The sequence below is a fragment of the Maricaulis sp. genome (assembly GCF_048269565.1).
Lineage (GTDB): Bacteria > Pseudomonadota > Alphaproteobacteria > Caulobacterales > Maricaulaceae > Maricaulis.
Genome location: NZ_JBLXIK010000003.1, coordinates 170741 through 281523, shown reverse-complemented (window position 1 = coordinate 281523; position 110783 = coordinate 170741). Strand labels below are relative to the sequence as shown.

The 110783-nt window shown below is 64.0% G+C and carries 115 protein-coding genes and 4 tRNA genes (2 of these 119 running past the window's edge); 37 read left to right on the top strand and 82 right to left on the bottom strand.

What is annotated here, in order from left to right; genetic code table 11:
* On the bottom strand, window positions 1–631 hold the 5' portion of the coding sequence (locus ACN0YL_RS08160; RefSeq protein ID WP_417497637.1) for a DUF502 domain-containing protein. Its footprint begins 44 nt before the window's first position; only the first 631 of its 675 coding nucleotides appear in the window; its start codon is at window positions 629–631; the stop codon falls past the left edge of the window.
* A gap of 149 nt (window positions 632–780) precedes the next feature.
* Here ACN0YL_RS08160 and ACN0YL_RS08155 point away from each other — a divergent pair, with 149 nt between their 5' ends.
* Entirely contained in the window at window positions 781–1977 is a 1197-nt protein-coding gene (locus tag ACN0YL_RS08155; RefSeq protein WP_417497636.1) for a DUF3089 domain-containing protein, read from the top strand.
* Between the two features lie 6 nt (window positions 1978–1983).
* Here the strand turns inward: ACN0YL_RS08155 and kdsA are convergent, their stop codons facing one another.
* Complete coding sequence (kdsA, locus tag ACN0YL_RS08150; RefSeq protein WP_417497635.1) at window positions 1984–2832, bottom strand: 3-deoxy-8-phosphooctulonate synthase; 849 nt, start codon at window positions 2830–2832, stop codon at window positions 1984–1986.
* Window positions 2833–2959: 127 nt separating this feature from the next.
* Between kdsA and ACN0YL_RS08145 the strand changes: the two genes are divergently transcribed.
* The 4 genes from ACN0YL_RS08145 to ACN0YL_RS08130 all read left to right on the top strand — a co-directional run bounded on the left by ACN0YL_RS08145 (window position 2960) and on the right by ACN0YL_RS08130 (window position 9173).
* Window positions 2960–4429: a cryptochrome/photolyase family protein gene (locus tag ACN0YL_RS08145; RefSeq protein WP_417497634.1), complete on the top strand. Its 1470-nt coding sequence runs from the start codon at window positions 2960–2962 to the stop codon at window positions 4427–4429.
* A 312-nt stretch (window positions 4430–4741) separates the two neighbouring features.
* Window positions 4742–5584, top strand: a complete 843-nt coding sequence (locus ACN0YL_RS08140) for a sulfurtransferase (protein ID WP_417497633.1) — start codon at window positions 4742–4744, stop codon at window positions 5582–5584.
* Complete coding sequence (gene metC / locus ACN0YL_RS08135; RefSeq protein WP_417497632.1) at window positions 5581–6729, top strand: cystathionine beta-lyase; 1149 nt, start codon at window positions 5581–5583, stop codon at window positions 6727–6729. Before ACN0YL_RS08140 ends, metC begins: the two co-directional genes overlap by 4 nt.
* Window positions 6730–7106: 377 nt before the next feature.
* Window positions 7107–9173, top strand: a complete 2067-nt coding sequence (locus ACN0YL_RS08130) for a TonB-dependent receptor (RefSeq protein ID WP_417497631.1) — start codon at window positions 7107–7109, stop codon at window positions 9171–9173.
* A gap of 100 nt (window positions 9174–9273) precedes the next feature.
* On the opposite strand, the gene ACN0YL_RS08125 is transcribed toward ACN0YL_RS08130, so the two are convergent.
* The 10 genes from ACN0YL_RS08125 to ACN0YL_RS08080 form a co-directional block, all read right to left on the bottom strand.
* A tRNA-Arg gene (locus ACN0YL_RS08125) sits at window positions 9274–9350 on the bottom strand.
* A gap of 32 nt (window positions 9351–9382) precedes the next feature.
* Entirely contained in the window at window positions 9383–9688 is a 306-nt protein-coding gene (locus tag ACN0YL_RS08120; RefSeq protein ID WP_417491662.1) for an ETC complex I subunit, read from the bottom strand.
* Window positions 9689–9737: 49 nt separating this feature from the next.
* Window positions 9738–9814, bottom strand: a tRNA-Pro gene (locus ACN0YL_RS08115).
* A gap of 39 nt (window positions 9815–9853) precedes the next feature.
* A complete protein-coding gene (locus tag ACN0YL_RS08110; protein WP_417497630.1) occupies window positions 9854–10465 on the bottom strand; it encodes a DUF192 domain-containing protein in 612 nt (203 codons plus the stop codon).
* Window positions 10466–10539: 74 nt separating this feature from the next.
* Window positions 10540–11064, bottom strand: a complete 525-nt coding sequence (locus tag ACN0YL_RS08105; protein ID WP_417491664.1) for a cold-shock protein — start codon at window positions 11062–11064, stop codon at window positions 10540–10542.
* 312 nt (window positions 11065–11376) lie between these two features.
* The gene (locus tag ACN0YL_RS08100; RefSeq protein ID WP_417497629.1) at window positions 11377–11895 is read right to left on the bottom strand and encodes a 6-pyruvoyl trahydropterin synthase family protein; all 519 of its coding nucleotides are present in this window, start codon (window positions 11893–11895) and stop codon (window positions 11377–11379) included.
* A gap of 118 nt (window positions 11896–12013) precedes the next feature.
* Window positions 12014–12088, bottom strand: a tRNA-Glu gene (locus ACN0YL_RS08095).
* A 66-nt stretch (window positions 12089–12154) separates the two neighbouring features.
* Window positions 12155–13969: a single-stranded-DNA-specific exonuclease RecJ gene (recJ, locus tag ACN0YL_RS08090; protein ID WP_417497628.1), complete on the bottom strand. Its 1815-nt coding sequence runs from the start codon at window positions 13967–13969 to the stop codon at window positions 12155–12157.
* A gap of 25 nt (window positions 13970–13994) precedes the next feature.
* Window positions 13995–14951 carry a class II fructose-bisphosphatase gene (gene glpX / locus ACN0YL_RS08085; protein ID WP_417470747.1) on the bottom strand — a complete coding sequence of 319 codons (957 nt, stop codon included), beginning with the start codon at window positions 14949–14951 and terminating at the stop codon, window positions 13995–13997.
* A gap of 72 nt (window positions 14952–15023) precedes the next feature.
* Window positions 15024–15362, bottom strand: coding sequence for a hypothetical protein (locus ACN0YL_RS08080; protein WP_417491666.1), 339 nt, complete (start codon window positions 15360–15362; stop codon window positions 15024–15026).
* An 83-nt stretch (window positions 15363–15445) separates the two neighbouring features.
* Here ACN0YL_RS08080 and phaC point away from each other — a divergent pair, with 83 nt between their 5' ends.
* Window positions 15446–17452, top strand: a complete 2007-nt coding sequence (gene phaC, locus ACN0YL_RS08075) for a class I poly(R)-hydroxyalkanoic acid synthase (RefSeq protein WP_417497627.1) — start codon at window positions 15446–15448, stop codon at window positions 17450–17452.
* 63 nt (window positions 17453–17515) lie between these two features.
* Here phaC and ACN0YL_RS08070 read toward each other — a convergent pair whose 3' ends face one another.
* The 3 genes from ACN0YL_RS08070 to rplM form a co-directional block, all read right to left on the bottom strand.
* On the bottom strand, window positions 17516–18085 hold the full coding sequence (locus ACN0YL_RS08070; protein WP_417497626.1) for an HdeD family acid-resistance protein: 570 nt from the start codon (window positions 18083–18085) through the stop codon (window positions 17516–17518).
* A 154-nt stretch (window positions 18086–18239) separates the two neighbouring features.
* Window positions 18240–18734, bottom strand: a complete 495-nt coding sequence (gene rpsI / locus ACN0YL_RS08065; RefSeq protein ID WP_417491669.1) for a 30S ribosomal protein S9 — start codon at window positions 18732–18734, stop codon at window positions 18240–18242.
* Between the two features lies 1 nt (window position 18735).
* Window positions 18736–19200: a 50S ribosomal protein L13 gene (gene rplM, locus ACN0YL_RS08060; RefSeq protein WP_417491670.1), complete on the bottom strand. Its 465-nt coding sequence runs from the start codon at window positions 19198–19200 to the stop codon at window positions 18736–18738.
* 215 nt (window positions 19201–19415) lie between these two features.
* Here rplM and ACN0YL_RS08055 point away from each other — a divergent pair, with 215 nt between their 5' ends.
* The gene (locus ACN0YL_RS08055; RefSeq protein ID WP_417491671.1) at window positions 19416–20831 is read left to right on the top strand and encodes an alkaline phosphatase PhoX; all 1416 of its coding nucleotides are present in this window, start codon (window positions 19416–19418) and stop codon (window positions 20829–20831) included.
* Window positions 20732–21817: a hypothetical protein gene (locus ACN0YL_RS08050; protein ID WP_417491672.1), complete on the top strand. Its 1086-nt coding sequence runs from the start codon at window positions 20732–20734 to the stop codon at window positions 21815–21817. The genes ACN0YL_RS08055 and ACN0YL_RS08050 overlap by 100 nt, the downstream gene beginning before the upstream one ends.
* 73 nt (window positions 21818–21890) lie before the next feature.
* Here ACN0YL_RS08050 and ACN0YL_RS08045 read toward each other — a convergent pair whose 3' ends face one another.
* The 8 genes from ACN0YL_RS08045 to ACN0YL_RS08010 form a co-directional block, all read right to left on the bottom strand.
* A complete protein-coding gene (locus ACN0YL_RS08045; protein WP_417491673.1) occupies window positions 21891–22913 on the bottom strand; it encodes a COX15/CtaA family protein in 1023 nt (340 codons plus the stop codon).
* A gap of 122 nt (window positions 22914–23035) precedes the next feature.
* Window positions 23036–23112, bottom strand: a tRNA-Pro gene (locus tag ACN0YL_RS08040).
* Between the two features lie 157 nt (window positions 23113–23269).
* Window positions 23270–23623, bottom strand: a complete 354-nt coding sequence (locus ACN0YL_RS08035) for a hypothetical protein (protein ID WP_417497625.1) — start codon at window positions 23621–23623, stop codon at window positions 23270–23272.
* A 126-nt stretch (window positions 23624–23749) separates the two neighbouring features.
* Window positions 23750–24196, bottom strand: a complete 447-nt coding sequence (locus ACN0YL_RS08030; RefSeq protein WP_417491675.1) for a MerR family transcriptional regulator — start codon at window positions 24194–24196, stop codon at window positions 23750–23752.
* A gap of 35 nt (window positions 24197–24231) precedes the next feature.
* Window positions 24232–24537 (bottom strand): integration host factor subunit alpha, encoded by a 306-nt coding sequence (locus ACN0YL_RS08025; RefSeq protein ID WP_417470733.1) that lies wholly within the window; start codon window positions 24535–24537, stop codon window positions 24232–24234.
* A gap of 98 nt (window positions 24538–24635) precedes the next feature.
* Window positions 24636–25616, bottom strand: coding sequence for a beta-ketoacyl-ACP synthase III (locus ACN0YL_RS08020; protein WP_417491676.1), 981 nt, complete (start codon window positions 25614–25616; stop codon window positions 24636–24638).
* On the bottom strand, window positions 25613–26668 hold the full coding sequence (plsX, locus tag ACN0YL_RS08015) for a phosphate acyltransferase PlsX (protein WP_417491677.1): 1056 nt from the start codon (window positions 26666–26668) through the stop codon (window positions 25613–25615). The genes ACN0YL_RS08020 and plsX overlap by 4 nt, the downstream gene beginning before the upstream one ends.
* A 93-nt stretch (window positions 26669–26761) precedes the next feature.
* Window positions 26762–27298: a ubiquinol-cytochrome C chaperone family protein gene (locus tag ACN0YL_RS08010; RefSeq protein WP_417491678.1), complete on the bottom strand. Its 537-nt coding sequence runs from the start codon at window positions 27296–27298 to the stop codon at window positions 26762–26764.
* Between the two features lie 100 nt (window positions 27299–27398).
* Here ACN0YL_RS08010 and ACN0YL_RS08005 point away from each other — a divergent pair, with 100 nt between their 5' ends.
* Window positions 27399–27896, top strand: a complete 498-nt coding sequence (locus ACN0YL_RS08005) for an outer membrane protein assembly factor BamE (RefSeq protein ID WP_417470726.1) — start codon at window positions 27399–27401, stop codon at window positions 27894–27896.
* Window positions 27897–28003: 107 nt separating this feature from the next.
* Here the strand turns inward: ACN0YL_RS08005 and ACN0YL_RS08000 are convergent, their stop codons facing one another.
* The 10 genes from ACN0YL_RS08000 to glyA form a co-directional block, all read right to left on the bottom strand.
* Window positions 28004–30091 carry a sodium-translocating pyrophosphatase gene (locus ACN0YL_RS08000; RefSeq protein ID WP_417491679.1) on the bottom strand — a complete coding sequence of 696 codons (2088 nt, stop codon included), beginning with the start codon at window positions 30089–30091 and terminating at the stop codon, window positions 28004–28006.
* 227 nt (window positions 30092–30318) lie between these two features.
* Window positions 30319–30816: a hypothetical protein gene (locus tag ACN0YL_RS07995; RefSeq protein ID WP_417497624.1), complete on the bottom strand. Its 498-nt coding sequence runs from the start codon at window positions 30814–30816 to the stop codon at window positions 30319–30321.
* Between the two features lie 40 nt (window positions 30817–30856).
* On the bottom strand, window positions 30857–31825 hold the full coding sequence (gene thiL / locus ACN0YL_RS07990) for a thiamine-phosphate kinase (RefSeq protein ID WP_417497623.1): 969 nt from the start codon (window positions 31823–31825) through the stop codon (window positions 30857–30859).
* Between the two features lie 3 nt (window positions 31826–31828).
* On the bottom strand, window positions 31829–32311 hold the full coding sequence (gene nusB, locus ACN0YL_RS07985) for a transcription antitermination factor NusB (protein WP_417470718.1): 483 nt from the start codon (window positions 32309–32311) through the stop codon (window positions 31829–31831).
* A complete protein-coding gene (ribH, locus tag ACN0YL_RS07980; protein ID WP_417470716.1) occupies window positions 32308–32739 on the bottom strand; it encodes a 6,7-dimethyl-8-ribityllumazine synthase in 432 nt (143 codons plus the stop codon). Before ribH ends, nusB begins: the two co-directional genes overlap by 4 nt.
* Window positions 32739–33857 (bottom strand): 3,4-dihydroxy-2-butanone-4-phosphate synthase, encoded by a 1119-nt coding sequence (gene ribB, locus ACN0YL_RS07975; protein WP_417491681.1) that lies wholly within the window; start codon window positions 33855–33857, stop codon window positions 32739–32741. Before ribB ends, ribH begins: the two co-directional genes overlap by 1 nt.
* Window positions 33854–34465 (bottom strand): riboflavin synthase, encoded by a 612-nt coding sequence (locus ACN0YL_RS07970; protein WP_417497622.1) that lies wholly within the window; start codon window positions 34463–34465, stop codon window positions 33854–33856. The genes ribB and ACN0YL_RS07970 overlap by 4 nt, the downstream gene beginning before the upstream one ends.
* Entirely contained in the window at window positions 34465–35043 is a 579-nt protein-coding gene (locus ACN0YL_RS07965) for a RibD family protein (RefSeq protein ID WP_417491683.1), read from the bottom strand. Before ACN0YL_RS07965 ends, ACN0YL_RS07970 begins: the two co-directional genes overlap by 1 nt.
* Window positions 35040–35525 (bottom strand): transcriptional regulator NrdR, encoded by a 486-nt coding sequence (gene nrdR, locus ACN0YL_RS07960; protein ID WP_417491684.1) that lies wholly within the window; start codon window positions 35523–35525, stop codon window positions 35040–35042. Before nrdR ends, ACN0YL_RS07965 begins: the two co-directional genes overlap by 4 nt.
* A gap of 9 nt (window positions 35526–35534) precedes the next feature.
* Window positions 35535–36842 (bottom strand): serine hydroxymethyltransferase, encoded by a 1308-nt coding sequence (glyA, locus tag ACN0YL_RS07955; RefSeq protein ID WP_417491685.1) that lies wholly within the window; start codon window positions 36840–36842, stop codon window positions 35535–35537.
* A 293-nt stretch (window positions 36843–37135) separates the two neighbouring features.
* Between glyA and ACN0YL_RS07950 the strand changes: the two genes are divergently transcribed.
* Window positions 37136–37540 (top strand): MucR family transcriptional regulator, encoded by a 405-nt coding sequence (locus tag ACN0YL_RS07950; protein WP_417491686.1) that lies wholly within the window; start codon window positions 37136–37138, stop codon window positions 37538–37540.
* A 17-nt stretch (window positions 37541–37557) separates the two neighbouring features.
* Here ACN0YL_RS07950 and ACN0YL_RS07945 read toward each other — a convergent pair whose 3' ends face one another.
* The 9 genes from ACN0YL_RS07945 to ACN0YL_RS07905 all read right to left on the bottom strand — a co-directional run bounded on the left by ACN0YL_RS07945 (window position 37558) and on the right by ACN0YL_RS07905 (window position 43998).
* Window positions 37558–37794 (bottom strand): DUF6898 family protein, encoded by a 237-nt coding sequence (locus ACN0YL_RS07945; RefSeq protein WP_417491687.1) that lies wholly within the window; start codon window positions 37792–37794, stop codon window positions 37558–37560.
* 13 nt (window positions 37795–37807) lie between these two features.
* The gene (gene hemA, locus ACN0YL_RS07940; protein WP_417497621.1) at window positions 37808–39031 is read right to left on the bottom strand and encodes a 5-aminolevulinate synthase; all 1224 of its coding nucleotides are present in this window, start codon (window positions 39029–39031) and stop codon (window positions 37808–37810) included.
* 128 nt (window positions 39032–39159) lie between these two features.
* Window positions 39160–39651 (bottom strand): MarR family winged helix-turn-helix transcriptional regulator, encoded by a 492-nt coding sequence (locus ACN0YL_RS07935; RefSeq protein ID WP_417491689.1) that lies wholly within the window; start codon window positions 39649–39651, stop codon window positions 39160–39162.
* Window positions 39652–39717: 66 nt separating this feature from the next.
* Window positions 39718–40611, bottom strand: coding sequence for a 3-hydroxyisobutyrate dehydrogenase (gene mmsB, locus ACN0YL_RS07930; protein WP_417491690.1), 894 nt, complete (start codon window positions 40609–40611; stop codon window positions 39718–39720).
* A gap of 47 nt (window positions 40612–40658) precedes the next feature.
* Window positions 40659–41720 (bottom strand): enoyl-CoA hydratase/isomerase family protein, encoded by a 1062-nt coding sequence (locus tag ACN0YL_RS07925; protein ID WP_417497620.1) that lies wholly within the window; start codon window positions 41718–41720, stop codon window positions 40659–40661.
* Entirely contained in the window at window positions 41717–42151 is a 435-nt protein-coding gene (locus tag ACN0YL_RS07920; protein ID WP_417491692.1) for a type II toxin-antitoxin system VapC family toxin, read from the bottom strand. Before ACN0YL_RS07920 ends, ACN0YL_RS07925 begins: the two co-directional genes overlap by 4 nt.
* Window positions 42139–42402, bottom strand: a complete 264-nt coding sequence (locus ACN0YL_RS07915; RefSeq protein ID WP_417491693.1) for a type II toxin-antitoxin system Phd/YefM family antitoxin — start codon at window positions 42400–42402, stop codon at window positions 42139–42141. The genes ACN0YL_RS07920 and ACN0YL_RS07915 overlap by 13 nt, the downstream gene beginning before the upstream one ends.
* A gap of 52 nt (window positions 42403–42454) precedes the next feature.
* Complete coding sequence (locus ACN0YL_RS07910) at window positions 42455–42853, bottom strand: hypothetical protein (protein WP_417497619.1); 399 nt, start codon at window positions 42851–42853, stop codon at window positions 42455–42457.
* 8 nt (window positions 42854–42861) lie between these two features.
* Complete coding sequence (locus ACN0YL_RS07905; protein WP_417497778.1) at window positions 42862–43998, bottom strand: isobutyryl-CoA dehydrogenase; 1137 nt, start codon at window positions 43996–43998, stop codon at window positions 42862–42864.
* Between the two features lie 97 nt (window positions 43999–44095).
* On the opposite strand from ACN0YL_RS07905, the gene hemB reads away from it, so the two are divergent.
* The 5 genes from hemB to ACN0YL_RS07880 all read left to right on the top strand — a co-directional run bounded on the left by hemB (window position 44096) and on the right by ACN0YL_RS07880 (window position 48137).
* Window positions 44096–45076, top strand: coding sequence for a porphobilinogen synthase (hemB, locus tag ACN0YL_RS07900; RefSeq protein ID WP_417497618.1), 981 nt, complete (start codon window positions 44096–44098; stop codon window positions 45074–45076).
* Window positions 45077–45394: 318 nt separating this feature from the next.
* A complete protein-coding gene (locus ACN0YL_RS07895) occupies window positions 45395–46540 on the top strand; it encodes a trans-sulfuration enzyme family protein (protein ID WP_417497617.1) in 1146 nt (381 codons plus the stop codon).
* 68 nt (window positions 46541–46608) lie between these two features.
* Window positions 46609–46929 carry a hypothetical protein gene (locus ACN0YL_RS07890; RefSeq protein WP_417497616.1) on the top strand — a complete coding sequence of 107 codons (321 nt, stop codon included), beginning with the start codon at window positions 46609–46611 and terminating at the stop codon, window positions 46927–46929.
* A gap of 156 nt (window positions 46930–47085) precedes the next feature.
* Window positions 47086–47412 carry a hypothetical protein gene (locus tag ACN0YL_RS07885; RefSeq protein WP_417497615.1) on the top strand — a complete coding sequence of 109 codons (327 nt, stop codon included), beginning with the start codon at window positions 47086–47088 and terminating at the stop codon, window positions 47410–47412.
* Between the two features lie 245 nt (window positions 47413–47657).
* On the top strand, window positions 47658–48137 hold the full coding sequence (locus tag ACN0YL_RS07880) for a GNAT family N-acetyltransferase (protein ID WP_417497614.1): 480 nt from the start codon (window positions 47658–47660) through the stop codon (window positions 48135–48137).
* A 54-nt stretch (window positions 48138–48191) separates the two neighbouring features.
* On the opposite strand, the gene ACN0YL_RS07875 is transcribed toward ACN0YL_RS07880, so the two are convergent.
* From ACN0YL_RS07875 to ACN0YL_RS07860, 4 genes are read right to left on the bottom strand one after another with little or no spacing between them, the layout of a single operon-like run.
* Window positions 48192–48821 carry a trimeric intracellular cation channel family protein gene (locus ACN0YL_RS07875; protein ID WP_417497613.1) on the bottom strand — a complete coding sequence of 210 codons (630 nt, stop codon included), beginning with the start codon at window positions 48819–48821 and terminating at the stop codon, window positions 48192–48194.
* On the bottom strand, window positions 48818–49372 hold the full coding sequence (locus tag ACN0YL_RS07870; RefSeq protein ID WP_417497612.1) for a hypothetical protein: 555 nt from the start codon (window positions 49370–49372) through the stop codon (window positions 48818–48820). The genes ACN0YL_RS07875 and ACN0YL_RS07870 overlap by 4 nt, the downstream gene beginning before the upstream one ends.
* Complete coding sequence (locus ACN0YL_RS07865) at window positions 49369–50388, bottom strand: TIGR00341 family protein (protein WP_417470679.1); 1020 nt, start codon at window positions 50386–50388, stop codon at window positions 49369–49371. The genes ACN0YL_RS07870 and ACN0YL_RS07865 overlap by 4 nt, the downstream gene beginning before the upstream one ends.
* Window positions 50389–50392: 4 nt before the next feature.
* Window positions 50393–51262 carry an NAD(P)-dependent oxidoreductase gene (locus ACN0YL_RS07860; protein WP_417497611.1) on the bottom strand — a complete coding sequence of 290 codons (870 nt, stop codon included), beginning with the start codon at window positions 51260–51262 and terminating at the stop codon, window positions 50393–50395.
* A gap of 61 nt (window positions 51263–51323) precedes the next feature.
* Here ACN0YL_RS07860 and ACN0YL_RS07855 point away from each other — a divergent pair, with 61 nt between their 5' ends.
* Window positions 51324–53651 (top strand): penicillin acylase family protein, encoded by a 2328-nt coding sequence (locus ACN0YL_RS07855; RefSeq protein WP_417497610.1) that lies wholly within the window; start codon window positions 51324–51326, stop codon window positions 53649–53651.
* Here ACN0YL_RS07855 and ACN0YL_RS07850 read toward each other — a convergent pair.
* Window positions 53633–54046 (bottom strand): flavin reductase family protein, encoded by a 414-nt coding sequence (locus tag ACN0YL_RS07850; RefSeq protein WP_417497609.1) that lies wholly within the window; start codon window positions 54044–54046, stop codon window positions 53633–53635. The two genes, ACN0YL_RS07855 and ACN0YL_RS07850, sit on opposite strands and share 19 nt — an antisense overlap.
* Window positions 54047–54184: 138 nt before the next feature.
* Between ACN0YL_RS07850 and ACN0YL_RS07845 the strand changes: the two genes are divergently transcribed.
* The 7 genes from ACN0YL_RS07845 to ACN0YL_RS07815 all read left to right on the top strand — a co-directional run bounded on the left by ACN0YL_RS07845 (window position 54185) and on the right by ACN0YL_RS07815 (window position 62599).
* Complete coding sequence (locus ACN0YL_RS07845) at window positions 54185–55099, top strand: flagellar motor protein MotB (RefSeq protein WP_417497608.1); 915 nt, start codon at window positions 54185–54187, stop codon at window positions 55097–55099.
* A 120-nt stretch (window positions 55100–55219) separates the two neighbouring features.
* On the top strand, window positions 55220–57052 hold the full coding sequence (locus ACN0YL_RS07840; RefSeq protein WP_417491706.1) for an SLC13 family permease: 1833 nt from the start codon (window positions 55220–55222) through the stop codon (window positions 57050–57052).
* A 42-nt stretch (window positions 57053–57094) separates the two neighbouring features.
* Complete coding sequence (locus ACN0YL_RS07835) at window positions 57095–57865, top strand: arginyltransferase (RefSeq protein ID WP_417497607.1); 771 nt, start codon at window positions 57095–57097, stop codon at window positions 57863–57865.
* Window positions 57866–57887: 22 nt separating this feature from the next.
* The gene (locus tag ACN0YL_RS07830; RefSeq protein WP_417497606.1) at window positions 57888–59003 is read left to right on the top strand and encodes a TRAP transporter substrate-binding protein; all 1116 of its coding nucleotides are present in this window, start codon (window positions 57888–57890) and stop codon (window positions 59001–59003) included.
* A 5-nt stretch (window positions 59004–59008) separates the two neighbouring features.
* Window positions 59009–59791 (top strand): TRAP transporter small permease subunit, encoded by a 783-nt coding sequence (locus ACN0YL_RS07825; RefSeq protein WP_417497605.1) that lies wholly within the window; start codon window positions 59009–59011, stop codon window positions 59789–59791.
* Between the two features lies 1 nt (window position 59792).
* On the top strand, window positions 59793–61388 hold the full coding sequence (locus ACN0YL_RS07820; protein WP_417497604.1) for a TRAP transporter large permease: 1596 nt from the start codon (window positions 59793–59795) through the stop codon (window positions 61386–61388).
* An 80-nt stretch (window positions 61389–61468) separates the two neighbouring features.
* A complete protein-coding gene (locus ACN0YL_RS07815) occupies window positions 61469–62599 on the top strand; it encodes an AI-2E family transporter (protein ID WP_417497603.1) in 1131 nt (376 codons plus the stop codon).
* A 55-nt stretch (window positions 62600–62654) separates the two neighbouring features.
* Here ACN0YL_RS07815 and ACN0YL_RS07810 read toward each other — a convergent pair whose 3' ends face one another.
* Window positions 62655–63389, bottom strand: a complete 735-nt coding sequence (locus tag ACN0YL_RS07810) for a helix-turn-helix transcriptional regulator (RefSeq protein WP_417497602.1) — start codon at window positions 63387–63389, stop codon at window positions 62655–62657.
* Window positions 63390–63476: 87 nt separating this feature from the next.
* On the opposite strand from ACN0YL_RS07810, the gene ACN0YL_RS07805 reads away from it, so the two are divergent.
* Entirely contained in the window at window positions 63477–63836 is a 360-nt protein-coding gene (locus tag ACN0YL_RS07805) for a VOC family protein (protein ID WP_417497601.1), read from the top strand.
* Between the two features lie 59 nt (window positions 63837–63895).
* Here ACN0YL_RS07805 and ACN0YL_RS07800 read toward each other — a convergent pair whose 3' ends face one another.
* From ACN0YL_RS07800 to parC, 3 genes are read right to left on the bottom strand one after another with little or no spacing between them, the layout of a single operon-like run.
* The gene (locus tag ACN0YL_RS07800) at window positions 63896–64939 is read right to left on the bottom strand and encodes a M48 family metallopeptidase (protein WP_417497600.1); all 1044 of its coding nucleotides are present in this window, start codon (window positions 64937–64939) and stop codon (window positions 63896–63898) included.
* A gap of 11 nt (window positions 64940–64950) precedes the next feature.
* Complete coding sequence (locus tag ACN0YL_RS07795) at window positions 64951–65502, bottom strand: LemA family protein (RefSeq protein WP_417491715.1); 552 nt, start codon at window positions 65500–65502, stop codon at window positions 64951–64953.
* 54 nt (window positions 65503–65556) lie between these two features.
* Window positions 65557–67833, bottom strand: a complete 2277-nt coding sequence (gene parC / locus ACN0YL_RS07790) for a DNA topoisomerase IV subunit A (protein WP_417497599.1) — start codon at window positions 67831–67833, stop codon at window positions 65557–65559.
* Between the two features lie 226 nt (window positions 67834–68059).
* Between parC and ACN0YL_RS07785 the strand changes: the two genes are divergently transcribed.
* A complete protein-coding gene (locus tag ACN0YL_RS07785; protein WP_417497598.1) occupies window positions 68060–69394 on the top strand; it encodes a S41 family peptidase in 1335 nt (444 codons plus the stop codon).
* Between the two features lie 15 nt (window positions 69395–69409).
* On the opposite strand, the gene recO is transcribed toward ACN0YL_RS07785, so the two are convergent.
* From recO to folK, 9 genes are all read right to left on the bottom strand, one after another.
* A complete protein-coding gene (recO, locus tag ACN0YL_RS07780; protein WP_417491718.1) occupies window positions 69410–70138 on the bottom strand; it encodes a DNA repair protein RecO in 729 nt (242 codons plus the stop codon).
* A gap of 23 nt (window positions 70139–70161) precedes the next feature.
* A complete protein-coding gene (gene era / locus ACN0YL_RS07775; protein WP_417491719.1) occupies window positions 70162–71112 on the bottom strand; it encodes a GTPase Era in 951 nt (316 codons plus the stop codon).
* Window positions 71099–71788, bottom strand: a complete 690-nt coding sequence (gene rnc / locus ACN0YL_RS07770) for a ribonuclease III (RefSeq protein WP_417497597.1) — start codon at window positions 71786–71788, stop codon at window positions 71099–71101. The genes era and rnc overlap by 14 nt, the downstream gene beginning before the upstream one ends.
* Window positions 71781–72194, bottom strand: a complete 414-nt coding sequence (acpS, locus tag ACN0YL_RS07765) for a holo-ACP synthase (protein ID WP_417497596.1) — start codon at window positions 72192–72194, stop codon at window positions 71781–71783. Before acpS ends, rnc begins: the two co-directional genes overlap by 8 nt.
* On the bottom strand, window positions 72191–72943 hold the full coding sequence (locus tag ACN0YL_RS07760; RefSeq protein ID WP_417491722.1) for a pyridoxine 5'-phosphate synthase: 753 nt from the start codon (window positions 72941–72943) through the stop codon (window positions 72191–72193). Before ACN0YL_RS07760 ends, acpS begins: the two co-directional genes overlap by 4 nt.
* Window positions 72943–73527, bottom strand: coding sequence for an orotate phosphoribosyltransferase (gene pyrE / locus ACN0YL_RS07755; protein ID WP_417497595.1), 585 nt, complete (start codon window positions 73525–73527; stop codon window positions 72943–72945). The genes ACN0YL_RS07760 and pyrE overlap by 1 nt, the downstream gene beginning before the upstream one ends.
* A complete protein-coding gene (locus ACN0YL_RS07750; protein ID WP_417491724.1) occupies window positions 73524–75752 on the bottom strand; it encodes a RelA/SpoT family protein in 2229 nt (742 codons plus the stop codon). The genes pyrE and ACN0YL_RS07750 overlap by 4 nt, the downstream gene beginning before the upstream one ends.
* 6 nt (window positions 75753–75758) lie before the next feature.
* The gene (rpoZ, locus tag ACN0YL_RS07745) at window positions 75759–76130 is read right to left on the bottom strand and encodes a DNA-directed RNA polymerase subunit omega (protein WP_417470646.1); all 372 of its coding nucleotides are present in this window, start codon (window positions 76128–76130) and stop codon (window positions 75759–75761) included.
* A gap of 84 nt (window positions 76131–76214) precedes the next feature.
* Entirely contained in the window at window positions 76215–76736 is a 522-nt protein-coding gene (gene folK, locus ACN0YL_RS07740) for a 2-amino-4-hydroxy-6-hydroxymethyldihydropteridine diphosphokinase (protein ID WP_417497594.1), read from the bottom strand.
* A gap of 37 nt (window positions 76737–76773) precedes the next feature.
* Between folK and ACN0YL_RS07735 the strand changes: the two genes are divergently transcribed.
* Both ACN0YL_RS07735 and ACN0YL_RS07730 read left to right on the top strand, forming a co-directional pair.
* Entirely contained in the window at window positions 76774–77325 is a 552-nt protein-coding gene (locus ACN0YL_RS07735; RefSeq protein WP_417491726.1) for an NYN domain-containing protein, read from the top strand.
* Window positions 77322–77972 carry a uracil-DNA glycosylase gene (locus ACN0YL_RS07730; RefSeq protein ID WP_417497593.1) on the top strand — a complete coding sequence of 217 codons (651 nt, stop codon included), beginning with the start codon at window positions 77322–77324 and terminating at the stop codon, window positions 77970–77972. Before ACN0YL_RS07735 ends, ACN0YL_RS07730 begins: the two co-directional genes overlap by 4 nt.
* A 68-nt stretch (window positions 77973–78040) precedes the next feature.
* Here ACN0YL_RS07730 and ACN0YL_RS07725 read toward each other — a convergent pair whose 3' ends face one another.
* Window positions 78041–78241, bottom strand: a complete 201-nt coding sequence (locus ACN0YL_RS07725) for a glutathione S-transferase (RefSeq protein WP_417491728.1) — start codon at window positions 78239–78241, stop codon at window positions 78041–78043.
* A gap of 71 nt (window positions 78242–78312) precedes the next feature.
* Here ACN0YL_RS07725 and ACN0YL_RS07720 point away from each other — a divergent pair, with 71 nt between their 5' ends.
* Window positions 78313–79317 carry a GlxA family transcriptional regulator gene (locus tag ACN0YL_RS07720; RefSeq protein WP_417491729.1) on the top strand — a complete coding sequence of 335 codons (1005 nt, stop codon included), beginning with the start codon at window positions 78313–78315 and terminating at the stop codon, window positions 79315–79317.
* Window positions 79318–79342: 25 nt separating this feature from the next.
* On the opposite strand, the gene smpB is transcribed toward ACN0YL_RS07720, so the two are convergent.
* Together smpB and dapA are read right to left on the bottom strand one after the other, a co-directional pair.
* A complete protein-coding gene (gene smpB, locus ACN0YL_RS07715; RefSeq protein WP_417470636.1) occupies window positions 79343–79807 on the bottom strand; it encodes an SsrA-binding protein SmpB in 465 nt (154 codons plus the stop codon).
* The gene (gene dapA, locus ACN0YL_RS07710; RefSeq protein WP_417497592.1) at window positions 79804–80685 is read right to left on the bottom strand and encodes a 4-hydroxy-tetrahydrodipicolinate synthase; all 882 of its coding nucleotides are present in this window, start codon (window positions 80683–80685) and stop codon (window positions 79804–79806) included. Before dapA ends, smpB begins: the two co-directional genes overlap by 4 nt.
* Window positions 80686–80836: 151 nt before the next feature.
* Between dapA and ACN0YL_RS07705 the strand changes: the two genes are divergently transcribed.
* Window positions 80837–82888, top strand: coding sequence for a lytic transglycosylase domain-containing protein (locus ACN0YL_RS07705; protein WP_417497591.1), 2052 nt, complete (start codon window positions 80837–80839; stop codon window positions 82886–82888).
* A gap of 112 nt (window positions 82889–83000) precedes the next feature.
* Here the strand turns inward: ACN0YL_RS07705 and ACN0YL_RS07700 are convergent, their stop codons facing one another.
* On the bottom strand, window positions 83001–83432 hold the full coding sequence (locus tag ACN0YL_RS07700) for a hypothetical protein (RefSeq protein WP_417497590.1): 432 nt from the start codon (window positions 83430–83432) through the stop codon (window positions 83001–83003).
* Between the two features lie 596 nt (window positions 83433–84028).
* Here ACN0YL_RS07700 and ACN0YL_RS07695 point away from each other — a divergent pair.
* Complete coding sequence (locus ACN0YL_RS07695; RefSeq protein WP_417497589.1) at window positions 84029–84985, top strand: IS110 family transposase; 957 nt, start codon at window positions 84029–84031, stop codon at window positions 84983–84985.
* Between the two features lie 115 nt (window positions 84986–85100).
* Here ACN0YL_RS07695 and ACN0YL_RS07690 read toward each other — a convergent pair whose 3' ends face one another.
* Window positions 85101–86093, bottom strand: coding sequence for a threonine ammonia-lyase (locus tag ACN0YL_RS07690; protein WP_417497588.1), 993 nt, complete (start codon window positions 86091–86093; stop codon window positions 85101–85103).
* A 163-nt stretch (window positions 86094–86256) separates the two neighbouring features.
* Here ACN0YL_RS07690 and ACN0YL_RS07685 point away from each other — a divergent pair, with 163 nt between their 5' ends.
* Window positions 86257–87900, top strand: a complete 1644-nt coding sequence (locus ACN0YL_RS07685; protein ID WP_417491786.1) for a long-chain-fatty-acid--CoA ligase — start codon at window positions 86257–86259, stop codon at window positions 87898–87900.
* 63 nt (window positions 87901–87963) lie between these two features.
* On the opposite strand, the gene ACN0YL_RS07680 is transcribed toward ACN0YL_RS07685, so the two are convergent.
* Complete coding sequence (locus tag ACN0YL_RS07680; RefSeq protein WP_417497587.1) at window positions 87964–88731, bottom strand: SDR family NAD(P)-dependent oxidoreductase; 768 nt, start codon at window positions 88729–88731, stop codon at window positions 87964–87966.
* Window positions 88732–88885: 154 nt separating this feature from the next.
* On the opposite strand from ACN0YL_RS07680, the gene ACN0YL_RS07675 reads away from it, so the two are divergent.
* Together ACN0YL_RS07675 and ACN0YL_RS07670 are read left to right on the top strand one after the other, a co-directional pair.
* Complete coding sequence (locus ACN0YL_RS07675) at window positions 88886–89776, top strand: AraC family transcriptional regulator (RefSeq protein WP_417497586.1); 891 nt, start codon at window positions 88886–88888, stop codon at window positions 89774–89776.
* 113 nt (window positions 89777–89889) lie between these two features.
* Window positions 89890–90093, top strand: a complete 204-nt coding sequence (locus ACN0YL_RS07670; protein WP_417470626.1) for a superinfection immunity protein — start codon at window positions 89890–89892, stop codon at window positions 90091–90093.
* A 126-nt stretch (window positions 90094–90219) separates the two neighbouring features.
* Here the strand turns inward: ACN0YL_RS07670 and ACN0YL_RS07665 are convergent, their stop codons facing one another.
* From ACN0YL_RS07665 to ACN0YL_RS07630, 8 genes are all read right to left on the bottom strand, one after another.
* Window positions 90220–90924, bottom strand: a complete 705-nt coding sequence (locus tag ACN0YL_RS07665) for a nitroreductase family protein (protein ID WP_417497585.1) — start codon at window positions 90922–90924, stop codon at window positions 90220–90222.
* A complete protein-coding gene (gene tdh, locus ACN0YL_RS07660; protein WP_417497584.1) occupies window positions 90921–91955 on the bottom strand; it encodes an L-threonine 3-dehydrogenase in 1035 nt (344 codons plus the stop codon). Before tdh ends, ACN0YL_RS07665 begins: the two co-directional genes overlap by 4 nt.
* Window positions 91956–91979: 24 nt before the next feature.
* Window positions 91980–92690 carry a hypothetical protein gene (locus tag ACN0YL_RS07655; RefSeq protein ID WP_417497583.1) on the bottom strand — a complete coding sequence of 237 codons (711 nt, stop codon included), beginning with the start codon at window positions 92688–92690 and terminating at the stop codon, window positions 91980–91982.
* 393 nt (window positions 92691–93083) lie between these two features.
* Entirely contained in the window at window positions 93084–94193 is a 1110-nt protein-coding gene (locus tag ACN0YL_RS07650; RefSeq protein WP_417497582.1) for an NAD(P)/FAD-dependent oxidoreductase, read from the bottom strand.
* Between the two features lie 69 nt (window positions 94194–94262).
* On the bottom strand, window positions 94263–94703 hold the full coding sequence (locus ACN0YL_RS07645; RefSeq protein WP_417497581.1) for a DUF1330 domain-containing protein: 441 nt from the start codon (window positions 94701–94703) through the stop codon (window positions 94263–94265).
* A 43-nt stretch (window positions 94704–94746) separates the two neighbouring features.
* Window positions 94747–96171 carry an amidohydrolase family protein gene (locus tag ACN0YL_RS07640; protein WP_417497580.1) on the bottom strand — a complete coding sequence of 475 codons (1425 nt, stop codon included), beginning with the start codon at window positions 96169–96171 and terminating at the stop codon, window positions 94747–94749.
* 96 nt (window positions 96172–96267) lie between these two features.
* Complete coding sequence (gene kbl, locus ACN0YL_RS07635; RefSeq protein ID WP_417497579.1) at window positions 96268–97470, bottom strand: glycine C-acetyltransferase; 1203 nt, start codon at window positions 97468–97470, stop codon at window positions 96268–96270.
* A gap of 60 nt (window positions 97471–97530) precedes the next feature.
* Window positions 97531–98247 (bottom strand): DUF4386 domain-containing protein, encoded by a 717-nt coding sequence (locus tag ACN0YL_RS07630; protein WP_417491740.1) that lies wholly within the window; start codon window positions 98245–98247, stop codon window positions 97531–97533.
* Between the two features lie 287 nt (window positions 98248–98534).
* Here ACN0YL_RS07630 and ACN0YL_RS07625 point away from each other — a divergent pair, with 287 nt between their 5' ends.
* Window positions 98535–98834 carry a HigA family addiction module antitoxin gene (locus ACN0YL_RS07625; RefSeq protein WP_417491741.1) on the top strand — a complete coding sequence of 100 codons (300 nt, stop codon included), beginning with the start codon at window positions 98535–98537 and terminating at the stop codon, window positions 98832–98834.
* Between the two features lie 554 nt (window positions 98835–99388).
* On the opposite strand, the gene ACN0YL_RS07620 is transcribed toward ACN0YL_RS07625, so the two are convergent.
* The 6 genes from ACN0YL_RS07620 to hutI form a co-directional block, all read right to left on the bottom strand.
* Entirely contained in the window at window positions 99389–99634 is a 246-nt protein-coding gene (locus ACN0YL_RS07620; RefSeq protein ID WP_417497578.1) for a hypothetical protein, read from the bottom strand.
* 175 nt (window positions 99635–99809) lie between these two features.
* On the bottom strand, window positions 99810–100340 hold the full coding sequence (locus ACN0YL_RS07615; protein ID WP_417491743.1) for a hypothetical protein: 531 nt from the start codon (window positions 100338–100340) through the stop codon (window positions 99810–99812).
* A gap of 122 nt (window positions 100341–100462) precedes the next feature.
* Complete coding sequence (hutU, locus tag ACN0YL_RS07610) at window positions 100463–102130, bottom strand: urocanate hydratase (protein ID WP_417491744.1); 1668 nt, start codon at window positions 102128–102130, stop codon at window positions 100463–100465.
* Entirely contained in the window at window positions 102127–102936 is an 810-nt protein-coding gene (gene hutG, locus ACN0YL_RS07605) for an N-formylglutamate deformylase (protein WP_417491745.1), read from the bottom strand. Before hutG ends, hutU begins: the two co-directional genes overlap by 4 nt.
* On the bottom strand, window positions 102936–104510 hold the full coding sequence (gene hutH, locus ACN0YL_RS07600; RefSeq protein WP_417497577.1) for a histidine ammonia-lyase: 1575 nt from the start codon (window positions 104508–104510) through the stop codon (window positions 102936–102938). Before hutH ends, hutG begins: the two co-directional genes overlap by 1 nt.
* Window positions 104456–105664 (bottom strand): imidazolonepropionase, encoded by a 1209-nt coding sequence (gene hutI, locus ACN0YL_RS07595; RefSeq protein ID WP_417497576.1) that lies wholly within the window; start codon window positions 105662–105664, stop codon window positions 104456–104458. The genes hutH and hutI overlap by 55 nt, the downstream gene beginning before the upstream one ends.
* A 79-nt stretch (window positions 105665–105743) precedes the next feature.
* On the opposite strand from hutI, the gene ACN0YL_RS07590 reads away from it, so the two are divergent.
* Together ACN0YL_RS07590 and hutC are read left to right on the top strand one after the other, a co-directional pair.
* The gene (locus tag ACN0YL_RS07590; protein ID WP_417497575.1) at window positions 105744–107114 is read left to right on the top strand and encodes a formimidoylglutamate deiminase; all 1371 of its coding nucleotides are present in this window, start codon (window positions 105744–105746) and stop codon (window positions 107112–107114) included.
* Window positions 107111–107851 carry a histidine utilization repressor gene (gene hutC / locus ACN0YL_RS07585; protein ID WP_417497574.1) on the top strand — a complete coding sequence of 247 codons (741 nt, stop codon included), beginning with the start codon at window positions 107111–107113 and terminating at the stop codon, window positions 107849–107851. The genes ACN0YL_RS07590 and hutC overlap by 4 nt, the downstream gene beginning before the upstream one ends.
* On the opposite strand, the gene ACN0YL_RS07580 is transcribed toward hutC, so the two are convergent.
* Window positions 107848–108804: a hypothetical protein gene (locus ACN0YL_RS07580; protein ID WP_417497573.1), complete on the bottom strand. Its 957-nt coding sequence runs from the start codon at window positions 108802–108804 to the stop codon at window positions 107848–107850. The two genes, hutC and ACN0YL_RS07580, sit on opposite strands and share 4 nt — an antisense overlap.
* Window positions 108797–109393 carry a hypothetical protein gene (locus ACN0YL_RS07575; RefSeq protein ID WP_417497572.1) on the bottom strand — a complete coding sequence of 199 codons (597 nt, stop codon included), beginning with the start codon at window positions 109391–109393 and terminating at the stop codon, window positions 108797–108799. The genes ACN0YL_RS07580 and ACN0YL_RS07575 overlap by 8 nt, the downstream gene beginning before the upstream one ends.
* Before the next feature lie 172 nt (window positions 109394–109565).
* On the opposite strand from ACN0YL_RS07575, the gene ACN0YL_RS07570 reads away from it, so the two are divergent.
* Window positions 109566–110783, top strand: partial view of an MFS transporter gene (locus tag ACN0YL_RS07570; RefSeq protein ID WP_417491752.1) — the 5' portion only. 303 nt of this gene lie beyond the right edge of the window; the window shows 1218 of its 1521 coding nt (coding positions 1–1218); the start codon lies at window positions 109566–109568; its stop codon lies beyond the right edge, outside the window.

The window sequence follows — 110783 nt, the reverse complement described above, 5'->3', positions numbered from 1 at the left end:
TGTCGCGGACGGTCTTCGGGAGCTTGTCTGCCGTGACCATGCCGAAGGAAATGATCAGCTTGGCCGCTTCTTCCACCGTCATGTCGACATGGATGGTGTTGGCGCGCGGCGTGTAGAGCAAAAAGCCCGAGGTCGGATTCGGCGTCGTCGGTACAAACAGGCCGACCACATCATCGCCGATCACCTCCTGCAGCGCCCCGCGCCCCTCCGCCGAGACGAAGGCGACGACATAAAGCCCTTTCATCGGGTACTCGATCAGCACCACTTCCTTGAAGGAGTTGGCCTTGCCGGAAAACACCGTCTCGACGATCTGTTTCAGGGCGCCATAGACATGGCGTACCAGCGGCACACCATCGACCAGACGTTCGCCCATCGAGATCAGGGTGCGCCCGAACAGATTGGCCGCCAGCGCCCCGACGACGGTCAGCAGCACCACCGCAATCACCACGCCAAGGCCGGGAATGGTGAAATCGCCCGGCAGATAGCTTTCGGGATTGTAGCGCGCCGGAATCAGCGGCTTGACGACATTGTCGACAAATCCGACGAAACTGATGATGAGAAAGAGGGTGACGCCCAGCGGGGTCGCGATGGCGATCCCGGTCAGAAAACTGTTGCGAAGCCATCGAAACATGCCGGTTCAGCACCCAATCTGCGCGGTCCGCGCTCCCGGTCAGCCCCCTGCCCAGTGCGGTCACAATACGTGAAGCCATCGACCGCGCCAAGCGGTTGCACAGCTGCGGCGGGCCGGGGATGATAGGGCCAAATTCCAGGGGAGTGATTGTGAGTCCGACCGTAATTGCCCGGCATGTCTTCCTGTTCGCCTGCCTCGCGTTTGCCGCCTTGCTGATCCTGGCCGGCTGGGTGTTGCGAGACCAGGTCTACCGCACCTTCCAGGATCCCGGCGTCCCCTTCCAGACCTATACCCCGCCGCCCGGCGCCGACTATGGCGACGAGGCCGGCTGGTATGTGCGCGAGGCGTTCAGCGATGAGGACGAACCGGCGGTCTTCTTCGTGCACCCGACGACGTATTCCGGCGGCGCCAACTGGAATGGCCAGCTCGACAAACCCCGCTCCGTTGAAATGGTCAGGTCGGTCGTCCTGCCCAATTACGCCGCTCCCTTTGCCAATTCCGGAGCCCTGTTCGCGCCGCGTTACCGCCAGGCCTCCCTCTACGCCTTCATGAATAATCGCGAGGACAGCGTGCGCGCACGCCTGTTCGCCTATGCCGATATCCAGCGCGCCTTCGACGCCTTCATCCAACAGATCGGCGAGACCCGGCCCATCATCCTGGCCGGTTATGGCCAGGGTGGGTTGGACGTGCTCGGCCTGCTGATCGATCGCGTTTCGGCAGATGAAGAGCTGACAGCGCGGCTCGTCGCCGCCTATGTGATCGAATCGCCGGTCCCGCTCGACCTGTTCACCGGCCCGCTGCAATCGCTGCCGCCCTGCACGACACCGGAAGCCGTGCGCTGTGTCTATGGCTTTTCCTCGGCGATGGCGTCGGAAGAAGGCCGCCTGCACATCCTGACCGAACGCGCGATGAGCTGGACGCCGGATGGCGGGCTGGATTTCGTCGACGGCCGGGGCCTGCTTTGCGTCAATCCGCTGCTATCGGCCGTGAGCAATGATTACGCCTCGGCACGTCAGCATCGCGGCGGCGTCGCAGCAGAGGGACTTGGCGCCGACGTTGTTCCCGCACCGATCCCGGCCCAGACCGGCGCGCAATGCGCCGATGGTGTCCTGTTCTTTGAGCAGCCGCGCTCACGCGCCCTGCACCGGCCGCGCCGCCTGGTCGAGGATTACCGGCTGCCGCCCTTCAACCTGTTCTACGAGGATATCCGTTTCGACGTCACGCGGCGCAGTTTCAACCTCGCCGCCATACTGCAGGACGAACGCCAATGGGCGCCGCCGCTCGATGCGCCGGAAGCCATCGAGGACGCGCCGGTGATCGCGATCCCCGACGGGCGGCGCTATTAAAGCGCCCTAGAGCCGCTTGGCGATGGCGTCGAATTCGAGCAGGGTTTTCAGCAGGCCTTCAAACTCATGCAGCGGCACCATGTTCGGGCCGTCCGATGGTGCGTTGTCCGGATCGGGGTGGGTTTCCATGAAGACGGCGGCAACGCCAACGGCCACGGCCGCCCGCGCCAGGGTCGGCACGAATTCGCGCTGACCGCCCGACGTGGTGCCCTGCCCGCCGGGTTGTTGCACCGAATGGGTGGCGTCAAACACGACCGGCGCGCCGAAGCCCGCCATGATCGGCAGCGAGCGCATATCGCTGACCAGCGTGTTGTAGCCAAAGCTGACGCCGCGCTCACAGGCCATGACATTGGGATTGCCGGCATCGGTGATTTTCGCCAGCACATTCTTCATGTCCCAGGGCGCCAGGAACTGGCCCTTCTTCACATTGATCACCTTGCCGGTCTGGGCAGCCGCAATCAGCAGATCGGTCTGGCGGCACAGGAAGGCCGGGATCTGCAGCACATCGACGGCCTGGGCCGCGATCGCCGCATGTTCGGCGGTATGGATATCGGTCAGGACCGGCAGACCCAGGCGATCGCGGATCTCGGCGAAGACCGGCAGCGAAGCCTCGAGCCCCATGCCACGTTGGCTGGAGAGGCTGGTGCGGTTGGCCTTGTCGAAGGAGGTCTTGAAGATCAGGCCGATATCAAGCCGGTCGGAAATGGCGCGCAATTCGGAGGCAACCTCCAGCCCGTGCTCACGGCTTTCCAGCTGACAGGGTCCGGCAATGATGGTCAGCTTGCGGGCATTGCCGATCTCGATCGGATCGCGACCGGGACGGGCAAGGGAGATGACGGCATTGGGCTGGCTCACGAAGGAATCCTCTTGAAATATGCCAACGGTCCGGCAGCGGCCGCTGTCAGGGCTGGGGCGTGCGACTGATCCATTATCTGGTGTGCGACGTATCCCGTTCAACCCGTTATCTGTCTACAGGGCTTTCATGGCAACCATTTCCGCCACCGGCGCCGCGCTCGTCTGGTTCCGCCGCGACCTGCGCCTGAGCGACAACCCGGCACTGAGCGCCGCGCTGCGCACCGGCCGGCCATTGATCCTGGTGTTCATCGACCAGCGCGACCGCGCGCTCGGCAGCGCGCCGGGCGAAGCGGCAGACTGGTGGCTGCAGGCCTCGCTGACCAGTCTGGAGCATGACATCGCCGCGCTTGGCAGCCGGTTGACCGTGCTGCGCGGTGACCCGGCAGACCTCGTCCCGGCGCTGGCGCGGGATCATGGCGTGGCGCAGGTATTCTGGAACCGGTCCTGCGAACCGGTCATCGACGCGCGCGACCGCAAGCTCGCCACGACGCTGCAAAATGCCGGCGTCGAGCCGCACGCCTTTGCCGGCACCACACTCATCGACCCGGCCAGCCTGCTCACCGGATCCGGCACGCCCTACAAGGTGTTCAGCGCATTCTGGCGCGCGGCCCTGCGCCAGCTGGAACCGAAGGCTGCCCTGCCCCGACCGCAGCATTTGCCACCGGGCCCGCCGGTGCCGGGCGCGATGCCGCTCGCCGGACTTGGGCTGGATCCGGCTGATCCCGACTGGGCTGCCGGTTTTCGCACCGGCTGGAAACCGGGCGAGGCGGGCGCGGCCGAACGCCTGGAGAGCTTTCTCGACTCGGCCCTGGCGGACTATCCCGAGGGCCGCGACCGGCCCGACCGGACGGGCACATCGAGGCTTTCGCCACATCTGGGCTTCGGTGAGATTTCGCCGCGCCAGGTCTGGCATGCGGTGCAGCAGCGTCTCGCGGATGGTGCGAGCTATCAGCCTGCCGAGAAATTCCTCGCGGAGATCGGCTGGCGTGAATTTGCCTATTACCTGCTGCATCATTTCGACGATCTCAGGACCACCAATTTCAATGCCAGCTTCGACGCTTTCCCCTGGCGCAAGGATGCGGACGCTTTCAAGGCCTGGACTCGCGGTCAGACCGGTATCCCGCTGGTTGATGCCGGCATGCGACAGCTCTGGACGACCGGCTGGATGCATAATCGGGTCCGCATGGTCTGCGCCTCGTTTCTGGTCAAGCATTTGAGGGCTGACTGGCGCGAGGGTATGGCCTGGTTCGAACACACGCTGGTCGATGCCGACCGCGCCGTGAATGCGGCCAGCTGGCAATGGGTTGCCGGCTCCGGCGCTGATGCGGCCCCCTATTTCCGGATTTTCAATCCGGTGCGCCAGGGCGAACGCTTCGACCCCGAGGGCGATTATGTGAAGCAATGGGTGCCGGAACTGGCCGGCCTGCCGAAGCGCTGGATCCATGCGCCCTGGAGCGCCCCGGTCCCGGTTCGCCAGGCCGCAGCGGTGACCCTGGGCAGAACCTACCCGCACCCGCTGTGTAATCTCGCCACCGGCCGTGACGCCGCCCTGGCAGCCTATCGCAGCCTCAAGCGCGCGCCGCACGCGGCGATTTGAGCCTCCGTACAAGGACAAACCCGCCGGTCCCGTCCTCCACAGCCATTTATACCGCACGGTGGGCGACGAACGGGTAATCGCGTGCTAATGTGGGGTGATGAGCCAAACCGTGACCGCAAGCCGATCCGCCGACGACCTCACCGGTCACGCGCCCCCAGACTTCCGCCTCACCGCCCTGCCAGGCAGCGACCGGACGACCGGTGTGTCGCGCCCTGTGTGTCGCCGGGCAATCGGCGGCGACGGCCAACCCAGGCTCGATAGTCCAATCTTTTTGCACGAAAAGGGGCTCACAGTGCCCGCATGGCTTCACGCATGACCGACCCGCTCATCACCGCCGCCGAAGCCCTGACCCGTCTGGGCGAGCCGGGCACCATCTTCATTGATGCCAGCTGGACGTATGATGGCGGCCCGTCTGTGGAGAGCGAAGGATTCATCCCCGGTGCGCTGGCCTTCGATATCGACACCGTCAAGGACAAGCGCTCCTCCCTGCCGCACATGCTGCCGGAACCGGATGTGTTCGCACGTCATGTCGAAACCCTGGGCATCAGCAATGACAGCGAACTGATCGTCTATGACCGCATCGGCCTGTTCAGCTCGCCGCGTGTCTGGTGGACCTTCCGGGTGATGGGCCACGACAATGTCCGCGTCATGGCGGGCGGTTTGCCGGCCTGGATCGCGGCGGGTGGCCCGGTCGACGAACAGCCGGGCGGCGAAGCGGCCGAGCCGGGCATCTATACGCCGAGCTTCCGCCGTGAACTCGTCGCCACGGTCACCGATGTGAAGATCGCCAGCCGCAATGCCTCGCACCAGATTCTCGATGCGCGTTCGCTGAGCCGTTTTGCCGGCCTGGAACCGGAACGTCGCGCCGGCATGCGCAGCGGCCATATCCCTGGATCCGCCAGCCTGCCTTATGAAATGCTGTTCGATGACGAGAACAATCTCATCGAGATCGACGAGGAACTGGCCGAGGATCTCGGCATCGACCCGGAACTGCCGCTGATCACCAGCTGCGGCTCCGGCGTCACCGCCTGTATCCTCTCACTGGCGCTGGAACGCTCCGGGCGCACATCGGCGGTTTATGATGGGTCCTGGTCGGAATGGGGCTCGCGCACCGACACGCCGATCGTCAAGGGCGGCGGACGGCGCTACAGATGAAGGACGAGACCCGGCTCACCCGTCTGGGACGACCGCATGACAGCCGCGGCCTGGTCAATCCGGGCGTCGAGCGCGGCTCGACGATCCTCGCGCCCTCGGCGGCCCAGCTGTATGATTTCCCGCCCGGCATGCCGCATTACGGCCGTGTCGGACTGGAAACCCAGAGCGCCCTGCGCGAGGCGCTGACTGGCCTGCAGGGCGGTGCCGGCTGCGCACTCACCTCCTCGGGCCTGCTGGCCAATACCCTCGCCATCATGACCGTGGTCGAGGCCGGCGGCAGCGTGCTGGCAGCCGATTGCATTTACGGACCGGTGCGCAGCTTCCTCATCAACACCCTGCCGCGCTTCGGCGTCACAGCGCAGTTTTTCGCGCCGCGCATGGGGGCTGAAATCGGCGATCTGATCACCTCCGATACCCAGGCCATCCTCCTGGAATCGCCCGGCTCCCTGACGATGGAATTGCAGGACATTCCGGCCATCACCAGAGTGGCCCGGGACAAGGGCGTCGCCACGATTATCGACGATACCTGGTCGGCCGGGCTGACGATGAAACCGCTCGCCCTGGGCGTCGATCTCGCCGCCCAGTCGCTGACGAAATATGTCGGCGGCCATTCCGATCTGCTGATGGGCGCCGTCATCGCGCGCGGCGACGCCATGGCCCGGCGCCTGCAGACCACGGAGCGCGCCTTTGGCATCCACACCGCGCCCGACGATGCCTATCTCGCCCTGCGCGGCTTTCGTTCCATGGGCTTGCGCATGCAGCGCAGCGAAGCGACCAGCCTCGTCCTCGCCGACTGGCTCGCGGCGCGCCCGGAAGTGGGCGCCATCCGTCACCCGGTGCGCAGCGATCATCCCGACCACGCCATCTTCAAGCGCGATTTCACCGGCGGCTGCGGCCTGTTCGCGATCGAGCTTCCCGGCTGGGACGTCGCGAAAAGCGAACGCTTCCTCGATGCGCTCGAGATTTTCGGCCTCGGCTTCTCCTGGGGCGGCTATGAAAGCCTCGCCATCCATTGCGACCCCCAACTCAAACGCACCGCGACGGCCCACAGGCATGACGGCGCCCTGATCCGCTTCTCCTGCGGCCTGGAAGCGCCGAAGGATCTGATCGCGGATCTGGAGAAGGGATTTGCGGCGGTGAGCTGAGGCGTTCGCAGACGGATAGCGCCAGCGCTCCATCCCGAGCATTGTCCGCCCCAAGCCTATCGGCGTTGAGCCTTTCCACCGGACAGGCCAGGCCGATTATCTGCAGGTATTCCAGCGTCGTGTCCGCCGGGAACGCGCATCGTTTCCATCAGGTCTCGGACTTTCAGCGGTGTCCCGGCCTGAACAGGCGCCTCAAGCAGACGCCGTCGCAATGGCGGCAGCGCTTCCCGGCAGGTTCGATGACTTCATCCAGAGCCGGTGCCCCACCCGTTTCATCAATCCCCTGCCTTGCCTGTATCATTCGGGCTTGACGTCCCAGATGTTATAACGTTTCTTCTCGCTCGTTACACTATAACATTTCAGTGAGGAGTGAACCCATGACAAGAAACTGGTTGAGCACCGCATCCGGCGTGGCCCTGGCCGCCGCACTGGCGGCAGGCGCAGCCGCCCAGGAGGATCCCGGCCGGGAAGACGTCATCGTCGTTACCGGCACCGCGATCGAGGCCCTGCGCGGCGAGACGCTGCAGTCGGTTGATGTGATCAGCCTGGACGATGTCGTGGACTCCTTCGACGGTTCGCTCGGCGCATCGCTCGCGGCCCTGCCCGGCATTTCAACGACCTCCTTCGGGCCGGCCGTCGGCCGCCCCATCATCCGCGGCTTTGGCGGCGACCGTGTCCGCATCCTCAACAATGGTGTCGGACTGGTCGATGCATCCGGCGTCAGCGTCGATCATGCCACCACCACCGAAGTGCTGGATGCGGAACAGATCATCATCCTGCGGGGTCCCGCCGCGATCGCCTATGGCGGTGGCGCGATCGGCGGCGTGATCAATGTGATCGACGGGCGCATCCCGACCAGCCCCGTCGACGGTCTGTTCGACGGCCAAGTCTATGCTGGGATGTCCTCGGTCGACAGCGGTCACCAGGAAGCGGCGCGGATCCGCACCGGTGCCGGGCCGTTTGTGTTCCAGCTTGAGGCCTCGCACCGCGAAGCGGATGATTTCGACATTCCTGGCTATGCGGAATCGGCGCTGCTGCGGGCCCTCGAAGAGGCTGAACACGAGGATGAGCACGAGGAAGAAGAAGAAGAAGAAGTCAGCGGCACGGTTCCAAACTCCGGCCTGACCTTTGACACGCTCGGCGCCGGTGCCTCGCTGATCGGCGACTGGGGTTTCCTGGGCGTATCGGTGCGCAGTTACGACGCCGAATACGGCCTGCCGGCCCATGAACACCATCACGAAGAAGACGAAGACGAGCATGAGGAGGAAGACGGCGATCCGATGATCGTCATGGAACAGACGCGCTGGGACATTCGCGGTCAGTTCAATTTCGACCTCGGGCCCTTCGATCATCTTGATCTTTCCTCCGGCATTGCCGATTACCAGCATGTCGAGCTGGAGCCGGACGGAGCCGTCGGAACCCTGTTCGAAAGCGAAGGCTGGGAAGCGCGTGCGGCCCTCGTGAATGGCGGGGAAGACAGCCGCTGGAACGGGTCTGTCGGCATCCAGATCCTGCAAACCGACCTTTCAGCCTCCGGCGAGGAAGCCTTCATCCCGGCGGTCACGACTGAAGATATCGGCATCTTTGCCGCCCAACGCTACGATCTCGATACCCATGGCTTCGATTTCGGGGCGCGGGTTGAACGGCGCGAACTGGATACTGCAGTCGGAACGGACCGCAGTTTCGACACGGTCAGCCTGGCCGCGGGCACGTTCTGGCGGCCGGCCGACGGCATGTTCCTTGGCGTCTCACTGGCCCGGACCGAGCGGGCAGCAACCGATGCCGAGCTGTATTCCGACGGGCTTCATGCCGCGACGGGCACGGTCGAAATCGGCAATTCCACCCTCGGCAAGGAAACCGGCTGGGCGCTGGACGGCACCTTCCGCTGGACGGGCGATCACTGGCGTGTGGAGACGGGAGCCTTCTATTCGCACTTCAGCGACTTCATCTACCTCGCCCCGACAGGCCTGGAAGACCCCGCAGAGGAAGCGCCGATCTACCAATACCTCCAGGACGATGCCACGCTCTGGGGCGGTGAGGTCTATGTCGAACGCGATCTGACCAATCTTGGCCCATGGGCCCTGGTGGGCGATTTCACCCTGGAATATGTGCAGGGTGAAACCGACAGCTTTGGCAACCTGCCCCGCATCCCGCCGCTCTCCACCACGATCGGCGCGGAATTGCAGCGTGAAATCGTCGATCTGCGCGGTGAAATCGTCTGGGCCGCCGATCAGGATGACGCCGCCGACTCCGAGCTGCCGACCGAGGGCTATACAATGGTCAACCTGTCCGCCGTCGCACATCCCTTCGGACCGGACACCCGGTTGATCGTTGAGGCGAGAAACATCACCGATGAGGAAGGGCGTCTGCACACCTCGCAATTGAAGGACACCATCCCGCTTCCGGGACGCTCCTTCCGAATCGCTATCCTCCAGCGATTCTGACGGCCTGCCGGTGATCGCCCGTTCTTGTCGGGCGATCACCGGTGCCATCACCGGCATCGGCATCAACCGCATCTTCCGTCGCATGAAATCGTCCGGGAAATGGTGCCTCCGACAGGAATCGAACCTGTAACCGTCCGCTTAGAAGGCGGGTGCTCTATCCAGTTGAGCTACGGAGGCAAGGACAGATTCGCGACTGGCGACCGGCCGAATCAGTGCGACCAGGGCTGTTTGCGGTCGGTGGCGAAATTGTCAGCATAGGATTTGACGTAGCGCTTGGGCGCATGTGGCGTCATGACCTGATAGGGAATGCCCTGACGGCGGGCATAGGCGACAGCAGCTTCCTGGCTGTCGAAGCTGAGCCGGATCTGGGCGCGCATATCGGTGCTCGAGGTCCAGCCCATCAGCGGATCCGGGCGCTGTGCCATCTCCGGGGTAAATTCCAGAAACCACTGTTTGGAGAGCGCGCGGCCGGACTGCATCGCATTGCGGGCCGGCTGGTAAATCTTCGCAAACATGCGGTTCTCCCCATCATGCTGCGGCCCTGCCTTTGGCGGGCCTTGTAAATGGTCGGGGCGGCAAGATTCGAACTTGCGACCCTCTGGTCCCAAACCAGATGCGCTACCAGGCTGCGCTACGCCCCGAAGCCGCCCTTATGAAAGCGCTTTTGCAGTTAGGCAAGTCTACTGAGCTTCTGAGGGCGATTCAGGTGCAGCAGCATCCTCATTTTCCGTTGTTTCAGGCGCTTCGACGGCTGCAGAATCTGTCACCAGCGACCCATAGGCCTCGTCGCGCAGAATCGCACCAGGGCGGATACCCAGCTCGGCGGCGCGGCCACCGGCGATCTCCAGCACTGCCGCGACATCGAAATCGGACCCGAGACTGCGGTGTGAGCCCGGCTGGGCGTTGGCGATGAGTTTGACCACGGTGCCGTCTTCCCGGATGAAGAGCAGGTCAAGACTGACGAGCGTGTTCTCCATCCACATCGAGGCGCGACGTGGCGGCATGTAGACAAACAGCATCGCCGCATCCGGATCGAGCGTCTCGCGCCCCATCAGGCCGCGCGCCAGCTGCTCCGGCGTGGTGGCGATTTCAGCCAGGAAGACGTGTTGCGCCTCGCCGGTGTCAATCGTCAGCGGCTCAGGGCCGCCAAACTCGATCGGAGCGAGCACGGGGCCCGGATCAGCTGCGGTCGTGGCCGCCGCGGCGTCAGCCGGCGCTACAGGCTCAGCCTCGTCCTGGGCCCAGGCGGGCGTGGCGAGAATCAGGGCGGAGACCAGGATCAGTTTTTTCATGGACGCAGGCTAGCCAAGCCGGAGCGGCGGCGCAATCGCGCCGCGCCGTCCGAAGCGCAAGGATTTCACCGATCTCAGAGACTGCCGGCAGCCCGGATTTCCGCCGCCAGCGCCCCCTTCGGGCCCTCGACGCAGCGGATATGCAGGGTCTCGCCCGGCTGGACATCATCAAGGCCGGCACGACGCAAGGTCGCCGCATGCAGAAAGATGTCACCGTCGACGCTCTCACAGGTCACGAAACCATATCCACGCAAGGCGTCAAACCATTTGACGACAGCCGCATGGAAGGGCGTGTTCACAACCGCATGGGGATGAAAACGCCGCGGGCGAGGCTCGGCCTCGCCGACGCCGCCGGTCATTTCGAGGATCTCAACCGCCTGCCGTCCCTTCTCACCGGTTACCGCGTGACAGACCACCATGGCATCGGGGAGCGCCGGGCCCTGCCCATAGCGGCGCAGGCAACTGGCATGGAGAAGAATATCGCCGGATCCGTCAACGGCATCAATGAAGCCGTAGCCCCGGGCCGGATCATACCATTTGATACGGCCTTCGAGCCGGACCACTTCGGTATCCTCAAAAACATCGTGCGCTAGAACCATCACATCACTCGCTTCAACAACCCAACATGAACGAATTTACACAATTTCTTCGCAGAGGAGAAGTCGTTCCGGACAAATGGTTGCTTTAGCGATCCGCAATATCTTGCCGTTGCGAGCGGTTCGCAGCCCTCAAACCACAATATCTTGTGTTCGGTCACGCGCGAACCCGCAACCAAATGCGTCTTTTCTGTGACGCGTGTGCCAAAACTTTTTCGCCTTAAAGGCGAGTTTTTATGTGGAAAACTGTCGATTTTCAGCGAAACCTAGGGTCGCAGACCTTGATTCAAACCCCTTGGCCGGGGCCGAAACGAATCAGTCGCCGGAGCCGGCCTCGATCGCCGAACGCAAGCGGTCAGCCTCGGCCAGCCGCTCAATCGCCGGCTGGCTGCGATAGATAGCACTGTTGGCGCCGTGCTCGGAACATTCAACCGATTCGACCCAGCACCGCCCCTGGGTGGCTTCCCGTACGATCGCATCAGCCCGGTGAAAGGTCAGCTCGGCCATGCGTTCGGAACTTGTCCCCTCGACGACACGGACGCGCGCAATGCCGCGTTCGCCAAGCGCCTCAAGCGCCGGACGTTCCGGATCATCGACAGCAACCAGCAGGGTGTGATCGAACATCTCGTGCAGCCACTCGCGGATCAGGCCGAAACCGCCACGGCCGAAATCCAGCACCCAGCCGCGCTTGTCGAGCTGTTCGGCGGCAAACACGAAATGGAAGCCGAAGGAATAGCCGTGCAGGAGATGGCAATCACTGTCCGCCGCCCATTGCCGCGAGCAACAGGACAATCCGCGATCATTGCCATAGGTCTTGGTTGAAAGATGGGCCATGCCCCGCTCTCCTGCATGACGGCCTCAATGAGACCAGTGCCGATATGTCTGTACCCGATACCCCGTTCCGGTCCCCGGAAGGGGTGATTTTGCACACATTATCGGGTGGAGGATCGCGTGGTAGGCCCTAGGGGAGTTGAACCCCTCTTTCCAGGTTGAAAACCTAGCGTCCTAACCGATAGACGAAGGGCCCAACGCGATGAGGGCCGTCTAATACGTAAGCCCGGGGCGTGTGGCAAGATGCTGATGTGAAAAAACTTCAGCGAATTGCTGTTGCCATATCCTCAAGCTGGAACTGGGCCCGGTTGCGACCGTTCCACTGATCCAGTTTCACGCGGCCTGCAACATGCCAGCGGCGCTCGTCAGCCGCCAGCAGCGCCTCGCCGACCGGCCCGTCCGCGGTGCGAAAGGAGATGCCCTGCACGCTCGCACCGCCGCTGTCTGTCAGGGTGAAGCGGACATGATCCTTGCCGACGCGCTGGGCAAAGCTGACGCGCATATCCGCGAGGGCGAAGCGCGGCTCGGAATTGCCCTGCCCGAACGGCCCGGCCGCCTGGAAGCTGCCAGCCAGTTCCGGCGACACACCCGGCGCCGTCAGCAACCCGTCCAGACGCAGCGCCATTGCATCGCTGGCCGCGGCCAGCTCCGGTGCCAGACGCGCATCGAGAAAGGCCACCAGCTCGTGAATCCGTTCGGCATTGACGGTCAGGCCACCAGCCATGGCGTGACCGCCGCCTGCGAGCAGCAGGCCGGCCTGGCGCGCCGCCGAAATCGCACCGCCAAGATTGACACCGGGCACGGAACGCCCCGAACCCTTTCCCAGCACCGGCGAGACACCGGTATCCAGCCCGATAATGATCACCGGCTTGCCATAGCGTTCCTTGACGCGCCCGGCGACGACACCGATCACGCCGGCATGCCAGCCCTCACCGGACGCGACCAGAATCGCCCGGTCCTGGCCCTGGCGCTCGATCTGCGCCATCGCCTCTTCCATCACCTCGGCCTCGATCGCGCGGCGCTCGGTATTCAACGCATCGAGCTCAGCCGCGATTCGCGCCGTTTCGTCCGCGTCATCGCTGGCCAGCAGGCGCGCGCCAAGATCGGAGCGGCCAACACGGCCGCCGGCATTGATTCGTGGCCCGAGCAGGAAGCCGGCATGATAGGTGCTGGCGGTGTCATCCTTGATACCGGCGACAAGCGCGAGCTGGCGCAGGCCCGGATTGTGCCAATGGCCCATCGCCTTGAGTCCCTGGGCCGTCAGGGCGCGGTTGATACCCGTCAGCGCGACCACATCGCAAATCGTGCCCAACGCCGTCAGATCGAGCCACTGCATCAGGTCCGGCTCGGGCATGTCGTCGAAACGGCCGCGTCGGCGCCCTTCCCGGTTCAGGGCCACGAGGAAGACGAAGGTCACCCCCGCCGCCGCCAGATGGCCGCAGCCGGACGTATCGTCAGGGCGGTTGGGATTGACCAGGGCCGCGGTCGGCGGCAGCTCGCCATCCATCAGGTGATGGTCGATCACGATCACGTCGAGACCAATGTCACGCGCATGCTGCAACGGCCCGTGCGAGGTCGCACCGCAATCGAGCGTGATCACGAGATCGGCGCCATTGCGGCTCAGGGTGTCGAACGCGGCGTCGCTGGGACCATACCCCTCGGCAATGCGATCGGGCACATACAGCGCCGCCTCATGCCCGACAGCACGCAACCAGCGCCGCAGCTGCGCCGAGGAGGTCGCGCCGTCGACATCGTAATCGGCGAAGACGCCGAGTGACTTGCCGGCATCAAGCGCGTCCCAGACAAGGCCGGCAGCGCGGTCCATATCCTGGAAATCGGACGGATCGGGAAAGCTGTCCTTCAGGCGCGGGGCCAGGAAGGCGCCCGCCCCCGCCGGGGTCACGCCGCGGCCGGCCAGAACCCGCGCCAGACTGTCGGAGATCTGCTGTTGCCGTGCGATGGCGGCGACATCGCCCTCATCAACCGGACGGGCAACCCAGCGGCGCCCGGTCAGGGAGTGCTCGACGCCGAGATAGGCATCGGGCTGGTCGAGCTGTGGATCGGGTTCAATACTCATACGATCCCTGTCCCCTGACGCCGGATCAGGCCTCCGGCCGGGCGCTGCGGACGCGGCGGATGGAATGGTCCGAGGAGTCCAGCACCAGCGTGTGCGTGTGCACCATGCCATCGGCGCGTTTGACCGCATCGACCAGATCGCCCTGGGTGACACCGGCGGCCACGAACAGGCATTGGCCCGAGGCCAGCTCGGCGAGATCATATTTGCGATCCAGGTCGGTGACGCCAATGCGGCGGGCGCGATCGCGCTCGTCATCGGTGCGGAAGAAGAGACGCGCCTGCATCTGGCCGCCAATGCAACGCAGCGCCGAGGCTGCGAGCACGCCTTCAGGGGCGCCGCCGCGGCCGATATACATATCGACACCGGTGCCAAGTCCTGCGGCGCCCATGATCCCGGCGACATCGCCATCGCTGATCAGGCGCACCCGGCCACCGACCGACTTGACGCCGTCGATGATGTATTGGTGGCGCTCGCGCTCAAGCACGCAGACCGTGATCTCCGACGGCGACACGCCCTTGGCCTTGGCCAGGTTGAGGACATTCTCCTCCGGGGAGGCATCGAGATCGATCACACCGGCGGGCAGGCCCGGGCCGATCGCGATCTTGTCCATATAGGTGTCCGGAGCATTGAGCAGACCGCCGCGCGGGCTGAAGGAAACGACGACCAGCGCATTGTTCATGCCCCAGGCCGTCAGCGTCGTGCCTTCCAGCGGATCGAGCGCGATGTCGATTTCAGGCCCTTCGCCGGTGCCGACCTCCTCACCGATGAACAACATCGGCGCTTCGTCGCGCTCGCCTTCACCGATAACGATACGGCCGCGCATCGGCATCGCGTTCAGCCCGGTACGCAGGGCGTCGACCGCCGCCTGGTCCGCCGATTCCTTTTCACCGCGGCCGATCCAGGCCGAGGAGGCAATCGCCGCCGATTCCGCTGCGTTAACAGCCATCAGTGCCAGATTGCTCAAGGCGCGCGTATCACTCATGCTAACTTCTCCCGTGGGGCGCCGGCAGATCGCGGCGCATGGTATGATTGTAAATAGTTGTCTTAAAATGGGTTATTGCGGCGGCGAGGTCCGTGTGCGCCCGTCGGCGACGAAATCATCGACCGCGCGCCGCCCCTCGGCCTCGATGGCGGCGATCTCGGCGGTCTGGCGCTCGCGGCGGCGCAGGACCTCAGCGGCATCGCGATCAAGCCGGGCTGCATCACCGGCCGTTATCTCATTGACCGGGACGGAGGGCGGCGCCTTTCTGCCCTCGACATCATTGGCCAGCCGGTCGCGCACCCAGGCCGGCGCCGCGCCCTGCTCGGTCAACGGCTCGATAGCGGTGCAGGCACCGGCGAAGAGGCACATTGTCACAACCGGTAAAACTGCCGAGCGAAAAGGCCGTTTCATGCTATCTCCTGACGCTGGACGCGTGTTGTGCTTTCTATACGCTCATCCTCTCCTGAGTCACCACTCGAACACAAGGAATCGGCATGACCAACGGGTCCGGCAGCGACGACAACAGCCAACTCACCCATCCCTGGGCGAATCTGACCGCCGCCGAGCTCGACGCGCTCGACACGGTTTCGCGCAATCTGATGCAGGCCTCGCTGCACTCGCAAAAGCTGATGTCGAATGTGATGCAAAAGGCGCTCGATGGCGAAGCCGTGATGCCGCAGGCCGATCCCTTCCACTCCGCACCTGAGTTCAAGGAGGTCTGGCAGCATATCGCCACCCAGCCGGATCTGATGATGAAGGCCCAGGCGGAACTGGCCAAGGGCTATCTCGACCTGTGGACCAATACCACCAAGCGCGTCTTCGACGGGCCGGTCGAGCCGACGATCAAGCCGGAACCGGGTGACAAGCGCTGGCGCAGCGAGGACTGGACGAAGAACCCCGTCTTCGATGCGATCAAGCAATCCTATCTGATGAACCAGCATTTCATGATGGGGCTGGTGCAGGGCGTCGAGGGCGTTGACGAGCGCACCAAGCGCAAGGTCGAATTCCTCACCAAACAGATGACCGACGCCCTCTCGCCCACTAATTTTGCCCTGACCAATCCGGACGTGCTGCGCGAAACCATGCGCACCCATGGCGCCAATCTGACGCAAGGACTGGAAAACCTGGTCGAGGATCTCGAGGCCGGCGATGGCCGCCTCGCGCTGCGCCAGACCGATACGGACGGTTTCCGCGTCGGCGTCGACCTGGCCTCAACGCCGGGCAAGGTGGTGTTCCAGAACGAGATCATCGAACTGATCCAGTACGCGCCGACAACCGAAACCGTGAAGGCGCGCCCGCTGCTGATCGCGCCGCCCTGGATCAACAAATTCTACATTCTCGACCTGCGCGAGAAGAATTCGATGATCCGCTGGCTGACCAAGCAGGGCTTCACCGTCTTCCTGATTTCCTGGGTCAATCCGGGCAAGGAATTGAAGGACAAGACCTTCGAAGACTATATGCACCAGGGCCTGCTCGCCGCGATCGATGCGGTGGAGGCCGCGACCGGCGAAACATCCGTCAATGCGGTCGGTTATTGCGTCGGCGGTACACTGCTCGCCTCGACGCTGGCCTGGCTGCAGGCGAACGGCCAGCCGGAACGCATTGCCTCGGCGACCTTCTTCGCGGCGCAAACCGATTTCGAACTGGCCGGCGAGCTCCTGCTCTTCGTCGATGATGTCTGGATCGAGGAGATCGAACGCTTGATGGATGCCCAGGGCGGCGTGCTCGACGGGCGCACCATGGCGGACACCTTCAACCTTTTACGCTCGAACGATCTGGTCTGGTCCTTTGTGGTCAATAACTACCTGCTCGGGCGCCAGCCGCAGGCGTTTGACCTGTTGTTCTGGAATGCCGACCAGACGCGCATGCCCAAGGCGCTGCATCTCTGGTATCTGAAGAACATGTATCGCGACAACAAGCTGGCCAAGGGCGAACTGGAGCTCGGCGGCGTGCGGCTATCGCTCGGCGATATCAAAACACCGGTCTATATGCAGGCTTCGCGCGACGACCATATCGCGCCCTACCCTTCGGTCTATCGCGGCGCAAAACTGTTTGGCGGTCCGGTGCGCTACATGATGGCCGGTTCGGGCCATATCGCCGGCGTCATCAATCATCCCGATGCGCACAAATACCAGCACTGGACCAATGACGCCCTGCCCGACACCGTCGAGACATGGCTGGACGGCGCCACAGAAACACCCGGCTCCTGGTGGCTCGACTGGCGCGACTGGCTCTATGAGCGCTCGGGCGAGGATGTGCCCGCCCGCCAACCCGGTGATGGCAAGCTCAAGGTGATCCGCGAGGCGCCCGGCGAGAATGTGCTGGTGAGAAGCGATGCGAAGGACGGGATGAAGGCTGAGGCGCAGGCCGAGGCGGCGGCAAAGCCAAAACCACAGCCGAAGACAAAGCCGGCAGCCAAGGCAAAGGCAAAACCCGCTGCGAAAGCACCGGCCAAAAAACCGGTAAAGCGTCGAGCCAAAGCACACACCCCGTCATCCTGATTAGCCTCCGGGTGACGGGGTCGGGTTGTCTATTGAGACTGTGACAGCGCGCGCACTGCCAACTCAATCGCCAAACGCCGCCAGGGCTGAACGCAGCCCCAGACCGAACAGGACCAGCATCACGCCCTGCACGGTCAGATCGACGGCGAGGATCAGGCCGAGCATCCACAGACCGCTGGCGGGCCAGCTGAAGGCGATAATCAGGCCGATCAGCGCGGTGACAGCGCCGCTGAGGGCGATCAGCTGCCAGCCCGCAGCGGGGCGCAATTGCAGGCCAAACCAGATGCGAAATGCGCCGGCCGCCATGAAGGATACGGCCATCAACAGGGTGATCACGGTCGAGGCCAGGGTCGGGTTGAGGAAGGCCAGCAGGCCGGCCACCGTATAGAGGCCGCCGCTCAGCGCCCAGAACAATACATTCTGCCAGCCGCGAACCTGAAAGGCATGGCCAAGAAAGGCGATACCGGCAACGCCGATCAGGAACCCGAACACATAGACCGAGGCAATCGTGGCCGCAAAAAGATTGCCGAAGGCAATCAGGCCGAACAGAAGGAAGACGGCGCCGAGCCCGACAAACCATCCCCACTGCCGGTTGAGATCGAAAACGCGGACTTCATCGAGATCATGGCTCACAAGGGCCTCCAGAGGCTGAGTACCCTCTATGTAACGCGACACGCCCCTGCAGTCAGCGGGGCACACGCCGCCAAATCGTCGCACCACACAACGAAAACAGGCGGCTCCCGAAGGAACCGCCCGCAATCCGTGTAACCGATAATCGCGAGAGCGATTAGCGCTTCGAGAACTGGAAGCTACGGCGGGCTTTCGCGCGGCCGTATTTCTTGCGCTCGACGACGCGGCTGTCGCGGGTCATGAAGCCACCGGCTTTCAGGACGCCACGCAGGCCGGGTTCAAAGGCGGTCAGAGCCTTGGAGATACCGTGACGCACGGCACCGGCCTGGCCGGACAGACCGCCGCCCTTGACGGTGGCGATGACGTCGAACTCGTCGACGCGTTCGGCACATTCCAGCGGCTGCTGCAGCAACATGCGCAGAACCGGGCGGGCGAAATAGGTTTCCTGGTCGCGGCCATTGACCGTGATCTTGCCGGAACCGCGCTTGATCCACACACGGGCAATCGCGTTCTTGCGCTTGCCGGTGGCGTAGGCACGACCGAGAGCATCGATCTGGGGCTCGACAGGAGCGGCTTCAGCTTCAACCTTGACGGCGTCGGCAGCTTTCATGACGACCTTCAGGTCGTCGAGCGAGCGGGCTTCTTCAGACATATCAGCCTCTCGAATTCTTGGAGTTCATGGATTTGAAATCGATCAGCTCGGGCTGTTGCGCCTCATGCTTGTGATCGGTCCCGGCATAAACACGCAGCTTGGAGAATTGCTGGCGTGCGAGCGGGCTGTCCTTGGGAAGCATGCGCTTGACCGCATTTTCCAGAACGCGCTCGGGGAAACGTCCGTCGAGCAGCTTGGCCGGGCTCGTTTCCTTGATACCGCCCGGGTGACCGGTGTGGCGGTAGTAACGCTTGTCGTCGCGCTTCTTGCCGGTGAAGACGCACTTCTCGGCATTGACGATGATGACATGGTCACCGGTATCGGTGTGCGGGGTAAAGTCCGGGCGGTGTTTGCCACGAAGACGGGTCGCGACGAAGGCTGCAAGACGGCCGACAACGACCCCCTCTGCATCGATCACGATCCACTTGTTGACAACGTCCGCCGGTTTTGCGGAATAGGTTTTCATATCTGTCCTGCCTCAAGCCTGCTGGCCATGGGTTTGGTTTCGAGCGCGCGGTGTAGGCGGGGTTTTTCGTCGGGTCAAGCGGGGCGCGAATTTCCGCTGCGTTTTTATACAGCTAGGAATGCGGTTATATAATACCGCATCGCGCTGCCATCGTCATCTTCCCGTCGTGATGCGCTTGTATTAGCAGGGCATTCCCGATCATACGGAGCCCTGTCATGTCCCTCACCCGCCGCCTTTTCCTGCGAAATTCGATCGCCACAACGGCTGCCTTTTCAGGCCTGGCCGCGTTGGCTGGCTGCCAGTCGCGCGATGTGACCGGCTATCTCAACCAGGTCACCGGCTATGGTCCGTTGCGCGCCGACCCGGCGCGCCTGTTCGATCTGCCGCGCGGTTTCAGCTATCAGGTGATCTCGAGCGCCGGCGACGAAATGACCGACGGCCTGCTGGCGCCGGGCGATTTTGACGGCATGGGCTGTTTTACCCGTGATGATGGCCGCCTTGTCCTGGTGCGCAATCACGAGCTCAACCCGGCCCAGGTCGAGCAATCCCCCTTCGGTGCCGACAATGAACGCATCGGCCTGATCGATCGCGATCGCATCCATGACTGGACCGCAGACGGATATCCGCATCTGGGGGGCACCAGCCATCTGATCCTCGACCCCGAGACCCTGGCGGTTGAGGAGGAATACCTCTCCCTGGTCGGCACCTATAATAACTGCTCCGGCGGCGCGACGCCCTGGGGCAGCTGGGTGAGCTGCGAGGAAACCACCGTCGGGATCGGGGATTCGGCCCGCACCGAGCATGGCTATTGCTTTGAAGTCCCTGCCTCGGCCACCGGTCTGGTCGAGCCCGTCCCGCTCAAGGCGATGGGACGGTTCCGCCATGAAGGCATCGCGGTCGATCCGGACACCGGCGCCATCTACGAGACCGAGGACGAGTATGCCGGCGCCGCCTTCTATCGCTTCCTGCCCAATGTCCATGGTCAGCTCAGCGAAGGTGGCCGCCTGCAGGCGCTCGCGGTGCGCGGGCGCCCCGGCCTGGATGTCCGCAACTGGGCCGAAACGGGGCCGACAGTCGCGGTCGGCGACTGGCTGGAGGTCGAATGGATTGATCTCGATGATGTCGAATCGCCCAATGCCGATCTCTGGGAGCGCGCCGTGGCCGCCGGTGCCGCTCACTTCACCCGCTGTGAAGGCATTTTCTGGGGCGATGGTGAGTGCTATTTCACCGCCACCGATGGCGGGCCGGCCCATATCGGCCAGATCTGGCGCTATCAGCCCAGCCCGCTCGAGGGCCAGCCCGGCGAGGCCGGTCAGCCCGCCCGGCTGCAGCTGTTTGTCGAAAGCGATGACCCGGAAATCATGGAAAAGTGCGACAATCTCTGTGTCGCGCCCTGGGGCGACCTGATCGTGCTTGAAGACGGCGATGACGATCAATACATCCGCGGCGTGACGCCCGCCGGTCAGGTGTATACGATTGGCCGCAACGCCGCCTCCGGCCCGGATGGCGAAAAGAGTGAGATTACCGGTCCATGTTTCAGTCCCGATGGTTCAACCCTGTTCTTCAACGTCCAGCGCTATCCCGGCCGCACCTTCGCGGTACGCGGGCCCTGGGGCGATCGCTCCTTGTAGGCGCCGCCCTCAGCATTCTGGCAGCCTGCGGCCCGACCCCGGAGCAGGCGATCGAGGAAGCCGCCGCAATCGAGGCGAATAATCGCGAAGTCCTGGTCACGGCCGCCTTCGTCAGCGTTCAGGGCGGCGCGGCGGCCCTCGCCTTCCTGCCCAATCGCGACGCGGCCTCGCTGGGCCTGATCGTCTCGGCGCCACGCGAAGGTGGTCTCGACCTGTTCGACGCCGATGGCGAGCTGCGCACCCGCCATGCCGGCGCACGGCTCTCCAGCCTGGCGACCGCGCCGGGCTTCCAGCTGCGCGGCGAGAGTCTGCCGCTGATTTTCGGTGCCTCGCCGGACAGCAACAGTGTTCTGGGATATGCGGTCGTCACCGACGGCATCCGTGTCCTCGACCTGCCGCTGGCCGAAACCACCCCGGCTGACGGCGTCTCCGGGCTGTGCCTGTATCGCGAGGGTGTCGGCTATGTCGATCTGGTCGTGCTCGGCAATGGCGCCAGCGCCGAGATCTGGCGGATCCGCGATGCCGGCAATGATGTGCTCAGCGTCGAACAGCGCCAGAACTTCACGCTTTCGGCTCCGGCCCGCCAATGTGCCACGCTCGATGGGGATATCTATCTGGCCAGCCCGGCGGGCGGCATTTCCCGCCTCGGTCCGGACGGTGTGATCGAGGCCGAAAACAACCAGTCGGTCGTCAGCCTTGCTGTCGGTGATTTCGACGGCTCACGCCTGGTCCTCGCCACCGATGGCGCCACCGGGCGCGTCCACACCTTCTATGGACGCGATCTGATGCCGGCCTCGGAGCTGGAGATTGTTGACGGATTGAGCACGCCGGGGATCGAACAACCCGCCGGCATCGCGATCACGCCGGAATCCTATGGTTTTACCGCCTATATCTCCGGTATGATCGCCGTGTTCGACCAGGACGACCAGCGCATCAAGGTGATCTCACACGATGCGGCCAGCCGCGCCCTGGTCAGCGCCGACTGATCACAGCCGCGCATCCAGACACAACGTCGCTCGAGGGCCTGTCCGCTGGACAGGCCCTTTTGCATGGCAGCGCCTACATGGCTCGACGCGCGGTCCAGGTGGCACCGAGCGTGGCGATGAAAAGCAGGATTGCCCCGGCCTGGTGCGCCAGCGACAGGCCCAGCGGCACAACCGCGAGCAGCGCGGAAATCCCGAGTGCGATCTGCGCGATCACCAAGGCCGGCAGGACGATCATGAAAGGCTTCAGCGCCACGCGCGGTTCACGCCAGATCGCGATCGCAAAGGCGAGCACCGCAAGCGCCACCAGATAGCCCATCCAGCGGTGATCCATCTGCACGGCCGCCCGGCTCTCGAAAATAGCCTGCAGGAAGGGCATGCCGGCGAGATAGTCCTCGGGCACCAGCTGGCCGTTCATCAGCGGCCAGGTGTTGTAAATCCGGCCGGCATCCAGCCCGGCAAGGAAGGCGCCCAGCAGGATCTGGATGAAGATCAGGACCAGCAGCGCAGCCGCCGGCCCCACAAGCCGCCCCTGGCGCACGGGTGGCGGTCCGAAGCGCGCCGTCAATCCGAGCCAGACGCTCATGCCGAGAATCAGGAACGCCATGCCAAGATGGACCGCGAGCCGGTACTGGCTGACATCCAGCCGGTCGACGAGGCCGCTGGCGACCATCCACCAGCCAATCCCGCCCTGCAGCGCGCCGAGGCCGAGAAGCGCCAGCAGGCGCGGCTTGAGATGGGCGCTGATCGATCCGCGCAGCCAGAAGACCAGCAGCGGCAGGGCATAGACCAGACCGATCAGGCGGCCGAGCTGGCGATGCGCCCATTCCCACCAGAAGATTGATTCATATTCGGCCAGGGTCATGGCCGAATTCTGTTCCTGGAATTCCGTCGTCTGCTGATAGAGATCGAAGGAGGCCTGCCAGTCAGCGGCCGTCAGCGGCGGAATCGCCCCGGAGAGCGGCTTCCATTCCGTGATCGACAGCCCGCTATCTGTAAGCCGCGTGGCGCCGCCGACCAGGATCATGGCGCAAACCATCAGGGCGACAAGGAAGAGCCAGTTCGAGACCGACTGACTGGACCGGGAGCGATAGGACATGGAACCTCCTGCACACAGAGAGGGTCTGGTAACGCATCACACGCCCGGGACAAGCCAAAATGGCGGCGGTGTGATGTCGCAGCCCCGGATCGGGCACGCCTCGCATCGGGGCGGCGGGGGAATGGTCGGAACGGCGAGATTCGAACTCGCGACCCCTCGCCCCCCAGGCGAGTGCGCTACCGGACTGCGCTACGCTCCGACTTTCTTGATCAGGCGGGCCAAGGCCTGCCTCAACGGGGAAGGCGGTTATAGGCACAGGCCCCAAGGTCCGCAACACCGCGTTCAGCACAATCTCAGGCGGGCGCGCAAGGCCGGACCCGGGCGCTCGCGCCCCGGCCCGGCCCCGCACGCTCAGATTATTTCACGCCGCTCGTGCCGGTGATTTCGAAACGCTGGCCATTCGCTGCGCAGATATCGACCTGGTATTCCTCGAAGACATCGCCATCGGCGAAATCATAGCCCAGGTCATAGAAGCACTCACCGTCCTCATTGCTCAGGGTGACGACCAGGTCCTCACCAGACCCGACCTGGGCGGTGTCGAGTATATTATGGCCCCAGTCCGGCTGGCTGGACGGGCCGGCAAAGACAGCGGTGATAGCCACACCGGAGCCGTTATAGACCGTCACCTGGCTATAAACGGACTGGGCGGTGGCAGAAGCAGACAGGGCCGCAGCGGCTAACAGCGCAGCGGCAAACAGGCGGATCGTCATCGGGATTTCCCTTGGGTGAGAGCGACAACAGACGCTCGCCGGTCTCCGGACCGGCGCATCATCACTATCCCTGCCGGATGACCTTGGAAATCGAATTCTCTTCATGCGCCACAGGCCCGCCCTGCGCTATCGCGGCTCGAGCACCGAGCGCAGTTTGGCGCGGGCATCTTCGAGATCCTCAAGCACATCGGCAATGCCGCGATGCGGGCCGCCGGGACCGCGAAGGGGATGGGTTGGAGATGCGGGCGTCTCGAGATCGGCCGCATCGATCGCCGCCGGTTCACGCGTCATGCCGCCCTCGGCGGGATCAAGCAGGGCAGCAACGCCCTGCTCGGCAATGAATTTGCGGGCACCCTTGATGGTAAAACCGTCTTCATAGAGCAGACGTTTGATCCCGCGCAGCAGGGCGAGGTCGGCAGGCCGGTAAAACCGACGGCCGCCCGCGCGCTTCAGCGGGCTGATTTGCGGGAACTTGCTTTCCCAGAAGCGCAGGACGTGCGCAGGCACGTCGAGCTCATCAGCGGCTTCGCTGATGGTCCGGAAGGCCTCCGGTGATTTATCTGTGACCGACATGTCTGTTTCGCATCGGTCTTCGGCTCAAACCGTTGCTAGTCTTTCGACAGAGCCAAATCGACGCGCTCCTTGAGCACCTGGGATGGTTTGAATACCAGCACCCGGCGGGCTTCGATCGGAACCTCGATCCCCGTCTTCGGATTGCGCCCGACCCGGCCGCGCTTGTCGCGCAACAGGAAGGACCCGAAGGATGAGAGCTTCACGGAATGCCCTGATGCCAGCGTATCCGACATCAATGTGAGCACTGACTGCACCAGATCCGCCGATTCCTGCCGGGACAATCCGACTTCCCGATAGACAGCTTCGGCCAGATCTGCACGCGTTAAAGTTTTATCTGACATAGTAGTCCCCAAATCAGAGTCCCTACGTTAAGCCCGCATTGCCCTGCCGGTCAACGCCAAGGTCTTGGATAGGCGCGTGAAACCAGTAATAATTGATCTCAGGCCCGTACCAGCACGGCTCCCCACGTAAATCCGCCGCCCAGGGCTTCCATCAAAACCAGATCGCCAGGCTTGATCCGGCCATCCTGCACGGCCCGGTCGTAGGCCAGGGGCACGGAAGCGGCAGAGGTATTGCCGTGATCGGCCACCGTCGAGATCACCTTGTGCGTCGGGATGGACAGGCGCCGGGCGACGCCCTCAAGGATGCGCTGATTGGCCTGGTGCGGCACGAACCAGTCGATATCGGCGATCTTGATGCCGGTCCGGTCGGCGATCGTACTCATCGATTCCGCGATATTGGTCACTGCGTGGCGGAAGACCTGGTTGCCGAGCATGCGCAAATGCCCGACCGTACCGGTCGCGGACGGGCCGCCATCAACATGCAGCAGATCCTTGAAGCGGCCGTCCGAGCGCAGATAGGTCGCAAGAATCCCCGGCTCGTTGGCCGGATCATTTTGCGGTTCGTGGGCCTGCAGCACCATGGCGCCGGCACCATCGCCAAACAGGACGCAGGTCGAGCGATCGGTCCAGTCGAGGATACGGGACATCGTCTCGGCACCGACGACCAGCACATTGCGAGCCTGGCCGCGGGCGATGAAATTATCCGCGATCGACAGTCCGTAAATAAAGCCCGAGCACACAGCCTGGACGTCAAACGCGGCACCGCCGCTGATGCCAAGCCGGGCCTGCAGCAGGGTTGCAGTCGAGGGAAAGGTGAAATCGGGCGTCGTGGTGCCGACAATGACCAGGTCGATATCATCGGGTGTCAGCCCCGCCTGCTCGATGGCGCGGCGCGAGGCGATCTCGGCGAGATCGCTTGTGGTTTCGCCTTCGGCAGCGATATGGCGCTGGCGGATTCCGGTCCGTTCGCGGATCCAGCTATCGCTGGTATCAACCATTTGCGAGAGCTCGTCATTGGACAATATCCGGTCCGGCAAATAGGAGCCGACCCCGGCAATACGCGCTCTCAATTCAGTCATGATGCTGCTGCGATATCCTGTTTTTCGAAGCTGGCAAACCGGTCGAGATTCTTGCGGATCTGGCTCATGAAATCACTCTTGGCCATGACCTGGGCGAGGCCGAGCGCGGAGGCAAAGCCCTCGCCATCGGCGCCGCCATGGCTCTTGACCACAATGCCCTTGAGACCCAGCAGCACGCCGCCATTGATGTAACGCGGATCCATCCGGCGCTTCAGACGATCAAGCGCGCCCAGTGCCAGCAGGCCTGCGGCCAGCTTGGCGAAGAAGGAGCTGGTCAGCGCCTCGCGCACCCAGCCCGCGACCAGCCGCGCCGTACCCTCGGCGGTCTTCAGCGCGATATTGCCGGTGAAGCCGTCGGTGACCACGACATCGATAATGCCGGCACTGATATCATTGCCTTCGATAAAGCCCTGATAGGCCATGTCGAGACCGGAATTGCGGATCAAGGCGTCGGCTTCGCGGACCGTGTCATTGCCCTTGAGCTCCTCCTGGCCGACATTGAGCAGGCCAACCGTGGGATGCTCGCCGCCGAAAACGGCACGGTGATAGGCCTCGCCCATGATCGCGAACTCGACCAGCTGCGTGGCGCCGCACTGCACATTCGCGCCGACATCAAGCACGACTGTATGGCCCTTGGGTGTGGGCCAGTTGGCAGAGATCGCCGGGCGGTGAATGCCCTTTTTCATACGCAGGATCACTTTGGAGATCGCCATCAGCGCGCCGGTATTGCCGGAAGAAACGACGGCGTCGGCCTCGCCGGTCTTGACGCTCTGGACCGCATTCCACATCGAGGAGCCACGCGCACGCCGCACCGCTTCGGAGGGCTTGTCGGACATCTGGACCATGGTGTCGGTATGGCGCAGCTCGCAAACGGCCGCGACGTCCCGGTGTTTCGCCAGCAGGGGCTGCAACAGGGCTTCATCACCATGCAGCAGATAGCGGGTCTTGCGTTCGGGCCAGCGCTTGAGCGCGTACCCGATGCCCTCGACCACGGCCACCGGGCCGAGATCACCGCCCATGGCGTCTACGGATATCGTTGTTTCAGAGATCATCGGCAATGCAAAACTGTCCCAAACGACGGAGCTAGCCGCCGGACGTTGGCGGAACTTAGCCGATGACCGATGAGATGCAAGACGTGAACTCGGTTATCGGGATGACGGAAAATCCGGCAGATCGCCCTGCGCCATGGCGCCGCCGCCTGCCGCCTCCAGGGCAGCCTGCACGGCCAGGACATGCCCGGCAAGCGCTGAGGCCCTCGGATCAATGTCCTCGCTGGCGAGCAAATTGCGCGACAAGGCCAGCTCAAGCGCCCCGGCCTCGTCGGCCTCGAGCGCGCTGTCATAGCTTTGCGCCCGGCCGTAAAATCCCTCGGCCATGAAACGGATCTTCTTGCCAACGCCGGAATCACCCAGACCAAGCTCGCGCATGGCGATGTCAAAATCCTCGAACATGGTGTCGAACACGACCTGGCTGACCGCCCGGCCCGGCTCACCGCCATCCCGGCGCAGCGTCCGGATCGTCAGGGCTGCATGCAGGAGGATGAGCTCCAGCCGCCCCTCCAGCGTGTCGGGAACCGCCGCTTCGCCATAGAGGACCGGCTGCCGCGCCGCCTGCACAATGTGGGCGTACAGGGCCTTGCCGATCGCTTTTTCGGGCCGGGGTCTGAACCAGTTGGGCCACATGTGATCGGGGCTCCCTTATCTTCGGGCTTGAAGCTAAGCTGCAGCTTGTTTAGGTCAAGGTTGGCATACAGACCGCCGGTGCGGTCACGAGGAGTGTTTCATGAGCCGTCGCGTTCGCCTGTCCATCCTGATTGCCGCCTGCGCCATCGGCGCGTCGGCCTGCAATCCGATCCTTCGTTCCCACGGCTATCGCTACACGCTCGGTGAGGAACCCTCGATCATGCCCGACGAGGACACGCGCGATTCGGTGATGCAACGCCTGGGCAATCCGTCCATGCGCGGGACGTTTGATGAAAACACCTGGTTCTACGTGTCGGCTACGCGGGAATCGCTGGCCTATCTGCAACCGGTGACGCGTGATCGCCGCATCGTCGCGATCCGCTTCAATGAAGAGACCGGCGCAGTGACCGATGTCGTCGAATACACACTCGAAGACGGCCGCATGGTTGATTATGTCAGCCGCGAGACGCCGACACGTGGCCGTGAGCTGAGCCTGCTCGAGCAATTGCTCGGCAATATCGGCGGTCTGCCGAGCCAGCAATTCGGTGGCGAAGACAACCTCCCGGGCGGTGCTGGCGGTCCACGCCGCAACGAATAGACGGCCTGCATGTCCCGACATGAAAAAAGCCCCGGCCTTGCGACCGGGGCTTTTCTCTGTGTGCAGATAGGAGGGCAGGACGCACAGGCGCCCTGCCCGATCCTGCTCTAGCGGGCCAGGAAGGCCAGCAGCAACAGAGCCACGATATTCGTGATCTTGATCATCGGATTGACCGCAGGACCGGCGGTGTCCTTGTAGGGATCGCCAACCGTGTCACCGGTGATGGCGGCCTTGTGGGCGTCGGAGCCCTTGCCGCCATGATTGCCGTCTTCGATGTATTTCTTGGCATTGTCCCAGGCACCACCGCCGACAGTCATCGAGACTGCAACGAAGAGACCATTGACGATCACACCCATCAGCATCGCGCCGACGGCTGCCAGCGCCTGTTCCTGGCCAGCCAGCGCGTCGATCGCGAAGTAGAGCACGATTGGCGACAACACCGGCAGCAGGGATGGCACGATCATTTCACGGATCGCCGCCTTGGTCAGGATATCCACGGCGCGGCCATAATCCGGCTTCGCCTTGTATTCCATGATGCCCGGAATTTCCTTGAACTGGCGACGAACCTCGGCGACGACGGCGCCTGCAGCCCGGCCAACCGCCATCATCGACATGCCGCCGAACAGGTAGGGCAGAAGCCCGCCGAACAGGAGGCCGACGATGACATAGGGGTTTTTCAGGGAGAAGTCGGGAGCCAAGTGGAGGAGATGTTCCACATCGGTCGTGTAGGCCGCGAACAATACCAGCGCACCGAGACCGGCTGAACCGATGGCATAGCCCTTGGTGACGGCCTTGGTGGTATTGCCGACCGCGTCGAGCGTGTCGGTAGTATTGCGCACGCTCTCGTCGAGACCGGACATTTCCGCGATACCACCGGCATTGTCGGTGACAGGGCCGAAGGCATCGAGGGCCACGATCACACCGGCCAGGGCCAGCATGGTGGTCACGGAGATCGCGATGCCGAACAGGCCGGCCAGCGAGTAGGTCGCGATAATACCGCCAATGATGATCAGCGCCGGGATCGCGGTAGCCTCAAGCGAAACCGCCAAGCCCTGGATCACATTGGTGCCGTGCCCGGAAACCGAGGCCGCGGCGACCGAACGCACCGGACGGTATTCCGTGCCGGTATAGTATTCGGTGATCCAGATAATGGCACCGGTCACCGCCAGGCCCACCAGACCGGAGAAGAACAGGTTCTGCCCGGTAATCATCAGGCCGGAGACTTCGGCGATATCGCCCATGCCGTTTGGCAGGACATAGCGGGTCACGAGCCACAGGCCGGCAACCGACAGCACGCCCGCCGCGATCAGGCCCTTGTAGAGCGCGCCCATCACATTGGTGCCCTTGCCCAGACGGACAAAGAAGGTGCCGAGGATCGAGGTCACGATGCAGATCCCGGCAATCGCCAGCGGATACAGCATCATGATCGCACCGAGTTCGCCGGTGAAGAAGATCGAGGCCAGAACCATGGTCGCAACAATGGTCACGGCATATGTTTCGAACAGATCCGCTGCCATGCCGGCGCAATCGCCGACATTGTCACCGACATTGTCGGCAATCGTGGCCGGGTTGCGTGGATCGTCTTCGGGGATGCCCGCTTCGATCTTGCCGACCATATCACCGCCGACATCCGCACCCTTGGTGAAGATACCGCCGCCGAGACGGGCAAAGATCGAGATCAGGGACGCGCCAAAGCCGAGGGCCACCAGCGCGTCAACCACGGTGCGGTCAGCCGGCACAAAACCCATGACATTGGTCAGCAGCCAGTAATAGCCTGCCACACCGAGCAGTGCGAGACCGGCCACGAGCATGCCCGTGATGGCGCCTGAGCGGAAAGCGATGTCCAGACCGGCAGCGAGGCTTTTGCTCGCAGCTTCGGTCGTGCGTACATTGGCGCGAACCGAAATCAGCATGCCGATGAAGCCGGCGGCACCGGACAGGACAGCCCCGACAACAAAGCCGACCGCGACTTGCCAGCCGAGGAAAAAGGCGATCAGGACGCCAACGGCGATCCCGACAATGGCAATCGTGGTATACTGGCGCTTGAGGTAAGCGTTCGCGCCTTCCTGAATGGCCGATGCAATTTCCTGCATCTTCTCTGAACCGGCGCTCTCCTTCATCAAACGTTGCGTCTGGATGACGCCGTAGATGAGGGCGAGAAGTCCCGCTCCAATGGCCAACAAAAGTATGTTCATGGCAGGTATCCCCGTTATTTTTTTCTCTGAGGTCGAGAATGGAAGCGGGGAAAGCACAAGCGTGAGAATCACGCCGACCTGTTCATGCCACCCCGATGGTCTGGACTATGCCCAAAGCCATCGAGCGGCGCAACACGCCTTCTTGACAGGAAAAGGCCCGGCTCGTCAGGGAAAACCGGGCGTGACCGGATGGATCCGGGCAGGTTGCGAGGTGTTGGGCGCCGGTGTCAGCGCCGTAGCATCAGCGTGTCCGGCGTACCGACCCGGATCTCCGCGATGGCCGAGGCGCCGTAGTAATCACGCAGAACCGCTTCCCAGACCCGGGTCGCCAGATCGCGGTCGAGCCCCGAACCGTCAGCGTTTGCGAGCGGAATTCTCGAGGCGGCGCGCACCATGGCGTCGAGCGCGAAATGGGTCCGTTCCTGCATGTCCCAGACATTCTGTCCGTCGCCGGCACGGACCTGGACGCGGACATAGGCGTAGCCGGTCAGCCGCCCACCCACCGAGAGCGGGGCAACCACCGCCGGCAGGGTAAACACCCGCGGATTGTCGGCCATGGCCTCGCTGTCCGTGCTGTGGTCCTCGTCCTCGTCACTGGCGAGGTTGAACAGGGTCACAAAACGATTGCCCGATCCCGAGGCATTGCCGCCGCCACCGCCCCCGCCGCTGGCCAGGGCCGCTGATGACAAGCAGGCCGACAGGAGTATCGCCAGAAAAATGCGCATGATCACCTCATCCTTGAGTGGCGATCATGCCAGAGGGGCGTCAAAAATGCGTGAATCCGCCTGCCCCGGTCTCGATCACCGCTCCCGCGGCGTCTCGCAGGACCGCACCCTGCCCTTCGGCGGCCGCGCCAATCCGCGTCAGGGGCACATCGAGGCGCGCGGCCAGCGCCGCCAATTCCTCTCGCTGCGCCGGCGCGGCGCAGAACAATAATTCGTAATCATCGCCGCCGCAGACTAGGCTCACCAGCCCGTCCGGGCCCTGGCCTGCAAGCCAGGCCCGGGCCGGCGGTGAAAACGGCACGCGTGCCGCCTGCAGCTCAAGCCGGACGCCGCTGACCTGCGCGATATGGCCGGCATCGGCCATCAAGCCATCGGATATGTCCAGACAGGCTGTCGCCGGCCCACGCAGGGCCTGACCCAGCGCCAGCCGCGGTGACGGGCGGCGATAGCGTTCCAGCAGGAATGGATCGGCCGGCATGGCGCCGCGCGCGATTTCCAAGCCCAGCCGGGCGTCGCCAATACTGCCGGACACCCAGACATCATCGCCGGGCCGGGCGCCGCGCCGCAGCAGGGCAGTGCCGGCCGGCAGCTGGCCGAGCATGGTCAGGCTGATGGTGAGTGGCCCCGGCCCGGCTGTCGTGTCGCCGCCGAGCAGGCTGAGCGCGAAGGCCTGCTGGGCGCTGGCGAGCCCGTCGACGAAACCCTCGCGCCAGGCCTGCGCCAGATTTCGCGGCCAGGCGATCGAACTGAGATAACCCAGAGGCTCGGCGCCCATGGCCGCAAGGTCGGACAGATTGCTGCGGACACAGCGTTCGGCCACCACCTCCGGCGGGTCCGTATCGAGGAAATGCACGCCGCCAACCAGCATGTCGCTGGCAACCACAAGCTGGCAGCCCGGCGCCGGTGTCAGGACGGCGGCGTCATCGGCCAGGTCAAGCGCGGCCGGATGGCCCCGGGTCAGCGGGGCCAGACGCGTTCGAATGAAGTCGAACTCGCCCTCGCCCGCCATCGCTCAAAGCTCGCCGGGACGGGCCTGGCGCGCGCACTTGTCGAGCGCGGCGTTGACGAATTTCGGCTCGGAGCCCTCGAAGAAAGCGTGCGCAACGTCGACATATTCATCGATCACGACGCGGGCCGGCACATCGGTCTTCTCGAACAGTTCATAACCGCCCGAACGCAAAATGGCGCGCACGGTCGCATCGAGGCGTTCCAAGCGCCAGCCATCGGCCAGCAGCGCATTGATCGCCAGATCCACGGTCGCCTGCTTGGTCACAACCCCGGCGACCAGAGCCTCGAAGAAGGCCTCGTCGGCCTCGACGTAATCGGGGTTTTCGCCTTCATGGCCAAAACGGTGATCACGGAATTCGGCGGTCACATCGGCCGCGCCGCGACCGGATATTTCCATCTGGTACAGGGCCTGGACGGCCGCCAGCCGGGCGGCGCGACGCAGGCGCGCGCGGTTGTCGGACGGGGATTCTGTGTTCTGCGCGCTCATGGCGCCCTCCTGAAACGGTCTCGCAACGCGATCAGTGCGAGGCAGGCCCCGGCCACATCTGCGCCCTTGTTCTTCTCAATCGCGCGTCGAAGCGCCTGGTCGCGATTTTCCACCGTCAGGATACCGTTGCCCAGCGGAATACCCCGCAAGGACAGGTCCATCAGGCCGCGCGCCGACTCGCTGCAGACATAATCATAATGCGTCGTCTCGCCACGAATAACGCAGCCCAGCGCCACATATCCGTCATAGCCGGCCTCGCCAAGCACGGCTTGTGTGATTGCGCCGGGAATTTCCAGCGCACCGGGGACCTCGATCAGCTCAAAGCTGGCGCCGGCCGCGGTCAGGGCCTCGGTGGCACCGGCGATCAGCGCATCAGCGATGTCGCGGTAGAACGTCCCCGCAACAATCAGGATACGATGCTGGCTCATCACAATTCCTCCGGGAAAGGGCGTTCTTCACACACGCTGAGGCCATAGCCCTCCAGCCCGACAATGGTTTGCGGCTTGGTCATCAGCAGGATCATCTCGCGCACACCGAGATCGAGCAGGATCTGCGCCCCGACGCCGTATTCGCGCAGACGCCGGGCGTGACGCTCGGTTTCCGGCAGCGCCGGATGCGCGCCGAGCCGCTCGACGATCGCGGTATGGCTGGTCTCGCGGATCAGCACCATCACGCCGGGGCCCTTGTGGTGTGCCAACGAACGGATCCCCGCTTCGACCAGACCGCCACGGCCCCCGGAATCCTTGAGGACATCATCGACAAAGCTGACCTTGTGCATCCGCACCATGGTCGGCGCCTGCGCCGATGGCTCGCCCTTGACCAGGGCGACATGTTCGGCGCCATCGAGGGTGTTGCGGAACACGACCAGTTTGAACGGGCCGCCCCATTCGCTTTCAAAACCGGTTTCCAGACGCCGTTCGATGAAACGGTCATGCTGGCGGCGATAGGCAATCAGATCGGCGATGGTACCGATCTTCAGCCCGTGCAATTGCGCGAAGGACACCAGGTCAGGCAAACGCGCCATGGTGCCGTCTTCATTCATGATTTCGCAGATCACCCCGGCCGATCCGGCGCCGGCAAGCCGGGCGACATCGATCGAGGCCTCGGTGTGACCGGCGCGGACCAAAACACCGCCATCGCGCGCAACCAGCGGAAAAACATGGCCCGGCGTGGCGATATCATCAGCGCCAAGCGCCGGATCGGTGGCGACCTGGATGGTGCGCGCACGATCATGCGCGGATATGCCCGTGGTGACACCTTCGCGGGCTTCTATTGATACCGTGAAGGCCGTCTGGTGTCGCGAACGGTTATCCGATGCCATCAGGGTCAGGCCGAGCGCATCGCAGCGCTCCTGGCTCATCGCGAGGCAGATCAGGCCGCGGCCATGCTTGGCCATGAAATTGATCGCATCGGGCGTGGCGAACTTGGCCGGAATGACCAGATCGCCCTCATTCTCGCGATCCTCGGCATCGACCAGGATGAACATGCGGCCATTGCGGGCATCTTCAATCACGTCCTCAATCGGAGACAGGGGGATATCACTCACGGGGCGGCCTCCGGAAATTCACTCAGACGGGCGGCGTAGCGCGCCATGAGGTCAACCTCAAGGTTGACGCGCGCCCCGCTGCGCAGCTGACCCAGTGTCGTCGCAGCCGCGGTATGGGGGATAATCATCACATCGAAGCTTTCAGGCGTCACCGCATTGACGGTCAGCGAGACGCCATCAATCGTGATGGAGCCCTTGCGCGCAATGAAGCGGTTGAGGCCCGGCGGCGGGGTGACGGTGAAGACGATCCACTCCCCCTCCTCGCGCCGCTCACGCACGCGACCGACGCCATCAACATGGCCGGTGACCAGATGCCCACCCAGCTCGTCGCCGATTTTCAGGGCCCGTTCCAGATTGACGTTGTCGCCCTGGCGCCAGTCACCGAGCGTCGTCAGGCGCAGCGTCTCCGGCGAGACCTCGACGGCATGCCAGCCACCCTCACCCGCAACGCCCTTGTCGACGACAGTCAGACAGGCGCCGGCATGGGCAATCGAGGCGCCGAGTTCGATGCCATCTGGCGCGTAAGGCGTTTCAATCTCGAAGCGTTTGACCGCCTCGCCGCTGATCGCGCGTATGCGCCCGAGCGCGGTGACAATTCCGGTAAACATCAGACGATCCGCTCATAGCTTTCATGCAGGTCACGGCCACGCTCGACCAGCGCGACCCGTTGGAATGTGGGGGCCAGCTCCAGCCGCTCAAGGCCCAGCGCTGCGATCGCGGCCAGGCCGTCACCGCCGAGCACGACCGGTGCGCGAAACCATTCGATACGGTCGACCAGACCGGCACCCAGTGCCGCACCGGCAATGGCGCTGCCAGCCTCGATCATGACGCTGTCATAACCGGCCATGGCGGCGGCGAGATCACGATCACGGAAGATCCGCACCTGACGCGAGGCTTCGTCATGGACCGCAGCATCGGCCGGCGTGCGCCCGGCGCTGTCCATGATGAGAATGTCCGGCTGGACCACAGCCGCAATGCCATCCGGGCGCGCGGTCAATTGCGGATCGTCGGCGAGGATGGTGCCGATGCCGGTGAGGATGGCGGCATGGGCGGCACGCATACGGTGGACTTCGGCGCGGCTTTCAGGGCCGGTAATCCATTTCGAGACACCGTTCGCCAGGGCAATGCGGCCATCGAGCGAGGTGGCGAGTTTGAGGGTGACGCGCGCTCGACCGTCCGGCCTCATTCGACCCCGTCTTCCGGACCCCGGTTTCCCGGCGCGAGGTCTTCATCGGTGATGAATTCGCGAAAATCCTGGACCTTGTGGAAATCCTTGTAGACCGATGCGTAGCGGACATAGGCGACCGCATCGAGATTCTTCAGCGCCTCCATCACCAGTTCGCCGACCCGGTCGGAGGTGACATCGGTCTCGCCGGTCGATTCCAGCCGCCGCACGATGCCGGAGATCATCTGCTCGATGCGCTCCGGCTCGATATTGCGCTTCTGCATCGCCAGATGGATGGAACGATTGAGCTTCTCACGGTCGAACTGGACCCGGCGACCGGATTTTTTCAGCACCGTCAGCTCGCGCAATTGCACCCTCTCAAAGGTGGTGAACCGGGCCGAGCAGGCCGGACATTGCCGGCGGCGGCGAATGGCATTCCCGTCCTCAGCCGGGCGGGAATCCTTCACCTGTGTATCCATATGTCCGCAAAAAGGGCAACGCATCCGGGTACCTTAGGCCAATTCGGGATAGATGGGGAAGCGCGCCGTAAGCGCCTTCACCTGTTCGCGCACCTGGCCCTCGACCTCGGCATCGCCTTCAGGGCTGGCCACCAAGGCGTCGAGCACGCGCACGATCATTTCGCCAACCTGGCGGAATTCGGCCTCGCCGAAGCCGCGCGTCGTCGCCGCCGGCGAGCCGACACGCAGGCCGGACGTCACCGTCGGCTTTTCCGGATCGAACGGCACGCCGTTCTTGTTGCAGGTCATATAGGCGCGCTCGAGCGCCTGTTCGGCGAGATTGCCCTTGAGCCCCTTGGGCCGCAGATCGATCAGGGCGAGATGGCTGTCGGTACCGCCGGAGACGATGGCATAGCCGCCCGCCGTCACCGCTTCGGCCATCACCTGGCAATTGCGGATCACATTGGCGGCGTAGGTCTTGAACTCCGGCCGCAGCGCTTCGCCGAAGGCGACAGCCTTGCCGGCGATGACATGCATCAGCGGGCCACCCTGCAGGCCCGGGAAAATGGCGGAATTGAACTTCTTGCCGAGCTCGAGATCATTGGACACGATCATGCCGCCGCGCGGGCCGCGCAGCGTCTTGTGGGTGGTGGTGGTGCAGACATGGGCGTGCGGCGTCGGGCTGGGAATGGCGCCGCCGGCGACCAGACCGGCGATATGCGCCATATCGACCATCAAATAGGCCCCGACCTCGTCGGCGATCTTGCGGAATTCAGCGAAATCGATCTCGCGCGGATAGGCAGAACCACCGGCAATGATCATTTGCGGCTGCAGCTCATTGGCCTGCTGGCGCAGCGCGTCATAATCGATGCGGGCATCGGATTCGCGCACGCCATAGGCATGGGCCTCGAACCATTTGCCGGACATGTTGGGTCTGGCCCCATGGGTCAGGTGTCCGCCGGCATTGAGCGAGAGACCGAGAATCTTGTCGCCCGGCTTCAGCAGGGCGAGGAAAACGCCCTGGTTGGCCTGGCTGCCGGAACTCGGCTGGACATTGGCGTACTGGACGTCGAACAGCGCCTTGGCGCGGTCGATCGCCAGCTGTTCGACCACATCGACATGCTCGCAGCCGCCATAATAGCGTTTGCCCGGATAGCCCTCGGCATATTTGTTGGTCAGCGGCGAGCCCTGGGCTTCAAGCACAGCGCGCGAGACGATGTTTTCCGAGGCGATCAGCTCGATCTGGCTCTGTTGACGGAGAATTTCCGCATGGATGGCGTGCGCCACCTCACGGTCGGATTCGACCACGGACTGGGTGAAAAAACTGTTCCCTGGTACGGCTGTCGCCACATTTTCCGGCATAATCGGTCCTCTTCAACGCACACACGCCTGCCGGCTTGATAAGGCCGGTCCGCATGACAAACAAGCGTCGAGTTGCCGCGCCGGCAGGCACAAACTCAGAACGGGCAACTGGATTGGTGCGTATTTCAATCAGCAGGCCATACGGCCGGCGATTACGGCTATTCATACTTAAATGCTTGAGCCGGACAACAACTCACAATATACATCAAGAAATATTTATTGGACTGGCGCAATCTCCCCCGGAACACGCCAAGCGAATTTGAAAGGCCTCAAATATGTCAGAAGAAAACATTATGGCAGTCGACCAGGAAGAATTGCTGCGGATGACAACGGATGTGGTCGCATCCTACCTGTCTCACAACTCGATGCCCGCCGACAATGTGCCGGACCTGATCCGCTCGGTTCACACCGCGATGAAAGAAGTTTCGGGCATCGAACTGAAACAGGAAACCAAATCGAAGCCCGCCGTATCAGTGGCTAAATCGATCAGCGATGATTACATCGTCTGTCTCGAGGACGGCAAGAAACTGAAAATGCTGAAGCGCTACCTGCGCTCGCAATACAACATGTCACCGGATGACTATCGCCGGAAATGGAATCTGCCTTCCGATTACCCGATGGTGGCGCCGGCCTATTCTCGCAAGCGGTCGCAATTCGCCAAGGATATCGGCCTGGGTCGCGGCAAGAAGGACGCATAACGCGCCCTCACCGCCGATCAGACGGAAATACCGCGGCCGGGCCTTGTGCCCGGCCGTTTTTCGTCCGGCTCGGAGGATTCATTGCGGCCCATTTTCCAGGCCAGTTTAGCCAAGGCAAGCTGGTCAATTTCAGCCTTGGTCGTACGGGGCGGAACCTGGAACACCACTTCCTCGCCGGTGGCCGCGTCAACGGCCGCAACCCGGACGCTGCCGCCAACGCGCTGGGTCTCGATGTAGATCTCGCGACCGCTCATCGAGACACCAACCTCATCCCCGCACCGCCACGTCCTGCGCGGACGCGCTCTGCCAGACATCATGCAGCGCCTCGATCAGTTCATCGATCATGGCGTCGGTATGCAGCGGAGTCGGCGTCAGGCGCAGGCGCTCGGTGCCCTTGGGCACGGTGGGATAATTGATCGGCTGGACATAGATGCAGTGCTCGTCGAGCAGCATGTCGGTCATGCGCTTGCACAGGACGGGATCGCCGACCTGCACCGGCACGATATGCGTCACAGACGGCATCACCGGGAAGCCGGCCTCGGCGAGACGGGCCTTCAGGGTCGCTGCGCGCTCCTGGTGCTTCTCGCGCAGCTCGTGCGCTGATTTGAGATATTCGACACTGGCGCGTGCGCCGGCGGCGAGCGCCGGTGGCAGCGCGGTAGTGAAGATGAAGCCGGACGCGAGCGAACGGATCGCATCGATAATGATCTCATTGGCAGCCACATAGCCGCCCATCACCCCATAGGCCTTGCCCAGCGTGCCTTCGATGATGTCGATCCGGTGCATCAAGCCTTCGCGTTCGGCGATGCCGCCGCCGCGCAGGCCATAGAGGCCGACCGCGTGCACTTCATCAATATAGGTCAGGGCATTGTATTTATCGGCGAGATCACAGACCGCCTTGATCGGGCCGATATCGCCATCCATCGAATACACCGATTCAAAGGCGATCAGTTTCGGCGCATCCTTGGGAGCGGCCGCAAGCAATTCTTCCAGATGCGCGACATCATTATGGCGCCAGACATGCTTCTCGCAGCGCGCGCCCTTCACGCCGGCAATCATCGAGGCGTGATTGAGTTCGTCGGAGAAAATGATCAGGCCCGGCAGGATCTTGCCGAGGGTGGACAGCGTCGCCTCGTTGGAAATGTAGCCCGAGGTGAAGAGCAGCGCCGCATCCTTGTTGTGCAGATCGGCGAGCGAGCGCTCGAGCTCGACATGATAATGCGTCGTGCCGGAGATATTGCGGGTGCCGCCGGCGCCGGAGCCGACATCGTCGATGGCTTTTTTCATCGACTCCACGACGCAGGGCAATTGCCCCATGCCGAGATAATCATTGGAACACCAGACGGTCACGTCCTTGACCTGGCCGTCCGGAGCCCGCCAGCGCGCGACGGGAAACTCCCCCTTGCGGCGCAAAAGATCGGCGAATACGCGGTAACGGCCCTCGGCCTTCACACGGCGCACGGCCGCTTCAAACGCGTTCTGGTAATCCATGCCGGCCTCGTTCACGGTCTGCTGCGTCCATTCAGGTTTGAATCGACGTATAGACCGTTAACACGGCTCCTGCGAATGGACGAAGCGCCGCACCCGCGAAAAATCGCAGTCAGCGCGGCAAGGAAAGCCTACATGCGGAAGCGGATATGGTCGGCCCAGAAGCGCTCGACACGCGTCAGCGCCGTGTTGACGGCGGGCAGGCTCTCATCATCGACACCGCCGACCGGGCTCAGGGAGGCGCCCTGGCGTTCAAACAGGGCCGACAGTTTGGCGCGCACGGCGCTGCCGCTCTCGGTCAGGGACACGCGCACGGCACGGCGATCAACCGCCGAGCGCTCATGGCGAATATAGCCGGCATCGACGAGCTTCTTGAGATTGTAGGAGACATTGGAGCCAAGATAATGCCCGCGCGTGCGCAGCTCTCCGGCCGTCAGTTCCTGGTCACCGATATTGAACAGCAACAGCGCCTGGACACTATTGAGATTGTCCAGACTATCCCGGTCCAGCTCGTCCTTCACAACATCGAGCAATTGCCGGTGCAGGCGTTCAACCAGCTGCAACAGCTCAAGATATTGCGTATTCGTGCCCGGAACCGGTGCCAGATTTTCTGCCAATGCCATGTTACCCACTCCACCTGATCGTTCTGATCCTTGGCAGCACGTTAGCAGGAACTGGCTAAAGAGCGTTTAATCCGCCTTCCAGCTTCCGTTAAGCATCTTGTAGATGGCTGAAAAATCAAGGTCCTGGCCACCGAGATTGCCGAACATCGCGTACAGCGCCTCGGCCTGGGCACCCAGCGGCGTCGAGGCACCGGAAGCCTGGGCCGCGTCCTGGGCCAGTTTGAGGTCCTTCAGCATCATCGCCGTGGCAAAGCCGGGCTTGTAATCCTTGTTGGCCGGTGTCGTCGGGATCGGCCCGGCGACCGGGCAATAGCTGGTCATCGACCAGGACTGGCCGGAGGCTTTCGAGGAAATGTCGAAGAATTTCTGCTGGTCCAGGCCGAGTTTCTCGGCCAGGGCAAAGGCCTCGCAGGTGCCGATCATGGTGATGCCGAGCAGCATATTGTTGCAGATCTTCGCCGCCTGTCCCGCACCGGTATCGCCGGCATGCAGGATCGCCTTGCCCATTGCCTGCAGGATGGGTTCGGCGACAGCAAAATCCGCCTCGGCGCCGCCGACCATGAAGGTCAGTGTGCCAGCCGCTGCCGCCGCGACACCGCCGGAGACGGGCGCGTCGACGAAGCGGAAGCCCTTCTCGACGGCGGCCTTGCCGACAAAGCGGGCACTGTCGACATCAATCGTCGAGCAATCGAGGAAGAGCGTGCCCGGCGCGGCATTCGGGAAGACGTCATTTTCATAGACGGCGCGGACATGCTTGCCGGCCGGCAGCATGGAAACAACAGCGGCCGCGCCCGTCACGGCGTCAGCCGTCGAGCTCGCCGCCTTCGCGCCCTGTTCGACCGCGTGCGCCAGCGCTGCGGCGCTGAGATCATACGCCTGCACCTCATGGCCCGCCTTGACGAGATTGGCCGCCATGCCCGAACCCATATTGCCCAGGCCGATGAATGCGATCACTGCCATGTGAAATCTCCCGAATTTGATTATTGCGCTCGCAAGGCGTCGAGGCCTCAGTCGAGGAAAGTCATTTCATGCTTATCGTCCAGCGGTGCGAAGGCGGCGGCAATATCAAGGTCGTCGACCTCGGCCAGTGTCGCCGGGGACCAGACTGGCGCATGGTCCTTGTCGATGATGACCGCGCGGACGCCCTCATAGAAATCCTTGCCGGTCAGACACCAGGAACTGAGCCGCAAATCCTGCCGCATCACGCCCTCAAAGCTCAAATCCGCACCGGCGCGCAGGGCGGCCAGGGTCAGTTTGAGCGCTGTCGGTGACTTGCCGGACAGGATTTTGAGCTGTTTCATCGACCAGGCATCACCGGCGGCAACCATCCGCCCGACCATCGCCTCGACATCATCGCCGGCGAAGGCGGCATCGATCAGGGTGCGCGTCAGGGCCAGATCGCTGTCGCCGGGATCGCCGGAGAATTCCTCGAGCAGGACTTCCAGCGCGTCCTCGCCCGACAGATCGGCGCTCTCGAGCGCGGCCAGCAGGGCCTCATATTGCGTGCTTGGACAGTAATGCGTCGCCAGACCGGCAGCGATGCAATCGGGCGCTTTCAGGCGCGCGCCGGTCAGGCCCATCCAGGTGCCGATCTCGCCATCGAGCCGCGGCAGGAACCAGGCGCCGCCGACATCGGGGTGAAAGCCGATCCCCGTCTCGGGCATGGCGAACATCGTCTTGTCACCTGCGATACGGTGGGAGCCATGCACCGACACGCCAACGCCGCCGCCCATGACGATACCGTCAATCAGCGCGACATAGGGTTTGGGATAGGACTGGATCAGCGTGTTGAGCCGGTATTCATCGCGCCAGAACAGCCAGGCATTATCATCGCCGGCCTTGCCGCTATCGTGAAGCTTGAGGATATCGCCGCCGGCGCAAAACCCCTTCTCCCCGGCCCCGTCGACGACGATGGCCTGCACCGCGTCATCCTCGCGCCAGGCCTGCAACGCCTCGATCATGGACAGACACATGCCATGGGTCAGCGCATTGAGCGCCTTGGGGCGGTTGAGGGTGATACGGCCGACATGGCCGGTTTTGCGCGCGATGATTTCGGGTTCTTGGGTCATGACACACTCGGTTCGCTCAAATCATGACAAGGGATGGCGTTTGCCCGCGCCACCGTCAACAGGGCTTTGTCTCTCGACACCAGTTCACCGCCGGATTCGATGGCAAGGGCGAGATAGGCGGCGTCGAACAGGCTCAAGCCGACCGAACGTGCAAATCCGGTTAGTTCATAGATATGTCCCGTAACGCGCGGCGGCAGGACGGTGATCCGCAGATCGTGAAGTTGCTGCAGCGTGTCATCGAGATTGAGACTCCCCCGCACAGCCCAGAGGCGCAGCACATTGCTGGTCTCCCAGGCGAACACGTCGGGCGCGATCAATCGATAGCGCCGCAGCTCTGCCAGAAATTCATCGCTGCGCGGCCCGCCTTGCGTCTTCAGCACCCAGCCAAGGGCGGCAGATGCATCAACGACAAGCGGTGTTAACTCCGCCACGCTTCAGCCCTGAGCTCTTCCCAGCTCAGCCCGTCCAGCTCCGGACAGGGCTTTTGCGTTTCGCGGAACGCCTTCAGCTTCGCCACGAGTTCCTCGCCGGAAAGCTGTTTGTCGACATAGGGCTCCTGGCGGGAAAGGACGGCGATGCGCTTGCCGTGGCGGGTAATCACGATCGGTCCCTCGCCGCGCTCGACGGCATCAAGCAGGGCCGACAGGCGGGTCTTGGCTTCCAGCACACCGACTTCAATCATCTCGCACCCCTGACCATAAACATGGTCAGATTAGCCGATCACGCTGTTCGCGTCACTCGAAAAACTCGCGCACCACCCATTCATCCTCGTCCCATTCCGGCTCGAACGAGGCAAACACCAGGCCGACCCAGCCGAAGCGCTCATCCGGGGCGCGGGCGGCGAGTTCGGCGTCGTGTTGCAGCGGCACCCAGCAGACCAGATCGCCCGGGTGCAGGGGTTGTTTCGGCGCAAATGTGGTGCGCGAAATGACGATATAGCCGCCATCTTCGGACGCGACTTTCAGGGTCAGCTGGGCACAGCCATCCTCCTCGCCGCCGGCATCGGCGACCGATTCCAGCACCATGGCGAGCAAGGGCTGTTCCGGCACGATCAGGGTATCGTGCTCGGCGCAGGCATGTTCAAACGCCTCCATGGTGGAGGCGAATTTGCGGTCTCGGGCGTCGTCAGCCATGCGCTCTCCTATTTCATCAGATCCTTGGCGATGATGACGCGCATGATCTCGTTGGTGCCCTCGAGGATCTGGTGGACGCGCAGATCGCGCACGATGCGCTCCATCGGATAATCCTTGAGATAGCCATAGCCGCCATGCAGCTGCAGCGCCTGGTTGGCGATGTCGAAACAGGCATCGGTCGCGAATCGCTTGGCCATGGCGCAATATTTCGCCGCCGAGGGGTCATTGGCGTCGACCGATGCAGCGGCGCGATAAAGCATCAGGCGCGAGGCCTCGAGCTCGGTCGCCATGTCGGCAAGCTTGAATTGCGACACCTGGAACTGGCCGATCGGGCGACCGAATTGCTGGCGGGTCGAGACATAGTCGAGCGCCAGATCGAGCGCCTCGCTGGCGCCGCCGAGCGAACAGGCCCCGATATTGATGCGGCCGCCATTCAGCCCCTTCATCGCCAGGGTAAAGCCCATGCCCTCATCGGCAAGACGGTTGGCGACGGGAACGCGGCAATCGGCAAAATTGACGATGCGGGTCGGCTGGGCATTCCAGCCCATTTTCTTTTCATTGGCCCCGAAGGTCAGGCCCGGCGTGTCCTTCTCAACGAGAATGGTCGAGATGCCCTTGGGGCCGTCACCGCCGGTGCGGCACATGACGATGTAATAATCCGAGGTCCCGGCGCCGGAGATGAAGGCCTTGGCACCGTTGAGGACATAATGATCGCCATCGCGCACGGCCTTGGTGCGCAGGCTGGCCGCATCGGACCCGGCGCCCGGCTCGGTCAGGCAATAGGAGGCGATCTTCTCCATCGACATCATGTCGGGCAGGAAGCGCTGGCGCTGGTCTTCCGTGCCCCAGGTGTCGATCATCCAGGCGCACATATTGTGGATCGACAGGAAGGCCGCGGTTGCGACACATCCGCGCGATAATTGCTCGAAGATCAGACAGGCATCCAGCCGCGACAGACCCGATCCGCCGACATCTTCGCGCGTATAAATCCCGGCAAAGCCCATTTCGGCGGCAGCGCGCAGGGCGTCGACCGGGAAATGCTTGTCCTCATCCCACTTGGCCGCATTGGGCTTGAGGCGGTCATTTGAGAAATTGCGGGCGGCGTCCTGAATCAGTATCTGATCTTCAGTGAGAGCGAAGTGCACAGCGGGCATCCTGTCGGCTATGAGTGTTTGGCATGGCGTATCGTGACCGCGCCAAAGCCGCAAGTTTGTGATGTTTGACGAGACAAGGACAGAACTCATGGGCCTCTTCCCCGCCACCCGCCTTCGCCGCCTGCGCCAGCACGACTGGACGCGCCGCCTGGTCCAGGAAAACGCCCTCACCAGCAACGACCTGATCTGGTCCGTCGTCATCACCGACCAGGACAGGCCGGAACCCATCGCCGCCATGCCCGGCGTCGAGCGCCTGACGCTGAAGGGCCTCGCCAGCGCCGCGAAGGAAGCCCAGGCGCTGGGCATTCCCGCGCTGGCCATCTTCCCGCATATCGACCCGGCGAAGAAGAACGAAGACGGCACAGAAGCCCTCAATCGCGATGGCCTGATCCCGAATGCGATTCGCACCATCAAGGAGGCCGCGCCCAATCTCGGCGTCATCTGCGATGTCGCGCTCGATCCCTTCACCACCCATGGCCATGACGGCGTGCTCGATGGCGAGACCATCGACAATGACGCCACCATCGAACGCCTGATCGAACAGGCCCTGGTGCAGGCGGAAGCCGGCTGCGATGTCTGCGCCCCGTCCGACATGATGGATGGCCGTATCGGCGCCATCCGCGAAGCGCTCGAGGCCGAGGGCCACAGCCATACGATGATCCTCTCCTACGCCGCCAAATACGCCTCGGGCTTTTATGGCCCCTATCGCGAGGCCATCGGCTCGGCCGCAGCCCTGAAGGGCGACAAGAAGACCTATCAGATGAATCCCGGCAATGCGGCCGAAGCCCTGCGCGAGGTCGAGCTCGACATCGCCGAGGGCGCCGATATGGTGATGGTCAAGCCCGGCCTGCCCTATCTCGATATCGTGCGCCTGCTGGCCGATAATTTCGACATCCCCGTCTTCGCTTTCCAGGTCTCCGGCGAGTACGCCATGATCGAAGCCGCCGCCGCCAATGGCTGGATCGATGGCGAACGCTGCATGCTGGAGAGCCTGCTGGCCTTCAAGCGCGCCGGGGCGAGCGGGATTGTGACCTATTATGCCAAGCGGGCCGCGATGGCGCTGGGATGAAGGAGGGTGAATTCCGATGGCGACCTGGAAGTTCAGCATTCGAAAGAGATGCCCGGTTTGCGGGGCCGAAGCATCACCCGGACAGAGACGGCAGTCCCGAACCGAGCAGAATTCCCTGACTTGTGCGGGGTGCGGCGCAGCGCTGAACTGGACATCCGTTTCGACCGCCGTAATTTTGATCGGGGCCATTTTTGCATTTGTTGTCAGTGGGATCGATTGGTTCAATCCTTGGATCCGAGGGTCAGCATTCATGCTCTTCTGGTTGCTGATCCTCGTAGCGCTTCCCGGATTCGTGCAATTGAAGTCTGTGAGTGCTGAATGACCAAGCCCCCCTCCCGCGAATCCCTCACCGCCCAGGCGATGCACGCCATCGACGAAGCCACCGGCGCCGTGATCCCGCCCATCCATCCGGCGACGACCTTTGCGCGCGATGCCGACAATCAGCTGATCGGCGAGACCGATTATCGCCGCCCGGCCGGGCCGAACGAGTTTCAGGCGGCACGCGTGCTGGCGATGCTGGAGGGCGCGCCGGAGGCGAAGCTGTTTGCGTCGGGCATGGCAGCGATTGCGGCGGTGGTCGAGAGCGTGCCGGCGGGCGGGCATGTCGTGGCGCAGAGCGAGATGTATTATGGCGCCAAGGCCTTGCTGCAACGCGCTGCCGCCAAGGGGCGCATCACGCTCGATCTGGTGGCGCCCGGCGATGAGGCCGCGTTGAAGGCCGCCTGCAAGCCGGGCACGGATCTGGTCTGGATTGAAAGCCCGGCCAACCCGTCATGGGCGATTGTCGACATCGCGGCGAGCGCCGAAATCGCCCATTCGGTGGGCGCGACTCTGGCGATCGATTCCACCTGTGCCCCGCCCTGCACCACCCAGGCACTGAGCCTCGGCGCTGATATCGTGATGCATTCGGCGACCAAATATCTCAACGGCCATTCCGATGTGCTCGCCGGCGTGCTGGCGACGCGTGAGCTCAATGAGCGCTGGGCCGAGATCACCGAGATCCACACCCGCACCGGCGCCATTCCCGGCGCTTTCGAGACCTGGCTAATGCTGCGCGGCCTGCGCACGCTCTGGGTCCGCTTTGCCCGCCAGAGCGAGACGGCGCTCTTCCTGACGGAAAAGCTCTCCGGCCACCCGGCCCTCGACGCCGTGCTCTATCCCGGCCTGCCCACCCATCCGGGCCATGCCATCGCCGCGCGTCAGATGACGGGCGGGTTTGGCGGCCTGTTTTCCTTGCGGCTGAACGGCGGCTATGACGCGGCGCGCAAGCTCGCCTCCGGCACCAAGCTCTTCATCCAGGCCACCTCGCTGGGCGGGGTGGAAAGCCTGATCGAGCACCGCAAGCCGATCGAGGGCCCGGCCAGTCCGACGCCGGATAATCTGGTGCGGGTTTCGGTCGGGCTGGAGCGGGCAGAAGATCTGCTCGCCGATCTGGAACAGGCCCTGGCGACGGCCGGCACCTGAGTCCGCGCCCTTGACGCGCATGTGGCGAACGATGCAATCTGGCGACGCAGCGGCGCGGAGCGTAAACCATGTTCTCAAAGCTCGGATTGAAGAAAACCTGCCCGGCCTGCGCCGTCGATCTGCCCGACACCGAGATCGCGACCGCCAATACCGGCGCGCCCTTCAACTGCCCGCATTGCGGCAGCCGGCTGCGCTGGGCCGTCGGCCCGGGCCTGCTTGTCAGCCTGGGCCTCGCCCTTGTGAGCATTCCCGTCGCGATGCGTGTGTCGACGCACTGGCCCCTGCCCGCCTTTCTCGCCGGACTGATGGTGCTGATCATGACCTGCGCCTGGCTCGCCTTGCGCGCAATGAGGCCGGTGCTCGTACAACCAGCCGAACTGCGGGACTGACCTAAAGGTCAAACCCCAGATATTGCGATCAACTCGTAGCGCTCCACAACATCTTGCCGGTTTATGCTTGCGTCCCGATCAATATCGGGCGTAATCTCACGGCTATGTTGTGGTTCAAGTGCGTAGTTTTCCAATAAACACCCTGGGGAGAAACTCATGTCACTGGACAAAATCATCTGGGCCGTCTCGGCCCTTGTCGCGATTGTTTTCGCTTTCGTCAGCATCGAAATGGCCGGACTGATCCTGGCCATTCTCGGCCTCGCCTGCGGCTTCTTCATCAAGGGCGATCATCGCCGCGCCGTCATCCTCGCCGCGATCTTTCTGATCGCCGGCGGTGCCAGCGCGCTGACAGCCATCCCGACCGTCGGCACCTATCTGACGGCCATTTTCAGTAATTACGGCGCCGTCCTTTCCGCCGCATCGCTGATGGTGATCGTCATGGCGACCGCCGAACGCATGATACCGGGCATGTCGAGCGAATAGACGCCGGCCCGTTCAGACCTCAACCAACAGGGAGCCCCGGATATCGGCCCGGGGTTCTTTGCGTTGGCGTTGCACTTGACCGGATTGCCCGCCCTGTTTAACCCTGCCCACTCAACCAACCGGAGCGTTTATGCGCCGCCTTCTTGAGTCCTGATACAGCCCGCTGATGCAGCGGGCTGGCATGAAAAACCCATTCCGCCTGGCCATGCCGGTGCGGATCGCTTTTCTATTTCAGGAACAGACCATTGAAAAACACACACAATATCCAGCTTCGTCCCGCCACGCCGGACGATGTCGAGCCTCTCACTGCCCTTTCCTACAAGACGATCCGGGTCAAATATCCCGACGTCATCGGAGCGGATATGGTGGAGGGCTATATCGCCTCAGGGGCGGTGCCGCTTTACTATACCGAGCGCAATGCCTTCACCCGCGTCGCCGTGGCTGATGGCGAAGTGATCGGGGCCTGCGCCCTGCGCGGCAATGCCGTCGATCTGATGATGGTGACCGTCGAGCATCATCGCAGCGGCGTCGGCTCTATCCTGTTGTCGGAGGCAGAGGACATCCTGTTCGCCGATCATCCGGAGATCACACTCGACAGCTTCCGCGATAATCGCCAGGCGGTCGATTTCTACACCAAGCATGGCTGGGAGATGCAAACCGCTTTCACCGATCCCGATTACGGGATCGCGATGGTGCGCATGACCAAGTCACGCGGCAGCGCCTAACGGCACGGCCCGGTCTCGCTCCAGGGCGAGACCGGGCCAAACCGCTCGCATCCGTCAATCCATATGCATGATCGCCGGCAGCGACCATTTGAACTGGATGGCACAGCCGCGCAGCACAAAGGCGAGCACCGCGGCCCCGATCGTCACCGCGCTGGGGTCGAGCCCGAGCGCCATGCCGGCGACATAGGCCGCCGCGCCGGCCAGGGCGGCAAGGGCGTAGATATCCTCGCGCAGCACCAGCGGCACGTCATTGACGATAATATCGCGCAACAAGCCGCCAAAGGCGGCGCTCATGACGCCGGTCAAGAGCGCGATACTCCAGTGGGCACCGGCATCAAGCCCGGCGCGCGCGCCAAGCACGCAAAACACCGCCAGCCCGACCGCATCGGCCCAGATCAGCACCGCACGCCGCGTCGCCAGCCATTGCGCCCCCGGGGCCAGAAAATAGCCCAGCAGCGCGCCACCGAGCGCGATCCAGAGATATTTCGGCTCGACGATCCAGTAGACCGGCAATTCGCCCAGCAAAACATCGCGCAGCGTGCCGCCGCCCATCCCCGCGACGGCGCCCAGAATGGCGGCGCCGAACGGATCGAGCGATTTGCGGGCCGCCAGCATGCCGCCGGAAAAGGCGAAAAAGCCGATCCCGGCGAAATCGAGAATCAGGAAGACCGAGCCGACATTCATGATGTGGCGGTCTGCTGCGCGCGCGCCAGCCCGCGCCGCGCCTGCTCAAAGGTCAACAGGTCGGCGAGATCACGCGCCCGCCAGGCGGCGGCCATCAATATCCCGGCCGCGATGGCCCACAATCCGAGAATGGCGATCACCGACTCGATCTGGCTGAAGCCCAGCCGGTCCCAGGTCTCCGGGTCGATCTCGTTGATCCCGATGGTCGCACCGACCGGGATGGTCACCAGCAGCAGGGCATAGGTGCGGAATGAGCGTTCGACCCGGCTGGCATTCAACTCGGCATAGATCTTGAGGAAATCGATCTGGGCTTCGCTGAGGCCACCGAGCAGTCCGAGCCCGATCTTCCAGTGCCCGGCCCTGTTGAGCGGCGTCAGATGGTCATTGCCGAAATGATGCAGCCCGCGCCGGGTAAAGCCAGCCACCAGCAGCAGGCGCCAGGTGGCGAACCCCTTGGTCAGCCGCTTCCAGACCTCCATCGCCACCGGATCCGTGCGGATCAGGCCGGTCGATGTCGTGGCATGCGCCTGTGTCATCGCATCGTCTTTCATGACCGCGGCACCCCGGGCACTTCGGGCACACCCGGCACGGCCAGATACACCGCCACCGCCGTCAGTGCCACGATCAGCACGGCCCAGACGGCGGCATTGATATAGACCGAGCGCTTGGCCGAGCGCCGTTCCAGCCAGGTGCGCGGACGAACGCCCTTGAAGAAGAAAACCAGCAGGGCCGCGAGATTGACGCTGACAATATTGATCATCAGCAGCAGGGCCGCGCGCATCGCCAGCGGGAACTCGCCCGAACCGGCAAAGAGGCCGGTCGAAGCCGCCGGCGGCAATAGCGCCACCGCCACCATCACCCCGACCAGGGTCGAGGGCAGGCCGGCGACAATCGACAGCGCGGCCGCCGCGCCCGAGGCGAGCGCGAGCGCTGTGGAGTCGAGGCCGACAATGGTGCGGTTGGTCAGCTCGGCCGAGCCGAGATTGACGTCGAACACCAGCCCGATCACCACCGAGATCGCCATGCCGAGGAAGAGGCCCGACAGGGCCGTGCGGGTCGCCTTGGTCATCAGCGCGAAATCGCCCAGCGCCGAGCCGAGGGCGAAGGCGAGGATCGGTCCGAGCAGCGGCGCAATCACCATCGCCCCGATCACGGCGGCGACATTGTCGGCGGCGAGGCCGAACACGACCACGATGGTCGAGAGCGTCGTCAGGATCAGGAAATCGCGATCGAGCTTGGTGCCGGCCTCGATGTCCTGGTAGATCTCCTCCCGCAGCGCCACCATGCGGTGCTTTTTCTTCACCTCCGGATCGATTTCCTCGACCTTGGGCAGGCTGGCCTCGACCGGCAGCACGACGAGGCGCCAGTCCTCCTGGTGTTCCAGCATGGTGGCGATGGTATCGAGCGCCTTCTGGCCGTCGCCTTCCTTGAACACCATGCGCAACAGACGCCGGCCGCCGCTGTCGGCCTCGCTGAGGCTGCAATCGAGCGGCCCCGTGGCCAGCACGGCCTGGTGCACCGGCTCGACCCGGTCACCATCGGCCATGCTCAGTTCAAACAGCCGCATGGGCTCAGCCCTTCCGCGGGTGTTCGAGGCGATAGATCAGGCTGGATGTATCCCAGCGATTGCCGCCCGCGGCCTGCACATCGGCATAGAAGCCATCGACCAGTTTCGTCACCGGCAGGTCGGCACCATTGCGGCCGGCCTCATCGAGGGTGATGCGCAAATCCTTGCGCATCCAGTCGACCGCGAAGCCATAATCGAACTGGCCGGCGACCATGGTCTGCCAGCGATTTTCCATCTGCCAGGACTGGGCTGCGCCTTTCGAGATCGCACCGATCACCTTGGCCGGGTCGAGCCCGGCCTGGCGGGCGAAGTGCAGGCCTTCGGACAGGCCCTCGACAATGCCGGCAATACAGATCTGGTTGACCATCTTGGCGAGCTGGCCCGAACCGGCCGGCCCGATCAGCGACGACGCCTTGGCATAGGCATCCATCACCGGTTCGGCCGCAGCAAAATCGGCCTCGCTGCCGCCGCACATGATGGTGAGCTGGCCATTCTCGGCTCCGGCCTGACCACCGGAGACCGGCGCATCGACGAAACCGATCCCGGCGGCGCGGGCCTCGGCGTCGAGTTCGCGCGCCAGTTCGGCCGACGCCGTGGTGTGATCGACCAGGATGGCGCCGGGTTTCATGGCCGGGATCACCTGGCTGGCAACGGCGCGCACATCGGGATCATCGCCGAGGCAGAAGAAGACGAAATCAGCGCCGGCGACGGCCTGTTGCGGCGTCGCGGCAGCCGTGCCGCCATGGCGCGCCGCCCAGTCGGTGGATTTCGCCGCCGTCCGGTTCCAGACGCTGACCTCGTGACCCGCCGTCACCAGATGGCCAGCCATCGGAAAACCCATCACACCCAGACCGAGAAATGCGCAACGTGCCATTCGACACTCCCAATTCGACTTTCCCCTTGCTAGTCTTCCGCGCACAGGGGAGCAAGTCATCATGATCAAATCCGTATTGCGCTATGGCGCCATCACGCTCGGCATCATTCTCGCCATTCTCATCGTCTTCGCACTCGTCTTCGCCAACCGGCTCTACGCCTCGCTGCCGCAGACCACCGGCACGCTGGAGCTGGCAGGACTGGAAGCGCCGGCCGATATCGTGCGCGACGGGCATGGCGTGCCCCATATCTTCGCCGCCAATTCCCATGATGCCTATTTCGCCCTCGGCACCGCGCACGCGCAGGACCGGATGTGGCAGATGGAAATCACCCGCCGCGCGATTCGCGGCCGCCTGTCGGAAATTCTCGGACCGGACGCGCTCGATACGGACATTTTCTTCCGCACGATGGGGCTGGCGACGGCCGCCGAGCAATCGGTCAGCAATCTGCCCGCCGATGTGCAGGATGCGCTGCAGGCCTATAGCGACGGCGTCAACGCCATCATCACCGCGCCGGGCTATGTCGCGCCGCCGGAATACCAGATCCTGATGACCGCACCCCAGCCCTGGACGCCCGCCGACACCGTCACCGTGTTCAAGGCGATCGCGCTGGACCTGTTCGGCAATGCATTCGAGGAGCCCGATCGCGCCGCGCTGGAAGCCGTGCTGGGGGCAGAGCGCACCGAAGAATTCATCGGCCGCTATCCCGCCGACGCGCCGCGCTCGCTGAGCATGGCCGATCTCGGCCTGGGCGATGCCCCGGCACCGCCCGCGACGGAAAGCCCGGCGCCCGCTGTCGGACCGGAAGATCCCGGCCGCGACGGTTCCAATAACTGGGTTGTCGCCGCCAGCCGCACCACGACCGGCGCCCCCATCCTCGCCAATGATCCGCATCTCGGGCTGAGCGCGCCGGATATCTGGTATCTCGCCCGCGTCACCACGCCCGCCGGCTCGACCGTCGGTGCCACCCTGCCCGGCACACCCTTCGTGACGCTGGGCCGCAATGATCATATCGCCTGGGGCTTCACCAATACCGGCCCTGACGTCGGAGACCTGCATCCCGCGACCGAGGCCGATGTCACCGGCAGCCGCGAGGAAACCATCCAGGTCCGCTTCGGCAGCGATGTCACGATCACCCGCCGCGAGACCGCAACCGGGCCCGTGCTGGATCCGGAGCATTTCGACTATCCGCTGCCGGACGGGGCCGACTTCTTCGCCTTGCAATGGATGCTCGACGAGCCCGACGACACCACGCCGGGTGTCGGCATGGCGATTTCCGGTGGCCGCGACTGGGATGATTTCGTCGACGCCGTGCGCTCATTCGTGGCGCCACAACAGAATATGGTCTTCGCCGCCACCAATGGCGATATCGGCTTTTATGCCCCGGCGCGCATCCCCGTGCGCGATGCAGACGGGAGCTGGGTCTCGACCATTCCCTTCGATGCCCTGCCCCATACCCGCAATCCGGAGCGTGGCTTCATCGCGACGGCGAACAATATGATCGTGCCGGATGACTACCCCTATTATCTGACCAATGAGTGGTATGGCGTCAGCCGTATCCGGCGCATCTATCACGGTATCGAGGCGCAGCCGCGCCATGATCTCGACAGCCTGCAGGCGCTGCAGACCGACACCGTCTCCGACATGGCGCTGCGCATCCTGCCGGTCCTGCGCACCGCCGAACCGCTGACTTCGGCCGGCCGCGAAGCGCTAGCCCTGCTGGCGGACTGGAATGGCGACATGGCTGTCGACCGTCCCGAACCGCTGATCTATGCCGCCTGGATGGTCGAGCTGCAGCGGCGGGTCTATGCCGATGAACTCGGGACCGAGTTCAATCGCTGGTACGCTGATCGCCGCGTCTTCATGATGGATGTGCTGACCGGCGACCTCGCTGGCTGGTGCGACAATGTCCTGACCGATGATGTCGAGACCTGCCATGAACTGCTCGGCGCCTCACTCGACGACGCCATCGCCAATACAGCTGCCGCGCAGGGTCGCGATATCGCGGCCTGGCGCTGGGGCGATGTGCATTATGCGCGCAGCGACCACACGCCGTTTTCCAGCTTTCCGGTCCTGAAGGACTGGTTCACGATCACCACGCCGGTGCCCGGAGACGGCTCGACGGTCAATGTCGCCCCCTTCTCCTTCCGCCGTCCCGGCTATGCGGTGACGCACGGCGCTTCCTACCGCTCGCTGTATGATCTGTCGGACCTGGATAATTCGCGCTTCATGATCACCACCGGCCAGTCGGGCAATGTGATGTCGCGCCATTATGACGATCTGGCGCCCTTATGGGGTCGCGGCGAGTATTTCCAGGTGCGCACGGACTGGACGCCGGACACCATGCCCGGAGGCGCGGAACACCTGCAGCTTCAGCCGGCCTCGCCATAGCCGCCGCGCACGAAGACCAGTGACGGCACGGCCCGCGGTGTGTCAAAGGCGATGACCTCGCCGACGATGATGTCGTGATCGCCGCCGGCGTGCACCGCGCGCTGGCGGCAGACCAGCCGCGCCACGGCGCCCTCGATCAACGGCGCGACATCGCCGGAACACTGCGCCCCGCACAGGGCGAGATTGGCCTCGTGGGCGCATTTTTCCGCCATCCCGGCCTGGTCGTGGGCCAGAATGTTGATCGCATAATCGCGGGCATGGCGGAGCAGGTCATAGCGATGCGTACTGCGCTCGATCGACCACAGCACCAGAGGCGGCTCGAGCGAAACCGAGGCAAAGGAATTGACCGTCATGCCCAAAGCGGCGCCGCCGGCATAGGTCGATACGATGGTCACGCCGGTCGGGTAGCACCCCAGGACGTCACGGAAAGCTCGGCTATCAATCAAAATCTGCCCTTCGGATACCGGCTCGAAACCTCGCCTTAACGTTAACCGTCTACAGGAGTTGGGTAACGGTAAACAAGGCGGGTGGACATGGCGGCGAACGACAGGCCGATCATCATCAAGAAGATCAACAAGGTTGCCGCCGGACACCATGGCGGTGCCTGGAAGGTGGCCTACGCCGATTTCGTCACCGCAATGATGGCCTTCTTCCTGTTGATGTGGCTGATCAACACCACCACGCCTGAACAAAAACAGGGCATTGCCGATTATTTCGCGCCAGCCAGTGTCAGCCCCTCGAACTCCGGCTCCGGCCAGCCCTTCGGCGGCACGACCCCGGGCCAGGACGGCGTCCAGGGCAATGGCGATGCCTCGATGGTACGCCGTCTCGCGCCGAGCGTGCCCGAAGACTACAATGACACCGAAGAGGTCACCCCCGCCTCTACCGCCGAGACCACCGACAATCCGGAAGTGACCCAGTCGGCGATGGCCCAGGCGCAGCAGCGCCGGGAGGACGCCCTGTTCGAGAGCGCCGCCATGTCGCTGCGCCAGGCGATGCAATCCATGCCGGAACTGGCCGAGCTGTCCAACCAGGTGATCATGGATGTGACGCCGGAAGGCCTGCGCATCCAGCTGATCGACCAGGAAGGCCGGCCGATGTTCGCGCCCGGCGCGGTGGAGCCCAATCCGCGCGCCGTCACGCTGATCAATACCATCGCGGCGATCGCCCAACGCCTGCCCAACCGTATTTCGATCTCCGGCCATACCGATTCCGGCCCTGCCGGAGCGGGTGATTACACCAACTGGAATCTTTCCGCCGACCGCGCCAACGCAGCCCGCGCCGTCATGCAGGACGCAGGTATCAGGGATGACCGGATCTATGAGGTCCGCGGCAAGGCCGGTTCGGAACCGCTTTATCCAGATGATCCCTACATGCCCGGCAATCGCCGCATCTCGATCGTCTTGCTGCGCGAGGCACCGATCCTGCCCGCCGGTCACGAACTCTGACAAAGTCGGCCAGGCCCGGCGAGTTGCACCAAAAGGGCTTCGCAAGCCCGCGGGGCGCATGCTAGCGTAATCATCGGCCAGATCGGGCCCGACGCTTCCTGAAACGACAATATGCCGGAAATGACATCTGTAGATGATTGGCAGATGTGGGCCGTCCTCGGCGGCCTGTGCATCGCCATCGTCTTCTATTGCTGGGAACGATTCGCGATCGAGATCGTGTCCGCGTCCATCGTCGCGGTCCTGCTGGTCTTCTTTCAGTTCTTCCCGCTGGAGACCGACAATCCATCGGTGACCGCCCTGCTGGCCGGCTTCGCCAATCCGGCGCTGATTACCATCATGGCGCTGTTGATCGTCGGCCAGGGCATTTTCCAGACCGGCGCCATGGAAGGCCCGACCCAGGCCCTGCTGCGCTCCTTTGACCAGTATCCCAAGGCGACCCTGCTGGGCATGTTCGCCTTCGTCTTCGTCATCAGCGCCTTCATCAACAATACGCCGGTTGTGGTCATGTTCGTGCCGATTCTCGGCGCGATCGCCAAACGGATGGAACAAAGCCCGTCCAAACTGATGATTCCCTTGAGCTATGTCTGCATCTTTGCCGGCATGACAACGCTGATCGGCTCGTCGACCAATCTGCTGGTCGCCGATTCACTGATGACGACATCGGGCGTGCACCTCGGCTTCTTCGCCCCGACCGTTCCGGGCCTCTTCCTCGCCGCGATCGGCGTGCTCTACGTCATGTTCGTCCTGCCCCGGCTGCTGCCGGATCATTCCTCGATGGAAGAGGAGCTGGCCGGCGCCGGCGGACGCCAGTTCATTGCCCAGCTGGAAGTGACCAGCGACCACCCGCTGGCCGGCAAGAAGCCTGTAGCCGGCATGTTCGTCGATCTGCCGGACATGACCGTGCGGATGATCCAGCGCGGCGAACACGCGCTGCTGCCCCCTTTCGACCAGATCGAATTGCGCCCCGGCGATCTCGTCATCGTCGCGGCGACGCGCCAGACGCTGACCGACCTGTTGTCGAAGAATGCCGATTTCATGCGCGGCCTGCTGCAGACGTCCGGTCCCGGCGATGATCCGAGCCCGGGCGACCAGCTGAAAATGACGGAAGCGGTCGTCGCGCCCGGCTCGCGCCTGATCGGGCGCACCATTGCCCAGATCGGCTTTCGTCACACGACCGGCTGCGTCGTGCTGGGAATCCAGCGCCGCAGCCGCATGATCCGCTCGCGCATGGGCGAGATCCGGCTTGAGGCCGGTGATACCCTCCTCCTGTTCGGCGCGTCGAACGCCATGCGCGCGATGCGGGCCGACCGCGACCTGCTGCTGATGGAGTGGTCGTCGACAGCCCTGGCCGATCCGCGCCGCGCCAATATTGCGCGCGTGATCTTCGGCGGCGTCGTGCTGTTTGCCGCGACGGGCGCGATGCCGATTGCCGTGGCCTCATTCCTCGGGGCAGTGGCGATGATTGCCGGCGGTTGTCTCAATACCCGCCAGGCAGCGCGTGCGGTCGATATGCGCGTCTATCTGCTGATCGGCTCGGCGATCGCGCTCGGTACGGCGATGCAGGTCACCGGCGCAGCTGACCTGCTCGCGCTCGGCGTGGTCTCGGTCTTCGCGCCCTTCGGGCCTGTGGTGTTGATGTCGGCGCTGTTCATCCTGGTCGCGGTGCTGACCAATGTGCTGTCCAACAGCGCCACCGCCATCCTGTTCACACCGATCGCCATCGGCGCTGCCAACCAGATGGGGCTCGACCCGACCCTGTTCGCGATGACGGTGCTGCTGGCCGCCAATACCTCCTTCGCGACGCCGATCGGATACCAGACCAATCTTCTGGTGATGGGCCCCGGGCATTACCGCTTTGTCGACTATCTGCGGGCCGGCACACCACTAATCATCTTGTTCTGGGCGGGGTATACGGCCTATATTGCCGCGCATTACGCGTTCGGTGGGGCTTGAGCGCGAGCCGGTAACCAGGCCGAAACAACGCAAGGCGAGAACGTGACCCACCCGTTTGCCACCCAGCAGATACCCTTCTTCCTGACGGCGTCCGCGCCCTGCCCCTATTTGCCGGACCGCATGGAGCGCAAGGTCTTCACGCGCCTGGAACCGGGCGAAGGACCGGCGCTGAATGACGCGCTGACCCATGCCGGCTTTCGCCGCAGCCAGGCGGTGCTCTACCGGCCGGCCTGCGAGCAATGCGATGCCTGCCGCTCCTCGCGCATCGATGTGACGAATTTCGACTGGAAGCGCCGCTGGCGCAAGATTCTCGCCCGAAATGCCGATTTGCGGGTTTCCACCGATGCGGTCGCCGCGACGCTGGAGCAATATGAATTGCTCGACCGCTATCTCGACAGCCGCCATCATGACGGCGACATGGCCGGGATGTCGTTTGGTGAATACGTGATGATGGTCGAGGACGGCGCCCAGCGCACCCATGTCACCGAATACCGCGATGCCGAGGGCGAGCTGGTTGCGGCGGTGCTGACCGACCGGCTGCGCGACGGACTGTCGATGATCTACAGCTTCTATGACCCGGAGGCAGAGCGCCGCAGTCTGGGCGCCTACATGATCCTCGACGCCATCCGCCAGGCCGAACTGGCCAGCCTGCCCTTCGTCTATCTGGGCTATTGGGTACGCGGCAGCCGCAAAATGGCTTACAAGTCGCAATTCCAGCCGCTGCAAGTTCTGACCCCCGCGGGGTGGAAGCCGCAGGCCGAACTGGAATATGAGGATGAGGACAGTCCGGTCGACGATCCACAAAACGACTGACGCGCTCTTGGGGGAGACAAGCATGGACAGACGCACATTTCTCAGCGGTGCCAGCATTGCGGCCGCCACGGTTGCCACCGCCTGCGGCGACAGCACCCAGCCATCGGGACCGGCCTCACCGGCGATCAATCGCGGCGTCAAACAATTGCGCATGGTCACGACCTGGCCGGCCAATTTCCCCGGCCTCGGCACCGCCGCGAATAATGTCGCCGCCTTCGCCAATGCCGCCTCGGGCGGCACGCTGGACGTACGCGTCTATGCGGCGGGCGAGCTGGTCAGCGCGTTTGAGGCCTTTGATGCCGTCTCCGAAGGCACCGCCGACATGTATCATGGCGCCGAATACTACTGGCAGGGCAAGTCACAGGCCTTCAATTTCTTCACCGCCGTGCCGCTGGGCATGACGGCCGCGGAAATCATGGGCTGGGTCGAGTTTGGCGGTGGCCAGGCCCTGTGGGACGAACTTTCGGCCCAGTTCAACATCAAACCCTTCCAGGCCGGCAATTCCGGACACCAGATGGCCGGCTGGTTCAAGCGCGAGATCAATTCGCTGGAAGATTTCCGCGGTCTGCGCATGCGCATGCCGGGCCTCGGCGGCTCGGTGCTGCGCGAACTGGGCGCGGCGGCCGTCACCCTGTCGGGCGGCGAGATCTATCCGGCGCTGCAGAACGGCACCATCGACGCGACCGAATGGGTCGGCCCCTGGAATGACCTCGCCTTCGGCTTCTACCGCGAAGCGCCCTTCTATTACGGACCGGGTTTCCACGAGCCGGGCTCCAGCCTCGCCGTCGGCATCAATCTCGATGTCTGGAACGGGCTCGACAGCGACCACAAGGCAATCCTGCAACAGGCCTGCTGGGCTGCGAACAATCAGAGCCTGGCCGAATACCAGTACCAGAACGCCCTGGCGCTGGACGTGCTGATCAATCAGCACGGCGTGCAATTGCGCCGCTTCAGCGAAGAAATCTGGGAGCGGATCGGCGAGATCTCCGAACAGGTCGTGGCCGATACCGGCAATAGCGATGCGATGACGCGGCGCGTCTATGACAGCTATCTGGCAACGCGCAATTCGATGCGCAGCTGGGACCGGATCTCGGAAATGCCCTATATGGCGCAGCGCGAACGCGTGCTGGGCGGCTGATCATCATGCGGCAGGGGGACGGACTGATCCTGGCCGCCGGTGGCGCCGTGCTGGCGCTGACGGTGGGCGATATCGCCAGCGGCGGCAGCGTCGCGGCCTGGTCAGGCGCGCATCTGGCCAGTACGGCCCAGGCGATCGGCGGTGTACTCGGCCAGATCGGCCGGTTTGGCTGGCCGCTTCTGCTGATCCCGCTTCTGGCCGCGATCGCCGGGCGCTTCATGGCGCTGCCAGCCGCCCTCACCGGCGCCCTGCGCCGCGCCACCGCCATCATCGACACCGTCAACCAGAGCCTGGGCGGCGCGGCGCGCTGGTTTGCCCTCGGCCTGGTGATCGCGACGGCAACCGTCGTCGTACAGCGCTATGTGTTCGGTTATGCCTCGACCAAGCTGGCCGAGAGCGTGATCTACATGCACGCCCTGCTCTTCCTGCTCGCCTCGGCCTCCACCCTGCTCAGCGATGGCCATGTCCGGGTCGATATTTTCTATTCCAAGATGAGCGAACGCGGCAAAGCCTGGGTCGACCTCACCGGCACCTATCTCGCCCTGATCCCGACCAGCGCCCTGATCTTGTGGAGCTCGACTGGCTATATGAATTCCACCTGGCGCATCCTGGAACGCTCACGTGAGGCTGACGGCCTGCCGCTAGTGTTCGCGCTGAAGACCGCCATTCCGCTGTTTGCCGTGCTGATGATCCTGCAGGGCATCTCGATGGCCGCCCGCGCCGCCCTGACGATTGCGGGCGAGAAAGCTCCGTCGACCCCGGCCAATGCCAGCGCGGGGGAGATCTAGCATGGCCCTGTTCATCGAGCTCCTGCCGTTTCTGATGTTCCTGGCCGCCTTCGCGGCCCTCCTGCGCGGCTATCCGGTCGCCTTCACCCTGGCCGGTGTGGCGCTCGGCTTCGCCCTGCTGGGAATGAGTCTGGGCCTGTTCGACCCGATACATCTGCGCGCCTTCCCGCAGCGCATTTACGGCAATCTGATGGAGATGGACCGCTCCATTCTCGTCGCCGTGCCGCTCTTCGTCTTCATGGGCGTGATGCTGGAAAAATCGCGCATCGCCGAGGAATTGCTCGAGGCTATGGGCGCGCTGTTCGGCACCATGCGCGGGGGATTGGGCATTTCGGTCGTCATCGTCGGCGCCCTGCTGGCCGCCTCGACCGGCATCGTCGGCGCCACCGTGGTGACCATGGGCCTGCTATCCCTGCCAACCATGCTCAAACGCGGCTATTCACCCGAACTCGCCGCCGGCTCGATCGCTGCCTCGGGCACGCTCGGCCAGATCATCCCGCCCTCCATCGTGCTGGTCCTGCTTGGTGACCAGATCTCCAATGCCTATCAGGAAGCGCAGCGCTCGCAGGGGATTTTCTCGCCCGACATCGTCTCGGTCGGCGACCTCTTCGCCGGCGCGCTGATCCCGGGTCTCATCCTGGTGGCGATGTATATCCTCTACCAGATCGGCGTCGCCATCGTCCGCCCCAATGACGCCCCAGCAGCCCCGGCCAGCGAAGGCGCCACCGATTGGGGCCAGCTGCTGCACGCCCTGCTGCCACCGCTGGCGCTGATGACCGCCGTGCTCGGCTCGATCCTGACCGGCGTTGCCACGCCAACCGAAGCCGCCGGTGTCGGCGCCGTCGGTGCGACCTTCATCGCCGGCGCCCGCAATGCCGGCGCGGCCAAGAACCCGTTGGGCGGCCAGCTGGTCGCCTTTGCCGGCCTCGCCGCCCTGCTCGGCCTGTTTGCCCTCGTGCTGCTGGCCAATATCGGCTCGGAGCGGCGGCTCTACGTCACCGATCTCGGCCCGGCCGCCAGCATGCTCGCCTTCGCCCTGGTCGCCATCACCCTGGTCGGCGCCGCGCTCAGCCTGCTGCGCCTGAAACGCTCCGGCGTGCTCGATGATGTCATGGCCTCGACAGCGAATATCTCGGCGATGGTGTTCGTGATCCTGATCGGTGCTGCGCTGTTTTCCCTGATTTTCCGCGAGCTCGGCGGCGATCTCGTGGTCCAGAACGCCCTCTCCGCCGTGCCCGGCGGCAAGTATGGCGCCCTGGCCGTGGTGATGCTGGTGATGTTCCTGCTGGGCTTCTTCCTCGACTTCATCGAGATCACCTTCGTGGTGGTGCCGATCGTGGCGCCGATCCTGCTGGTGATGGGGATCGATCCGGTCTGGCTCGGCGTGCTGATGGCGATGAACCTGCAAACCAGCTTCCTCACCCCGCCCTTTGGCTTCGCCCTCTTCTACCTGCGCGGCGTCGCCCCGCCATCGGTGACCACAGCTGCCATCTATCGCGGCGCGATCCCGTTTGTAGTGATCCAGATATTGGCGATTGTGGCGGTGGTGTTGTTGCCCTGGCTGGCGACCGGGCTGCCGGAGTGGCTTTACGGCTGAGGTGGTGAGTGCGCCCGCCCCGCCCTTGGCGAATCCCGCCGGCGCGCTAGTATGGCCGCAACCCCGCGCCCAGGAGCCCCATGACCCCGATCCGCAAAATCTCGCTCGAGCGCGGCTTTATCATCATCATTGCGCTGATCATCTCCTGGGTCTTCCTGTGGATGATCCGCGATTATCTGGCGACCCTGTTTCTCGCCGCCGTGCTGACGCTCTTCCTGCAGACGCCGCAGGACTGGCTCAGTGCGAAACTGGGCGGACGCAAGGGCGTCGCCGCCGGATTGCTGGTCACCGGCTCGGTGCTGGCCTTTGTCATCCCCGCCTCGATCCTGCTCGGCGTGGTGGCGGAACAGGCGATCGAAGTCACCGGCATGGTGACGCCCTGGGTGCAGGAACAGGTGGCACTGATCCGGGCCAACGGGCTCGACAGCCTGCCGGAATGGCTGCCGTTTCGCGCCGACATCATCCAGTACCAGGCCTCGATCACGGCCCAGATCGGCAATCTCGCCGGATCAATGGGGCGCATCCTGGTCTCGAGCCTGCGCGCGGGAACCGGCGGTTTTCTGATCGCGACGCTGAATTTCTTCATCCTGATCTATGCCCTGTTCTTCTTCCTGCTCACGGGCCGTGAAACCGGACGCCAGGCCGTCAGCCTGATCCCGATGGTGCGCAAGGATCGCGAGCTGCTGGCGCAGCGCGCCATTTCCACCATTCGCGCCACGGTGAAGGGCTCCTTCCTGATCGCGGTCATCCAGGGCTCGCTGACCGGCATCGCCCTGTTCGCGGCCGGCGTGCCCGGCGCCATCTTCTGGGCCGCCGTCACCACCCTGCTCTCCATCATCCCGATGGTCGGACCGCCGCTGATCTGGGGCCCCGCCTCGATCTGGCTGATCGCCTCGGGCAACCCCGTCGCCGGTATCGCGCTGGCGCTCTGGGGCGCCGTGGTGGTCTCGACCTCGGACAATATCCTGCGGCCGATGCTGGTCGGCAAGGATGCGAAAATGTCCGATCTGATGGTGCTGATCTCGACCCTTGGCGGGCTCGGCCTGTTCGGCGCCGTCGGCATCATCCTCGGCCCGGTGATCGCGGCGCTCTTCACTTCGGTCTGGTTTATTTTCCGCGAGGCCTTTGTCGGAGTGCTGGAGGATGATGAGCCGGAAGAACCGGAGCCGGAGGCCAAGCCGGCGTCCATTGAAGGCGAAGGCGCGGAGTAGAAGGATCGCTGTACCCTTTGACCGCTCGTGCCCCCCGGGCGGGGTGAGCACCACTTCACACTCGAAGGTCATCGTCTTTCAGAGATTGCGCGAAGTCAGATTTCGGCAGCAGGCGGAATGACGCCCCGGTCCGGGCGGCGCTGGAAATTCGATCGCACCGGAAGGTGCGCGGCGCATCGCGCAGGCGGTCGATGGCAATGATGTACCAGACGGGGTATTTGAGCAGGAAATAGTGCGGTTCGATCTGACGCTCCGACATGGCGCCGTCTTCCCTGCGATAGCGGATCGACAGCAACTCCTGATCGATAAACGCCTGGTGCAATGTCTGGACAAGCCGCTTCGGCGGCAAGGCGATGCCCGCCTGGACATAAGTCGAGGCCGTCGTCCCGATCAGGATCCGCGACTTCAGCCGGTTTACCCGCTTGCGTTTCTCTGGCGAGAAGGAGGCCACCAGCTGGCGCCGGACCGAAGCCAGATTGGCCAGAAACAGCGGCGATTCCATCTTTTGCGCGACCTCGATGCTGATGAGGAGATCGATCGCTTCCGGATAGGCGAGGTTCAGACGGCCGACGCCCCAATTGCGGTCGAGCCGGACCCCGCCACCGCGGCCGCGATCCGCGTCGATCGGCACCCCCTGCTCGCGCATCAGCAAAAGATCACGCGTGATCGTGCGCCCGCTGACCCCCATCTCCGAAGCGAGACCGTTCACCGTGCAGAATTCGTCCTGCTTCAGCTGCGCCGCCAACAGCTCCAGGCGCCTGAGCCTGTCGATCGATCTTGAGCCCGCCATCAAACAAATAGGACATTAAATGACGTATTTGTCGATAGCCTCGGGTCATCGCCTCACACTTTTGGCCGGCATACAGGAGAAACACGCATGAAGATGAGCTACTTCACACTTGGCACCAACGACATGGAAGCCTCGATAAAATTCTACGACGCCCTGTTCGCCGACTCCGACGTCGGGCCGGCCTTGCCACAAGGGCGAATGACCTACTGGCTCGGCCAGGATTTCGCCTTTGCCGTCGCCGAGCCCTTCAATGGCGAGCCCGCGACCCATGGCAATGGCGCCATGCTCGGCCTCAATGTGGGATCGACCGACGAAGTCAAACGGCTCCACATGCTCGCGATCGAGCTGGGCGGCGAGAATGAGGGCGAGCCGATGCAGCGCGGCCCCTATTTCTCGGCCTATGTGAGGGATCTGGACAAGAACAAGCTCTGCCTGTTCAGGCAATAGACCAGCCTGGGGCAATGCGCGGCCGGCTGGAGGCATCACCGCCCCGGCCGGTTGCCGCCTTACACCTCCGGTACGGCACTCGCCGGCACCCGGCGCTGCCCGCCGGCATACTGCACCAGCATCTCGATGCGTTTCTCGATCGGCGGGTGCGTGGCGAACACGCCCATGAAGCCGGTATGCGGGTTCTCGATGAACATTTCGCGGACTTCGTCGGGCGCATCGCCGACTTCGGAATGGCCGGAGATTTTCGCCAGCGCCGAGATCATCGCATCGGGATTGCGCGTCAGCTCGACGGCGCCGGCATCGGCCATGTATTCGCGCCGCCGCGACAGGGTGAAACGGATCGCGATCGCCAAGATGTAGGCCACGGCGATACAGGCCAGGGCGATGAAGATCAGCGCGCCACCATTGCGCGAACCGCCGCCACGGCGCGAGCCCATCTGGCTGCTGGCCCGCAGCCCGCCATGCAGCATGCCGCGAAAGGCGATCTCGCCGGCAAAGGAGATGATGCCGACGAAGATGATCGCGATCACCAGCAAGCGCACATCACGGTGGCGGATATGCGAGAGCTCGTGGGCGAGCACGGCCTCGAGCTCGGCATCATTGAGGGTGTCCATCAGGCCGCGTGTGACGGTGACGGTGTATTGGCCCTCGGTCAGGCCGGAGGCATAGGCATTGAGGCCGGGCGTCTCGATGATCGCCATTTTCGGCACGGTCATGCCGCGGGAAATGCACAGGTTTTCCAAGAGATTGTAAAAACGCGGCTCGTCTTTTCGGGCAATCGAGCTGGCACCGGTGGCGGCATTGATCATCGCCTGGTGTCCGAACCAGGCAATGACGAACCAGATGCCGGCCCCGATCAGGGCCCAGACGGCGATCTCCGGCAGGATCTGGAAGGCCGCCATCATCGACTGGCCGAGCGTCGCCTCGCCGGCATAGCCCTTGGACGTCATGTAGCTGGCTTCACCGGTCATCGCGATCACCAGGAGCGCAATCGCGTAGCCGATCAGGGTCAGCAAAACCGGGAAGCCAGCCAGCAGCAGGATGGATTTGAGGTTATTGTTCCAGATATGGGTGCGAAGTCCTGCCGCCCCGAACATCATGGGATTTGATCCTAGAACTTGACCTGGGGCGCAGCCCGCTCGGCCTCGGCGACTTCGAAGAAGTCACGCTTGGAAAAACCGAACATATTGGCCATCAGCACCGCCGGGAATTGCTCGATCGCGGTGTTGAATTCGGCGACGGCATTATTGAAGAAGCGGCGCGCGGCGGCGATCTTGTTTTCCAGGTCCGACAATTCGCTCTGCAGCTGCATGAAGTTCTGGTTGGCCTTCAGGTCAGGATAGCTTTCCGACAGCGCGAACAGCTGACGCAGGGCGCCGGAGAGCATGTTTTCCGCACCGGCGAGCTCTTTCACATTCGGCGCGACAATCGCGGCCTGGCGGGCCTTGATGACGTTTTCCAGCGTGTCGGTCTCGTGGGTGGCATAGCCCTTCACGGTCTCGACCAGATTGGGAATGACGTCATGGCGCTGCTTGAGCTGGACATCGACATCGCCCCAGGCCTGGTTACAGGTCTGCCGCAGCGCGACGAGGCGGTTATAGATCCCGACCAGGATGAACCCGACAACGATAACAACGATAAGAATGATGATTGACGAGTCCATACTTTATTCTCCCGGGCAGGCCATAAGGGCCGAAATCACGATACGCTAATCTATTTATTCAGCTTTCGCCTGTGAAGCGAGGAATTCCGAGCCGCGTGGTGCAAAACGCAGGCTGCGCGGGAAACCGCGCGGCGCCATCTTGCCGGCCTGGGCGCGCTTGCCGCGCCACATCTGCCAGTCATCGAGCGCGTGACGGCGGCCGGCACCGTCGAGCCAGGTGAGGCCTTCCTCGGCCGAGAACACCATCACATCGGCGACGCGGGCGCCCTTGCCGCCGAGCAGGCGCACGCCCTTGCCGCGGGTCATCACCGAGATCTCCTCGAGCGGGAAGACGAGCATTTTCTTGTTTTCGCCGATCACCGCGACCTGGTCGCCCATCGCCGGAATGCACAGCAAGGCCTCATCGCCATCGACCAGATTGAGGATTTGCTTACCGCCCTTCTTGGCGGCCATGCAGTCCTTCTCCTCGACGCGGAAGCCGTGGCCCTCGCCCGACGCGATGAGCAAGGTGCGTTCCGGATCATATTTGAACAGGCCGATCGGCGCCGCATCATCGGGCAGATCGACATGCAGGCGCACCGGCTCGCCATGGCCGCGGCCGCCGGGCAGCTTGTTGGCGTCGAGCGTGTAGAACTTGCCGTCGGTGGCGAACATCAACAGCTTGTCGGTCGTTTCGCACTTCACGGCGAAGGCGGAGCGGTCGCCCTCCTTGAATTTCAGCTCGGTGACATCGGAGCTGTGCCCCTTGAGCGCCCGCACCCAGCCGCGCTCGGAGAGCACCGCGGTGATCGGTTCGCGCACGATGAAGGCCTCGATCGAGGTCTCGGCCGCCACTTGCGGCGCATCGGCAAACACGGTGCGGCGGGCGCCGATCGCGGTCTTGGGGCCGTAATATTTCTCGACCTCGGCGATCTCGCCATCGACCTTGGCCCATTGCAGCTCGGTGGAGGCAATCAGATCGGCCAGGCTCTGGCGTTCGCCGCGCAGATTGTCGTCTTCCTTGCGGATCTCCAGCTCTTCCAGCTTGCGCAAGCTGCGCAGCCGCATGTTGAGGATGGCTTCGGCCTGCCGTTCCGACAGTTCAAAGGTCTGCATCAGCTTGTCTTTGGGCTTGTCTTCGAAGCGGATGATGCGGATCACCTCGTCGAGATCGGCATAGACGATGAGATAGCCGGCCAGCACTTCCAGCCGGTCCTCGACCTTGGCCAGCCGCGTCTCGGCCCGGCGCACCACGACCTCGCGCCGGTGCTCGACCCAGATCTTGAGCGCATCCTTCAGGCTCATCACCCGCGGCGTGCCCTGTGGGTCCAGCACATTGAGATTGAGCGGGAAGCGGTTTTCCAAATCGGTCAGCTTGAACACCGACTCCATCAGGAGTTCCGGATCGACCAGCTTGCTCTTCGGCTCCAGCACCAGGCGGATATCCTCGGCGCTCTCGTCGAGCACGTCTTCCAGCAGAGGCAGGCGCTTGGCCTCCATCATCAGGGCGATGCGCTCGACCAGTTTGGATTTTTGCACCAGGTACGGGATCTCGGTGATGACGATGCGCCACATGCCGCGGCCGATATCCTCGACCTCCCATTTCGCGCGCACCCGGAAACCGCCGCGTCCGGTCTCATAGGCCTCGCGGATCGCCGACTCCGGCTCGACAATGATGCCGCCGGTCGGCAGATCCGGGCCCTTGACGTATTTCAGCAGATCGACGGTCTCGGCCTCGGGTTTCTTGATCAGATGCCGCGCCGCCCGGCACAACTCCCAGGCATTATGCGGCGGGATCGAGGTCGCCATGCCGACGGCAATGCCGGTCGAGCCATTGGCGAGAAGGTTGGGGAAGGCACCGGGCAGCACCAGCGGTTCGCGCTCGGAGCCGTCATAGGTCTCCTCGAAATCGACCGTGCCGTGCTCGATATCCTGCAGCAACAGCTCCGCCGCCTTGGTCAGGCGGGTTTCGGTATACCGCATCGCAGCCGCGCTATCGCCGTCGATATTGCCGAAATTGCCTTGGCCCTCGACCAGCGGATAGCGCGAGGCGAAATCCTGGGCCAGACGCACCAGCGCCTCATAGACCGACTGGTCGCCATGCGGGTGATATTTACCGATCACGTCACCGACGATGCGGGCCGATTTCTTGAACGCCGAATCCGGGTTCAGCTTCAGCTCGCGCATCGCATGCAGCAGCCGCCGGTGGACCGGTTTCAGCCCGTCGCGGGCATCGGGTAGCGCCCGCTGGGTGATGGTGGAGAGCGCATAGGCCAGATAGCGCTTGGACAGCGCCTCATCGAAGGGTTCCTCGATGATATGACCTGCATCGGGATCGAAATTATCGCCCATGGAATAGCGCCTCGTGATTCGTAAGGCTCAGTATAGGGCGATTGGCTTGTGGGACAGGGACGGGGCGCAGGTTTTATGTGGGTAAGATTCGGGCGCGGGGCTGGCCCCGGGGCGAGGCCTCTCCATGCGCCCCCCCGTCCATCCGTGGATGACGAAAATTTCAGGCGCTCGCCACTCTACGGCTAAACGGCAGCTGGCATTTAGCCCTGTCTGACAAGGGGACGTTATGAAAACTCTATTTTCCATCCTCGCACTGGTGCTGATCGGCTCCGCAGCGGACGCGCAAGATGATGCCATCGATCCTGCCAGCCGTTCAGCAGCGATCGCGGAGATCGGCACGTTGATCGCCGACAACTATTTTGACGCCGGTCTGGCCCGGCAAATCGCGACCTCGCTCGACGCGCTAAACCAGGATGCCGATATCGAAACTGTGACGTCCGGCAATATGCTCGCAGCGATCCTCACCGATCAGCTGCAGCAAACGGACCGGCATTTCGAAGTGCGCTGGCGCGGCGCTGAGCAAGTCGCGCAAACGCGGGCAGAATGGGCCGCCCAGGAAGCGCAGGAAGCGGCCGCCGCGAACGAGCCCGCGGATCCGGACCGCTGGGCTTCGCTTCGGCGGAACAATTTTGCCTTTGGCGAGCTGTCACTGCTGGAGGCCAATGTCGGCTACCTCAACCTGACCGGATTTGCGCCGCTGGAACCAGCCGAACCGACGGCTCGTGCCGCGCTGGCCTATCTGGCCCATACCGATGCGCTGATCATCGACCTGCGCGAAAACGGGGGCGGATCGCCGGACATGGTTCAATACCTCCTCAGCCATTTCCTCCCCGCCGGGAGCGAGGTGCTCTACAATACCTTCTTGCCGCGAGCCGGCGAGCCGGTCGAAATGCGCACCCTGCCTGCCCACCCCGCCGGACACCGGCCGGACGTCCCGCTCTACATCCTCATCGGCCCTGAAACCCTGTCCGCGGCCGAAGCGCTTGCCTACCACCTGCAGGCCATGCAACGCGCCACGCTGGTCGGCGAGACAACCGCCGGCGGCGCCAATCCGGGCGATTTCTTCCTCGCCTCAAGCGGCTATTCTGTCTTCATCCCGACAGCCACATCCCGAAACCCCGTCACGGGCACGAACTGGGATGGCATCGGCGTCACACCGGATATTGCCGTGCCCGCCGGGCTGGCGCTCGATCAGGCGCGTCTTGAAATCTACCGGCAGATCGCGGCGACGAGCGAAGTGCCGGACCAGGCCTTCGCCGCCGACTGGCAGGCTGGTCTGCTCGCGGCCGAACTCGACCCCTGGGTCCCGAGCGAGCGCCAGCTCCAGGCCTATGCAGGCCAGTACGGGCCCCGGCATGTCTCTGTCGTGGACGGGGAACTGGTCTATCAGCGCGAGGGGCAGGAGGCGCACACGCTTTTGCCGCTCAGGGAGAATATGTTTCGCTTCGCTGAAACATCCGAGTATCGGCTGGAATTTGCCGGCGCCGGGAGCGGAAGGGCAGACACCCTCATTCTCCGGCTCGAGAATGGCGCCATGGACGCAAGCCCGCGCTCGCCCTGAAAGACGCCACCACGCCTAAAGCCGCCCCACCCGCTCCAGCTCCGCGATCATCCGCGCTCTGGCTTCCGGCAATTGCCGGTCGATTGGCCACAGCACGCGGCGGTCGAGGAAATAGCCGGTCAGCGCCAGGCCCATGGCGATATCGCCGGGCTCGATCACACCTGTGCCCTGCATGAAGCCGGGGATTTCCAGGAGCTTGGCGAGATAGGGCGCGGCCTCCTCGCGGCAGACGGCGCGGCCGGTGCGCGGGCTGACATGGGTGAGATCGTCCACCACACCGGTGACGGCGCAAGTGTCGAGATCGAGGCCATAGCCGAGATCAGCGAGCAGGCCCGCCTCCCAGCTGACATAGAGCGCCGGCCAGAGGTCTTCATCATCCAGCGCGGCGAGGAAAACGCCGAACCCGTCATAGACCTGTTTGTGGGCCTCACGCTCCGGCAGCGCCATCACCGCGACAGCGCAGGCGGAATTGAGACCCGCCAGCGCAGCGCGGTCCTCCATCACGGCGCCGGCGCCCAGATGCTCGGCCTCGACGGTGAAGCTTCCGAGATGATCGGCCAGCCGGGCGCGCCAGGTGACGGCGACACGATTGCCCGGCTGCAGCACCGGCCGCATCGTACGCGAACGCCCGCCGCGCACGAGGCCGGCATGACGGCCATTTTCCGCCGTCAGCACCTCGATAATCGCGCTGGTCTCCCCGTGCGGACGCACCGCCAGGACAATGCCGCTATCAGACCATTCCATCGCAGGTCTCGGTGGCAGAGAGACTAGGCATCGAAATCAAGCCCGACATCGGAGAAGTGGGCGCGGCGCGCCATCCAGCGGGGGTCGACCTTCACATTGATGAAGAGATGGACGCGGCAGCCGAGCATCTCTTCCAGCTCGCGCCGGGCCGCCTCGCCGATCGCCTTGACGGCGGAACCGCCCTTTCCAAGCACGATGGGTTTCTGGCTGTCGCGTTCGATGATGATGGATTGCTCGACGCGCACCGATCCGTCGCGCAGCTTCTTCCAGCTCTCGGTCTCGACCATCGAGGCGTAGGGCAATTCCTCGTGCAGGCGCAGATAGACTTTCTCGCGCGTGATCTCGGCGGCGAGCAGGCGCTGCGGCAGATCGGCGATCTGGTCTTCGGGATAGTGCCACACACCTTCCGGCATCAGGCTGGCCAGATGCGTCTTGAGCAGCGGCACGCCAAAGCCCTTCTTGGCGGAAATCATGAAGACGTCTGAGTAAATACCCGTGTCATAAAGCTCTTTCGACATCGCCAGCAAATGGTCGCTGTCGATCGTGTCGATCTTGTTGAGCACCAGGGTCGCCTGGCGATTGGCCAGTTTGAGACCTTCCATGACGCGGTCATCATCATCGACCATCAGCCTGTCACCCGGCTTGCCCTGGCCCTGTTCGATGCGGTCGCGGGCGCCGACATCGATGACGTGAACGACACAATCGGCATCATCGGCACCGCTCCATGCGGCGCGGACCATCGCCTTGTCGAGCCGGTTTTTCGGCGCGAAGACGCCGGGCGTATCGACCAGGCAAATCTGCGTCTTGTCCTCGATCGCGACACCGCGCACGGCGAAGCGGGTCGTCTGCACCTTGTGGGTGACGATGGAAATCTTGGCGCCGACGAGCGCATTGACCAGGGTCGATTTGCCGGCATTGGGGGATCCGATCACGGCGGCAAAGCCAAATCGGGTTTCTGCTTCAGCCGACATCATGGCCCTCTCTGTTCAACAGTGCTTTGGCGGCGGCGCGTTCGGCCGTCTGCTTGGTTCCGCCCTCGCCGATAGCCGGCTCAAGCGGTGAAATTGTGACCTGGACGGTGAAGACCGGGCGGTGATCGGGGCCGGAGCGCCCGGTGAGCTGGTAGCGCGGCACGGCATGACCGGCCTTGGCGGCCCATTCCTGCAACATGGATTTGGCGTCGCGCGGCTTCTGCTTCAAGGCCTCGAGCTTGTCCGACCAGTGGGCGTCGTAGAACGCCTGCACGCAAGGCCGGCCGCCATCGAGATAAAGCGCCGCCATCAGCGCCTCACAGGCATCGCCAAGAATGGAGGTCTTGGCACGGCCGCCGCTCTTCTCCTCCGAACGTCCCATCCGCAGGGCCGAGCCGAGATCGATGGCGCGGGCGACATCGGCGCAGGTCTCCTTGCGCACCAGCGCATTGAGACGCGGCGCCAGCGCGCCCTCATCGGCCATGTCGAAGGCCTTGTAGAGCGCCTCCGCTGTCATCAGTCCGAGCACGCGGTCGCCGAGAAACTCCAGCCGCTCATAGCTGCGAAAACCCGGACGGCCATCGCCAAAGCTGGAATGGGTCAGCGCCCGCTCGATCAGCTTTCTGTCCTTGAAGACATAGCCGATGCGGGCCTCGAGATCAGCGGTCGGATCAACCATGGGCCGACCCGATCAGACGCGCCTCGATCACCACGAAGGCCTGGGCATAGGGGTGGTCGTCGGTGATGGTGATATGGGCATGCGCTTCCATCCCTTCCGGCGTCAACGCGATCAGGCGTTCCAGCGCCCGGCCGGTGAAAGCCAGCGTCGGCTTGCCGCCGGGCAGGTTGATGACGCCGATTTCCTTCCACGATACGCCGCGCGCAATCCCGGTGCCGAGCGCCTTGGCGCCAGCCTCCTTGGCCGCGAAACGCTTGGCATAGCTGGCGGCGCGCATGCGGCGGCCTTCCGACTTGACCTGCTCCACCTCGGTGAAGACACGCTGCACGAAACGATCACCAAAACGCTCGAGCGAACGCTCGATGCGGCGGATATCCATCAGGTCTGAACCGAGGCCGAGGATCATGCCGACAGGTCCGCCCCGTCCCGCGCCTCGACGATCAGCCCGCGCATGGTCGTCACCGCTTCGCGCAGACCACGGAAGATCGCCTCGCCGATCAGGAAATGGCCGATATTGAGTTCCATCAGCTCGCGGATCGCGGCGATCGGTTTCACCGTCTCATAGGTCAGGCCGTGGCCGGCATGCACTTCCAGGCCACGGCGGAAGGCTTCCGAGGCGCCGACTTTGAGCAATTCGAGATGGCCGGCGACGGCTTCCTTGTCGCCGCGCGCGAAGGCATCGCAATAGGCGCCGGTGTGGAGTTCGACGACGCTGGCGCCCATCGCCTCGGCGACGGCAATCTGCACCGGATCGGCCTCGATGAAGAGCGAGACGCGGATGCCGGCCTCGTCGAGCTGGCGCACATAGGGGGCGAGATGATTATGGCCGGCGGCGATGTCGAGCCCGCCCTCGGTGGTGCGTTCCTCGCGCTTTTCCGGCACCAGACAGACAGCATGCGGCTTGTGGCGCAGGGCGATGTCGAGCATTTCCGGCGTTGCCGCCATCTCCAGATTCAGCGGCAAATCGATCTCGGCCATCAGCCGGTCGATATCCTTGTCGGTGATGTGGCGGCGATCCTCACGCAGATGCGCGGTGATGCCATCGGCGCCGCTCTCGGCCGCCTGGCGCGCCGCGCGCACCGGATCGGGATGCTCACCGCCGCGCGCATTCCGGATGGTGGCGACATGGTCGATATTGACGCCGAGGCGCAGCATCAGGCCAGACCCCGGCTGGCCGGCTTGATCGCCGGGATGGCGGCCAGTTCCGGCGGCAGCTGGTCGGCGGGATAGGCAGGCACCTTGTATTGCGTCAGCGCGATCAGCGGCACGCCGACATCGGCCTCGCCGCCGGAGCGATCGACCAGACAGGCCTCGGCAATCACGGTCGCGCCGGTCGCCTGGATCGCCTCGATGCATTCGCGCGATGACAGGCCGGTGCTGACGATATCCTCGACCACGAGCACGCGGTCATCCGGTCCCAGCTCGAAGCCGCGGCGCAGGGTGAATTCGCCATTCTCGCGCTCGACATAAAGCGCCTTCAGCCCCATCTGCCGCGCCGTCTCATAGCCGGGCACGATGCCGCCAACAGCCGGCGAGACGATCACGGTCGGCTGTTCGGGCAGTTCCGCCCTCACCTTCTCGGCGAGCGCCTTGCACAGCCGCGCGGTGCGTTCCGGATCGGCGAAGACTTTCGCCTTTTGCAGGAAGACGGCGCTGCGCAGGCCCGAGGAGAGGATAAAATGGCCTTCCAGCAAGGCACCGGAGGCACGGAATTCTTCAAGGACTTCGTCGCGTGTCATTCTTCCTGCTCCTCGGCCTCGGCCCGCATCCGCTCCGCCGACACCACGGATGGACACATCCGGATCGCGGCGAGGACATTGGCCAGGTGGCGGGTATCGATCACTTCGATGTCGAATTCCATCTCGAAGAAATCGGCCGCCCGTTTGTAGGTTTTCACATTGGCGATATTGCCGCGATTCTCGCCGACGGTTTTGGCGATCTCGGCCAGCGCACCGGGCTCATTGTGCATCACCGCCTTGATGCGGGCCATCGAGACGGCATTGGCGCCGGCCTCGTCGGTCCAGACCAGGTCGAGCCATTGATCGGTATCGGCGCCTTCGAACTGGGCCAGGCGCTCGCAGTCAATCGTATGGATCTCGATGCCATGCTCGGGAATGAGCAGGCCGACAATGCGGTCACCGGGCAGCGGCGAGCAGCATTCGGCGAAATGCAACGTCACCCCCGGCGTCAGGCCGCGGCCGCGCACATAGAGACGGGCCTTCTTGTCCTCGATCAGATCACGCTCGACCGCTTCGCCGCGATCATCGAGCCGGCCCGGGAAGACGGCGTTGAGCAGGCCGGTCGAGGTGATACGGCCGCGCCCGAGCGCCTCGTACAGGCCCTCGACATCCTTCAGCTCCAGCCGGCTGATCGCCTCGGTCAGATCCTTCTCGACCAGGGCCCGGTTTTCGCGGCGGAAGGCATGCTCGGCCATGATCTTGCCGATGCGGCAGAATTCCTCGCGCTCGGACTCGCGGATCAGGCGGCGGATCGCGGCGCGGGCGCGGCCGGTGATGGCGAGGTTTTCCCAGCCCTGCGGGGGCTGGCGCACCCCGCCTTTGACGATCTGGACGACATCGCCATTATGCAGCTCGGTGCGCAGCGGCCGTTCGCGTCCATTGACCTTGGCCGCGACCGTGGTGTGGCCGAGCTCGGTATGGACGGCATAGGCGAAATCAAGCGGCGTCGCGCCCGAGGGCAGCGCAATCAGATCGCCCTTCGGCGTGAAGCAATAGACCTGGTCGGCGAACATTTCGAGCTTGGCGTGCTCGAGGAATTCGTCGGGGTCACCGCCCTGGTTGAGGATTTCCACGAAGGGCCGCAGACGCTCGAGCGGATCACCACCGGCGGCCTTGGCCGCGGCGGGATCATAGCGATAGGTGCTGTCCTTGTAGCGCCAGTGCGCCGCGACGCCGTCCTCGGCGACCGCTTCCATCTCCTCGGTGCGGATCTGCAATTCGATGCGCACGCTGTTGGGGCCAATCACTGTGGTGTGCAAGGACCGGTAATTGTTCGGCTTGGGCACGGAAATGAAATCACGAAACCGTTCCGGCACGCTGCGCCAGGCCTGGTGGATCACCCCGAGTGCGCGATAGCAATCATCGGGCTGGTCGACGATGACGCGGAAGGCATAGATGTCGGCGATATCGTCAAAGGTCGTGCCCTTGCGCTCCAGCTTGCGCCAGATCGAATACGGCCGCTTCTGGCGCCCGAATACACGGGCATCGATACCGGCGGCGGCCAGCTTGTCGGTAATCACACCGGAGACCGTGGACACCTCGACCGAGTGCTGGTCGCGGAGCAATTGCAGCCGCCGCGTGATCGATTCATGCGCCGCCGGATTGATGTGCTTGAAGGCGAGGTCTTCCAGCTCGACACAGACCCGGTTGATCCCGATACGGCGCGCCAGCGGCGCGTAGATTTCCAGCGTCTCGCGCGCGATGCGCTCGCGCTTCTCCGGCCGCGGAATGGCGCCGAGCGTGCGCATATTGTGCAGGCGGTCACACAGTTTGACGATCAGGACACGGACATCGGAGGAAATCGCGACGACGAGCTTTTGCAGGTTTTCCGCCTGCTTGGTCCGTTTGGAGCGCAACTCCATCTGGCCCAGCTTGGTGACGCCATCGACCAGCAGCGCGACCTCGGAGCTGAACAGCTCCTCCAGCTCGACCAGGGTGGCGGGCGTATCCTCGACGGTATCGTGCAGCAGGCCGGTGCAGACGGTGGCGACGTCCATGCGCAATTCGGCCAGGATCATCGCCACGGCCGCGACATGCCCGAAATAGGGCTCGCCCGACTGCCGGCGTTGCGGCCGGTGGGCCTCTTCGGCAAAGTCATAGGCGCGGCGCACGAAATCGGCATCGACGGTCGGAAAATACTTCCGAATCCGCTCAATCAGCTCGTCCGCGCTCGGTATGGCGGGCGGCGGCGAAACCGTATCAGATGACGTCGCCCCGGCAGTCAAGGCGCGTTACAGGCGGCCGTCAGGCGCGCCGTCCCGATCGTTTTGCAGGGCCTTGAGCATTTCCGCTTCGTCGAGCTCGACAGGCGGAGCCGGCAGGGCTTCGAATTCCTGGCGACCTTCGGCCTTGCGGGCCTCTTCCTCGTCCTCGCTCGGCAGAACGCGCTGCAAGCCATTGACCAGGCTCTCACGAAGCACATCGAGATCGAGGGTCTCGTCAGCGATTTCACGCAGGGAAACGACGGGGTTCTTGTCGTTGTCGCGCTCGATCGTCAGCGCGGAACCGGCGGAAATATTCCGGGCACGGTGCGCGGCCAGGAGGACCAGGCGGAAGCGATTGGGGATCTTTTCGATGCAATCTTCGACGGTGACGCGGGCCATACGCGCGATCTCCTTGAACAAGCGCTGCAGTTTGAACCGCGTGTCCTATCGGTCCCGCCCCGGTCTGGCAAGGGCTGTGCGCGTTCAACGCAGCGCGGTGTGCAGCTTGTGTGTCGCCGCCCGATCGGCCGATGGCAATTCCGCGATCAGCGCCGCGATCGGCTTGCCGGTTCCAACCTCGCACCAGTGCGGCGCGATCTCGGCCAGTGGCAACAGCACAAAGGCGCGATCGCTCATGCGCGGATGCGGCACTTCCATCCCGGCCGCATCGCTGCAGGGCACGCCGCGATAATCGAGCAGATCGAGATCGAGCACACGCGATTCCCAGCGGATATGGCGCACACGGCCAAACTCGGCCTCGACCGCGTGCAACAGATCGAGCAGCGCGCGCGGCGCCAGATCCGTCGCCACCTCGGCGACCGCATTGACATAGGCCGGCGCCGACGGGTCGGGCCAGGCCGGGCTGTGCCAATCGGAGGAGCGCGCCACCACCGTTACGCCTCGCGCCTCCAGCGCGTCGAGCGCCCGCGCCAGGGTTTCGGCCGGGCTGCGTCCGGCTGATGGAAGATTGGCGCCAAGCGCGATATAAATCGGCGATGTTTTCATTGTTTCATTCAGTCATGTCTCAGAGGATATTTATCCAATGACCTTTTATCCCGATGAGCGCATCGGTCTTTTCATCGATGGCGCCAATCTGTTCGCGACCACCAAGGCGCTCGGCTTCGATATCGATTTCAAACGCCTTCTCGAGGAATTCCGCAAGCGCGGCCGGCTGATCCGGGCCAATTACTACACCGCCCTCTTGGAGCATGAGGAATACAATCCGCTGCGCCCGCTGGTCGACTGGCTCGACTATAACGGCTTCCACGTTGTCACCAAGCCGGCCAAGGAGTTCACCGACGCCGACGGCAATCGCCGCGTGAAGGGCGATATGGATCTCGAGCTCGCCGTCGACATGATCGATGCTGCCGACTATCTCCAGCACATCATCCTGTTTACCGGCGATGGCGATTTCTGCCCGGCGATCGCGGCGGCGCGCCGGCGCGGCGTGCGCGTCAGCGTCGTCTCCTCGATGAAGACCAAACCGCCGATGATCGCGACCGAGCTGCGCCGCGCCGCCGATGACTTCATCGAATTGCTCGACCTGCAGCAAATGATCGGCCGGCCCGACAATCGCGTGGACAACACGGTATGAGCACGCCGCCGGAACCGGCCCTCGACTGCCCGCTCTGCCCGCGCCTGGTCGAGTTCCGGGCCCGCAATGCCGAACTGTATCCGGACTGGCACAATGCCCCGGTCGGCTCCTTCGGCCCGGATAACGCGCGCCTGTTGATCGTCGGTCTGGCACCGGGCCTGCGCGGCGCCAATCGCACCGGCCGCCCCTTCACCGGCGACTGGGCCGGGGATTTGCTCTATGCGACGCTGGCCGCGCACGGCTTCACCCGCGGCACTTACGCCTCATCCGCCGATGACGGGCTGGAGCTGGAGGATGTGATGATCACCAATGCGGTGCGCTGCGTGCCGCCGGAAAACAAACCGGTCGGTGCCGAGGCCAATGCCTGCCGGCCCTTCCTGACAGCGCGGATCGCATCCCTGCCACGGCTGACCACCATTCTCGCCCTCGGCAAGATCGCCCATGACAACACGCTGCGCGCGCTGGGCCACCGGTTGGCGAGTGCGCCCTTCGGCCATGCCGCCGCCAGCGACATCACCGCGCCGCAAGGCAAGGTGCGCCTGTTCAGCAGCTATCATTGCTCGCGTTACAACACCAATACCGGCCGGCTGACCGAGCCGATGTTCAATGCCGTCTTCGCCGATATCCGCCGCTATCTCGGCGCCTGAACGGGAAAACCGGACAGCTGTGGAAACAGGGTTAAAGCCCTGCGGGTACAAGATGATGCCCGCCCCGGCTATTCCCGCCCGGCCGGATCTGCCAAAGCCCTGATCTGCGCATCGAACAGCTGCGTCGCCGCCTCGAAGCGGTCGCGGCAGCCCGGACTGCAGAAGCCAACCACATGGCCGCGATAGCGCGTCAGAGCCGCCGCACTGACCGGTTTGCCCGACCAGGGGCAGGTCGCATTGATGACATCCTTGCCGGCTGGCCTGTTCATTCCGGAATCCCTTGCAACGCGCTGGCAGAGAGCTCTGGCTATTCCGATCCACTGATGGCACAAATGACAACATGCCTGCTTTTTCTGCCACCACGCCCCTGATCGAACGTCACATGGCCTTCTTCATCTTCGAAGGGGTGAAGCTGCTTGATGCGACCGGTCCGCTGCAGGTCTTCTCCGACGCCAACCAGGTGCTCGGCTATGAGGCCTACACCACCACCCTCGCCTCCTATCATGGCGGCCCGGTGCAGACCGATACCGGTATCCTGCTGAATACACGCCGGGTTGCCGGCGTCGGGCTGGACGAGAATGATACCCTCATCGTGTGTGGCGGCGACGGGGTTCACGCCGTCAGCCGTGACAATCGCCTGGTGGCGTCCCTGCTGCGTGCGACGCAGAAATGCGGCCGCATCGCCTCGACCTGCACCGGCGCCTTCCTGCTCGGCGCCGCCGGTCTGCTCGACGGACGCCGCGCCGTCACCCATTGGCGCGGATGCGAGCGGCTGGCGCAATCCTGCCCCGAGGCGGAAGTCGACCCGGACCCGATCTATATTGAGGATGATGGCGTGTGGACCTCGGCCGGCGTCACCGCCGGCATCGATCTGGCCCTGGCCATGGTCGAGGCCGATCATGGCCGCGAGGTCGCGCTGGAACTGGCGCGCAATCTGCTGGTCTATGTCAAACGGCCCGGCGGCCAGTCGCAATTCAGCGAAGCGCTGAAGGAGCAGACCCGCTCGGCCAGCGGCCGCTTCGATGCGCTGCATTTCTGGATGCGCGAGAACCTCACCGCCGATCTGCGTATCGAGGCCCTGGCCGAGCGCTCCGGCATGAGCGCGCGCAATTTCGCACGCCTCTATATCCGCGAGACCGGCCACACCCCGGCCCGCGCCGTCGAGCAGTTCCGCGTCGATGCCGCCCGGGTGATGCTGGAAGACGTCAAGCTGAGCATCAAGACCATCGCGGCAGAGTGCGGCTTCGGCAATGACGAGCGCATGCGCCGCAGCTTCTCGCGCCTGATGGGCGTTACCCCGCAAGCCTATCGCGACCGCTTTGCCACCAGTGCCGACGAGGACTGAGGCCGTTAGCGCCGGTCAGCAAAGGCTACCCGTGATCCTTCATCAGGCGGGATTTCTGCTTGTTCCACTCGCGATCCTTGATCGTCTGGCGCTTGTCGACATTCTTCTTGCCCTTGGCGAGACCGATCTCGAGCTTGGCGATACCGCGATCGTTGAAATAGAGTTTCAGCGCGATGATGGTGCGGCCCTCGCGGGTCACGGCGCCGACGAGGCGATTGATCTCGCGCTTTTTCAGCAGCAGTTTGCGATGGCGGCGCGGCTCGTGATTGAAGCGGTTGGCGGCCGCGTATTGCGGAATATCGGCATTGATCAGCCACAGACCGTCATTTTCCGGACTGACGTAGGATTCGGCGATATTGGCATGACCGAGGCGCAGGGATTTGACCTCCGAGCCCGTCAGCATGATGCCGGCCTCGAACGTGTCCTCGATCTCGTAATCATAGCGGGCGCGGCGATTGAGCGCGATCGGCCGCTTGTCGGGCTTGCTCATGGGCGGTCCAGCAGTCCGGCAATCACCATCGCCTCGCGCACGGCCCGTTGCGAGGCCTCGTCGGGCGCGGTCAGCGGCAGACGCATTTCCACGCCGGTGACGCCGAGCAGGCTCATGGCATATTTGGTCGGCCCCGGGCTGGCCGAGGAGAACAGCGCATGGTGCAGCGGCGTCAGCCGGTCATTGAGCGCGCGCGCCGTGTCCCAGTCGCCCTCCAGTGTCGCATTCTGGAACTGCGCGCACAGCTGCGGCGCCACATTCGAGGTCACCGAGATCGCACCAATGCCGCCACTGGCATTGAAACCGAGCGCCGTCGGATCATCGCCGGAGAGCTGGATGAAATCCTCGCCCAGCAGACGCCGATGGCCGGACACCCGCGCCAGATCGCCGGTGGCGTCCTTGATGCCGACGACATTGGACAGGCTGGCGATGCGCGCCACGGTTTCCACGTCGATATCGACCACGGTGCGTCCGGGGACATTGTAGACAATGATCGGCAGGTCGACGGCGTCATTGATCGCCTTGTAGTGCTGGTACAGGCCTTCGGCATTGGGCTTGTTGTAATAGGGCGCCACCACCAGACCGGCATCGGCGCCGAGCGCCTGGGCGCGGGCCTGGTTCTGGATCGCGACGCTGGTCGAGTTCGAACCGGTGCCGGCGATCACCGGCACACGGCCGCCGGCGCACTGCACCACCAGCTCGATGACGCGCATATGCTCCTCAAAGGTGAGCGTCGCGGATTCGCCGGTCGTACCGCACGGAACCACCCCGTGCGTGCCCGCCGAAATCTGGCGTTCACACAGTTCGATTACATTGGCCTCGTCAACGGCACCATTCTTGAACGGTGTGACGAGCGCGGTGATGGAGCCCTTGAACATGTTTTGGTCCCGAAATCCGGATTGCAAGCGGGCGACCATAAAGGTGGCGCCGCGTGCGGCCAAGCTTTCTCAACAAGACTGGACAGTGAGGGCTGTTCGGGAGGATGATGGCGGGGTTCATCCTTCAGGATCCGAGTTGCGACCTATGATCATGCGTTGTTTTTCAGCGGTGCTGCTGCCAGTTTTTCTGTCGCTCGGGCTTGCCCTGCCCGCACAGGCACAGGCGCCGACACCGCGTATGCGGCCAGAGCCGCAGAATTATTCGGCCTATCTCAGCGATGCCGATTTCGCCCTGTTCCGCCAGGGCCTGGATGCGGCCGATGACGAGGACTGGGACGAAGTCGCCGATGTGCGCCTGCGTCTGAGCGATACGGCGGCGCGCAGCGTGCTGTTATGGCGCACCGTGCTGAGCAATCCGCGCGCCAGCTTCCTTGAACTCAATCTCGCCCTTGATGAACTCGAGAACTGGCCACGCGACAGCTTCATCCGCAGCGAGGCCGAATCCAAGATCACCGATTCCGGTCTCAGCGCGCCTTTCATCATCGCCTGGTTTGAAGAGAATCCGCCGGCCACCGGGCGCGGCAAGCTGGCCTATGCCGAGGCGCTGCTGGCCGATGGCCGTATCGAGGAAGGCGAAGCCCTGTTGCGCACTACTTGGCGCGGCGAATACCTGCCCCTGGCCGTGCAGCGCGAGCTGTATCGCGCTCATGGTTCGTTCCTGACCGCGGAAGACCACCAGGCGCGGATCGATTATCTGATCTGGTCCAACCAGACGACGGCCGCGCGCCGCGTCCTGCCCCTGCTGCAGGGGCCACAGCATGATCTCGCCGATGCCCGCCTGCGCCTTGCCGGACGCCAGAGCGGCGTCGAGCGCGCCATCAACCGTATCCCGGTCAGCCTGCAATCCGATCCGGGCCTGACCTATGAACGCGCCCGCTGGCGCCGCCGCTCGGGCATGACGGACACGACCTTGCCGCTGCTGCTGCAATTGCCCGATGCCCACAACAATCCCGATGCGCTGGGCCTGATGTGGACCGAGCGCAAGCTGATGATCCTGAACCTGATCCGCGATCAGGACTTCGTCACCGCCTATCAGCTGGCGCGTGCCAACGGCATGGATTCAGGCGCCGATTTTGCCGATGCGGAATTCCTCGCCGGTTGGCTCGCCCTGGTGCATCTCAATGAACCGGACCAGGCGATGGAGCATTTCACGCATCTGCGCGACAATGTCGGCACCCCGGTCTCGCTCTCGCGCGCCGCCTACTGGATGGCCCGCGCCGCCGATGATGCCGGCAATCCCGATCTCGCCGCCACCTATTATGCCGAAGCCGGTGTGCATTCGACCGCCTATTACGGTCAGCTTGCCCTGGCACAGCTCTCGGACGCACCCGATGCCTTCTCGCTCGAACGCGAACCGGAGCCCAGCGAGGAGGCGCGCATTGCCTTCGAGGCACGCCCGGAAATCCGCGCCATGCGCCTGCTGGCCGAACAGGGCGAGGCCTATTATTTCCGCCTGTTCATGTACCGGCTCGACGACCAGGTCGAGGATCCGGTCGAAGGCGTGTTGCTGGCCAATCTGGCGAATGAGTATCTGCAGATGCGCCAGGCCGTGCGGGCCGCGAAACAGGCCCGCCTGCGCGGCATCATCCTGCCGCAAAGCGCCTACCCGACGATCAGCCTGCCGCAAACCAGCGGCGGACGGCCGGAAGACGCGCTGGTGCATTCGGTGATCCGCCAGGAAACCGAATTCGCCCAGGACGCCGTCAGCGGCGCCGGCGCGCGCGGCATGATGCAGATGATGCCCGCCACCGCCCAGGCAACGGCGCGCTCGATGGGCGCGCCCTATCGCTTCAACTGGCTGACCGATGACCGCGATTACAATCTCACCCTCGGCATGCACCATCTCGAGGAGGTCGTCGATCAGTATGACGGCTCCTATATCCTCGCCCTGGTCGCCTATAATGCCGGGCCGCACCGGGCCAATCGCTGGATCGAGAATTACGGCGATCCGCGCGATCCCGACATCGATCCGATCGACTGGGTCGAGAGCATCCCCTTCTCGGAAACCCGCAATTACGTGATGCGCGTGCTGGAAAACGTCCAGGTCTACCGCACCCGCCTGATCGATGATGCGCCGACCGCGCTGATGATCGAACAGGATCTGCGCCGCGGGGCGGTGGCGACGGTGACAGCGCCGGAATAGGGCGCGGGAATTGGGACAGGCCCGAGTAGTCGAGCGTCAAGACGCCGGCAATTGTGTCTGTCCCAATGCCACCGGGTGATCACAACAAGCGCCCGGCACCATTCCTCTCGAATTATTCTGCGCTGGAAAGGATTTCGACCAAACGTATGGAGCTATGCCCTTCGCTCGAGCAAATATTGCTGCGCTGTGCTTCGCGATCGAGTTCAACGCGCACGTCGACCCGCTCCTCATTGCCCGACATCCCGCGTAGCCGGATCTGCTCGACCTGTTGGCCGGTCAACGAAATGTAGAAACAGCGCGCATAAATCGACCCGTCGCCGTCGAAAACCAGCAAATACTCACCCGGCCAAATCTGCATCGCGACATCCGACAAGGTGGCCCGGTCTCCGGCTTGCGCAGTAGCGTTCCAGTCCATAAATGCTTGCTGGCCATGAATAACGGAGTACCCCTCACCACCGCGCGCGCCGCCTTGCAGCGTCGTGCACGCCGCCAGTACGAGCCCGCCGAGAAGCGTGATCGATAGCCGTATGAGCAGGTGATTCATCGGCACTTCTCCCACTCCTGAACCTCCACGCCTTCGCGAGCCTGGTTTGTGATCAAAATATCAGAAAAATGGGGACGCTCCCTAATCTATCGGGCCCAACGACTTGGGAAGGACGCCCCCTTTCAAAATTCGCCCGCGCCGGGCAGAGCGCGCCCTGAAATCCTTGCCAAGCAAGACGCCAGACTGGAATTGTCTAGTCAAGGGTCATGACCGCGCAGCGGCGCTTCGCGCCCTTGACTAGACAATTCCAGTCTGGCCGGATCTCGGCATGGATTTCAGGGTGAGGTGTGGCCGCACGGGCCGGTTTTCCAGAAGATTCTTGGCGACGCGTGCTGCCCCGTTTTCGGGCGTCCATCAGCGTCACCATTGCCCGCCTCATCCGGCCTTTGGCCACCTTGTATGTGACCGATCTGCTAGGATGGTGATGTCTTCCGGGACAGCCTGTCTGGTGATGGCTCACCAGACAGGCGCTTTGACGGACGGGCCGTGGCCACCTGAGGCATTGCCGGCCTGTGGAGAAGCAAGGCCGCCGTCACAGTTTCACCGACCCGGATAGTTGCAGGGACGTAGAGGTCCGCAAGCACAAGGAGGGGTTTATGAAACACGCGGAAGATAGCACAAGCGTCGCGGGAATCGATATTGCCAAGACGCATCTGGATGTGGCGCTGTACGGGCGTCCTTGCGTCAGGCGCTTCAAGCCTGACGGGCCGGGCCTGCGTCGGCTGGTTGACTGGCTGGCCGGTCAGGGCGTGTGCCGTGCCGGGCTGGAGGCCACGGGTGGATATGAGCTCCCGGTGATGCAGGCCTTGCGTCTGGCCGGGATCACGGTCGTCCGGCACCAGCCGCTGGAAGTGCGCCTGTTCGCGCGCATCCACCGCATCCGGGCCAAGAATGACCGCATCGATGCGCAGCTGATCGCCATGATTACCGCGCAAATACAAACTGTTACCACGCAGGCTGGTGCCGGTCTGGAAGAGCTGGCCGAGCGTATGACCGCCTATGAGCAGATCAGCGAACAGCTTGCCCAGCTCAAGACCTATTGCGAGCATGTGCATCTGGACGACCTGCGTGCGCGCTATGATCACCTGATCGAGCAGACCCGAAGCGTCAAGGCTCAGCTCCTGGCCGACATCATCGCTCGGATCCGGGCCGACCCGGCCTTGGCGATGCGCTATGAGCTGTTGCGATCCCTGCCCGGTATCGGCGAGGTCTGCGCGGTCGTGATGCTGATCCGTATGCCCGAGCTGGGATCGCTGGAACGCGGGCAGGCGGCATCACTGATCGGGGTGGCCCCCTTCGACCGCGATAGCGGGCTGCACAAGGGACAGCGCAAAATCACCGGTGGCCGGGCGCGACCGAGGCGCTTCCTCTACATCGCAGCCCTGGCGGCGAGGCGATGTAGCGCGCTCTTCATGACCTTCGCCCAACGTCTGAAAGACAATGGGAAACGTCCCAAGGTCGTCATCGTCGCCTTGATGCGAAAACTGATCGAAGCCGCCAACCTCGTCTTGAAGCGCGCATCAGCATGGGAAGCAGAGATGTCATCGACATAGTTGCTTCTCCTCACGGAGAAGGAAAGTACGCGCGTCTTCCCTCTCCGTGAGGAGAGGGTGCCCCGCAGGGGCGGGTGAGGCGGGCCAGCTCAACGGTTGAGACTATCCAGCCCCCTCACCCCAGCTCCAGCGCCCGCGCGAATACCGCCCGGTCGACATTGCCGCCGGTGGCCAGCACGCACACCGTCTTGCCGGCGATATCCAGCTTGCCGGACAGCACGGCGGCCAGGGCGACGACGGCGCCCGGCTCGATCACGATCTTGAGGTGGCGCCAGGCCAGGGCCATGGCCTGAAGCACTTCGTCATCGCTGACAGCGACGCCGCCGCTGAGCTGATGGCTGTTCAATTGCCAGGTCAGCTCGCCGGGCGTCGGGGTAATGATGGCGTCGCAGATCGAGCCGGTCAGGCGGTCATTGGCGACGCGGTGGCCGGCGGCGAGCGAACGTTTGTGATCGTCGAAACCCTCCGGCTCGGCGGCCCAGACCTGCGCGTCGGGATGAGCGTGCTTGACCGCCAGCCCGGTGCCGGCGATCAGCCCGCCGCCACCGGCGGGGGCCGAGACGATATCGGGTGCCATGCCAAGCTCCGCCAGTTGCTCAACGACTTCCAGCCCGGCCGTGCCCTGCCCGGCAATGATGAAGCGATCCTCATAGGGCGGCACCAGTATGCGCCCCTCCTCGGCGGCGATGCGGGCACCGATCGCCTCGCGCGATTCGCTGGCACGGTCATAGGTCACCACCTTGCCGCCCCAGAAGCGCACGCCCTCGACCTTCGCGGCCGGCGCATCGGTCGGCATCAAGATCGTCGCATGCGTGCCCACCAGGCGCGCCGCCGCAGCGACCCCCTGGGCGTGATTGCCGGAACTGTAGGCGATGACACCGCGCTGCTTCTCGGCATCGCTCAGCCGGGAAATCCGGTTATAGGCGCCGCGAAACTTGAACGAGCCGGTGCGCTGCAGGCATTCGGCCTTAACAAACAGCCTTGCCCCGAGCCGGTCGTCGAGCCAGTCATTGCGCAAAAGCGGCGTGCGCACCGCGTGACCGGTCAATCGCTGCGCGGCATCAAGAATGTCGCTATGGCCAGGCAGGTCGAAAACCGGTGATGACATCACGCAAACACTCCAGATCTGGCCGCGAACGGCCGCCAAACACGTGCAAAACGCATAGGCAATTCAGCTCTGCCGCGCAAAGGGATTGCGCGGCGGCGCGGGAAGCCTTTTGATAAGAAAAAAAGCAACACCGCGAAATTGGTTGATATCAAGGGGAGACATGATGACCTTGCGCGCACATATGATGGAACGTCCGTTGATGATTTCGGACATTCTGGTCCACGCCGCCCGATGCCATGGCGACCAGGAAATCGTCACCCGCCTGCCCGAAAGCGGTCTGATTCACCGCCAGGGCTATGCCGCCACGCACCAGCGCACCAAACAGCTGGCGCATGCGCTGCAGAAGAAGCTGAAGGTCCGCGAGGGCGACCGCGTCGCCACCATCGCATGGAATTCACACCGGCATTTTGAACTCTATTACGCGATCTCCGGCATCGGCTCGGTCATCCACACCGTCAATCCGCGCCTCGACCCGAAACAGCTGATCTGGATGCTCGATCACGCCCAGTCGAAAGTCGTCTTCTTCGACAAGACCTTCGCCCCGCTGATCGATGCCATCTCCAAGCAGTGCAAATCGGTACGGCACTGGGTGTTGATGACCGATGCCACCTACAAGGACGGCGTCGCGACCAAATGCCTGACCTATGAGGAATTGATCGCCGACCAGAGCACGGAATACGACTGGCCGATGTTCGACGAGAACACCGCCGCCGGCCTGTGCTACACCTCGGGCACGACGGGCGACCCCAAGGGCGTCCTCTATTCCCACCGCTCCAACGTGCTGCACGCGATGGCCTCCTCGGCCTCGGACGTGATCGGCGTCGGCGCCCGCGGCACCCTGCTGCCTGTGGTGCCGATGTTCCACGTCAATGCCTGGGGCATCCCCTATGCGGCACCGATGAATGGCGCCAAGCTGGTCATGCCCGGCGCCCAGATGGACGGTCCCAGCATCCACGAGCTGATCGAGACCGAACAGGTCAATTATGTCGCCGGCGTACCGACGGTCTGGCTCGGCCTGCTGCAATACCTGCAAAAGAGCGGCAATCGCATCGACAGTGTCGAGCGGGTGCTGATCGGTGGCTCGGCCCTGCCAGAGGCCCTGCTGCGCGCCTATGAGGACGAATATGACGTCATCATGCAGCAAGGCTGGGGCATGACGGAAATGAGCCCGCTGGGCACCGTCAACAATCTCCTGCCCAAGCACGACAGTCTCGACCGCGAAGACCAGATCAAGATCAAGCTGAAACAGGGCCGTCTCGTCTTCGGCGTCGGCATGCGCATCGTCAATGATGGCGGCGATATCCTGCCCTGGGACGGCAAGTCCTCCGGCCATGTCCAGGTCCAGGGGCCGTGGATCGCTTCGTCCTATTATCGCGGCGCCGGCGCGGAAAGCTTCACCGATGATGGCTGGTTCAAGACCGGCGATGTCGCCTATCTCGACGGCGATGGCTTCATGACCATCACCGACCGTTCCAAAGACGTGATCAAGACCGGCGGCGAGTGGATCTCCTCGATCGATCTGGAAAACGCGGCGATGGGCCATCCCTCCGTCGCGCTGGCCGCCGCCTTCGGCATGCCGCACCCGAAATGGCAGGAACGCCCGCTTCTCGTCGTCCAGCTCAATGAGGGTTTCGAGCCCGATGCCGAATCGATCATCGAATACCTGCGCGGCGAGGTGCCGAAATGGTGGCTGCCCGATGCGGTGGAATTCATCGAGCACATGCCGATCGGTGCCACAGGGAAAATCCTCAAGACCAAGCTGCGCGAGATCTATGCCGGCTATGAATTCCCGTCCGTCGACAGCTAGGCCATAACCAACCTTTCCAGCGTCACAGCCCCGGCCATCAGGCCGGGGCTGTTTCGTATCGGGCTAGAGGTTCTGGCCGCCGGAGAGTTCAATGCGCTGCCCGGTCATCCAGCCGAAATCACCCAGCAACAGGCTGGCGACCGCGCCGCCGATATCGCCCGGAAGCCCGGCGCGGCCGAGCGCGGTGGCTGAAGCGATCCCGGCATTCACCGCCGGATTATCGCGCACCAGACCGCCACCGAAATCGGTCTCGATCGCGCCGGGCGCGATGGTGTTCACACGGATCCCGCGCGGGCCCAGTTCCAGCGCCAGATAGCGCGTCAGCACCTCGACCGCGCCCTTCATCGCCGCATAGGCGCCAAAGCCGGGCAGGGTGAAGCGTGTCAGGCCGGTGGAGAGATTGAGGATGTGGCCGCCATCGCGGATCAGGCCAAGCAGGGACCGGGTCAAGAAAAAGACGCCCTTGAAATGAATGGCCATCAAGCGGTCGAACTCGGCCTCGCTGGTCTCGGCCAGGGGTTTGTGGATGCCGATGCCGGCATTGTTGACGAGGACATCGATCCCGGCACCGTTCCAATGCGCCTCCAGCGCCTCGTGCAGCCTCTCGACAAAACCGGCGAACCCGGCCGTCGCGCCGACATCCAGCTGCAGCGCTACGGCGCGGCGTCCGAGGGATACGATCTCGGCGACAACAGCCTCGGCGTCCTGCCGGCCGCTTTGATAGGTCAGGATGATATCGGCGCCCTTGACGGCCAGATGCAGCGCCATGCTGCGGCCGAGGCCGCGGCTGCCGCCGGTGATCAGGACAATGGGATGGGTCGGGTCAGACATGTTCAGCTCCTTGTGCTCGCCACCTGACCTAATCGCCCGACCGCGTGGCCGCCTGCCCCATCCTCCGGAAAACCTGCCCAATCCTCGCCGATGCGGGCCCTTGGCTTGCCGCAATCGAGCAGCCGGACTAGGACAATGGGCAGGGAGTTTCGCCATGGTGCAGCTTGACAGTCTCAAACGTGAAATGGCGGACTACGCCAATGCCTGTGGCTTTGGTGACGCGCCACAGCCGACCCGTGTGCCGAGGCTGTCGCTGGTGCGCAGTCGGATCTCGACCGAGTTCACGGCCATCGACTATCAGCCGATTTTTTGCCTGGTCCTCCAGGGCAGCAAGCAGACCCGGATCGGCGAACGCCTGCACCGCTTCGGTGCGCTGCAAAGCTTCATCGTCAGCCTCGACCTGCCGGCAACGGCCTGTGTCGTCGAGGCGACGCCGCAAACGCCCTATCTCGCCCTGGCGCTTGATCTGGATATCGACCTGTTGCGCGACCTGGCATCCGGACTGAAAGACCCCGGCGCCATGGACAGCCGGACGCCCGAAGCGGCGCTTGTCATGGGCGATGCCGATCCGGCGCTGATCGATGCCATGGCCCGGCTGTTCGCGCTGCGGGAGGATCCGATGGATATCGACGTGCTCGCACCACTGGTGATCCGCGAGATCCACTATCGCCTGCTGCTCGGCGATCAGGGTTCGGCCCTGCGGGCGCTGGTGCAGCCCGATGGGCATGCCAGCCGGATTGCGCGCGCCATCGCCCGGATCCGGCGCGATTACGCCGCCCCCTTGACGGTCGCGGCGCTCGCCCGCGAGGCCGGGATGAGCGTCTCGGCCTTTCACGACCATTTCCGCGCGCTCACCGGGACAACCCCGCTGCAATATCAAAAGGCATTGCGCCTGATGGAGGCCCGCCGCCGCCTGCAGGCCGCTGCCGGCAGCGTCACCTCGATCGCCTACGAGGTCGGCTATGAAAGCCCGACCCAGTTCAGCCGCGAGTACCGGCGCCAGTTCGGCCAGTCACCGCGCAGCGACCGCCGCCTGCCCGCTTGACCCCCGCCCGCCGGCAGGCGGGACAGGCCGCCACAAAATCCCCCCTCCCGCCACCTTGCGCACGGGTTCGGATCGGCCTAACTTCATATCGAAAGTCGATAAGGACAACCGATATGGAGTATCATCTCATGGGCCCGGAAGGCGCAATTGCTGTTTTGATCATCGGCTTCATGCCGACCCTGATCGCCCTTCTGCGCGGCCACGACAACACATTCGCCATTTTCCTCACCAACCTGCTTTTGGGCTGGACCGGGATTGGCTGGCTTGTCGCCCTGATCTGGAGCTTCACCGCAATCCGCCGGCGCGTGCGGGACTAGAGATCACCCCTGCCCCTTCACTGATCTCAAATCAGACGCGCCACATACCCCAGACGCCGCGCCCGGGCCCCTCACAGCCCGGGCGTTGTGCTGTGGGGCTGCGGCGGCTCTCCGGCGCACCCAACCCTAAAGCCAGCTAGAAATCTCGCCCACCGTCTTCTTGATCAACGCATGTTCCGGCACCGTCGCGTCATCGGCGGGATAGCCGGCGACGATCAGCATGAAGGGTTTTTCGTCGGCCGGGCGTTCGCAGATCTCGGTGAGGAATTTCATTGGATTGGGCGTGTGTGTCAGCGTCACGAGGCCGGCCTCGTGCAAAGCGGCGAGCATGAAGCCGCAGGCGATGCCGACGCTCTCATTGATGTAGTAATTCTTCTTCGACTGGCCGACTTTCTCGCCGCCGCGCTTTTGCGCGAAGACGGCAATCAGCACTGGCGCGGTTTCCAGAAACGGCTTGGCCGAGTCCGTGCCCAATGGCGCCAGCGCCTCGAGCCATTCCTCGCCACCCTTGCCTTCATAAAAGGCGCGCTCTTCCTTTTCCGCCGCCTCGCGCAGGGCCTTGCGCCGGGCCGGGTCCTGGATCACCACGAAATGCCAGGGCTGGTGATTGGCGCCCGAGGGCGCCGTGCCGGCAGCCTCGATGGCGTGTTCAACGATTTTGGGATCCACCGGCCGATCGGCGAAATCGCGGACGGTGCGGCGGCGCTTGAGATGTTTGGCGAAGGCCGCCGCGCGGCTGAGCATTTCCGCCGGACCGTATTCGACATAATCGGTCAGCGGCACGCGTTTGGCTTCGGCGTGAGGGTGTCCGCTCGCGCGCTTGTCGGTCATGACTGGCTCCAATCGAGAATAACCTTGCCCGACTTGCCCGAGCGCATGGCGTCAAACCCCTTCTGGAAATCATCCGCCGCATAGCGATGGGTGATCACCCGGCTGACATCGAGCCCGCTTTCGAGCATGGCGATCATCTTGTACCAGGTCTCGAACATCTCGCGGCCATAGACGCCTTTCAGCGTGATCGCCTTCAGCACCAGCGAGCCGAAATCAACCGGAATCGCCTTGGAAGGCAGGCCGAGCATCGCGATCTTGCCGCCCATCACCATCGCGTCGAGCATGGAGCCGATGGCGCTCGGCGCGCCGGACATTTCCAGCCCGACATCGAAGCCCTCGCTCATGCCGAGCTCGGCCATCACGTCTTTCAGGCTGGTCTCGGCGACATTGACGGTGTGGACGCGCGACACGACCTGGCTGGCCAGGTGCAGGCGGTGGGTATTGATATCAGTCAGCACGACATGGCGCGCCCCGACATGGCGCGCGATCGCGGCCGCCATGATGCCGATCGGGCCGGCGCCGGTGACCAGCACATCCTCGCCGATCATGTCGAATTGCAGCGCCGTGTGGACCGCATTGCCGAGCGGATCGAGAATCGCGCCGAGCTCGTCGGAGACCTCTTCGGGCAGTTTGACGACATTGAAGGCCGGCAGGGCGAGATATTCGGCGAAGGCGCCGGGAATATTGACGCCGACGCCTTGCGTGTCGGGGTCGAGATGGAAACGGCCGGCGCGTGCCGCGCGCGACAATGTGCCGACGACATGGCCCTCGCCGGAGACGCGCTGGCCGATCTCGACGCGCTTCACATTGGCGCCCTTGTCGACGATCTCGCCGGCATATTCATGGCCCACAACCATCGGGGTCGGCACGGTCTTGGCGGCCCAATCATCCCAGTTATAGATATGGATATCGGTGCCACAGATCGCCGTCTTGTGGATCTTGATCAGGACATCGTCCGGGCCGACGTTCGGCATCGGCACATCCTGCATCCAGATGCCTTCTTCCGGCTTTGCCTTGACCAGCGCTTTCATGACATTTCCCTCGACTATGTGGTGCTATCCCGCGCTCGGTTTTGATGGCGCGGATTTGCCGCGAAGATACATCACCGCCGCCAGAGGGAAAGTGAGCATGAAGGGAATGAGCAGCGTGCCCATGATTTCGGCGACCTGGCCGTTCGATCCGCTGAGCCAGGTGGCGGCAATCGCCAGCGCCGCGACCGCGCCGGGAATGGCCAGCAGGCGGCGTTTGTCCTGCCACATCAAAACACTGAACAGCGCCGCGTAGAGGCCGATCAGCCCCCATTTGATCCAGGTATGCCCGTGCAGCGCCGCCAGCAGGCGGGCGCGGGGCTCATCGCCGGCGGCGAGCTCGGTCAATAGCCGTCCGATCACCCGGTTCTCGGCCCAGTCAGCGCCGATTGCGACCAGCGCCACCGCCAGCGCCGCCCAGGCCAGCCAGCGCCCCGGACGCCGCAGCCCGAGCGCGAGGAAAAACACCGCCGCCATGCCGGCATAGGCGAGCGGGAAGAAGCGGTCGAGCGACTGGGTATGGACGAGAAAAGCGCGCAAGGCCGCCGCGCCCTCGCCCTGGACAAAGGCGAGATCGTCTGCGGAACGGGCAAATTCCAGCGCCAGGATCGGGGTAACAAACCCGTCCGCCATCGGGGCCGCACCCGGATCCGGCGGTGCGCCGAACAGCATCGGGAAAACCAGCGTCGCCACAGCGCCGGCAATCGCCGCGATAAAGGCCAGATTCGAAATACGCATACCGGTTTATCCCCGCCCGTTTTTGATCGCCGGATCAGGCCGCAGCCCATGCGCAAGGTCAAGGGCGGCGGTGTTCGGGCCGATGCGACGGATCGCCCCGCTCGCCGGACCCACCAACTTGTCCCCACCCCCACGGCGCGGACCTATACTGTGTCCACGTTCGGAACGCGGCGGTGCACAGCTTCGGACCGGACGGGTGGCGCTGGAAGCGCAAGGGTCGACGGGCCGGCGCTCTTCCTTAATTGGCTTCACCGGGTTGTGGACGATCCGCCAGGACAAGAAACACTTCAAGACCCAGACTACCCCTGGCGGATCGTCCGCAATGCCCCTGCGCGGGGAGCCGTGCCTTGCCGCGACACCGCTCCGGGAGAACCGATGTCCCAGCCCCGGGCCCTAATCCACCAGTCGCCGCACCACCTCATCGCCGATCGCCAGCGACGAGGTCAGGCCCGGGCTTTCAATCCCGAACAGGGCGATCAGGCCGGCAAGGCCGTGCGCCTCGGCGCCATCGATGCGGAAATCGGTCTGCAACTCGCCCGGCCCGTGCAGTTTGGGGCGGATACCGGCATAATCGGGCACCAGGGCGCCGTCCTTCAGGCCGGGCCAGAAGCGGCGAATGGTGTCGTAAAACGCATCAGCCCGCGCCGGATCGACGGTATAGTCAGGCGCATCGACAAAATCGAGATCGGGGCCAAAGCGCGCCTGGCCACCGAGATCGCGGCGGTAATGCGTGCCCAGCGCGCCGGGGATCGGCAGCGGATAGACCAGGCGCCCGAACGGGGCCTTGCCGGCACAGGTGAAATAGACGCCCTTGCCGTAATGCAGGCGCGGGATCTGCGCTGCCGGGAAGGTCTCGACCCTTGCGGCCGCATCCTGGGCGCCCAGACCGGCGGCGATCACGAGATAGCGCGTCGTCACTTCGGTCGCCGCATCGCCACCCGTACGGACCACGAAACCACCACCCGGTATGGGCGAGGCGCCCACAAAGGGTGTGTTGATGACGATGGCGCCACCCAGGGCCGAGATCTCGCCCGCCATATTGCCCATATAGCCATGCGCATCCATCACGCCGCTATCGGGCGAGAGGATGGCGGCGGTGGCGTTCAGTTCCGGCTCCAGCGCCCGCGCCTGCTCGCCGCTCAGCCTTTGCAGGCCTTCAACGCCATTTTCCCCGGCCTGGCGAAAGATCGCTTCCAGCCGCGCCGCCTCATGCGGTTCGGTCGCGACAACCAGCTTGCCACAGCGCTGATGGGCGATGTGATACTTGTCGAGATAGGCATAGAGCAATTGCCGCCCGACGAGGCAGAGCCGCGCCTTCAGCGAGCCGGTCGGGTAATAGAGCCCGGCATGGATGACTTCCGAATTGCGCGAGGAAATCCCCTGCCCGATCGCGCCCTGCGCCTCGAGCACCAGGGTTTCATGGCCGCGCAGGGCGAAGGCCCGCCCCGTTGCCAGACCGACGGCGCCGGCTCCGATCACGATCGCGTCTGTCTCGAATGCCATGTGCGTCACTCCGCCGCCAACCCTGCATCCCCGAGCGAGCGGACGGTGTCAACACCAGGCCGACCGCCCTCATCCCTTGGCGAGGCCCGCCAGCAGGGCCGGCGGCATCACCGTCTCGATATTGAGCTGGCCCTTGAGGCCGGCCTCGCGATGCACCGCGATCTCCTGCCAGGCCGGCGACATCGACATGCGCAAAAGCGAGCCGCGATCGGGATACATGATGATCGCGACCTCATCCCAGAGCTCCTCGACCTGGCCGAGCGCGAGAAATGTCGTATTGCCGACAAAGACCAGCTTGCCGCCAAACTCCGGCAGGACCTTCATGATCGCCTTGCCGTAGATCTCATACGCCTCACGCCCGTTGAGCCCGGTTTCGCGCCCGTCGGCATAGTCCGCCCGGTCCTTGAATTTCAACAGATTGACCATGAAAACCGGCCCGGCAGGGCCTGGCTGCATCATCTGCTCGATCTGCTCGGGATCGGTGGGGAGAACTTCGTTGGTGACTTGCATGGGATTCCCGTGTCTGGAAGCAGGGTCAGTCCCGCCCGCGCCGCTACTGCACCGCGAGCATCTGACGTGAAAGCGGCTGACCGTGCAGGATAACGGTCTCGATCCGGTCCCAGGCAGTCACCTCCTCGAGCGGATTGGCCGACAGGATCAGCAGATTGGCGATCTTGCCCGGCTCGACGGTGCCATACTCGGCCTCGAGACCGAATTGCCGCGCCGGATTGATGGTGCCCGCCTCGAGGATGGCCTGCAACGAGACACCCGCCTCGTTGAGGCTGAGGATTTCGCGCCAGGTGCACAGGCCGGGCTGGTTGACGAAGGTGGGGCTGCCAGGACAATCGCTTGCCAGCAGCAGGGGGTGTCCTTGCGCATGCAGATAGCCGGTGGCGCGCTGCGCGCGGCCAACGCCATAGCCGAAAATATCGGCCATTTCCGAGCGCGGCATGTCCGGCGGGAAGTCGGCGGCGAGTTCATCGGCAAACCATTGGCCCTCCCCGGTGCGATACCAGTCCAGCAAGGCTGCGGGAACGACGTCCGCCAATTGCGGATCGTCCAGGGCATCCGGTCGCAACTGGCCGCCCAGCCCGGCCATGACGCTGTGGGTCGGCATATAGCCTGTGCCCTGCTCGACCAGCCGGTCCAGCGTTGCCACGACCGGCGGCTCGCCGTCGGGCCATTGCCAGTTCCACAACCCGTGTCCGAGAATATCGAGTCGGGCATCGAGCGCGATCTGATACATGTCGATCGCATTGGCATGGACAATCACCGGCAGGCCATGGGCATGCGCCGCGTCGCGGATGCGCGCCAGCATATCTGCGTCAAACAACGGCCAGCCGGTCTCGGCCCCGAATCCGTCTTCCAGATAGAGTTTGACGCAAACCCCGCCATCCGCAGCGATCCGGGCGACAACATCTTCCGGCGTCGCCTCGCCCTCGATCCGATAGGGGTAGAGCGCCAGCGCATCGCTGTCGTCGCGCTGATTAAGCGGATAGCCCCCGGCCGCATTGGGAATCTCGCCGCAACGCATCAAATCGGGCGCGAGCGGTGCCGCCTCGAATTCGCGCCAGGCCAGCAGGGGCGCCGGATCGAGAATCTGGGTGACGCCATAATAGAGCAGGCTGCGCGGCTGCTGCGCCATATAGGCCTCGAGCAGCGCCGGATGATCGCTCGCCGGCGTCACGCCCATCGCGCCCAGACCGGGCACGAAGGCGACGTGATGATGGCTGTCCATCAGACCCGGCGCGAGAAAACGTCCGCTGGCATTGATGCGCTGCGCCTGCCGGCCAGCGGCAATCGGCTCGATTGAGATCTCGGCGATCACACCATCGCGGATCAGCACATTTTGTGGCGCCGACGGCGCGTCCAGATGCGCCGAAACGATGGTGACATTCTCGATCAGCAATTCTTCAGGCGGTGGCGTACAGGCCGCGAGGCCCAGGGTGAGGATCAGCAGGATATTGGCATAACTCATCAGACAACTCGGTCGTTTGCGGTTTATCAGGTTCGCCTCATGGACGTAGCGTCGGCTTTTGAGCGCGCTGGCTAAGCTCAGCTTCGGGCGGCGCGCTCAGATAACCCCCAGCTCCTTGCCCACCTTGGTAAACGCAGCCACGGCGCGATCAATCATTTCCGGGGTGTGCGCGGCGCTCATCTGGGTGCGGATGCGGGCCTTTCCTTTTGGCACGACGGGGAAGAAGAAGCCGGTGACGTAGACGCCCTCGGCCATCAGCTTGCTCGCCATGTCCTGCGCCAGCTTGGCGTCGCCGAGCATGACCGGAATGATCGGGTGTTCGCCCTGCAGCAGGTCGAAACCGGCCGCACTCATGCCGGCGCGGAAGCGCTTGGCATTGTCGAACAGGCGGGCGCGCAGATCATCGCCCTGGTCGACCATGTCGAGGGCTTTCAGCGAGGCGCCGACGATCATCGGGGCCAGCGAATTGGAGAAGAGATAGGGCCGCGAGCGCTGGCGCAGCATGTCGATCACGGGCCGGCGCGCTGCGGTGAAGCCGCCCATCGCGCCGCCGAGCGCCTTGCCGAGCGTGCCGGTGATGATGTCGATCTCGCCGAACACGCCGCAATGCTCCGGCGTGCCGCGGCCGCGCGCGCCCATGAAGCCATGGGCATGGCAATCATCGACCATGGTCAGCGCGTCATAGGTCTTCGCCAGCGCCACGATCTCGTCGAGCTTGGCGATATAGCCATCCATCGAGAAGACGCCATCGGTGACGATCAGGATGTGCCGCGCACCATCGGCCCGCGCCTGCTTCAGCTGGGCTTCCAGGTCGGCCATGTCGGAATTGGCATAGCGATAGCGTTTCGCCTTGCACAGGCGCACGCCGTCAATGATCGAGGCATGGTTGAGCGCGTCGGAAATGATCGCATCTTCCGCGCCCAGCAGCGGTTCAAACACGCCGCCATTGGCGTCGAAGGCGGCGGCATAGAGGATGGCATCCTCGCAGCCGGTGAAGGCGGCGATCTTCGCTTCAAGCTGTTTGTGGATGTCCTGGGTGCCGCAGATGAAGCGCACCGAGGCGAGGCCGAACCCGTGCGTGTCCAGCGTGTCTTTCGCGGCCTGGATCAGCTCGGGCCGATTGGCGAGACCGAGATAGTTATTGGCGCAGAAATTGATGACGTGATGGCTGGAACCCTCTGACGTCACGTCGATTTCGGAGAATTGCTCCGAGGTGATGATGCGCTCGCGCTTATAGAGCCCGTCGGCCTCGATCTGTTTCAGTTCGGCGGTCAGGTCGGAGTAGAAAGCGGCGGACATGAAGGGGCTCCCAGGGCAAGTTTGCGCAGGAACCCCTTCTATTGGGCCAGGCCCGACTTGTCATCCGGCCTTGGACGCCGCAGGTATCTTCACCCCCATGATCACCAGCCACAGGGCCAGCGATACTTCGCCGAAGAAGGTCGGCAACATGTACCAAGGGCTGATCATTTCGCTGATGGCGGGGTCAAGGAAGATCGCGATCAATCCGCCGGCCACCGCCAGTGCCCCGACCATGACGAGGAATGAGATCAGGGCCGGGACATAGCGCGAGCGAAGCAGGGCGAAGCCCAGCACGGCATTGCCGAAGCCGAAGAAGACCAGGCCAATCATATAGCCCGCCGTGTGCGCCTTCAGGCTCAGCATCGCCATGGCCGCGAGCTGGGCCGGATCGAAGGCTGCGAGCCAGCTGGCATCGTCGATCAGGAACAGGACATCATAGTGATTTTGCATGTTGAGCGCCTGCACCGCCGCCATGACGAGACGAAAGAATGCCGCCAGCAAGGCGAGATTTCGGCTGATCGGTTTCAGGATCACGTAGAAGCCGAAGGCGACAAGCACATCGGCGCTAAACGCGATAATCTCCGCAACAAACCCCAGCCGCCATAAATCTTCCGCGGCGCGGATGGCGTCGATCGTGCCTTGTGGGTCGTCGCCGTCTATCAGCCCGCCCCGCGCGACAATCTGGGAGAATAACGCCCCCGCGATGATGACAAGATAGCCCAGCCCCGTAAGACGGGCCCAGCCCCGCTGCTCTGCTGCCGTATTGGTGATATCCATAGGTATGTCCCTGTAAAACTACCCGTCCCTGCTACAAACCCGGATTGGGCCTCACAAGCGGGACAGTCCCGGCCTGCGTCCCCCGCGCGCTGGATTTGTTCGGGAGACCGGGGCCCGGCCCGGGGACGCGCACAAGCGGTGCACAGCTCTCGCCGATCGTGCGCCAAGCGTGCCGCATGTATCGGCTTCCGGTACATTCGCACATCAGTCAATGTGATGCGGGATGATCCGGAGCTGGGCCGATAAACGGACGCGGCATTGAGTTTTGCGTTGAAAGGGCGACCATCATGAGCATCGCATTCAAGACCCCGACCCACACCGTCGGCGAACATCTGGCCGAGTTCATGGACGAGTTCGACATCAAGGCTCCCACTCTTGCCAAACAGCTCGCCGTGCCGCGCTCGCGAATCGTCCGCCTGCTTGAGGGTGCGCGTTGTGACGGCGATATGGCTCTGCGGCTGGCGCGCTATTTCGGCACCACGCCGCAATACTGGATCAATCTGCAGGCGCTGCGGGATCTATCGGAGGCGCAGGTCAGCCACGGTGCAGCGATCATCGAGGCGATCACGCCGCACAAGGCGGCTTGAGACGGGTGGGACGTGTAGCTCTGGTACGCGCCCCCGGTCGACGCCAGCCACCCCCGCCTTATCCGCCCCCACCCCACCTGCGCTATAATCGGGCCAACTTCGCTCTTTGACATTGTTGGCCCATGAAACTTTCCCGCGTCAGGTTTGTCGTCAACGGGGGGAATGAATGGCAGTCACTGTCAGGCTGCCACGCCTCTGCCACCCGCAAATCGCCAGCCTGCAGGCGGCTCCCCGCCCTCCAAACGCATCATGGCAGGATGGCAGACAGTGCGGAGCCTTTCACATAATTCTGTTCATCTTGGGCGTGGGGACGTGCACCTCTGTCAAGATTTGCGCCCCGGCGCACACCAACCCATTGATCGCTTGTCAGCCAGTGGGCCACCGGGGTTCAGCGCCGTCAAGGCCGCCTCCGGCGCCGCGTAGCGGGCATGCGCCTTGACGGCGCTGAACCCCGGTGGCGGGATCTCGGCAAGCGAAGAATGGGTTATTCCAGACCCGAGGGTCTGAATTTCTGAACCAATGCCATTGCCGGTCCTGCCGAAGCGGGCGCAAGCCTAGGCTACCGACCGGCGCGCCCGTCCGGCGATCACGACCCCGGCCAGCCCCGACAGGGCCGCCAGCAAGGCGATCCAGACATAGATAGAGCTCGTGTCGTGATGCACAACGCCGTCAACGAAGCAGCGGCCGTTTTCGTCGAAGCAGGCGCGGTTGTTCCAGTAGACCGACACGAAGAGCCAGGCGAAGCCGGTCGCCGTCACAAGCGACAGAATGGTCCATACCCAGGCGAAAAATCGGATCATCATCGACACCGTGAGGGGCAGCCAGCCCTGGTTCCTGTTCCTGAAGTGTCCGAGCCCACGCCAGATCAGCGCTGAACCCCGGCGGCGGGATCTCGGCAAGCGAAGAATGGATTGTTCCTGCCGGGTGGACTGCCAGTCCAATCGCGCAGCGTTCCGGAAGAGACAGATTGCGGTGCTAAGGAGCCAAACTGGCAGATTTGTCAGCCGAAGAGCGTTCGACAACAAGGATCAAATTATCGAGCACACACATTCGATAGGTGCCACCCGTCTCCAAGTCAGCCCGAATTCTCGGAAGGAGAAACGCGGCACCATGCAGACCACCCGGCACATCATAGTCTACCCCCTCGAAGGTGAGCGTCATTTCCGCGAAACTCTGCATCATGAGCTCCCGATCAGGCTTGCGACCATCGAATGCCGCCACAACCGTGGCACACCGATTATCCCGCAACGCGGACCAGGCTTCTTCCAGAGGCAGGAGCGTCAGAAATAAGTGCCCGCCACCAATGATCGAAGTCATGCCCAGCAACAGAAAACCGTTCAAGCGTCCGCGCTTCTTGAAGAAACGGAAGTTCGACAATGGCCAGATTTTCAACAGACGAGGAAATGCGATGAACGCCGCCGCAAACACATAAAGCACCGCAAACCAGCGCCACTGAAAAACCTGCCATACCGACAGGTCTGCGACCGTAAACACGACACCGCTCACTCAACCACCCTCGACAAAACCTACAGCCACAACCAATAGCTTCCGGCTTGGACAATCAAGCCACGGGCAGAAATGATCATACCGAAACCACGCTTTTCTCCCCCGCATGCAAGGGAGGCCGCTCAGACCGACGGCAAATCCAGCCCCTGCACGGATGCGCACTCCTTGGCGATTTCGTACCCCGCATCCGCGTGACGCATCACGCCGGTCGCCGGGTCATTCCACAGCACACGTCCGAGACGCGCCTTGGCTTCATCCGTGCCGTCGGCGAGCACGACCAGGCCGGAGTGAATTGAATAGCCCATGCCGACCCCGCCGCCATGATGCAGCGAGACCCAGGTGGCGCCGGACGCGGTGTTGAGCATGGCGTTGAGGATCGGCCAGTCGGCGACGGCGTCGGAGCCGTCGCGCATGGCTTCGGTCTCGCGATTGGGACTGGCCACTGAACCGCTGTCGAGATGATCGCGGCCGATCACCACGGGGGCACTCAGCTCACCGCTACGCACCATCTCGTTGAAGGCGAGGCCGAGGCGATGGCGTTCGCCCAGCCCGACCCAGCAAATCCGCGCCGGCAGGCCCTGGAACTGGATGCGCTCGCGCGCCATGTCGAGCCAGCGGTGGAGATGCGGATTATCCGGGATGAGTTCCTTCACCTTGGCGTCGGTCTTGTAGATATCCTCGGGATCCCCAGACAGCGCGACCCAGCGGAAGGGCCCGACGCCGCGGCAGAAGAGCGGGCGGATATAGGCGGGGACAAAGCCGGGGAAATCGAACGCCTTTGCAACGCCCTCGTCGAAGGCCATCTGGCGGATATTATTGCCGTAATCAACCGTCGGGATCCCCGCCTTGTGGAAGGCCAGCATCGCCTCGACCTGGATCGCCATGGATTTTTTGGCGGCTTTCGAGACGGCATCGGGATCGGAAATCCGCATCGATTCCCACTTGTCGAGTGTCCAGCCCAAGGGCAGATATCCATTGACGGGGTCGTGAGCCGAGGTCTGGTCGGTGACGATATCGGGGCGGACGCCGCGCTTGACGAGTTCCGGGAAAATCTCCGCCGCATTGCCGAGCAGGCCGACCGAGACGGCCTCGCCCCTGGTGCAGGCCTCGTTGATCATGTCCAGCGCTTCGTCGAGATCGCCGGCCTGTTTGTCGAGATAGCCGGTCTTCAGCCGCATCTCGATCCGGCTCGGCTGGCATTCGACCGCCAGCATCGAGGCACCGGCCATGGTGGCGGCCAATGGCTGGGCGCCGCCCATGCCGCCAAGCCCGCCGGTAAGGATCCATTTGCCGGTCAGATCGCCACCATAATGCTGACGCCCGGCCTCGACAAAGGTCTCATAGGTGCCCTGCACGATGCCTTGGCTGCCGATATAGATCCAGGAGCCGGCCGTCATCTGGCCGTACATCATCAGGCCCTTCTTATCGAGCTCGCGGAAATGCTCCCAGGTCGCCCAGTGCGGCACCAGATTGGAGTTCGCGATCAGCACCCGCGGCGCATTGCTGTGGGTCTGGAATACGCCGACCGGCTTGCCGGATTGAACCAGCAGGGTCTCGTCGTCTTTCAGGCGCTTCAGGGTGGAGACGATCCGGTCAAAGCTCTCCCAGTCGCGCGCGGCACGGCCAATGCCGCCATAGACGACGAGTTCTTCCGGCTTTTCCGCGACTTCCGGGTCGAGATTATTCATCAGCATGCGCAAAGGCGCTTCCGTGGCCCAGCTCAGCGCGTCGAGTTCTGTGCCGCGCTTGGCACGGATCACACGCGCATTGTCGAGCCGGGTCGAGGTCATCTCACTTCTCCTGAATACATGATTTGTGCAGCCCGCAGGGCCGCCGCCATGGTGTCTTTCAAGGCCACACGCAGCACGGCCGCCTTGGTCTCGTCGAAGGCCCGGCTCGCCAGGTCCATATAGGCCGATTGCGCCAATTCCATCTGCACCGCATGGATATTCTGGTTCGGGCGGCCATAGGCGCGGGTGATAAAGCCACCGCGAAAGCGGCCATTGACGATCGAGGCATATTCCTCGTGATCCATCATCGCCTTCAGCGCCGCGCGCTCGATGGTCGGGTCGCAGCTCTCGCCGCCGACCGTGCCGAGATTGAGGTCGGGCAACACGCCCTCGAACAGGCGCGGCACTTCGTCAGCAATCGAATGCGCATCCCACAGCAGGGCAAAGCCATGCTCCATCCGGGTCTCGACCAAAAGCTCGGTCAGCGCCTTGTGATAAGGGTCGTGAAAATCCGTGCGCCGCGCTTCCAGCTCGTCCTCATCGGGCGCCAATCCCGCGCGATAAACCGGCGAGCCATCGAACAGGGTCAGCGGCACCAGATCGGTCGTCGCCTGGCCGGGATAGAGCGAGGTATTGTTCGGCGGGCGATTGAGATCAACGACATAGCGCGAATAGTTCGCGCGGATCGTCGCGGCGCCCAAGTCTTCGAGAAAGTCGTAGAGCTGCGGCACATGCCAGTCGGTATCCGGCAGCGCCGCCGCCCCGGGCGTCAGGCGTTCGGCCAGGCCATCGCTCAGGGCGAGGCCGGAATGCGGCATTGAAACCACCAGCGGGCTGGTGCCGGCTGCAAGCGTATACACGTCCATCAAATCACCCCGGGCAAATCACCGGCTTGCGCAACCAGCTCACCATTGGCGACCAGGTCGCGCGCCGCGGCGATATCTGTCGCAAAATAGCGATCATCGCCATAGGGAGCCACATGACGGCGCAAGACCGCCTTGGCCGCCTCAAGCGGGTCGGAGGCGATATCGGGGGCATGGAAATCCGTGCCCTGGGCAGCACAGAGCAGCTCAATCCCGACCACGGCATGCAGGTTTTCCGCCATTTTCAGCGCGCGGACGGCGCCATGCGTCGCCATCGAGACATGGTCTTCCTGATTGGCGCTGGTCGGGATGGAATCGACGCTGGCGGGGTAGGCTTTCTGCTTGTTCTCGGAGACCAGGGCAGCAGCCGTCACATGCGCGATCATGAAGCCGGAATTGATGCCCGGATTGGGCGTCAGAAAAGCGGGCAGACCGCTGACTGCCGGATCGGTCAGCAAGGCGATGCGCCGCTCGCAGATCGAGCCGATCTCGCAGGCCGCAATCGCCAGCTGATCGGCCGCGAAAGCGACCGGCTCGGCGTGGAAATTGCCGCCGGAAATCGCCTCGCCGGTATCGGTGAAGATCAGCGGATTGTCGGTAACGGCATTGGCCTCAATCTCTAGCGTACGCCCGGCCTGACGCAGCAAATCGAGCACGGCGCCCATCACCTGTGGCTGGCAACGCAGGCAATACGGGTCCTGGATCTTCTCGCACACGGCATGGCTGGCGAGGATTTCACTGCCCGTCGCCAGCCCGCGCAAAGCGGCGGCGACATTGATCTGGCCCTGGTGGCCGCGCAATTCGTGGATCCGCGGATCAAACGGCGCAATCGAGCCCTTGGCCGCGTCCAGGCTCATCGCACCGGAAACCAGCGCGCCCTTGAAGCCGGCCTCGATGCCGAACAGGGCGGCGAGCGCCAGCGCGGTCGAGGTCTGGGTGCCGTTGAGCAGGGCCAGGCCTTCCTTGGGGCCCAGCACGACCGGCTTGAGCCCGGCGCGCTTGAGCGCTTCCGCCGCCGGCAACCGCTCGCCGCGCCAGAAGGCCTCGCCATGGCCGATCAGCGCCGCGCTCATATGCGCCAGCGGTGCCAGATCGCCCGAGGCCCCGACGGAACCCTGGGCCGGGATCACCGGCAGTACGTCATGTATGAGCAGGTCGTCCAGCGCCTTCAGCGTCGACCAGCGCAGGCCGGAGGCGCCGCGTCCGAGACTGGCAATCTTCAGCGCCAGGATCAGACGCACGACATCCGCCGGCAGCGCCTCGCCGATCCCGGCCGCGTGCGAGAGCACCAGACGTTCCTGCAACACGGCAAGTTCGTCATTGGCGATACGGGTCTGGGCCAGCTTGCCGAACCCGGTATTGAGGCCATAGACGGCGCGGCCCGAGGCGATCAGATCCTCGACGGTTTTCGCGGCCGCGTCGACGCCGGCCTGCGCTGCCGGATCAATGGTCACCGCGGCGCCGCGATAGATCGCCTGCCAGTCGGCCAGCGCCATCTGGCCCGGTTTGATTTGAAGCGCGCTCACAGCCACTCTCCCCCGAGGATGCGGCCATGCAGCGGCCGCAATCCGATCCATTGAATAATCTCAGCGGGACGCTCGACATCCCAGATCGCCAGATCGGCGCGCTTGCCCGCTTCCAGCGTTCCAATCTCCGCCGCCAGACCCAGCGCCCGGGCGCCCTCGCGCGTCACCCCGGCCAGCGCTTCCTCGACCGTCAGGCCAAACAGGTTGCAGGCCATATTGGCCGCGGTCAGCAAGGACACCACCGGCGATGTCCCCGGATTGGCATCGGTCGCCACCGCCATCGCAACGCCCGCCTCGCGCAGGGCCACGACCGGCGGCTTTTGCGTCTCGCCAATACCGTAAAAGGCGCCGGGCAGGATCACGGCCACCGTGCCGGCCTTCGCCATGGCGGCAATGCCCTCTGCATTGGTGAATTCGAGATGATCCGCCGACAGCCCGTCGAATTCAGCGACGAGCTTGGCACCGCCGGTATCGGAGAGCTGATCAGCATGCAGTTTCACAGGCAGGCCGGCCGCCTTGGCGGCGATGAAGAGACGCCGGATGTCTTCCGGCGAAAAGGCGATGGTTTCGCAATAGGCATCGACCGCATCGGCCAGGCCCTCGCGCGCCGCCTCGCGGATCAGCGGGATGCAGACTTCGTCGATATAGGCGCCGGAGCGGCCTTCATATTCCACCGGGACGGAATGGGCCGCCAGCAGCGTCGTTGAGATGCGCAGACCGGAGACGAGGCCCAGCGAGCGCGCCGCCTTGAGCATCGCCAGCTCGCTGTCAAAGGTCAGGCCATAGCCGGACTTGATCTCGATCGTGCCGACCCCCTCGGCGGACAGCGCATCGAGCCGCGACAGTGCGCCGCCCGCGAGCTCGGCCGCGCCGGCCTTGCGCGTCGCCGCGACGGTCTTGCGGATGCCGCCGCCGGAGCGGGAAATTTCTGTATAACTCTCACCGGCGAGGCGGCGCTCGAACTCATCGGAGCGGTCACCGGCAAACACCAGATGCGTATGGCAATCGACCAAGGCGGGCGTTACCCAGCGGTTTTCGAGGCTTTCCGTCTCCAGCGCGGTTTCCGGCACATCGGCCATCGGTCCGACCCACGCGATACGGCCATCGCGAATTCCGATCGCGGCGTCGAGCAAGGCGCCGTAGGGCACAGGCCCGGGCACCATGGTGGCGAGCCTGGCATCGGTCAGCAATCGGTCGAAACGCATTGAATGGCCCTTCAATCCCGCGTAATTGTCTATACAATTAAATCGCGTACCTGAGTCTGTCCAGCCGGGAGGCCTGCCAATGTCCGAATTTCATTTCGCCGAGATTCTCCTGCCCGGCGGCTGGGCCCGCAATGTCGAGATCACGGTCGATGCGAATGGCCAGATCGCCAGCATCAGCCCCGACACGCCGCCCGGCCCCGATGCGACTCGGCTTGGTGTCGCGGTGCCCGGCATGGCCAATCTCCACTCCCACGCTTTCCAGCGCGGCATGGCCGGCCTGTCGGAGCGGCGCGGTCCCGGCGAGGACAGTTTCTGGTCCTGGCGCCAGATCATGTATGCCTTCAACGACAATCTCACACCGGAGCATGTCGAGGCGATGGCGGCGCTGGTCTATTGCGAAATGCTCGAGACCGGATTCACCTCGGTCGGCGAGTTTCACTATCTCCACCATGACGAACACGGCCAGGCCTATGGCGATATCGGCGAGATGGCCGGGCGCATCTGTGCCGCCGCCGGCGCCACCGGCATCGCGCTGACCCTGCTGCCGGTGCTCTACCGCCATTCCAATTTCAGCGAAATGCCGCCCAGCCATGGCCAGCGCCGCTTCATCAATACGCTGGAGCATTTCGACGACATCCTCGCCTCGGCCCGGCGCCATATGGCGAAGATCGACCATGCCGTTCTGGGGATCGCGCCGCATTCCCTGCGCGCCGTCTCGGCGGCCGAGATCACCGCCATATTGCCGATGTGCGAGACCGGCCCGGTGCATATCCATGCCGCCGAACAGCAAAAGGAAGTCGATGACTGCCTCGCCGCAACCGGCCGGCGCCCGGTCGAATACCTGTTCGAGACCCAGGGCGTGAATGAGCGCTGGTGCCTGATTCATGCCACCCATATGACGCCGGCCGAGACAGCATCCCTGGCGGCGTCCGGTGCCGTTGCCGGTCTGTGCCCACTGACCGAGGCCAATCTCGGCGACGGCTTCTTTAACGCCAGCGCTTATCTCGCCGATCATGGCCGCATCGGTATCGGCTCCGACAGTCATATCCGCATCGATCTGGCCGAGGATATCCGGCTGCTGGAATATGGCCAGCGGCTGCAGGCACAGCGCCGCAATGTACTCGCATTGCCTGGCGGCAGCACCGGACGGCGCCTGTTCGATGCGGCGCTGGCGGGCAGCAATCAGGCGCTGCAACAGCCCTCGGGCCGGATCGAGACCGGACAGCGCGCCGATTTCGTGGTCCTCGATGACCAGCACCCGACCCTGGTTGGACGCAGTGAGGATGCCCGCCTCGACAGCTGGCTGTTCTGCGGCGACAGCCGTCTGGTGCGCGAGGTCTATGTCGGCGGCCAGTGCGTCGTACGCGAGGGTCGCGCCCTCACCCGTGATCGCATCGAGGCCGCCTACCGCACCGCCATGCTCGATATCCGCCGGGCAATCGATCAATGAGTGAGTGGACCGGCGATCTCAGGCTTGACGGCACGGGCCCGGTCTATGACCAGATCCGGCGCGCCATCCTGGCCAATATCCGCTCCGGAGTCTGGCCCCCGCGCCACCGCATCCCGGCCGAGGCCGACCTCGCCCGCCATTTCGGCACCGCGAGAATGACCGTCAATCGCGCCTTGCGCGAGCTGACCGAGGACGGGCTGATCGTGCGCCGCCGCCGCGCCGGCAGTTTTGTGGCCCAGCCACCCTCGCCTTCCGCGATGCTCGAGATTGTCGACATGTCGGCGGCGATCCCCGCCCGCGGCCAGGATTATGGCTATCAATGCCTGACCAATGAGCGCGTTGCCGCCAGCGCCGAGCGGGCCGGCCGCCTGCGCGTCGAGCCCGGCGCGCCGCTGCAGCATCTGGTCTGCCGCCATACCGCCGATGGCGATGTCGTCGAACTGGAAGAGCGCTGGATCAATTTGGCGCTACTTCCGGAGGCGGCCGATCAGGATTTCACAGCCACGGCGCCCGGTGCCTGGCTGCTCGCCGCCGCGCCCTGGACCGCAGCGGAACATACTGTCTCGGCGATCAATGCCGATGCGCGTCTGGCCTCCCGGCTCGATATCGATACCGGCGATGCCTGCCTGGTGCTGGAACGGCGGACCTTCCAGGGCGATGCCGTCGTCACCCTCGCCCGCCTGACTCATCCAGGCGACCGGCATGTGATGACGGAACGCTTCGCGCCGGCCGGCTAGATATTCCCTTCGTCACCGTCCCGGAAACGCTGCAGGCAGTCGAGCACAATCTCCACCGTCTCTTCCCATTGCGGCCGCCCGCCATGCAGTGCGCTTCCGAAATAGCCATGCGGACCGGTATGGGTAACACCGGCCAGCGGGATGCGCCTGAGCCGTCCGGAACGACGCGCCATCGCCCATTCCGAACCCGCAGCCATGCCCCACCGCGCCGGAAAGGCGATCGCGCCGGCGGCCTCGACCCGATCGGCGCTGCCGGCAATATGGTCGATGCGGGCCAGCCGGTTGAGTCCCGGTGTCGAGGCGATGACACCGCCGATCGAGATCAGCTGGATCGGGCCGTCGAAAATACCGGCCAGCTCGTCGGTCGCGCCGGCCGCCATTTGCGCGCCGCCGCTGAGCCCGATCAATGTCAGGTGGGCATCGCGTGACGGCTGCCAGCCGGTCGCGCGCAGTCGGTCCTGGATCAGACCGGCCAGGGCGAGGTTGAAGACCGGGCCATAGCGCCGGTCGGCCGAAACCAGCACCTGGAAGAAGTTGCGCGCATTGACCAGATTGGCCAGCAGCGGCCGGCGCCGATCGGGCGGCGCCGCAGCAAGGGCGCGCCAGAGCCAGCTGAACAGGCGCGGACCATGCAGAAGCGGAATGCCCGAGGCAGCGTAGGGAAAGACGGTATCGACCAAAACGGCATCCGGTGCGCCTTCGCGCAGGGCGTCGAGAAAGCGCTGCTCCCGCCGCGAATTTGAGGTGCCGCTGATACGGTCAATGCCGCCGAGATAAACGATGAAATCACGCGGGGCTCCGTCCGGAGTATCACCCGGGACCACCGGGGGTTCGCGTTCGAGCGCGGGCTGGCGCGCCCACCAGCGCAAGGTCTCCAGCGGCGCCAGCGTGCCGGCAAGGATGAAGGCGACCAGGCCACTCAGCAGCAGCCAGACGAGCGCGTCCTCAAGCATGCCCGCCTCCCGGCGTCACCAGACGCAAACGCCGCAGCAGCGGCTCGGTAAGCCGGCCGCCATAATGGCGCACCGCAGCACTGGCCAGCCAACCGGCGCCGGCGCAGGCGATCACCAGGCCCAACGGTCCGCCAATCACCACCTGAAAGCCCCAGCCAATACAGACAAAGGTCCAGCCATCGAGGGCACGGTCGAGCAATTCGCCATAATAGGGCGCCACCGTCAGCACGCTCAGCAGGCGCGGCGCATAACCCAGGGCGATGGTCCCGGCGAGGACGGCTTCGGACACGGGTTGGGCGCCGGCCAGACCGAGCAGGAAATGCGCGCTGATGCTCCAGACGATAACGCCGAGCAGATAGACCAGACCGGTCAGGCCCAGGCTGGCGAGCATGCGCCAGCGACCCACTTTCTGCGCCGCGAGGACATAGGCCTTGCCGAGCAATTCGGAGGCACCGGCAATCAGCGGCACGATCAGGGCAGCGAGCGCGAGGTGCGGTTCGGCGGTCAGCGTCTCGAATGCGCTGCGCTGCATCAATGCCGCGTCGAGCGCGAGCGAGAGGGCGTGTGCCATGTCGTTGAAAATCGTCATGATCCGGCTCGGTCCCGCGACACCTCCCGGATGATCCAACGATAATTCGGCCACGCTGGCAATTCGCCAGACTGCCGCGCCGGGCCTGTCAATTCGGATGCGCGGCGCGGAACTTGGTGATATGCGGCATTTCTCCGGCCTCCGGAGTCGACAGCGCCCGAAGGACCCGCCGATGTTTTCGACATCGCAGCTCACCGATGCAGACCGCGATGCCGGGCTGAAATGGTATGTACGCAATGGGATGTTCTTCAAGATCATGGAGACGCTGTCGATCGGCGTCTTCCTGACCGCCTATGCGCTCGGCCTCGGCGCGTCCAATCTCGTGATCGGCGTGCTCGCCGCCATTCCCTCCCTGACCCAGCTGGCGCAATTGCCAGCCGTCTATCTGGTCGAGCGCATTGCCAGCCGCCGTTTCATGGCCGTCTCCCTCACCCTGGCAAGCCGGCTCACCCTGCTGGTGGCAGCGGCTGCGGCGCTGATCCATCCGGGGCCTCTGGCCCTGCTCCTTCTGGTGGTCGCCTTCGCCATTCGCTATATTTTCGGCGCCATTGCCGGCTGTGCCTGGAATAGCTGGGTGCGTGACTTCCTGCCGCCCGAACGCCGCGGCGTGTTCTCGGCCCAACGCCTGACCTGGATGACAATCATGGCGGCGATCGCGGCCCTGGCCGGCGGCGTATTTGTCGACCACTGGGCGGCGCTGACCGGCCTGCCCGTGCTCTACGCCTATTCCGCCCTGCTGGTCGTTGCGACGATCAGCGGTGTGCTGGAAAGCGTCGCTATGGCGCAGATCCCGGAACCAACGCCCCTCCCGCTCACCGAGACCGCCGACCAGAAGGCGGGCCTGTTCTCGCCACTGAAGGAAAAGAATTTCCGCCGCCTCGTCACCTTCCTGTTCTCGTGGAACTTCGCCAGCAATCTCGCGGCGCCCTTCTTTGCGGTGCAGATGCTGCGCCAGCTCGGGCTCGACCTGACGACGGTGATGGTGCTGACCGCGCTCAGCCAGGGCGCCAACGCGCTGGTGACCGGCACCTTCGGCTCGCTGGCGGACCGCTATTCCAACAGGCGCGTGCTGCAGTTTGCGGCGCCGCTCTTCATCGCCTGCATCTTCGCCTGGACCTTCACCAGCCTGCCGGAGCGGCATTTCTTCACTCTGCCCTTGCTGGTGGTGATCCATATCCTGACCGGGATTGCAACGGCTGGTGTGACCCTGGCCTCGGGCAATATGGCCAATGCCCTTTCGCCGTCGACCGGTGCGACCCGGCATCTCGCCCTGTGCGCCGCCTTCACCGCGATTGCCGCCGGCACCGCCCCGATCATTGGTGGTCTCTACGCCGATGTGCTCGCCAATTACGAGTTCTCGCTGACCGTCAACTGGCGCGCGCCGGGCGGT

Coding starts and splice junctions, on each gene's coding strand:
- hutG (WP_417491745.1), bottom strand. CDS start 102,936: ATGGACGTGTATACGCTTGCAGCCGGCACCAGCCCGCTGGTGGTTTCA.
- ACN0YL_RS07830 (WP_417497606.1), top strand. CDS start 57,888: ATGGACAGACGCACATTTCTCAGCGGTGCCAGCATTGCGGCCGCCACG.
- ACN0YL_RS07885 (WP_417497615.1), top strand. CDS start 47,086: ATGTCACTGGACAAAATCATCTGGGCCGTCTCGGCCCTTGTCGCGATT.
- ACN0YL_RS07935 (WP_417491689.1), bottom strand. CDS start 39,651: ATGGCATTGGCAGAAAATCTGGCACCGGTTCCGGGCACGAATACGCAA.
- ACN0YL_RS07815 (WP_417497603.1), top strand. CDS start 61,469: ATGACCCCGATCCGCAAAATCTCGCTCGAGCGCGGCTTTATCATCATC.
- ACN0YL_RS07970 (WP_417497622.1), bottom strand. CDS start 34,465: ATGTTTACCGGAATTGTCACCGCGCTCGGGCGCATACGCGCGATCAGC.
- ACN0YL_RS07965 (WP_417491683.1), bottom strand. CDS start 35,043: ATGAGGCCGGACGGTCGAGCGCGCGTCACCCTCAAACTCGCCACCTCG.
- ACN0YL_RS07735 (WP_417491726.1), top strand. CDS start 76,774: ATGACCTTTTATCCCGATGAGCGCATCGGTCTTTTCATCGATGGCGCC.
- ACN0YL_RS08105 (WP_417491664.1), bottom strand. CDS start 11,064: ATGGTTCTAGCGCACGATGTTTTTGAGGATACCGAAGTGGTCCGGCTC.
- ACN0YL_RS07580 (WP_417497573.1), bottom strand. CDS start 108,804: ATGCTTGAGGACGCGCTCGTCTGGCTGCTGCTGAGTGGCCTGGTCGCC.
- ACN0YL_RS07795 (WP_417491715.1), bottom strand. CDS start 65,502: ATGGACTCGTCAATCATCATTCTTATCGTTGTTATCGTTGTCGGGTTC.
- ACN0YL_RS08080 (WP_417491666.1), bottom strand. CDS start 15,362: ATGAAACGGCCTTTTCGCTCGGCAGTTTTACCGGTTGTGACAATGTGC.
- ACN0YL_RS07840 (WP_417491706.1), top strand. CDS start 55,220: ATGACATCTGTAGATGATTGGCAGATGTGGGCCGTCCTCGGCGGCCTG.
- ACN0YL_RS07620 (WP_417497578.1), bottom strand. CDS start 99,634: ATGATCCGATTTTTCGCCTGGGTATGGACCATTCTGTCGCTTGTGACG.
- ACN0YL_RS07825 (WP_417497605.1), top strand. CDS start 59,009: ATGCGGCAGGGGGACGGACTGATCCTGGCCGCCGGTGGCGCCGTGCTG.
- ACN0YL_RS08020 (WP_417491676.1), bottom strand. CDS start 25,616: ATGACTGAATTGAGAGCGCGTATTGCCGGGGTCGGCTCCTATTTGCCG.
- folK (WP_417497594.1), bottom strand. CDS start 76,736: ATGAAAACATCGCCGATTTATATCGCGCTTGGCGCCAATCTTCCATCA.
- ACN0YL_RS07730 (WP_417497593.1), top strand. CDS start 77,322: ATGAGCACGCCGCCGGAACCGGCCCTCGACTGCCCGCTCTGCCCGCGC.
- ACN0YL_RS07700 (WP_417497590.1), bottom strand. CDS start 83,432: ATGAATCACCTGCTCATACGGCTATCGATCACGCTTCTCGGCGGGCTC.
- hutI (WP_417497576.1), bottom strand. CDS start 105,664: ATGCGTTTCGACCGATTGCTGACCGATGCCAGGCTCGCCACCATGGTG.
- recO (WP_417491718.1), bottom strand. CDS start 70,138: ATGGAATGGTCTGATAGCGGCATTGTCCTGGCGGTGCGTCCGCACGGG.
- ACN0YL_RS07805 (WP_417497601.1), top strand. CDS start 63,477: ATGAAGATGAGCTACTTCACACTTGGCACCAACGACATGGAAGCCTCG.
- ACN0YL_RS08010 (WP_417491678.1), bottom strand. CDS start 27,298: ATGTGGCCCAACTGGTTCAGACCCCGGCCCGAAAAAGCGATCGGCAAG.
- ACN0YL_RS07820 (WP_417497604.1), top strand. CDS start 59,793: ATGGCCCTGTTCATCGAGCTCCTGCCGTTTCTGATGTTCCTGGCCGCC.
- glyA (WP_417491685.1), bottom strand. CDS start 36,842: ATGCCGGAAAATGTGGCGACAGCCGTACCAGGGAACAGTTTTTTCACC.
- tdh (WP_417497584.1), bottom strand. CDS start 91,955: ATGAAAGCGCTGGTCAAGGCAAAGCCGGAAGAAGGCATCTGGATGCAG.
- hemB (WP_417497618.1), top strand. CDS start 44,096: ATGGGCCTCTTCCCCGCCACCCGCCTTCGCCGCCTGCGCCAGCACGAC.
- plsX (WP_417491677.1), bottom strand. CDS start 26,668: ATGATCTCTGAAACAACGATATCCGTAGACGCCATGGGCGGTGATCTC.
- ACN0YL_RS07895 (WP_417497617.1), top strand. CDS start 45,395: ATGACCAAGCCCCCCTCCCGCGAATCCCTCACCGCCCAGGCGATGCAC.
- ACN0YL_RS08050 (WP_417491672.1), top strand. CDS start 20,732: ATGTTTCAGTCCCGATGGTTCAACCCTGTTCTTCAACGTCCAGCGCTA.
- nrdR (WP_417491684.1), bottom strand. CDS start 35,525: ATGCGTTGCCCTTTTTGCGGACATATGGATACACAGGTGAAGGATTCC.
- ACN0YL_RS07675 (WP_417497586.1), top strand. CDS start 88,886: ATGGTGCAGCTTGACAGTCTCAAACGTGAAATGGCGGACTACGCCAAT.
- phaC (WP_417497627.1), top strand. CDS start 15,446: ATGACCAACGGGTCCGGCAGCGACGACAACAGCCAACTCACCCATCCC.
- ACN0YL_RS07870 (WP_417497612.1), bottom strand. CDS start 49,372: ATGAAAGACGATGCGATGACACAGGCGCATGCCACGACATCGACCGGC.
- ACN0YL_RS07590 (WP_417497575.1), top strand. CDS start 105,744: ATGTCCGAATTTCATTTCGCCGAGATTCTCCTGCCCGGCGGCTGGGCC.
- ACN0YL_RS07640 (WP_417497580.1), bottom strand. CDS start 96,171: ATGAGTTATGCCAATATCCTGCTGATCCTCACCCTGGGCCTCGCGGCC.
- ACN0YL_RS07650 (WP_417497582.1), bottom strand. CDS start 94,193: ATGGCATTCGAGACAGACGCGATCGTGATCGGAGCCGGCGCCGTCGGT.
- rnc (WP_417497597.1), bottom strand. CDS start 71,788: ATGGTTGATCCGACCGCTGATCTCGAGGCCCGCATCGGCTATGTCTTC.
- hemA (WP_417497621.1), bottom strand. CDS start 39,031: ATGGATTACCAGAACGCGTTTGAAGCGGCCGTGCGCCGTGTGAAGGCC.
- ACN0YL_RS07925 (WP_417497620.1), bottom strand. CDS start 41,720: ATGACCCAAGAACCCGAAATCATCGCGCGCAAAACCGGCCATGTCGGC.
- ACN0YL_RS08025 (WP_417470733.1), bottom strand. CDS start 24,537: ATGTCAGATAAAACTTTAACGCGTGCAGATCTGGCCGAAGCTGTCTAT.
- ACN0YL_RS08110 (WP_417497630.1), bottom strand. CDS start 10,465: ATGAAAAAACTGATCCTGGTCTCCGCCCTGATTCTCGCCACGCCCGCC.
- ACN0YL_RS07760 (WP_417491722.1), bottom strand. CDS start 72,943: ATGCTGCGCCTCGGCGTCAATATCGACCATGTCGCCACCATCCGGAAT.
- ACN0YL_RS08035 (WP_417497625.1), bottom strand. CDS start 23,623: ATGACGATCCGCCTGTTTGCCGCTGCGCTGTTAGCCGCTGCGGCCCTG.
- ACN0YL_RS07855 (WP_417497610.1), top strand. CDS start 51,324: ATGATCAAATCCGTATTGCGCTATGGCGCCATCACGCTCGGCATCATT.
- rpsI (WP_417491669.1), bottom strand. CDS start 18,734: ATGTCTGAAGAAGCCCGCTCGCTCGACGACCTGAAGGTCGTCATGAAA.
- ACN0YL_RS07865 (WP_417470679.1), bottom strand. CDS start 50,388: ATGCGGCTGTTTGAACTGAGCATGGCCGATGGTGACCGGGTCGAGCCG.
- hutU (WP_417491744.1), bottom strand. CDS start 102,130: ATGACCTCGACCCGGCTCGACAATGCGCGTGTGATCCGTGCCAAGCGC.
- dapA (WP_417497592.1), bottom strand. CDS start 80,685: ATGTTCAAGGGCTCCATCACCGCGCTCGTCACACCGTTCAAGAATGGT.
- nusB (WP_417470718.1), bottom strand. CDS start 32,311: ATGAGCGCGCAGAACACAGAATCCCCGTCCGACAACCGCGCGCGCCTG.
- smpB (WP_417470636.1), bottom strand. CDS start 79,807: ATGAGCAAGCCCGACAAGCGGCCGATCGCGCTCAATCGCCGCGCCCGC.
- rplM (WP_417491670.1), bottom strand. CDS start 19,200: ATGAAAACCTATTCCGCAAAACCGGCGGACGTTGTCAACAAGTGGATC.
- ACN0YL_RS07645 (WP_417497581.1), bottom strand. CDS start 94,703: ATGCAAGTCACCAACGAAGTTCTCCCCACCGATCCCGAGCAGATCGAG.
- ACN0YL_RS07690 (WP_417497588.1), bottom strand. CDS start 86,093: ATGTCATCACCGGTTTTCGACCTGCCTGGCCATAGCGACATTCTTGAT.
- glpX (WP_417470747.1), bottom strand. CDS start 14,951: ATGAGTGATACGCGCGCCTTGAGCAATCTGGCACTGATGGCTGTTAAC.
- ACN0YL_RS08055 (WP_417491671.1), top strand. CDS start 19,416: ATGTCCCTCACCCGCCGCCTTTTCCTGCGAAATTCGATCGCCACAACG.
- ACN0YL_RS07695 (WP_417497589.1), top strand. CDS start 84,029: ATGAAACACGCGGAAGATAGCACAAGCGTCGCGGGAATCGATATTGCC.
- ACN0YL_RS07995 (WP_417497624.1), bottom strand. CDS start 30,816: ATGCGCATTTTTCTGGCGATACTCCTGTCGGCCTGCTTGTCATCAGCG.
- ACN0YL_RS07875 (WP_417497613.1), bottom strand. CDS start 48,821: ATGAATGTCGGCTCGGTCTTCCTGATTCTCGATTTCGCCGGGATCGGC.
- hutH (WP_417497577.1), bottom strand. CDS start 104,510: ATGGATCGGATTGCGGCCGCTGCATGGCCGCATCCTCGGGGGAGAGTG.
- ACN0YL_RS07630 (WP_417491740.1), bottom strand. CDS start 98,247: ATGGATATCACCAATACGGCAGCAGAGCAGCGGGGCTGGGCCCGTCTT.
- ACN0YL_RS07800 (WP_417497600.1), bottom strand. CDS start 64,939: ATGATGTTCGGGGCGGCAGGACTTCGCACCCATATCTGGAACAATAAC.
- acpS (WP_417497596.1), bottom strand. CDS start 72,194: ATGATCCTCGGCCTCGGTTCAGACCTGATGGATATCCGCCGCATCGAG.
- metC (WP_417497632.1), top strand. CDS start 5,581: ATGAAGGACGAGACCCGGCTCACCCGTCTGGGACGACCGCATGACAGC.
- rpoZ (WP_417470646.1), bottom strand. CDS start 76,130: ATGGCCCGCGTCACCGTCGAAGATTGCATCGAAAAGATCCCCAATCGC.
- ACN0YL_RS07575 (WP_417497572.1), bottom strand. CDS start 109,393: ATGACGATTTTCAACGACATGGCACACGCCCTCTCGCTCGCGCTCGAC.
- ACN0YL_RS07625 (WP_417491741.1), top strand. CDS start 98,535: ATGAGCATCGCATTCAAGACCCCGACCCACACCGTCGGCGAACATCTG.
- ACN0YL_RS07655 (WP_417497583.1), bottom strand. CDS start 92,690: ATGCGTATTTCGAATCTGGCCTTTATCGCGGCGATTGCCGGCGCTGTG.
- ACN0YL_RS08120 (WP_417491662.1), bottom strand. CDS start 9,688: ATGTTTGCGAAGATTTACCAGCCGGCCCGCAATGCGATGCAGTCCGGC.
- ACN0YL_RS07705 (WP_417497591.1), top strand. CDS start 80,837: ATGCGTTGTTTTTCAGCGGTGCTGCTGCCAGTTTTTCTGTCGCTCGGG.
- ACN0YL_RS08005 (WP_417470726.1), top strand. CDS start 27,399: ATGAGCCGTCGCGTTCGCCTGTCCATCCTGATTGCCGCCTGCGCCATC.
- hutC (WP_417497574.1), top strand. CDS start 107,111: ATGAGTGAGTGGACCGGCGATCTCAGGCTTGACGGCACGGGCCCGGTC.
- thiL (WP_417497623.1), bottom strand. CDS start 31,825: ATGGCGGGCGAGGGCGAGTTCGACTTCATTCGAACGCGTCTGGCCCCG.
- ACN0YL_RS07725 (WP_417491728.1), bottom strand. CDS start 78,241: ATGAACAGGCCAGCCGGCAAGGATGTCATCAATGCGACCTGCCCCTGG.
- ACN0YL_RS07670 (WP_417470626.1), top strand. CDS start 89,890: ATGGAGTATCATCTCATGGGCCCGGAAGGCGCAATTGCTGTTTTGATC.
- ACN0YL_RS08000 (WP_417491679.1), bottom strand. CDS start 30,091: ATGAACATACTTTTGTTGGCCATTGGAGCGGGACTTCTCGCCCTCATC.
- ACN0YL_RS08030 (WP_417491675.1), bottom strand. CDS start 24,196: ATGTCGGTCACAGATAAATCACCGGAGGCCTTCCGGACCATCAGCGAA.
- ACN0YL_RS07915 (WP_417491693.1), bottom strand. CDS start 42,402: ATGATTGAAGTCGGTGTGCTGGAAGCCAAGACCCGCCTGTCGGCCCTG.
- ACN0YL_RS07680 (WP_417497587.1), bottom strand. CDS start 88,731: ATGTCTGACCCGACCCATCCCATTGTCCTGATCACCGGCGGCAGCCGC.
- ACN0YL_RS08130 (WP_417497631.1), top strand. CDS start 7,107: ATGACAAGAAACTGGTTGAGCACCGCATCCGGCGTGGCCCTGGCCGCC.
- ACN0YL_RS08100 (WP_417497629.1), bottom strand. CDS start 11,895: ATGGCCCATCTTTCAACCAAGACCTATGGCAATGATCGCGGATTGTCC.
- ACN0YL_RS07945 (WP_417491687.1), bottom strand. CDS start 37,794: ATGAGCGGTCGCGAGATCTACATCGAGACCCAGCGCGTTGGCGGCAGC.
- ACN0YL_RS08140 (WP_417497633.1), top strand. CDS start 4,742: ATGACCGACCCGCTCATCACCGCCGCCGAAGCCCTGACCCGTCTGGGC.
- ACN0YL_RS07950 (WP_417491686.1), top strand. CDS start 37,136: ATGGCAGTCGACCAGGAAGAATTGCTGCGGATGACAACGGATGTGGTC.
- ACN0YL_RS07860 (WP_417497611.1), bottom strand. CDS start 51,262: ATGGCACGTTGCGCATTTCTCGGTCTGGGTGTGATGGGTTTTCCGATG.
- ACN0YL_RS07890 (WP_417497616.1), top strand. CDS start 46,609: ATGTTCTCAAAGCTCGGATTGAAGAAAACCTGCCCGGCCTGCGCCGTC.
- parC (WP_417497599.1), bottom strand. CDS start 67,833: ATGGGCGATAATTTCGATCCCGATGCAGGTCATATCATCGAGGAACCC.
- kbl (WP_417497579.1), bottom strand. CDS start 97,470: ATGTCCGCCGCTTTCTACTCCGACCTGACCGCCGAACTGAAACAGATC.
- mmsB (WP_417491690.1), bottom strand. CDS start 40,611: ATGGCAGTGATCGCATTCATCGGCCTGGGCAATATGGGTTCGGGCATG.
- ACN0YL_RS07810 (WP_417497602.1), bottom strand. CDS start 63,389: ATGGCGGGCTCAAGATCGATCGACAGGCTCAGGCGCCTGGAGCTGTTG.
- ACN0YL_RS08145 (WP_417497634.1), top strand. CDS start 2,960: ATGGCAACCATTTCCGCCACCGGCGCCGCGCTCGTCTGGTTCCGCCGC.
- ACN0YL_RS07785 (WP_417497598.1), top strand. CDS start 68,060: ATGAAAACTCTATTTTCCATCCTCGCACTGGTGCTGATCGGCTCCGCA.
- ACN0YL_RS07720 (WP_417491729.1), top strand. CDS start 78,313: ATGCCTGCTTTTTCTGCCACCACGCCCCTGATCGAACGTCACATGGCC.
- ACN0YL_RS07665 (WP_417497585.1), bottom strand. CDS start 90,924: ATGACCGACAAGCGCGCGAGCGGACACCCTCACGCCGAAGCCAAACGC.
- ACN0YL_RS07845 (WP_417497608.1), top strand. CDS start 54,185: ATGGCGGCGAACGACAGGCCGATCATCATCAAGAAGATCAACAAGGTT.
- ribH (WP_417470716.1), bottom strand. CDS start 32,739: ATGAGCCAGCATCGTATCCTGATTGTTGCGGGGACGTTCTACCGCGAC.
- recJ (WP_417497628.1), bottom strand. CDS start 13,969: ATGAGTATTGAACCCGATCCACAGCTCGACCAGCCCGATGCCTATCTC.
- ACN0YL_RS07910 (WP_417497619.1), bottom strand. CDS start 42,853: ATGGCTGACGACGCCCGAGACCGCAAATTCGCCTCCACCATGGAGGCG.
- pyrE (WP_417497595.1), bottom strand. CDS start 73,527: ATGACACGCGACGAAGTCCTTGAAGAATTCCGTGCCTCCGGTGCCTTG.
- ACN0YL_RS08045 (WP_417491673.1), bottom strand. CDS start 22,913: ATGTCCTATCGCTCCCGGTCCAGTCAGTCGGTCTCGAACTGGCTCTTC.
- era (WP_417491719.1), bottom strand. CDS start 71,112: ATGATGTCGGCTGAAGCAGAAACCCGATTTGGCTTTGCCGCCGTGATC.
- ACN0YL_RS07685 (WP_417491786.1), top strand. CDS start 86,257: ATGACCTTGCGCGCACATATGATGGAACGTCCGTTGATGATTTCGGAC.